The 112,956-nt window shown below is 64.1% G+C and carries 109 protein-coding genes and 1 riboswitch (1 of these 110 cut by a window edge); of the genes, 50 read left to right on the top strand and 59 right to left on the bottom strand.

The features are described 5' to 3' along the window. A protein-coding gene (locus tag A3E77_RS08005; RefSeq protein ID WP_276203603.1) for a MauE/DoxX family redox-associated membrane protein crosses the window boundary here: on the bottom strand, positions 1-386 show its 5' portion. It extends 436 nt beyond the left edge of the window; the window shows 386 of its 822 coding nt (coding positions 1-386); its start codon is at positions 384-386; its stop codon lies beyond the left edge, outside the window. An 80-nt stretch (positions 387-466) separates the two neighbouring features. Between A3E77_RS08005 and A3E77_RS08000 the strand changes: the two genes are divergently transcribed. After that, the gene (locus tag A3E77_RS08000; protein WP_039578962.1) at positions 467-865 is read left to right on the top strand and encodes a MerR family transcriptional regulator; all 399 of its coding nucleotides are present in this window, start codon (positions 467-469) and stop codon (positions 863-865) included. Between the two features lie 646 nt (positions 866-1,511). Further along, on the top strand, positions 1,512-3,626 hold the full coding sequence (locus A3E77_RS07995; RefSeq protein ID WP_058455286.1) for a TonB-dependent receptor: 2,115 nt from the start codon (positions 1,512-1,514) through the stop codon (positions 3,624-3,626). A gap of 307 nt (positions 3,627-3,933) precedes the next feature. Here the strand turns inward: A3E77_RS07995 and A3E77_RS07990 are convergent, their stop codons facing one another. The 8 genes from A3E77_RS07990 to copC (A3E77_RS07955) form a co-directional block, all read right to left on the bottom strand. Further along, on the bottom strand, positions 3,934-5,211 hold the full coding sequence (locus A3E77_RS07990) for a hypothetical protein (RefSeq protein ID WP_011542709.1): 1,278 nt from the start codon (positions 5,209-5,211) through the stop codon (positions 3,934-3,936). Positions 5,212-5,396: 185 nt separating this feature from the next. Beyond that, positions 5,397-5,990 carry a c-type cytochrome gene (locus A3E77_RS07985; protein WP_293644785.1) on the bottom strand — a complete coding sequence of 198 codons (594 nt, stop codon included), beginning with the start codon at positions 5,988-5,990 and terminating at the stop codon, positions 5,397-5,399. Positions 5,991-6,254: 264 nt separating this feature from the next. Continuing rightward, entirely contained in the window at positions 6,255-6,731 is a 477-nt protein-coding gene (locus A3E77_RS07980; protein WP_011542707.1) for a YybH family protein, read from the bottom strand. A gap of 52 nt (positions 6,732-6,783) precedes the next feature. Then, on the bottom strand, positions 6,784-9,105 hold the full coding sequence (locus tag A3E77_RS07975; RefSeq protein WP_039578973.1) for a heavy metal translocating P-type ATPase: 2,322 nt from the start codon (positions 9,103-9,105) through the stop codon (positions 6,784-6,786). Between the two features lie 166 nt (positions 9,106-9,271). After that, on the bottom strand, positions 9,272-9,949 hold the full coding sequence (locus A3E77_RS07970; protein WP_003046415.1) for a class I SAM-dependent methyltransferase: 678 nt from the start codon (positions 9,947-9,949) through the stop codon (positions 9,272-9,274). 137 nt (positions 9,950-10,086) lie between these two features. Then, a complete protein-coding gene (locus A3E77_RS07965) occupies positions 10,087-10,776 on the bottom strand; it encodes a helix-turn-helix domain-containing protein (protein WP_003046411.1) in 690 nt (229 codons plus the stop codon). A 32-nt stretch (positions 10,777-10,808) separates the two neighbouring features. After that, positions 10,809-11,777, bottom strand: a complete 969-nt coding sequence (gene copD / locus A3E77_RS07960; protein ID WP_003046408.1) for a copper homeostasis membrane protein CopD — start codon at positions 11,775-11,777, stop codon at positions 10,809-10,811. Positions 11,778-11,783: 6 nt separating this feature from the next. Next, the gene (copC, locus tag A3E77_RS07955) at positions 11,784-12,167 is read right to left on the bottom strand and encodes a copper homeostasis periplasmic binding protein CopC (RefSeq protein WP_011542702.1); all 384 of its coding nucleotides are present in this window, start codon (positions 12,165-12,167) and stop codon (positions 11,784-11,786) included. Positions 12,168-12,331: 164 nt separating this feature from the next. Between copC (A3E77_RS07955) and A3E77_RS07950 the strand changes: the two genes are divergently transcribed. The 9 genes from A3E77_RS07950 to A3E77_RS07905 all read left to right on the top strand — a co-directional run bounded on the left by A3E77_RS07950 (position 12,332) and on the right by A3E77_RS07905 (position 20,856). Further along, positions 12,332-12,577, top strand: coding sequence for a hypothetical protein (locus A3E77_RS07950; RefSeq protein WP_137870392.1), 246 nt, complete (start codon positions 12,332-12,334; stop codon positions 12,575-12,577). Between the two features lie 2 nt (positions 12,578-12,579). Then, positions 12,580-13,017: a periplasmic heavy metal sensor gene (locus A3E77_RS07945; protein ID WP_003046401.1), complete on the top strand. Its 438-nt coding sequence runs from the start codon at positions 12,580-12,582 to the stop codon at positions 13,015-13,017. Next, entirely contained in the window at positions 13,014-13,598 is a 585-nt protein-coding gene (locus A3E77_RS07940) for an RNA polymerase sigma factor (protein ID WP_003046398.1), read from the top strand. The genes A3E77_RS07945 and A3E77_RS07940 overlap by 4 nt, the downstream gene beginning before the upstream one ends. A 119-nt stretch (positions 13,599-13,717) precedes the next feature. Beyond that, a complete protein-coding gene (locus A3E77_RS07935; protein WP_374046507.1) occupies positions 13,718-15,553 on the top strand; it encodes a copper resistance system multicopper oxidase in 1,836 nt (611 codons plus the stop codon). After that, entirely contained in the window at positions 15,550-16,761 is a 1,212-nt protein-coding gene (locus A3E77_RS07930; RefSeq protein WP_003046391.1) for a copper resistance protein B, read from the top strand. The genes A3E77_RS07935 and A3E77_RS07930 overlap by 4 nt, the downstream gene beginning before the upstream one ends. A gap of 92 nt (positions 16,762-16,853) precedes the next feature. Next, positions 16,854-17,243, top strand: coding sequence for a DUF305 domain-containing protein (locus A3E77_RS07925; RefSeq protein ID WP_223181178.1), 390 nt, complete (start codon positions 16,854-16,856; stop codon positions 17,241-17,243). A gap of 160 nt (positions 17,244-17,403) precedes the next feature. After that, positions 17,404-17,769 (top strand): DUF411 domain-containing protein, encoded by a 366-nt coding sequence (locus tag A3E77_RS07920; RefSeq protein WP_234715625.1) that lies wholly within the window; start codon positions 17,404-17,406, stop codon positions 17,767-17,769. A gap of 26 nt (positions 17,770-17,795) precedes the next feature. Beyond that, positions 17,796-18,143 carry a hypothetical protein gene (locus tag A3E77_RS07915; protein WP_003046382.1) on the top strand — a complete coding sequence of 116 codons (348 nt, stop codon included), beginning with the start codon at positions 17,796-17,798 and terminating at the stop codon, positions 18,141-18,143. 241 nt (positions 18,144-18,384) lie between these two features. After that, positions 18,385-20,856: a TonB-dependent receptor plug domain-containing protein gene (locus tag A3E77_RS07905; RefSeq protein WP_054589301.1), complete on the top strand. Its 2,472-nt coding sequence runs from the start codon at positions 18,385-18,387 to the stop codon at positions 20,854-20,856. 36 nt (positions 20,857-20,892) lie between these two features. Here the strand turns inward: A3E77_RS07905 and A3E77_RS07900 are convergent, their stop codons facing one another. Further along, complete coding sequence (locus A3E77_RS07900; protein ID WP_003046376.1) at positions 20,893-21,798, bottom strand: LysR substrate-binding domain-containing protein; 906 nt, start codon at positions 21,796-21,798, stop codon at positions 20,893-20,895. Positions 21,799-21,853: 55 nt separating this feature from the next. Here A3E77_RS07900 and A3E77_RS07895 point away from each other — a divergent pair, with 55 nt between their 5' ends. The 7 genes from A3E77_RS07895 (at position 21,854) to A3E77_RS07865 (ending at position 31,537) form a co-directional block, all read left to right on the top strand. Continuing rightward, entirely contained in the window at positions 21,854-22,924 is a 1,071-nt protein-coding gene (locus A3E77_RS07895) for an amino acid ABC transporter substrate-binding protein (RefSeq protein ID WP_003046368.1), read from the top strand. Continuing rightward, positions 22,921-25,113 (top strand): ABC transporter permease subunit, encoded by a 2,193-nt coding sequence (locus tag A3E77_RS07890; RefSeq protein WP_293644783.1) that lies wholly within the window; start codon positions 22,921-22,923, stop codon positions 25,111-25,113. The genes A3E77_RS07895 and A3E77_RS07890 overlap by 4 nt, the downstream gene beginning before the upstream one ends. Positions 25,114-25,183: 70 nt before the next feature. Continuing rightward, positions 25,184-26,350, top strand: a complete 1,167-nt coding sequence (metC, locus tag A3E77_RS07885) for a cystathionine beta-lyase (RefSeq protein ID WP_232003384.1) — start codon at positions 25,184-25,186, stop codon at positions 26,348-26,350. Further along, on the top strand, positions 26,347-27,099 hold the full coding sequence (locus A3E77_RS07880; RefSeq protein ID WP_039578994.1) for an amino acid ABC transporter ATP-binding protein: 753 nt from the start codon (positions 26,347-26,349) through the stop codon (positions 27,097-27,099). Before metC ends, A3E77_RS07880 begins: the two co-directional genes overlap by 4 nt. Positions 27,100-27,384: 285 nt before the next feature. Next, a complete protein-coding gene (locus A3E77_RS07875; protein WP_293701572.1) occupies positions 27,385-30,090 on the top strand; it encodes a TonB-dependent receptor domain-containing protein in 2,706 nt (901 codons plus the stop codon). Positions 30,091-30,101: 11 nt separating this feature from the next. Further along, positions 30,102-30,806, top strand: a complete 705-nt coding sequence (locus A3E77_RS07870) for a PepSY domain-containing protein (protein WP_293644779.1) — start codon at positions 30,102-30,104, stop codon at positions 30,804-30,806. Then, entirely contained in the window at positions 30,803-31,537 is a 735-nt protein-coding gene (locus A3E77_RS07865) for a PepSY domain-containing protein (protein WP_293644777.1), read from the top strand. Before A3E77_RS07870 ends, A3E77_RS07865 begins: the two co-directional genes overlap by 4 nt. A gap of 11 nt (positions 31,538-31,548) precedes the next feature. Here the strand turns inward: A3E77_RS07865 and hutC (A3E77_RS07860) are convergent, their stop codons facing one another. From hutC (A3E77_RS07860) to A3E77_RS07805, 12 genes are all read right to left on the bottom strand, one after another. Beyond that, positions 31,549-32,385, bottom strand: a complete 837-nt coding sequence (hutC, locus tag A3E77_RS07860; protein ID WP_293644775.1) for a histidine utilization repressor — start codon at positions 32,383-32,385, stop codon at positions 31,549-31,551. 57 nt (positions 32,386-32,442) lie between these two features. Then, positions 32,443-33,198 carry an arsenical resistance protein ArsH gene (gene arsH / locus A3E77_RS07855; protein WP_293644773.1) on the bottom strand — a complete coding sequence of 252 codons (756 nt, stop codon included), beginning with the start codon at positions 33,196-33,198 and terminating at the stop codon, positions 32,443-32,445. Between the two features lie 11 nt (positions 33,199-33,209). Then, complete coding sequence (gene arsB / locus A3E77_RS07850; RefSeq protein WP_293644771.1) at positions 33,210-34,271, bottom strand: ACR3 family arsenite efflux transporter; 1,062 nt, start codon at positions 34,269-34,271, stop codon at positions 33,210-33,212. Positions 34,272-34,280: 9 nt separating this feature from the next. Beyond that, the gene (gene arsC / locus A3E77_RS07845; protein ID WP_293644769.1) at positions 34,281-34,712 is read right to left on the bottom strand and encodes an arsenate reductase (glutaredoxin); all 432 of its coding nucleotides are present in this window, start codon (positions 34,710-34,712) and stop codon (positions 34,281-34,283) included. Further along, positions 34,709-35,230, bottom strand: coding sequence for an arsenate reductase ArsC (locus A3E77_RS07840; protein WP_293644767.1), 522 nt, complete (start codon positions 35,228-35,230; stop codon positions 34,709-34,711). Before A3E77_RS07840 ends, arsC (A3E77_RS07845) begins: the two co-directional genes overlap by 4 nt. A gap of 30 nt (positions 35,231-35,260) precedes the next feature. After that, positions 35,261-35,590: an ArsR/SmtB family transcription factor gene (locus tag A3E77_RS07835; protein ID WP_293644765.1), complete on the bottom strand. Its 330-nt coding sequence runs from the start codon at positions 35,588-35,590 to the stop codon at positions 35,261-35,263. A 55-nt stretch (positions 35,591-35,645) separates the two neighbouring features. After that, complete coding sequence (locus A3E77_RS07830; RefSeq protein WP_293644763.1) at positions 35,646-36,242, bottom strand: cation transporter; 597 nt, start codon at positions 36,240-36,242, stop codon at positions 35,646-35,648. Positions 36,243-36,359: 117 nt separating this feature from the next. Then, on the bottom strand, positions 36,360-39,521 hold the full coding sequence (locus A3E77_RS07825) for an efflux RND transporter permease subunit (RefSeq protein ID WP_293644761.1): 3,162 nt from the start codon (positions 39,519-39,521) through the stop codon (positions 36,360-36,362). A gap of 17 nt (positions 39,522-39,538) precedes the next feature. After that, a complete protein-coding gene (locus tag A3E77_RS07820) occupies positions 39,539-40,801 on the bottom strand; it encodes an efflux RND transporter periplasmic adaptor subunit (RefSeq protein WP_293644759.1) in 1,263 nt (420 codons plus the stop codon). After that, positions 40,798-42,033: a TolC family protein gene (locus A3E77_RS07815; protein WP_293644757.1), complete on the bottom strand. Its 1,236-nt coding sequence runs from the start codon at positions 42,031-42,033 to the stop codon at positions 40,798-40,800. Before A3E77_RS07815 ends, A3E77_RS07820 begins: the two co-directional genes overlap by 4 nt. Before the next feature lie 65 nt (positions 42,034-42,098). Continuing rightward, positions 42,099-42,437 carry a hypothetical protein gene (locus A3E77_RS07810; protein WP_058802268.1) on the bottom strand — a complete coding sequence of 113 codons (339 nt, stop codon included), beginning with the start codon at positions 42,435-42,437 and terminating at the stop codon, positions 42,099-42,101. A 49-nt stretch (positions 42,438-42,486) separates the two neighbouring features. Then, positions 42,487-42,861, bottom strand: coding sequence for a DUF3703 domain-containing protein (locus A3E77_RS07805; protein ID WP_137865636.1), 375 nt, complete (start codon positions 42,859-42,861; stop codon positions 42,487-42,489). A 453-nt stretch (positions 42,862-43,314) separates the two neighbouring features. On the opposite strand from A3E77_RS07805, the gene A3E77_RS07800 reads away from it, so the two are divergent. The 11 genes from A3E77_RS07800 to A3E77_RS07750 all read left to right on the top strand — a co-directional run bounded on the left by A3E77_RS07800 (position 43,315) and on the right by A3E77_RS07750 (position 57,616). Next, a complete protein-coding gene (locus tag A3E77_RS07800; RefSeq protein ID WP_293644755.1) occupies positions 43,315-43,668 on the top strand; it encodes a hypothetical protein in 354 nt (117 codons plus the stop codon). Positions 43,669-43,733: 65 nt separating this feature from the next. Then, a complete protein-coding gene (locus A3E77_RS07795; protein ID WP_293644753.1) occupies positions 43,734-45,041 on the top strand; it encodes a TolC family protein in 1,308 nt (435 codons plus the stop codon). A 109-nt stretch (positions 45,042-45,150) separates the two neighbouring features. Continuing rightward, a complete protein-coding gene (locus tag A3E77_RS07790) occupies positions 45,151-46,320 on the top strand; it encodes an efflux RND transporter periplasmic adaptor subunit (RefSeq protein ID WP_293644751.1) in 1,170 nt (389 codons plus the stop codon). 3 nt (positions 46,321-46,323) lie between these two features. Further along, the gene (locus tag A3E77_RS07785; RefSeq protein WP_137890098.1) at positions 46,324-49,566 is read left to right on the top strand and encodes an efflux RND transporter permease subunit; all 3,243 of its coding nucleotides are present in this window, start codon (positions 46,324-46,326) and stop codon (positions 49,564-49,566) included. Between the two features lie 12 nt (positions 49,567-49,578). Then, positions 49,579-49,923 carry a DUF190 domain-containing protein gene (locus tag A3E77_RS07780; RefSeq protein ID WP_293644749.1) on the top strand — a complete coding sequence of 115 codons (345 nt, stop codon included), beginning with the start codon at positions 49,579-49,581 and terminating at the stop codon, positions 49,921-49,923. Between the two features lie 81 nt (positions 49,924-50,004). Beyond that, the gene (locus A3E77_RS07775) at positions 50,005-50,475 is read left to right on the top strand and encodes an SRPBCC family protein (RefSeq protein WP_293644747.1); all 471 of its coding nucleotides are present in this window, start codon (positions 50,005-50,007) and stop codon (positions 50,473-50,475) included. Between the two features lie 189 nt (positions 50,476-50,664). Then, positions 50,665-53,205, top strand: a complete 2,541-nt coding sequence (locus A3E77_RS07770) for a heavy metal translocating P-type ATPase (protein ID WP_293644745.1) — start codon at positions 50,665-50,667, stop codon at positions 53,203-53,205. A 44-nt stretch (positions 53,206-53,249) separates the two neighbouring features. Continuing rightward, positions 53,250-56,429 (top strand): efflux RND transporter permease subunit, encoded by a 3,180-nt coding sequence (locus tag A3E77_RS07765; RefSeq protein WP_054731785.1) that lies wholly within the window; start codon positions 53,250-53,252, stop codon positions 56,427-56,429. Positions 56,430-56,442: 13 nt separating this feature from the next. Next, positions 56,443-56,928 (top strand): SRPBCC family protein, encoded by a 486-nt coding sequence (locus A3E77_RS07760; protein WP_054731784.1) that lies wholly within the window; start codon positions 56,443-56,445, stop codon positions 56,926-56,928. After that, positions 56,925-57,359, top strand: coding sequence for a disulfide bond formation protein B (locus A3E77_RS07755; RefSeq protein WP_082396002.1), 435 nt, complete (start codon positions 56,925-56,927; stop codon positions 57,357-57,359). Before A3E77_RS07760 ends, A3E77_RS07755 begins: the two co-directional genes overlap by 4 nt. Continuing rightward, complete coding sequence (locus A3E77_RS07750) at positions 57,356-57,616, top strand: thioredoxin domain-containing protein (protein ID WP_293644741.1); 261 nt, start codon at positions 57,356-57,358, stop codon at positions 57,614-57,616. The genes A3E77_RS07755 and A3E77_RS07750 overlap by 4 nt, the downstream gene beginning before the upstream one ends. Here A3E77_RS07750 and A3E77_RS07745 read toward each other — a convergent pair. From A3E77_RS07745 to A3E77_RS07725, 5 genes are all read right to left on the bottom strand, one after another. Next, a complete protein-coding gene (locus A3E77_RS07745; RefSeq protein WP_293644739.1) occupies positions 57,583-58,038 on the bottom strand; it encodes a heavy metal-binding domain-containing protein in 456 nt (151 codons plus the stop codon). The two genes, A3E77_RS07750 and A3E77_RS07745, sit on opposite strands and share 34 nt — an antisense overlap. Further along, on the bottom strand, positions 58,035-59,264 hold the full coding sequence (locus tag A3E77_RS07740; protein WP_293644737.1) for a TolC family protein: 1,230 nt from the start codon (positions 59,262-59,264) through the stop codon (positions 58,035-58,037). The genes A3E77_RS07745 and A3E77_RS07740 overlap by 4 nt, the downstream gene beginning before the upstream one ends. 64 nt (positions 59,265-59,328) lie before the next feature. After that, complete coding sequence (locus tag A3E77_RS07735; protein ID WP_293644735.1) at positions 59,329-59,652, bottom strand: hypothetical protein; 324 nt, start codon at positions 59,650-59,652, stop codon at positions 59,329-59,331. Positions 59,653-59,660: 8 nt separating this feature from the next. Next, positions 59,661-60,020 carry a hypothetical protein gene (locus A3E77_RS07730; RefSeq protein WP_293644733.1) on the bottom strand — a complete coding sequence of 120 codons (360 nt, stop codon included), beginning with the start codon at positions 60,018-60,020 and terminating at the stop codon, positions 59,661-59,663. Positions 60,021-60,107: 87 nt separating this feature from the next. Beyond that, a complete protein-coding gene (locus tag A3E77_RS07725; RefSeq protein ID WP_293644731.1) occupies positions 60,108-60,527 on the bottom strand; it encodes a MerR family transcriptional regulator in 420 nt (139 codons plus the stop codon). 74 nt (positions 60,528-60,601) lie between these two features. On the opposite strand from A3E77_RS07725, the gene A3E77_RS07720 reads away from it, so the two are divergent. After that, complete coding sequence (locus tag A3E77_RS07720) at positions 60,602-60,961, top strand: mercuric reductase (protein WP_293644729.1); 360 nt, start codon at positions 60,602-60,604, stop codon at positions 60,959-60,961. Next, positions 60,954-61,178 carry a GDCCVxC domain-containing (seleno)protein gene (locus A3E77_RS07715; RefSeq protein ID WP_293644727.1) on the top strand — a complete coding sequence of 75 codons (225 nt, stop codon included), beginning with the start codon at positions 60,954-60,956 and terminating at the stop codon, positions 61,176-61,178. Before A3E77_RS07720 ends, A3E77_RS07715 begins: the two co-directional genes overlap by 8 nt. Positions 61,179-61,309: 131 nt before the next feature. Here the strand turns inward: A3E77_RS07715 and A3E77_RS07710 are convergent, their stop codons facing one another. The 4 genes from A3E77_RS07710 to copC (A3E77_RS07695) all read right to left on the bottom strand — a co-directional run bounded on the left by A3E77_RS07710 (position 61,310) and on the right by copC (A3E77_RS07695) (position 65,753). Further along, entirely contained in the window at positions 61,310-61,768 is a 459-nt protein-coding gene (locus A3E77_RS07710; protein ID WP_293644725.1) for a YybH family protein, read from the bottom strand. 53 nt (positions 61,769-61,821) lie between these two features. Continuing rightward, positions 61,822-64,152 (bottom strand): heavy metal translocating P-type ATPase, encoded by a 2,331-nt coding sequence (locus tag A3E77_RS07705; RefSeq protein ID WP_293644723.1) that lies wholly within the window; start codon positions 64,150-64,152, stop codon positions 61,822-61,824. Positions 64,153-64,414: 262 nt separating this feature from the next. Then, entirely contained in the window at positions 64,415-65,365 is a 951-nt protein-coding gene (gene copD, locus A3E77_RS07700) for a copper homeostasis membrane protein CopD (protein WP_293644721.1), read from the bottom strand. Between the two features lie 4 nt (positions 65,366-65,369). Next, positions 65,370-65,753 carry a copper homeostasis periplasmic binding protein CopC gene (copC, locus tag A3E77_RS07695; protein ID WP_293644719.1) on the bottom strand — a complete coding sequence of 128 codons (384 nt, stop codon included), beginning with the start codon at positions 65,751-65,753 and terminating at the stop codon, positions 65,370-65,372. Between the two features lie 144 nt (positions 65,754-65,897). Here copC (A3E77_RS07695) and A3E77_RS07690 point away from each other — a divergent pair, with 144 nt between their 5' ends. The 10 genes from A3E77_RS07690 to A3E77_RS07645 all read left to right on the top strand — a co-directional run bounded on the left by A3E77_RS07690 (position 65,898) and on the right by A3E77_RS07645 (position 75,961). Beyond that, positions 65,898-66,164 (top strand): hypothetical protein, encoded by a 267-nt coding sequence (locus A3E77_RS07690; protein WP_293644717.1) that lies wholly within the window; start codon positions 65,898-65,900, stop codon positions 66,162-66,164. A 2-nt stretch (positions 66,165-66,166) separates the two neighbouring features. Then, positions 66,167-66,604 (top strand): periplasmic heavy metal sensor, encoded by a 438-nt coding sequence (locus tag A3E77_RS07685; protein WP_293644715.1) that lies wholly within the window; start codon positions 66,167-66,169, stop codon positions 66,602-66,604. Further along, entirely contained in the window at positions 66,601-67,185 is a 585-nt protein-coding gene (locus A3E77_RS07680; protein ID WP_293644713.1) for an RNA polymerase sigma factor, read from the top strand. Before A3E77_RS07685 ends, A3E77_RS07680 begins: the two co-directional genes overlap by 4 nt. Positions 67,186-67,297: 112 nt before the next feature. After that, positions 67,298-69,148 (top strand): copper resistance system multicopper oxidase, encoded by a 1,851-nt coding sequence (locus A3E77_RS07675; RefSeq protein WP_293644711.1) that lies wholly within the window; start codon positions 67,298-67,300, stop codon positions 69,146-69,148. Next, on the top strand, positions 69,145-70,350 hold the full coding sequence (locus A3E77_RS07670; RefSeq protein WP_293644709.1) for a copper resistance protein B: 1,206 nt from the start codon (positions 69,145-69,147) through the stop codon (positions 70,348-70,350). The genes A3E77_RS07675 and A3E77_RS07670 overlap by 4 nt, the downstream gene beginning before the upstream one ends. Before the next feature lie 37 nt (positions 70,351-70,387). Beyond that, positions 70,388-70,831, top strand: coding sequence for a DUF305 domain-containing protein (locus A3E77_RS07665; protein WP_293644707.1), 444 nt, complete (start codon positions 70,388-70,390; stop codon positions 70,829-70,831). Position 70,832: 1 nt separating this feature from the next. Beyond that, positions 70,833-71,357 carry a DUF411 domain-containing protein gene (locus A3E77_RS07660; protein ID WP_293644705.1) on the top strand — a complete coding sequence of 175 codons (525 nt, stop codon included), beginning with the start codon at positions 70,833-70,835 and terminating at the stop codon, positions 71,355-71,357. A 455-nt stretch (positions 71,358-71,812) separates the two neighbouring features. Then, positions 71,813-74,515 carry a TonB-dependent receptor domain-containing protein gene (locus tag A3E77_RS07655; RefSeq protein WP_293644703.1) on the top strand — a complete coding sequence of 901 codons (2,703 nt, stop codon included), beginning with the start codon at positions 71,813-71,815 and terminating at the stop codon, positions 74,513-74,515. A 10-nt stretch (positions 74,516-74,525) separates the two neighbouring features. Continuing rightward, on the top strand, positions 74,526-75,230 hold the full coding sequence (locus A3E77_RS07650; protein ID WP_293644701.1) for a PepSY domain-containing protein: 705 nt from the start codon (positions 74,526-74,528) through the stop codon (positions 75,228-75,230). Next, positions 75,227-75,961, top strand: coding sequence for a PepSY domain-containing protein (locus A3E77_RS07645; RefSeq protein ID WP_293644699.1), 735 nt, complete (start codon positions 75,227-75,229; stop codon positions 75,959-75,961). Before A3E77_RS07650 ends, A3E77_RS07645 begins: the two co-directional genes overlap by 4 nt. A gap of 10 nt (positions 75,962-75,971) precedes the next feature. Here A3E77_RS07645 and hutC (A3E77_RS07640) read toward each other — a convergent pair whose 3' ends face one another. From hutC (A3E77_RS07640) to A3E77_RS07620, 5 genes are read right to left on the bottom strand one after another with little or no spacing between them, the layout of a single operon-like run. Then, entirely contained in the window at positions 75,972-76,808 is an 837-nt protein-coding gene (gene hutC / locus A3E77_RS07640) for a histidine utilization repressor (protein ID WP_293644697.1), read from the bottom strand. A gap of 27 nt (positions 76,809-76,835) precedes the next feature. Next, on the bottom strand, positions 76,836-77,591 hold the full coding sequence (gene arsH, locus A3E77_RS07635) for an arsenical resistance protein ArsH (RefSeq protein WP_293644695.1): 756 nt from the start codon (positions 77,589-77,591) through the stop codon (positions 76,836-76,838). 5 nt (positions 77,592-77,596) lie between these two features. Then, positions 77,597-78,661, bottom strand: a complete 1,065-nt coding sequence (arsB, locus tag A3E77_RS07630) for an ACR3 family arsenite efflux transporter (RefSeq protein ID WP_293644693.1) — start codon at positions 78,659-78,661, stop codon at positions 77,597-77,599. 11 nt (positions 78,662-78,672) lie between these two features. After that, positions 78,673-79,101, bottom strand: a complete 429-nt coding sequence (arsC, locus tag A3E77_RS07625; protein ID WP_293644691.1) for an arsenate reductase (glutaredoxin) — start codon at positions 79,099-79,101, stop codon at positions 78,673-78,675. A gap of 13 nt (positions 79,102-79,114) precedes the next feature. Continuing rightward, positions 79,115-79,444 carry an ArsR/SmtB family transcription factor gene (locus A3E77_RS07620; protein ID WP_293644689.1) on the bottom strand — a complete coding sequence of 110 codons (330 nt, stop codon included), beginning with the start codon at positions 79,442-79,444 and terminating at the stop codon, positions 79,115-79,117. Positions 79,445-79,613: 169 nt separating this feature from the next. On the opposite strand from A3E77_RS07620, the gene A3E77_RS07615 reads away from it, so the two are divergent. After that, complete coding sequence (locus A3E77_RS07615; RefSeq protein WP_293644687.1) at positions 79,614-80,099, top strand: arsinothricin resistance N-acetyltransferase ArsN1 family B; 486 nt, start codon at positions 79,614-79,616, stop codon at positions 80,097-80,099. Positions 80,100-80,193: 94 nt separating this feature from the next. Here the strand turns inward: A3E77_RS07615 and A3E77_RS07610 are convergent, their stop codons facing one another. Together A3E77_RS07610 and A3E77_RS07605 are read right to left on the bottom strand one after the other, a co-directional pair. Then, a complete protein-coding gene (locus A3E77_RS07610; RefSeq protein WP_293644685.1) occupies positions 80,194-80,526 on the bottom strand; it encodes a hypothetical protein in 333 nt (110 codons plus the stop codon). A gap of 109 nt (positions 80,527-80,635) precedes the next feature. Beyond that, positions 80,636-81,904, bottom strand: coding sequence for a tyrosine-type recombinase/integrase (locus tag A3E77_RS07605; protein ID WP_293644683.1), 1,269 nt, complete (start codon positions 81,902-81,904; stop codon positions 80,636-80,638). A 361-nt stretch (positions 81,905-82,265) separates the two neighbouring features. Between A3E77_RS07605 and A3E77_RS07600 the strand changes: the two genes are divergently transcribed. Beyond that, positions 82,266-83,285, top strand: a complete 1,020-nt coding sequence (locus tag A3E77_RS07600) for a formylglycine-generating enzyme family protein (protein WP_293644681.1) — start codon at positions 82,266-82,268, stop codon at positions 83,283-83,285. A gap of 26 nt (positions 83,286-83,311) precedes the next feature. On the opposite strand, the gene cobU is transcribed toward A3E77_RS07600, so the two are convergent. From cobU to A3E77_RS07530, 14 genes are all read right to left on the bottom strand, one after another. Then, the gene (gene cobU / locus A3E77_RS07595; RefSeq protein WP_293644679.1) at positions 83,312-83,827 is read right to left on the bottom strand and encodes a bifunctional adenosylcobinamide kinase/adenosylcobinamide-phosphate guanylyltransferase; all 516 of its coding nucleotides are present in this window, start codon (positions 83,825-83,827) and stop codon (positions 83,312-83,314) included. After that, positions 83,824-85,281, bottom strand: coding sequence for a cobyric acid synthase (locus A3E77_RS07590; protein WP_293644677.1), 1,458 nt, complete (start codon positions 85,279-85,281; stop codon positions 83,824-83,826). The genes cobU and A3E77_RS07590 overlap by 4 nt, the downstream gene beginning before the upstream one ends. Next, positions 85,269-86,207, bottom strand: coding sequence for an adenosylcobinamide-phosphate synthase CbiB (cbiB, locus tag A3E77_RS07585; protein WP_293644675.1), 939 nt, complete (start codon positions 86,205-86,207; stop codon positions 85,269-85,271). The genes A3E77_RS07590 and cbiB overlap by 13 nt, the downstream gene beginning before the upstream one ends. Beyond that, entirely contained in the window at positions 86,200-87,180 is a 981-nt protein-coding gene (locus A3E77_RS07580; protein WP_293644673.1) for a threonine-phosphate decarboxylase, read from the bottom strand. The genes cbiB and A3E77_RS07580 overlap by 8 nt, the downstream gene beginning before the upstream one ends. After that, entirely contained in the window at positions 87,177-87,896 is a 720-nt protein-coding gene (locus tag A3E77_RS07575) for an adenosylcobinamide-GDP ribazoletransferase (RefSeq protein ID WP_293644671.1), read from the bottom strand. Before A3E77_RS07575 ends, A3E77_RS07580 begins: the two co-directional genes overlap by 4 nt. Then, entirely contained in the window at positions 87,893-88,462 is a 570-nt protein-coding gene (locus A3E77_RS07570) for a histidine phosphatase family protein (protein ID WP_293644669.1), read from the bottom strand. The genes A3E77_RS07575 and A3E77_RS07570 overlap by 4 nt, the downstream gene beginning before the upstream one ends. After that, positions 88,459-89,475: a nicotinate-nucleotide--dimethylbenzimidazole phosphoribosyltransferase gene (gene cobT / locus A3E77_RS07565; protein WP_293644667.1), complete on the bottom strand. Its 1,017-nt coding sequence runs from the start codon at positions 89,473-89,475 to the stop codon at positions 88,459-88,461. The genes A3E77_RS07570 and cobT overlap by 4 nt, the downstream gene beginning before the upstream one ends. After that, positions 89,472-89,879 carry a DUF1636 domain-containing protein gene (locus tag A3E77_RS07560; RefSeq protein WP_293644665.1) on the bottom strand — a complete coding sequence of 136 codons (408 nt, stop codon included), beginning with the start codon at positions 89,877-89,879 and terminating at the stop codon, positions 89,472-89,474. The genes cobT and A3E77_RS07560 overlap by 4 nt, the downstream gene beginning before the upstream one ends. Continuing rightward, positions 89,879-90,430: a hypothetical protein gene (locus A3E77_RS07555; protein WP_293644663.1), complete on the bottom strand. Its 552-nt coding sequence runs from the start codon at positions 90,428-90,430 to the stop codon at positions 89,879-89,881. Before A3E77_RS07555 ends, A3E77_RS07560 begins: the two co-directional genes overlap by 1 nt. Next, positions 90,430-92,388, bottom strand: a complete 1,959-nt coding sequence (locus A3E77_RS07550; protein ID WP_293644661.1) for a TonB-dependent receptor plug domain-containing protein — start codon at positions 92,386-92,388, stop codon at positions 90,430-90,432. The genes A3E77_RS07555 and A3E77_RS07550 overlap by 1 nt, the downstream gene beginning before the upstream one ends. Before the next feature lie 143 nt (positions 92,389-92,531). Beyond that, positions 92,532-92,715, bottom strand: a riboswitch (cobalamin riboswitch). A gap of 55 nt (positions 92,716-92,770) precedes the next feature. Next, the gene (locus A3E77_RS07545) at positions 92,771-94,243 is read right to left on the bottom strand and encodes a S41 family peptidase (RefSeq protein ID WP_293644659.1); all 1,473 of its coding nucleotides are present in this window, start codon (positions 94,241-94,243) and stop codon (positions 92,771-92,773) included. A gap of 38 nt (positions 94,244-94,281) precedes the next feature. Then, positions 94,282-94,995 (bottom strand): RlmE family RNA methyltransferase, encoded by a 714-nt coding sequence (locus tag A3E77_RS07540; RefSeq protein WP_293644657.1) that lies wholly within the window; start codon positions 94,993-94,995, stop codon positions 94,282-94,284. Then, on the bottom strand, positions 94,992-96,083 hold the full coding sequence (locus tag A3E77_RS07535; RefSeq protein WP_293644836.1) for a Ppx/GppA phosphatase family protein: 1,092 nt from the start codon (positions 96,081-96,083) through the stop codon (positions 94,992-94,994). The genes A3E77_RS07540 and A3E77_RS07535 overlap by 4 nt, the downstream gene beginning before the upstream one ends. A 190-nt stretch (positions 96,084-96,273) precedes the next feature. Continuing rightward, positions 96,274-96,675: a glycine zipper 2TM domain-containing protein gene (locus A3E77_RS07530; RefSeq protein WP_293644655.1), complete on the bottom strand. Its 402-nt coding sequence runs from the start codon at positions 96,673-96,675 to the stop codon at positions 96,274-96,276. A 161-nt stretch (positions 96,676-96,836) separates the two neighbouring features. Between A3E77_RS07530 and A3E77_RS07525 the strand changes: the two genes are divergently transcribed. Continuing rightward, entirely contained in the window at positions 96,837-97,835 is a 999-nt protein-coding gene (locus A3E77_RS07525; protein WP_293644653.1) for an esterase-like activity of phytase family protein, read from the top strand. Between the two features lie 37 nt (positions 97,836-97,872). Here the strand turns inward: A3E77_RS07525 and rpmB are convergent, their stop codons facing one another. Next, positions 97,873-98,166 (bottom strand): 50S ribosomal protein L28, encoded by a 294-nt coding sequence (gene rpmB, locus A3E77_RS07520; RefSeq protein WP_105999446.1) that lies wholly within the window; start codon positions 98,164-98,166, stop codon positions 97,873-97,875. Positions 98,167-98,306: 140 nt separating this feature from the next. Here rpmB and tadA point away from each other — a divergent pair, with 140 nt between their 5' ends. Beyond that, positions 98,307-98,762: a tRNA adenosine(34) deaminase TadA gene (tadA, locus tag A3E77_RS07515; RefSeq protein ID WP_293644651.1), complete on the top strand. Its 456-nt coding sequence runs from the start codon at positions 98,307-98,309 to the stop codon at positions 98,760-98,762. Here the strand turns inward: tadA and A3E77_RS07510 are convergent. Then, on the bottom strand, positions 98,759-99,463 hold the full coding sequence (locus A3E77_RS07510; protein WP_293644649.1) for an NAD-dependent deacylase: 705 nt from the start codon (positions 99,461-99,463) through the stop codon (positions 98,759-98,761). The genes tadA and A3E77_RS07510 overlap by 4 nt on opposite strands. Positions 99,464-99,587: 124 nt before the next feature. Here A3E77_RS07510 and dapB point away from each other — a divergent pair, with 124 nt between their 5' ends. The 3 genes from dapB to A3E77_RS07495 all read left to right on the top strand — a co-directional run bounded on the left by dapB (position 99,588) and on the right by A3E77_RS07495 (position 102,624). Further along, positions 99,588-100,316: a 4-hydroxy-tetrahydrodipicolinate reductase gene (gene dapB / locus A3E77_RS07505; protein WP_293644647.1), complete on the top strand. Its 729-nt coding sequence runs from the start codon at positions 99,588-99,590 to the stop codon at positions 100,314-100,316. A gap of 5 nt (positions 100,317-100,321) precedes the next feature. Beyond that, the gene (nth, locus tag A3E77_RS07500; RefSeq protein WP_293644645.1) at positions 100,322-100,978 is read left to right on the top strand and encodes an endonuclease III; all 657 of its coding nucleotides are present in this window, start codon (positions 100,322-100,324) and stop codon (positions 100,976-100,978) included. 272 nt (positions 100,979-101,250) lie between these two features. Further along, complete coding sequence (locus A3E77_RS07495) at positions 101,251-102,624, top strand: M20/M25/M40 family metallo-hydrolase (RefSeq protein ID WP_293644643.1); 1,374 nt, start codon at positions 101,251-101,253, stop codon at positions 102,622-102,624. Here the strand turns inward: A3E77_RS07495 and A3E77_RS07490 are convergent, their stop codons facing one another. Beyond that, positions 102,625-103,215, bottom strand: coding sequence for a TetR/AcrR family transcriptional regulator (locus A3E77_RS07490; protein ID WP_293644641.1), 591 nt, complete (start codon positions 103,213-103,215; stop codon positions 102,625-102,627). Positions 103,216-103,248: 33 nt separating this feature from the next. Between A3E77_RS07490 and A3E77_RS07485 the strand changes: the two genes are divergently transcribed. Together A3E77_RS07485 and A3E77_RS07480 are read left to right on the top strand one after the other, a co-directional pair. Further along, complete coding sequence (locus A3E77_RS07485; RefSeq protein ID WP_293644639.1) at positions 103,249-104,415, top strand: aromatic ring-hydroxylating oxygenase subunit alpha; 1,167 nt, start codon at positions 103,249-103,251, stop codon at positions 104,413-104,415. Continuing rightward, positions 104,412-106,034, top strand: coding sequence for a phytoene desaturase family protein (locus A3E77_RS07480; RefSeq protein WP_293644637.1), 1,623 nt, complete (start codon positions 104,412-104,414; stop codon positions 106,032-106,034). Before A3E77_RS07485 ends, A3E77_RS07480 begins: the two co-directional genes overlap by 4 nt. Here A3E77_RS07480 and A3E77_RS07475 read toward each other — a convergent pair. From A3E77_RS07475 to A3E77_RS07460, 4 genes are all read right to left on the bottom strand, one after another. After that, entirely contained in the window at positions 106,008-107,984 is a 1,977-nt protein-coding gene (locus A3E77_RS07475) for an AAA family ATPase (RefSeq protein ID WP_293644634.1), read from the bottom strand. The two genes, A3E77_RS07480 and A3E77_RS07475, sit on opposite strands and share 27 nt — an antisense overlap. Before the next feature lie 247 nt (positions 107,985-108,231). Further along, the gene (locus tag A3E77_RS07470; protein ID WP_293644632.1) at positions 108,232-109,560 is read right to left on the bottom strand and encodes an APC family permease; all 1,329 of its coding nucleotides are present in this window, start codon (positions 109,558-109,560) and stop codon (positions 108,232-108,234) included. Between the two features lie 4 nt (positions 109,561-109,564). Further along, positions 109,565-112,348 carry a TonB-dependent receptor gene (locus tag A3E77_RS07465; RefSeq protein ID WP_293644630.1) on the bottom strand — a complete coding sequence of 928 codons (2,784 nt, stop codon included), beginning with the start codon at positions 112,346-112,348 and terminating at the stop codon, positions 109,565-109,567. A gap of 140 nt (positions 112,349-112,488) precedes the next feature. Further along, on the bottom strand, positions 112,489-112,956 hold a 468-nt coding region (locus tag A3E77_RS07460; protein ID WP_293644628.1), incomplete at its 5' end, for a sulfotransferase family protein.

Raw genomic sequence — 112,956 nt, 5'->3', positions numbered from 1 at the left:
TGGCTGGCGGCCAGCGCCATCAGCGCGGTGATAGAGAAGAGCGCGATGACGGGCTTATAGGTAAGCGCCTTAGGATCGCGGACTTTCAGACCGAGATGGCGCCTCAGATCGTCAAGACCGCCGATCCGCTCGCCTTCGATGAAGGTCTGCGGCGTCGTCGCGACGCCATGTTTCGCCTTGAATGCGTCGGTTTCCTCGCGGGTCGTCAGCCAGACATCCTCGACGTCATAGCCGCGGCTGCGCAACAGATGCAGCGCCTTCAGGCCATAGGGGCAGATATGCTGCTCCATCACCATGCGATAGATGGTCGCCCGCGGCTTGCCCGAAACCGCCGCACCAGTGTGCGCTGGCGCGCTTTCGTTCGCGCGCTGAACCTGCATATTCATCGATTCGCCTTTCTTGATTCCCGATCGCTTCCCGCTATATAGGCTCCGTACCATAGTACGGAGTCAAGGCCTTGCGTGACATGACCATCGGCCAGCTTGCCCGGCAGGGCGGCGTCAATGTCGAGACGATCCGCTATTACCAACGCCGCGGCCTGTTGCCCGTTCCGCCTCAGTCGGCCAGCGCCCCGTCGGAAGGCCGAGTCCGGCGTTACGACGAGGCGGTTCTGCGCCGTCTGCGCTTCATCAAATCGGCACAGGCAGCGGGATTTACGCTCACCGAGATCGCCGAACTGCTCGAACTCGACGCGTCGAGCGATCGCGCGCGAGCGCGCGAACTGGCCGACGCGCGCATCGCGGCGATCGAAAAGACGATCGCCGAACTCGATGTGGCGCGGCGCGCGCTCATGGGCCTGTCGCGCCAATGCGCTGCCGCCGACACGCTCCACTGCCCGATCATAGCGGCGTTCGAGCAGATCTAGCCCGACTGGTCTTGGGGGCGGATGGTGCTGACGGCCCGTCTCACCTCCCTCAAACTGGTGTCAATCGGTCGCAAATGGTTCCAGCATCCCGGCTACAAGCGATGGGATGGTAACTCCGGCTGCGACATCGAGCTGAAGGCTAGCGCGGATCGCAGCCGCAGTGTCTCGCCGCTGCCGCGTCCGGAGTTGCGACGGCCGTCCGAAGTGCCTGGGTCAGGCGCCATCGAATCTCCGCGGCTAGGACCGGCATCAGAGCGAACAAATAGGCTTCCACGGGGAAGACCTGACCATAGGGTCAAGCGAGCGATTGCGTCACGTGCACGGCGCCGACCAAGGCTCCGACGAGGGGCAGAAGCGAAAAGCGCCGCTTCTGGATGAAGGTAGGAGCCTTTGGGCGTTCCGGATCAACTTCATCCTGGCGATCTGAACAAATCGGGGAGCCCAATTCCGATGGTTTTACGTCGCCCGAACCATTTTTGAGGGATGAGTCGTTCTGGTGCGTAATCAATGTCAGTAGGGGATGTTGGGTGCTTGAACCCGGAAGCCGTAAGCAGCGGTTTCCGGGCATGCATGTTTTTGTCCTCGACTTCCCCGAAACTCATTTGGGCTGCGCGAAAGGGCAGTTCTTCGAAACAGGGGAAGCATAATGAACAAATTATACTGTTATTCGTCGACGAAGCGCGCAATGCAGCGAAGCTCGATGGCGGCGATTGCGGTGGCGGTCGCGTTTCCCGCGCAGGCTCAGGAAGCCCAGTCGGACGGCCTCGCCGAGATCATCGTAACGGCGGAGAAGCGCGAGGAAAATCTGCAGTCCGTTCCCGTCTCGGTGACAGCGATGACCGGCGAGGCGCTTACGGCAACGGGCATATCAAACGTCGAAGACCTCCAATTTTTTGTGCCGGGCGTGTCGATCACCAACGATTCCATGGCGATCATCAATATTCGTGGAATTGGCACCTCGGCGTTCGGCGTTGCGACCGACCCCAGCACGACAGTCCATTATGACGGCGTCTACATCTCGCGCCCGACCACAAGCTATCAGGATTTGTTCGACGTCGAACGCATCGAGGTGCTGCGCGGACCGCAAGGCGTTCTCTTCGGTCGCAACTCCGCCGGCGGCACACTCAACATCATTTCCAAAATGCCTACGGAGGATTTGACTGGCGCGCTGGGACTCACCGTCGGAAATTACGAGAAGCGCTCGCTGAGCGGCACGATTTCTGGACCGCTTGGAGCGGGCGTCCGAGGCCGCCTCACCTTGCTTGCCAACCAGCGCGACGGCATCTACCGCGACGTCGTCTCGGGACGGCGATACCAAAACGAAGATAATCTCGCTGGACGACTGACGCTTGCGATTGACGCGAGCGACCGTCTTGAGATCGTGTTGCGGGCGGATGCCAGCCGTGATCGCGAGACCGGCGCGCGGTCTGTTCGGCCCTTTTATCCGCAAGGCTTCGTCGATGCGGGGGCGACGATCCCGGCCAATGACAAAGAGGCCGCACTCGACCGCCTGCCGCGTTACGATGTCGATGCCTGGGGCGTGTCCTCGACCATGAACTGGGACGGCGGCCCGGTCACGCTCCGCTCGATTACGGCGCTGCGCAAGAGCAAGGTCGTCCAGGCGCTCGACGTTGACTCGACTGACCTCTTCCTCCGCGATATCGAATTTTACGAACGTTCCCGCAGTTTCACGCAAGAGTTCCAACTTCTCAACAACGATGCGGACAAGCTGCGCTGGATCGTCGGAGCATTCTATCTGAATGAAAAGGGCAACGACGAAATACGGATCATCGAACCGGGTCGTCGGCTCGCGATCCCGGAAAACAATACGACGAATGCATTCGCGCTCTTCGGACAAGCAAGCTACGAACTCATCGACCGCCTGCGATTGACCGGAGGGCTTCGATACTCATACGAAAAAAAGGATTTCGGATATCGTGTCCTGCTGAACGGAAATCAGGTCGATGCCGGTCAGCCCAAATCATCCTGGACCGCCTGGACTCCGAAAATTGGGATCGATTACGACCTTGCCGATGACGTCATGGCTTATGCGTCGGCAACCCGCGGGTTCAAATCGGGTGGATTCCAGCTGGGAGACGGGCGGCCTTTCCTCCCGGAGTATGTCTGGAGCTACGAAGTCGGCCTGAAGTCGACGCTCCTCGATCGCCGGCTTCGAGCTAATTTTTCGGCCTTCTATTATGATTACACCAATCTTCAGGTGGTCGAGTATAATAATGGCGTTGCCAGTACCACCAACGCCGGCAAGGCGACGATCAAGGGCGTTGAAGCGGAACTGATGGCACGGCCGTTCGATCGCCTGACGCTTACATCCACGATCGCTTATCTCGATGCGCGCTACGATGTCTATTTTGACGACGTCGGCGCAAGCCTCAAGGGCAAGCGGCTGCCGAACGCGCCGAAGTGGAACATCACTCTCGGCGGAGAATATAAGGCCTCCCTGGGCGGCGGAATGCTGACATTACGGACCGATATCTCCTGGCGCGACAGCATCTTTTTCAAGCCCAGCAACAATCCGCTTTTTTCCGGAAACGCCACGACCCTTATAAATGGGCGTGTCGCATGGCAGCCGGCGAGCGAAGCGTGGGAAATTGCGCTTTATGGCCGAAATCTCACCAACGAGCGCTATGTGAGCTATAGTACGATCGGGACGGACGCGACGGGTGTCTCGAACCCTACTCTTCCGCTCTACATCTACGGCGAGCCGCGCCAGTACGGATTGCAGCTGCGCTACTTTTTCTGAGGTTCCTCGTCCTGCGAGGTCCCCCGGCGACTCCCCTACGGTCGTCGGTCCCCCTGGGCGCTTGCGCCCGGGGGGAATACTTCCTCTGAACGCAGGACATGATATGTCCCTGTTCTCACCGGCGCCGTTACTTGAACGGCCCTGCTGATGGCACGATGAGCCGGACAGTAAGATGGCACGAACAGATACGGGCTAGTCCCATCCTGAACGTCGGTAGCGCGCGCGATTTCGATGCCCGGCTTTCCCTGTGACGCCGCGAGGATGCAAAGACCAACTGCTTTCGGAGGCCTACGCGTCGTCGGCTGCCTCACGGCAATGGATGGGAGATCGCCTTGATCGCCTTCAGGCCCGTACCGAAGCGGGCAATGGCGACCCTGTTCTGTTCGAGCTCGGCGTAGGGCAGGTAGGAAATGTCGAGATCACCGATCCGGCTGAAAGCCGGGCGTCGGAGCTGAGCGCGGACATCGGCTTCTCGCGCATCGGGTGCAACCAGGAAAAGTGGCGTCGACAAATGAAGATTCTCGCTGCTCAGCGCGAGATCAAGCATGCGGACAATTCCGGAATAAATGGATGTCGAATGCTCGACTTCGAATGCCGCCGCGACCGTAGCCGTCGATTGCTCGAGCCATAAGATGTCGATCAGTCTTATGGCATCGCTTCCTTGAGCGGTTGCGATGGCATGCGGCAAGCTATCGAGGCATCGAGACCCGAGCGGTACACCCTCATGAAGGCGCCCCCGGTCATTTGCCGCTACCCAGACGTCATATCCAAGTGCAAGGCCGAGGTCCCGAAGCCAGGATTGGACTTCGCTATGCGTCCGGTCGCTCTCTTTCTGATTTGCAAGCCCCTTATCGAACTTGTCGGACTGTGAGCGCGTTTCATTCAGCAAGGCCATCCAATCGCGAGCATTTTCGCTCGAACCGCTGAGCGGTGGGGCTGGAAACCGTCCCGATCCGATATCGAACAGCAGCCCTCCTATCGCGCCCAAATCGTTGGAGAGAAGATCCCGGTAGCAATCGTTGAGATCCAGAATGCCCGCGCGCATCGCGAGAAAATGCTCCCAGCTGCCAAGCTTCACATTCGCACCCGTCAGCGCGTTGTAGCCCTTTACGATTGCCGTATTGAACGGAGGCACAAGGGTGGGATGCAGAAAATAGAGAATGTTGGCTACCGCAGGACCCAACCCCTTGATCTTCTGTCTGTCGATTGCGAGGATCCCGGCGACGACCTCCTCGGCGGTATCGCAACAGGAGCAATGGTGAAGAAGTCTGCCAAAAGCTCGTTGATTGTCGGCGTTCTCGTAGATGTCCGGGATTCGGAGTTTGGGCTTCCACAAGAAAGCATGATCCGCACCTTTGAAAATCTGTCGTTGCTCGGCGATTGAATGAACAATGATCTCCAATGACGAGCCCCGATATGCCGCTCCGAAGGTGCCGGCCTCAATTTCGGCGACGACCTGCGAGATTCCTCTTCTGATCGACCGAAAATTCTTCAGTCGTTCCTCCCACAGGAACCAGCTTTGATAGGTCGAGCCGGAATCGCCGCGCCAGCGCTCGATCAGTTCGCGAACAAGATCGCGCTTCATGTTTATAGCCCCCGCTTGATCCATTCCGAATTGCTGTTTTCCACCTGCGGCTTGCCGGCCAAGACAGTTCGCTCGATCCGGCCCTTAGCGAAAGGCGAAACCTTCCGTCCCACCGGCAAGGTGGGCGGGAATGGAAGGTCGAAACGAGCCCGTTCACGCCCGGCGCTGCATAATTGTCGACGACCTCAGTGCCCTGCGTGTTCGCCCGCTCCGCTTGATTTCTGACTCGCGCCTTCCGCCTCTGTCATGCCCTTCATCATCGCGTCATGGTCCATTGGCGCATTCTGCGTAATAGCCTGATATTGTGCCGGCGACAGGCCAGGGAGTTTTCGGACAAACGCGACCATATCCCAGATGAGACGATCATCATGCGTTTTCCCCCAGGCCGGCATGGCGGTCATCTTGATGCCATGCTTGATGATCCAGAATTGCTCCGCAGCCGAACGTTCCGAACCTTTGAACAAGACGGGCGCTTGCGGATACAGCCCTTGACTCATTTCGGTCTTTTCCATCCCGGGCGCGAGATGGCAGCCGCTGCACATCTCGGTATAGAGACCTGCGCCCGACGCGATCCGCGCCGGAGCCGCCAAATCTGCCGGCACCGCGATCGATCCGGATCGCGCTGCGATGGACTTCTCCCTGAATGTTTCGATGACGCTGTAAGTCAGCCGGTTATGGGGGGCATCGGCCGCTATATTATATAGGCCGAGATAGACGGTGATCGCACCCGCGCCCGCTATCAGGGCAACCGCCAGCAGCGTGAACGTCACGCTCGGCATATGCTTTCGGAAATCGAAAGTTCGAAATCGCTCCATTATCTATCTCCCGCATAACAGGCCTTGAGCTTTGCAGCCGAACGCAATGCGGCGGCTGTGCAACAGATGATACGCACCCCAACAGCTTTGCCCTTGTCACAGACGAGGCAGGCGTTTCCGTACTTGCCGCGACGAGCCATTTCAGGGTGCCCACACCCGCTCGGGCTCATGCGTCCTGCTAGGTGTGGGTTCGGAGAGATCGTGAGGACTAGCCCCTTTTTTGCCCGCTCAGATGCCACCCGCCGGCCGCACCTTCGGCTTGCGTGAGGAGCTGTGGAGATTGAAGATCTGCCACTTTCCGTTGTCCTGTTTGAGGACACTCGTAGCGACGCCATCCCGTTCGATGGTCTCGCCGCTCGCGAGCACAATCGAGAAGCTGTAGGTCTCGGTTGCGATCGCGATATTTCCTTCGCCGCGAACCGAAATCTTGTAATTGCGGAAGGTGAAGGATTTGAATTCCTTGAGTTCGGGACCCATGTGATGGTCGCGATAGTGGGCGAAGTTCCCTTCAACGCCGCCGGACTCGAATATCTGGGCGTCTGGCGAAAAGAGGGCCTCGACGCCGGTCAGGTCCAGTTTCTCCATCGCCGATTTATACTGCGCGAGCGCTGCCGCCGCGCCCTGATAATCCGCAGGCTCGGTCGCCTGAGCCGGGACGGCCACCAGCATGGCCAATGCGATTGCTGTAATCGTCAGTCGTCTCATATCATTTCCCCTTGTTGTGCCGACACTTCACGAGTGCCTCCGGTGGTTTCGATCAGATTCTGGCAAAGCGCAGCCGCAAAGAATTGGCGATGACGCTGACGGACGAGAGTGCCATTGCAGCGGCGGCAATGACCGGCGAGAGCAATAGTCCGAAAATCGGATAGAGCACGCCCGCAGCGACGGGAATCCCGGCGACATTATAGGCGAAAGCGAAGAAGAGATTCTGACGGATGTTCGCCATCGTCGCATGGCTGAGATGCCGCGCCCGCACGATGCCCAGAAGGTCGCCGCGCAGTAGCGTCACACCCGCGCTTTCGATGGCGACATCGGTTCCCGAACCCATCGCGATGCCGACGTCGGCGGCGGCGAGCGCGGGGGCGTCGTTTACCCCGTCGCCGGCCATGGCGACGATCCGGCCCTCTTCGCGCAGCCGCTGCACGACCGCACTCTTCTGGTCGGGGAGGACATCGGCCTCGACGTCGTCGATGCCGAGGCGCCGCGCGATCGCCTCGGCGGTGACGCGATTGTCGCCGGTTAGCATGATGACCTTGATTCCGGCTTCGCGCAGCGCCGCGAGTGCGTCGCCCGTCGTCTCCTTGACCGGATCGGCGATGGCGATGACGCCGGCCGCCTTGCCGCTGACCGCGATGTAGATCGCCGTTGCACCGTCTGTACGAAGCCGGTCAGCCGCCTCGGCGAGTGCGCCCAGATCGACGTCATATTCTTCGAGAAAGTTCGCATTGCCGAGGACGATCGCCTTGTCGTCGACGACCCCGACGATGCCCTTGCCGACCGGCTGGTCGACTCCCGATGGCTCGACGAGCGCGAGGGCGCGGTCTTCCGCCGCTTTGACGATTGCGGCGGCCAATGGATGTTCGCTGCTGCGCTCAAGGCTCGCGGCAATCCGGAGGAGGTCGTTTTCCTCGAACCCTTCGGCGACTTCGATGGCGACGACCGAGGGTCTGCCTTCTGTCAGCGTCCCGGTCTTATCGACGACGAGCGTGTCGACCTTCTCCATCCGCTCAAGCGCCTCGGCATTTTTGATCAGCACGCCAACTTCGGCGCCGCGCCCCACGCCGACCATGATGGACATTGGCGTCGCGAGGCCGAGCGCGCAGGGACAGGCGATGATGAGCACCGAGACGGCGGCGATAAGGCCATAGGCCATGGCGGGCACGGGGCCCAGAAGCGACCAGACAACGAAAGCGGCAATGGCGACGACGATGACGCCGGGCACGAACCAGCCCGAAACGGCATCGGCGAGACGCTGGATCGGCGCGCGGCTGCGCTGCGCATCGGCGACCATCTGTACGATTCGCGCGAGCATCGTGTCGCGCCCGACCTTCTCGCTGCGCATGAGCAGGCCGCCCGTTTGATTGATCGTTCCGCCGACCAGCGCCGCCCCGGCCGCCTTGGTCACCGGCATCGATTCGCCCGTGACCATCGATTCGTCGACCGTGCCGCGGCCTTCTACGACGATGCCATCGACGGGGACTTTTTCGCCCGGACGGATGCGTAGCATGTCACCGACCGCGACGTCCTCGAGCGCGACCTCCTCGTCGCTTCCATCGCTGCGGACGCGCCGGGCGAGCTTCGGTGTGAGGTCAAGGAGCGCGCGGATCGCGCCGCTCGTCGTTTCGCGGGCCCTGAGTTCGAGCACCTGCCCGAGTAGCACCAGCACCGTGATGACCGCCGCCGCCTCGAAATAGACCGCGACCGAGCCATCATCGGCGCGGAACGCAGCCGGAAAGATTTGGGGGACGATCGCCGCGATCATGCTGTAGCCCCACGCGACCCCGGTCCCCATCGCGATGAGGGTGAACATGTTGAGGCTTTTGTTGCGGATTGAGAGCCACGCGCGCTCGAAGAAGGGCCAGCCCGCCCATAGAACGACGGGAGTCGCGAGCAACATCTGGGTCCAGTTGTTCGTCTGGCGACCGACAAATTGATGAAGGCCTGTCAGATGGCCGCCCATTTCGAGCGCAACCACCGGGAGTGCGAGAAGGAGCCCGATCCAGAAGCGCCGCCGCATATCGCGATATTCTTCGCTGGGGCCGCCCGATGCTGTCGGCATGACGGGCTCGAGTGCCATGCCGCAGATCGGGCAGCTTCCGGGGCCGGCGCGCTGGATCTCGGGATGCATCGGGCAGGTCCAGATGGCGCCTTCGGGTGCATCGGCTGCGGCCGGCTCGCGTTTTGCGGCATAAAGATCGGGATCGGCCTCGAATTTGGCGAGGCAGCCTGCGCTGCAGAAATAGTGATGCTTGCCGCTATGCGTCGCGATATGAGGTGTGGTGGCCGGATCGACCATCATGCCGCAGACCGGATCAGTCGTGCTCCCGCTGCCTTTTTCTGCGCCCTGATGATCGTGCATCGCCGCCGCTCCCGTATGTGTCGGATGCCCGCCTCGCGGCGGGGCGGTCCAAACGCCACCGGTCGAGTTCGCCGTTGGCGTCGTTCCTGGCGGTTCCAGAATGGAGCCGCTTCTATCGATACGCAAGAAGAGCGGTTATCCCTTGGATTTTCTTTGCCCCGTGCCGTCAGGTCCCGGGCTTTCGGGCCTCGATGATCCCGATCGCACCGGTTGGCGTGCGGAACGTCTCAAGCTCGCGAACATCGCAAAAGCCTGCCTCTCTCATCAGCACCGGGAGCAATCCATCGGCGTTGGGCTGGGTGTCCTGGACGCCGTCGAGCTGCTGGATCGTGAGGCGGAACAACAACCGCATGAGGCGGCTGCGCTGTTCCCCATAGTCGGCAACATAGAGTTTGCCGCCCGGCGCGAGCACCTGCCGGGCCTCGCGTAGCAGACGTGCCTTTTCCTCAAGCCCGACCTGATGAAGGACGAGGCAGATCGCAATCTTGGCAGGCGGGGGCCAGTCATCGATCGCCGAAGCCGCGAAAAAGCCAACTCGAAACTCCGGCGGTGGAACAATCTGCGCGGTCTTCGTTCGGGCAATTCGCGTCGCTGCCTCGTCGGGGTCGAAACCAAGATAGCGGACGTCCCGGCTATGGCGAGCGATCGCCAGCGCAAGATTTCCCGTACCCGAGCCGATATCGAGAATGACGTCACCCTCGCCGAGCGCCATATGGCGAACGAGACGGTCGCGCCACACGCGCTCGCGCGTTGTCACCGCGACGCCGAAATCATAAAAGGGCGTCAGGAAGTGATATCCTGCCGCTGGCGTGTAGGATCTTGCTACGGGTTTCGGGTCGGGCATGGCCGTCTCCTTTCGACGCTTTGGCTTGCCGCCGGATTGCGGCCGCAATCGCCGGTCTCGACGAGACGCTTAAGGGCAAACAGGCGCGGCAGTCTTGAATGTTTCGCCGGGGCGACGCGGTGCGAGGCGCATCCGGCTCAGGGCACGATTTCGAACGCGAAGGCACTAAGGCCGGCCGAAGGCGTCACGCCTAGCCATTGAGCGCAGCGGCGCGTGAAGTGCGATTGATCGGCGAAGCCTCCCGCCGCCGCGGCGTCGGCAAGACCTCCGCCGCCGACCAGCGTCCGCACGGCGCGTTGAAGCTGGAGCCATTGCAGCAATTTGGCCGGAGGCACGCCGAAGTCGCGGCTGACGATTTCGCGGAGGCGCGAGGGCGAAAGGCAGGCGACGTCGGCCAAGGCGCGCGCGGTCGACAAATCGTCAGGGGCCGCGAGCACTTCGGACAGGCGGGCATCCACCGGACGCGCCTGCGAGCGGTCGAGATAGTCGGACGCCCAGCGCTTCGCGTCCGCGCCGCTTGCGATGTCACCTAGTCCGGCTGTCTCTATCGGCGTCAACAGGACAGGCGCCGATCCGGCGGACAGCCGGGTGCCGGCACGAAAAAGCGGGTCGAGATAAAATGACCGCACGAGGGCGCCCGGCGGCCCGAGGCGGTGCCGGACATGCGACGCTATCGCAATGGCGTGTCCGGCGGGAACTATCAGGTCGGCATCACCGGAAATTTCGAGGTCGCGTTCGATGGCGAGGCTGATCTGGTGCGCCACATGGTTATGGGGACGGCTGCTCCCGATGCGCGCGTCAATGAGCGCCCAGCCGGTCCCGAGCATGATCGAACCCGACCAAGAGGCGGTGCTTGGGGTCAAACCGGATCGGCGGTGACGAAGGGTTCGAGCGTACCGAACCAGGCAACCAGCGCGAGTATGGCGAGCGCGGCCGACGCTTCGATGATGAGGCTTCTGCGCATGGCTGCAATCGCGAGGTCGGGGTCGGCGTCGACATTGTCGGTATCGGTCCCCGGGACGGCGGCCGCGAGCGCCGGGGTCAGCCGCCAGCGGTTCGCCGCCGCGAGCGCCAGCATCAGTCCGAACAGCGCAAGCTTGGCGAGAAGCAATTGTCCATAGGGCGAGCCGAGGGAACGGCCGAGATTCTCGGCGCCGACGATCATCTGGCTGTTGACGAGGCCGGTGGCGGCGATGACGAGGACGCAGATCGTACCGACGCGCGAGAATTGATCGAGGCTCCGCGCCGCAATTTGGAGTCCGCCCGGCCATTCGCGGACACGACGTGGTGAGATCAGGATCAGGAAGGCGCCGATCGCGCCGATCCAGACCGCCGCTGCAATCAGGTGCAAGATGTCGCTGATCCGGTGCACGGTGCCTGCGGCGCCTTCGGTCGCGCCGGCGTGGCCGGACCAGACCAGACTCGCGACGGCCACCGAGCCCGCGGCCGCGAGTACGGCGGCCGAAGTTGTCGGCCAGCGGACCATCCAGATCGCGACTCCCAGCGCGAGCAGCAGCGCTGCGCTCCGGTAGACCCAGGCTGTGCCGACCTCGGTCTCGCGAACAAGGTCCCAAAAAGGCTGGAGTTCCAGGGAGAGGAGCCCCACACCCTGCATCGAAGCCGCGAGCACGCCCATCCCCAAGATGGAGAGAAGCAGTCCGGCGGCGCAGAGCCATCGCTCTGCGCGCCAGATCGAGGCCATCATCGACTGCGGCGCAAGGCGTTCGCTCCGTGTCAGCGCAAAAAGCGGGAACGCAGCAAGGCCGGCGATGAGCATCAGGTCCGCATAAAGTGCGAACCTGATGCCGATCAGAACGGGGTCCCCCACCGTCTTTTACTTTACGGTGAAGCTGAATTCGCTGCCCATGCGGTGGGTATCAGCGCCCGCCGCCGACCATGTGACCTTGTAGGTTCCGGCTGTCAGCGGCCGCTTGAGCATCAGCATCGCCGACTTGCCCTCTTTGCCCATCATCGACGAGTAAGGCACCTTCATCGGGGCATGATTGGCCATGCCGGGCATGCCGGTCATGACCAGCTCGGTCTTGAGGGTCGAGGCGACGATCTTTTCGTTGAACTGAAGATTGACCGACGTGACCTTCGAAACGGTCGAATTGGCGGCGGGCGTCGAGCTGACGAGCTTGGTGTGCGCGCTTGCCGTGGCCGGCATGAGAAGCAGAGCGAAAGCCGCCGCTGCAGAGGGGAGAAGAGACTTGAACATGAACACCTCCAAATGCGTGTCTGTCCTGCTAATACGCAGGATATCGGCATGGCCCTCAAATATTCCGGAATAATATTCTGGTGTGAGGGGTGAGGCGCTTCGGCGCGTATGTACAATGATGGAAAGGTTTGAAGAGACGATCGATGGATAAGGAGCTTCGCATTTTGAACAGGATCGATCTGCCCGCAGCGCTCGATGCGCTCGATGATCGCATCATGGGCGCATTGGCGATCCGCCGGCGCGAAGCGGTAGCGATGCGCCGCCTGATGGCGCTCGCGGCCTTTGTCTCGCTCGGCGGCGGTGTCTTTGCGGGGAGTGCGATTTCCCAGCCGGCGGTCGCGGCAAGCCCCCTGACCCCATTCGGCCCGCCTAGCGCATTGGTGCCTTCCACCTTGCTGGATGTACAGTAGCGATGCCGTCGCGCCGTCTTCTTCTCTTGGGGCTCATTGCCTTCGCCGCGGCGATTGCCGGCGTGTTCATCGGCCGTCTGGTAGCCGATGCGCCCAAAGCCAGCGAAACCGAACTTCATGCGCTTCTCCACGGCCAACTCGACCTGACCCCGGAGCAGGAAAAGAAACTCGAGCGGATCGAAGCCGACTTCGCCGGTCGCCGCCAGGCGCTCGAACTCGAGATGCGCGCCGCCAATGTCCGGCTCGCGCAGGCGATCGAAGCCGAGCATGGCTATGGACCGCGCGTCACCGAGGCGATCGACGAGACGCATGAGGTGATGGGGACATTGCAGAAGGAAACGCTCCAGCATCTCTTCGCGATGCGCGGGGTTCTCAACCCCGATCAAGCGGAAATGTTCGACAAAAGCGTGGTCAAGGCGCTGACCGCCGATGCGCGGTGAGCGCCGACCTATCGCAATGTAGCGACCAGGATCTGGCGGCCTTTGCGCGCGCGCACCGCGAAGACGCCTATCGCGAGTTGCTGCGCCGTTACAAAACGGGCGTCTACCGGCTCATCGTAAAGCAGATCGGCGATGCCGACGAGGCGATGGATTTGACGCAGGAGACGTTCGTCTCCGGCTTTTCGGCGCTCGATCGCTATGATGGCGAACGCCCCTTCCGCACATGGATCGCCCGTATCGCGCTCAACAAATGTCGCGACTGGGCACGACGGCGAAAGGTGCGCGCCTTTTTCTCCCGCGCGCTCCCGCTCGAAAATGCGCATCACGTAGCAAGCGATGGTCCTGGGCCCGATTCCGCGGCGACCGACAGGCGAGAGCTCGCCAGGGTTCGCGGGGCGATCGATCAGCTGCCGCAGAATTTGCGCGAAGTGTTGCTCCTCCGCGGTGTCGACGAGGTCAGCCAGGCCGAAACAGCGGTCATTTTGCGGGTCAGCGAGAAAACAGTCGAAACGCGCCTCTATCGAGCGCGGACCAGGCTCCGGGAATTGCTCGCGGGAACATCTGCGAGCGCCGAGGGTTGAGGGTTCGACCGCTCGTTCAGGCGGCATCTCCTCATCGTCCGGCATTTTTATTGAGGGGCAGGCGTGCCGCCTGCGTATAGCTTTAGGAACAGTCAGTAACGGTCGGAAAGAATATGCAGATGGAAAGGCGTCGGTTCGTCAGTGGAGCTTTGGGTGGAGGGGCTGCTGCGGCGATGGCCGCATGGTTCCCGGCCTGGGCCCAGCCGGTGTCGTCCGGCATCACCGCGCCGCTTCCGACCGTATCCGGCAATGACATAACGCTGCGCATCGCGCGCCAGACGATGCGCATCGACGGCAAGGTCAGTCGCGCGATCGGGATCAACGGCACCGTGCCCGCGCCGCTCGTCCGGCTGAAGGAGGGACAAAACGCGCGCCTCACCGTCGTCAACGATCTCGACGAGGACAGCTCGATTCACTGGCACGGCCTGATCCTGCCGTTCCAGATGGACGGCGTGCCCGGCGTCAGCTTCCCCGGGATCAAGCCGCGCTCGAAGTTTGTCTATGAATTCCCGGTCGTTCAATCGGGGACCTATTGGTATCACAGCCATTCGGGGCTTCAGGAACAGCTCGGCCATTATGGCCCGATCGTCATCGATCCCGCGGGCGCCGACCCGATCGGCTACGACCGCGAGCATGTCGTCGTCCTGTCCGACCACAGTCAATTGTCGCCCGAGGCGATCTTCCGCAAGCTCAAGGTCAATCCCGGCCATTTCAACATGCAGCGCCAGACGCTGGCGGGCCTGCTTGCCGGCAAGGATCAACCGCTCAAGGAGCGGATCGATTGGGGCAAGATGCGGATGGACCCGACCGACGTCGCCGACGTCAATGGTTCGACCTACACCTTCCTCGTCAACGGCCATGGTCCGCGCGACAACTGGACCGCGCTCTTCAGCCCCGGCGAGCGGGTACGCCTGCGCATCGTCAATGCGTCGGCGATGACGATCTTCAACGTCCGTATCCCGGGCCTCAGGATGACCGTCGTCCAGGCTGATGGGCTCAATGTCGTGCCGACCGAAATCGACGAGTTCCAGATCGCGGTCGCCGAAACCTATGACGTCATCGTGACCCCGGTCGAGGACCGTGCTTATACGCTCGTTGCCGAGGCCAATGACCGCTCGGGCATGGGACGCGCGACGCTCGCACCGCGCGCTGGCATGGTCGCCGAGGTGCCGCCGCTCCGCGAACGGCCGCTCGCGACCATGAAGGACATGGGCATGGGCGACATGTCGGGCGGCGCGATGGCGGGTATGGACCATTCGGGCGGCGATATGGGCGCCATGCCCATGCCGGCGAGCGACCCTTCTTGTCCTCCCGAACATGCCAAGATGGGCCATTGTACGCCAGCGGGGGAAAGCGGCGCGATGGCGGGCATGGATCATGGATCTGGCGGAGGCATGCAGCACAGCATGCGCGACTTCAGTGTCGCGCCGCAGGTCAAGCGCGATCCCAGCGTTCAGACGATCTCGCCGATGCCGATGGATCGCATGGGCGAGCCGGGGCAGGGACTGGAGAATGTCGGGCACAAGGTGCTGACCTACCATGACCTTGTCGCGCTCGAGCGCAACCCCGATACCCGCGCCGCCTCGCGCTCGCTCGACATCCATCTGACCGGCAATATGGAACGCTTCATGTGGTCGTTCGACGGCATCAAGATGTCCGACTATCACGAGCCCATCCCCTTCATCGAGGGAGAGCGCGTGCGGATCAACCTCATCAACGATTCGATGATGAGCCACCCCATCCACCTCCACGGCCATTTTTTCGAACTGGTGACGGGCAAGGGCGACCGGTCGCCGCGCAAGCATACGGTGCTTGTCCAGCCGGGCGGCATCGCGAGCTTCGATTTCACCGCCGACGCGCTCGGCGACTGGGCGTTCCATTGCCACCTTCTCTATCACATGCACGCGGGGATGATGCGCGTCGTCAGCGTCCGTCCGAAGGGAGACGGCGAATGACCCGGGTCGCGCTTCTCCTCGCGGGTATCGCCCCGCTGGCCTTTGCTGTGCCCGCCGCGGCGCAGTCGATGGATCATTCGATGCATGGTGCGGCGCCCGCGCCGACACCCGCTCCCTCGCCAACGCCAGCACCCGTAGCGCAGTCCGCGCCCGAAGCGCCCGCCGAAGGGTCGATGGAGCAGATGGACCATGGGAACATGCAGGGCATGGACATGGAACCCGAGGCTTCAAGCTGCCCGCCCGAACATGCGGCGATGGGTCATTGTACGCCTGAGGCGGAAGCTCCAGGCAAGGGCGCTTCGGACATGGGTGCGATGGATCATGGCGCACCGCAGCCGTCCGATCCCGATTGCCCGCCCGAACATGCCAAAATGGGCCATTGCACCCCGAAGGGCGGATCTGCGGACGCGATGGCGGGAATGGAAGGCATGGCGACCACGAGCAGCGCTAGCGGCACCGATTTGCCGCCGGGCGATGCTACCGCGCCTGCGCCTCCCGGCGACTGGTATGCCGATCGCATTTATCCCCAAGCCGAAATGGAGCATTCGCGCCACGACATGATGAAAGAGAATGGTGCGCAGACCATCGCTTTCATCAGCTTCAACCTTGCCGAATATCAGGCGCGCAAGGGCCGCGACGGGTTCCGCTGGGACGGTGAGGCTTGGTACGGCGGCGACATTAACCGGCTGACGATCAAGAGCGAAGGCGAGGGCGTGTTCGGCGAAGGCATCGAGAGCGCCGAGGTACAGGCGCTCTACAGCCGGGCGATCGGACCCTATTTCAACGCGCAGGCGGGTATCAGGCAGGATCTTGGGCCCGGCCCCGACCGCACCTATGCGACGATCGGCTTCGAGGGGCTCGCCCCCTATTGGTTCGAAGTCGAGGGCGCGCTGTTTCTTTCGAACAAGGGTGATCTGCTCGCCCGGCTCGAAGGCTATTACGACCAGCGCATCACCCAGAAACTGATCCTCCAGCCGATGGCGGAGGTCAATTTTGCGCTCCAGGATGTCCCCGAGACCGGCGTTGGTTCGGGGCTTTCGGATTTCGAGCTCGGGCTTCGCCTGCGTTACGAGGTCGTGAAGGAATTCGCGCCTTATGTCGGCGTCGAATGGGCGCGCAAGGTCGGCGATACCGCGCGTTTTGCCCGCGCCGCGGGCGAGGATGCGAGCGGCGTCAGCTTCGTGATGGGGGTGCGGGCCTGGTTCTAGAAGTTTCGCGGGGTGGCGACACGTCGAGGAGAAATGCCGTGAAACCAGCCTATCGCAGCCTCGCGCTGCAGACGATCGTCAGCGGCGTCATCATGTATCTGGTGATGTTCGTCATGATCGACCGCCTCTCGAGCTTCTACAATAATCTCAACATGCTCTACATGACGCTGATGATGGTCTCGCCGATGGTCGTGCTGATGATCGTCGCAATGCCGGGCATGTTCCCGTCGAAACGTCTCAATACGTTCCTGCTGCTGGGATCGGCAGTTGCCTTCTTCGGGAGCTTCGGGCTCATCCGGACACAGACGACGATCGGCGACACGGCCTTCTTGCGTTCGATGATCCCGCATCACTCGGGCGCGATCCTCATGTGTGAACAGGCTTCTCTCAAAGATGCCGAGATACGCGAACTCTGCCGCGGCATCATCGCGGGGCAGGCGGCCGAAATCGAACAGATGAAATCCATTCTCGCGAGGAAATGACATGAAAAATCTGATGACGCGCCGTCATCTTTTCGGCCTGATTGCGGTCGGATCGGGGATGGCGCTTGCGGCATGCAATTCTGCCTCGGGCCCGGCGGCGACCAGCGATAAGAATGGCGCGGCGCCCGCGCCGGGCGCCGAGACGTCCAGCCCCAAGCGAATGCTCGTTTATCGCGATCCCGAATGCGGCTGCTGCGAAGCTTGGGCGGATATCGCACGCAAGGCCGGTTATGATGTGACTGTCGAGAACCGCGCTGACATGGCCGCCGTAAAGACGCGATATGGTGTGCCTGGCCAGCTGGCGTCGTGCCACACGGCCGTGATCGGCGGCTATGCGATCGAGGGTCATGTGCCGATGCGGCATGTTGCGAGACTCCTCCACGACAAGCCACGCGACATTCGCGGAATCGCCGTGCCCGGCATGCCGCGCGGTTCTCCGGGAATGGAAATGCCGGACGGAAGCGCGGACGCATTCGAAGTGATGGCATTCGGCAGCGACGGCAAGGTTTCTGAATTCCGCGCATGACCTGCCGACACGAAGAGGAGACAGATATGACGAGATTCATTCCCCTAGCGAGCGCCGCCGCGCTGATATTTGCTCTGGCAGGATGCGGCACTGAGCCCGCGCAGCAGAGCGACGTCACACCGGAACAGAGTGAGGTCACTGCCGGTGAGCCGCCCGCAATGGTCGAGACCATGCCCGTAGCGGACGAGCCGCCCGCCGCGTCTGCCCCGGCGGCGCCGACCGAAGAAGCGATGCCTCCGGAGAAATCCCGCCCCAAGCAAGAACCCGCCGCGAAGGCCGCTGTGCCGCCGCGGGCAAAGGCCGCGCCGGAAGCGCCGAAACCTGTCGAACCCGAACCCGATCCTCATGCCGGGCACGATATGGACAAAAAATAAGGAGCATGTGCCGACGCGGCATGTCGCCCGGGCGGTCGAGGACAAGCTGCGCGAAGTGTCCGGCATCGCCGCGCCCGGCATGCCGCGCGGTCGGGCGCTGCTCGATGCCGCAGCGAGAGATATAACCATATGGAATAACCATCTCGTTTATAGCGATGAGTGGTGATTATTTCTGGTCATGCCAAGGCCGCGAAGATAGCTCGGTGGCGAAGCCGAGAGCTTTCGCAAATGGGAGGGGACCATGAGAAAATTGCTTCGCACGAGTGGCTCGATTATCGCCGTCCTGGCAGGCATGTCGGCCGCCGCCGCCTTCGCGCAGGATAACGCCAAAGAGGCGCCGGGGCCAGGCGCGTCGCAGGGCGAAATCGTCGTGACGGGTACGCGGCGGAACGATCTCAAGGCGGCCGATTCCGCTCAGCCGATCGACATCATCACCGGTGCCGAACTGCTCGAAAAGGGCACGGCCGACATGAATGATCTCCTGCGCACCGAGGTCCCGTCGCTCAATGTCCAGCGCCTCGTCAGCAACGACGGCGCCGTTTTTACCCGGCCTTTCTCGCTGCGCGGCCTGCCGCCGGACCAGACGCTGGTGCTCGTGAATGGCAAGCGGCGCCATCGCGGCGCGACGGTCCAGTTCACCAATGTTCCCTATATCCGGGGATCGCAGGGACCCGATCTTTCGGCGATCCCGTCGATCGCGATCGGCCAGCTCGAGGTTCTGCGTGACGGCGCGTCGGCGCTCTATGGATCGGATGCGATCGCCGGCGTCCTCAATTTCGGTCTGCGCCGCGACCGCGAAGGCGGATTGCTGATCGCCCGCTATGGCCAATTCTATAAGGGCGACGGCGAGGATTTCCTCGTCCAGGGCAATGTCGGGCTTCCCTTCACCGACGCCGGTTTCGTCAACATCAGCGGCGAATATGTGAACGCCAGCACGACGTCGCGCGGCATTCAGCGTCCCGACGCGCAGGCGCTCATCGATGCCGGCGTTCAGGATGTCCCGGTCCCGGCGCAGCGCTGGGGAAATCCCGAATCCGAGGCGGCGCGCATCTTCGTCAATGCCGGCATCGAACTGTCGGAGGAGATGGAATTCTACACCTTCGGCAACTATAGCTGGAGCCGCGGCACGACGGCCTTCTTTTACCGCAACCCCGATGCCAGCTTCATTTCCACCTCGATTCCGCTCACCAATACGCCCGGAGGACAGCGGTTCAGCTTCCGCCAGCTCTTTCCCGGCGGTTTCACCCCGGATTTCGGTGCCACGGTGACCGATGCGGCGCTGGCGGCCGGCCTCAAGGGCGAATTCTCCTCGGGCCTGACCTATGACCTCAGCGCTTCCTATGGTCAGAACCATGCTTCCTACCGGATCGAAAATACGGTCAATCCGTCGCTTGGCCTCGCGTCGCCGACCTCCTTCAAGCCGGGGCAGCTCGAGCAGCGCGAACTCGCTTTCAATCTCGATCTCACTTACCCCATCGCGATCGGCACCTCCGATCCGCTGACGCTTGCAGGCGGTCTCGAGTATCGGCGCGAGACATATGAGATCACGGCCGGCGACATCGCATCATGGCAGGTTGGTCCTTTCGCGTCGGTCATCGATCCCGATACCGGAAACCGCGTCGGACTGCCGGTCGGCTCGAACGGCTTCCCGGGCTTCAGTCCCATCCAGGCGGGCGAGTTCGCGCGCAGCAACTGGGCCGCCTATACGTCGCTCGAAGGCAATCTCACCGACGCGCTCCAGTTCGGCCTTGCCGGCCGCTACGAGAATTACTCGGACTTCGGCTCGAAATTCACCTGGAAGATCAACGGGCGATATGATTTCTCGGACGTCTTCGCGGTGCGCGGATCGGTCAACACCGGCTTTCGGGCGCCGACGCCGGGCCAGTCGAACGCCTCGCAGGTCCAGACCAACATCGACTCGATAACCGGGGCGCCGCTGACCGCAGGCATTATCGCGCCCAACAATCCGGTGGCGCAATTCTTCGGCGCGACGCCGCTTCGGCCCGAGAATTCGTTCAACGTCGCCGGCGGCATCGTGGTGAAGCCCTCCAATCGCATCACCTTCACGCTCGACTATTTCAACATCAAGGTCGAAGACCGGATCGCCGTATCGGGCAATTTCAATCTCACCCCGGCGCAGCGTGCGCAGCTCGCGGCGCTTGGCATTCCCGGTGGGGATTCCTTCCAGCAGGTGAGCTTCTTCACCAATTCCTTCGACAGCCGCACCCAGGGCGTCGATGCGGTGCTCACCGTGGGCTTCGACCTCGGCGACGGCAAGGCCACGCTCGGCCTCAACGGCAACTATACCAAAACCGATGTCATCAAGGCCTCGCCGGTGATCACTGCGGACCGCGAGCGGCTGCTCGAACTCGAGGGCTTCGTTCCGAAGTGGAAGGGCAATGCGTCCTTCACTTATGCGGGCGAGCGCTTCGGCTTCGTCGCGCGCGCGAACTATTATGGCAAATGGACCGACTATGGCGCCGCACCGGCTGCCGACCAGACGGGCGGCGCCGAACTGCTGGTCGATCTCGAGCTGTCCTACAAGGTTAGCGACATGCTCAAGCTCGCGGTCGGCGGCGAGAATATCTTCGACAATTACCCCGACGTCGAGGCGCGGCAATCCCAGATCAACAACGGGATCCGATATCTCCGCTTCGCGCCGACGGGGTTCAACGGGGGCTTCTGGTACGTCCGCGCGACCGCCTCCTTCTGATCGGTGGCCGTGAGGGCCGTGCGGCGTCTTGTGTCTTCAGCTGGCGTCGGAGCCGAACATCGCGTCGCGGTGGGATTCGAGCACCGCGATAAAGGCCGCAGCGACTTGGGACATCGGCCTCAACTTCGGCGTGAAGAGCATATATTCGAAATGGACCTCCGGCGCGAAATCACGGACCGTAAGGCCCCGCTCGGCATAATCCGCTGCGGTCACGGGGTTGAGAATCGAACATCCGACCCCCTGCATGACAAGCGCGCAGATGGTCATCGCATATTGGGTTTCGATGACCATCTCGCGGTGGACGCCCGCGTCCTCGAAAATGCGGTCGATGCGGTGACGCACGCCGTCCTCGAGCGCGAGCGAAATGAAGGGCTCGCCCTCGAGATCGGCCGGCCGGATGACGTCCTTGACGGCCAAGCGGTGGCCGGCAGGGAGAACGCAGGCGCCGGGGCAGCGCAGGAAGCGCTCCATCCTTATGCCGGGCAATTCGCGCGCCGGCGTCGCGAGCCCGATGTCGAACTGCTGGTTCGCCATCCATTGCCGCACCGTCGAGGAACTGCGGGTCTGGAGCTGAACGGTGACGCCGGGATGTGTCTCGCGAAAGGCCGCGATCACACGCGGCAGGAAACTGACCGCGAGCGCCGGAAGGGCGGCGATCCGGAGCGTGCCGGTCGCCATGTTGCGGATGTCTTCCGCTACCCGCTTCAGGGCCGCAATGCCCGAGAAGCTCCGCTCGACTTCGTAGAAAAAGGCGTCGGCTTCGGGCGTCACGGTGAGCGCGCTGCCGCGCGAACGCAGGAAGAGCTGAAAGCCCAGCTGATGCTCGAGCTCGGCAAGCATCTTGCTCACCGCGGGTTGCGACAGGTTGAGCGACTGCGCGGCCTGGGTGACCGATCCCGAGAGCATCACGGCCCTGAAGGCTTCGAGGTGACGCAGGTTCATCGGACATCGCTCCCTATAGCTATTTCTTATGGCGCTAGCATTGAAAGCCTCGTTTATGAATAGGTCGCACGCATCGCGCCGCTGGTTACCGGCGCTGCTCGCCGCAGGCGCCCTGTTACTCGGCGGCTGCGGCCGCGAGCCCGCCGGCACCGGTGGGCATGAAATCGCCGCGGCGAAGGGATCGACGCTTGCGCGGATTCGCGCGCGCGGAACGCTCAATTGCGCAATTCATACGGGGCAGCTCGGCATGTCCTATCTCGACAAGCGCGGGCGCTGGCAGGGGTTCTTCGTCGACTACTGCCGGGCGCTCGCCGCTGCGGTCCTCGGCGATGCCCGCAAGGTCCGGTTCATGCCGGTCGCCTCGAACAAGCGCTTCACGATCGTGCAGACGGGCGAGGCCGACGTCCTGTCGCGGACGACGACATGGACGCTGACGCGCGACACCGACCTCGGGGTGAATTTCGTCGGCACCATGTATTATGACGGGCAGAGCTTCCTGGTGCCCCGGCGATCGGGTGTGCGGCTTCCGACGGATCTCGATGGCGCATCGATCTGCATCACCAAGGGGACGACCTCCGAACTCAACACCGCCGAATATTTCGAGCGCAAGGGGCTGCGTTTCCAGTCGGTCGTGTTCGAGAATCCCGAGGAAGCCAAGCTCGCCTTCTTTGCCGGGCGGTGCGACGCGATGACCACCGATGCCTTCACGCTGACCGTGATCCGTCTCGCCGATACCGCGCATCCGGACGATTATGTTGTGCTGCCCGAACGACTCACCAAGGAGCCGGTAGGTCCCGTCGTGCGCAGCGACGACGAGCAATGGTATGAGATCAACAAATGGGTGCTGAACGCGCTCTTTGCTGCCGAGGAAATGGGGGTCACCCGCGCGAATGCAGCGCGCATGCGCATGGCCTCGCGTGACCCCGAAGTGCGCAAGATGCTCGGCGGCCTGCCCGGATTCGGCAAGTCGCTCGGCCTCGACGATGACTGGGCGTATCGCGCGATCGAGGCGACGGGCAATTATGGCGAAATCTTCGACCGGCACATTACGCCGCTCGGCGTCGAGCGCGGGCAAAATAAGCTCTATCGGGACGGCGGGCTGATCTACCCGTTGCCGATGCGATGACCCATACGCAGAGGCGCCTTGTAATCGCTGCGTTGCCCTGGCTGCTTTTGGCGGGCGGAGTTGTGGCCGCCTACGGCCTGTTTGCGACATTGGCTGACAATCTTGCGGACCGAAACATCCGGACGGGGTTCGGTTTCCTGTTCGACCGGGCGGGCTTCGCGATCGGTGAAACGCTGATCGCCTACGCGCCGGGCGATTCCTATGCCGCGGCGCTGGCGGTGGGTCTTCTCAACACGCTTCTGATATCGGCGCTCGGTATTATCTTCTCGACCTTGCTCGGCCTTGCAGTTTGTATGGCGCGCCTGTCGACGAACTGGCTGCTTGCTCGGCTCTCCGGCCTCTATATCGAGCTGGTTCGCAACATCCCGCTGCTGCTCCAGATGTTTGTCTGGTACGCCGCATTGTTGTTCGGTCTCCCTGCTCCCGGCCAGGGTGATGTCGGTGCGGTCGATCTCGACAACCGCGGACTGCACCTCCCGGCGCTCACGCTCGCCGATCCAGTAACGCCGCTATTGCTGATCGCGCTTGCGGCTTGCGCTTTTCTGTTTGTTGCCTATCGGCGCAAATACGTTGGAGCCGGGACCGCGCTAGCCCTGACCGGCATTGTCATCCTTCCGTTTTTGCTGTGGGGCGCGATCGATCTGCCGCGGGCGGGGCGTTTCGGAACCATAGGCGGCCTCTCGCTCTCCACCGAATTTCTGACGCTGGTCGCCGGCCTTTCCGTCTATGCCTCGGCCTATCTGGCCGAGATATTCCGCGGCGCGATCCTCGCGGTTCCCGCGGGGCAGCGCGAAGCCGCGAAGGCGCTCGGGCTGTCGCCGGCTCAGGCGATGGGACGGATCGTGGTTCCGCAAGCGCTGCGCATCGCGATACCGCCGATGACGAGCTGGCATCTCAACACGATCAAGAACAGCTCATTGGGCGTGGCGATCGGATATCCCGAGTTTGTTTCGGTCGTCGACACCGTCATCAGCCAGACGGGCCAGGCGATCGAGGGCGTCGGCCTGATCGTTCTGACCTTCCTCCTGCTTTCGCTGTCCTTGTCACTCGTCACCGGCCTCTACGCGCGCCGGATGGGGTGGAGCGTTACCGGACAGCCCGGCCGGAGCATCCAGACGGCGACCCTCGAACCGTTTCCGCTGCGCTCGATCGCCGCCTGGCCGTCGTGGATCCGGCGCAACCTGTTTAGGGGAGGGCGCCAATCGATCCTGACGGTCTTAATCCTCGCCCTCGCCGCGCTGGCTGCCGGCAAGGGCCTGTCCTGGCTGTTGATCGACGCGACCTATTCCGGGGGCGCGGCCGAGTGCCGCTTGGCCAGCGGCGCTTGCTGGCCTTTCCTCCGCGAAAATGCGCGGCTCATATTGTTCGGAACCTATCCCGAAGCCGAGCAGTGGCGCTCTGCGGCGGCGGCGGCCATACTGCTTTCCTGCCTCGCGCTCTCCTTCGTCCCGCGATTCTGGAGCAGCCGCCTCGGTCTTGCCTGGCTCGGCGCGATCGCGATCGCCATGCTCCTGCTGCGCGGTGGGGTCGCGGGCCTCGCTTATGTGCCGATGGAGAAGTGGAGCGGCCTGCCGGTCACATTGCTGCTCGCGAGCATCGCAGTGGTCGGCGCTTTCCCTCTCGCCATCCTTCTCGCATTCGGCCGCAGGTCGGCGCGGCGCGGCATTCGCTGGCCGAGCGTCGCCTTCATCGAGCTGGTTCGCGGAACGCCGCTGATCGGAGTGCTCTTCCTCGCTGCGGTCCTGTTCCCGCTGTTCGTGCCCTCCTATCTCTCGATCGACAGCCTGCCGCGCGTCCAGCTCGCGCTCATATTCTTCACTGCCGCCTATATGGCCGAGGTCATCCGGGGCGGCCTGCTGGCGGTTCCCGTCGGGCAAGCCGAGGCCGCGCATGCTCTTGGCCTCACCAAATGGCAGGCGCGGCGCCATATCCTGTTGCCGCAGGCGCTGAAAGTCAGCGTGCCGGGGCTGGTCAACACTTCGATCAGCGAGGTCAAGAACACGACGCTCGTCCTCATCGTCGGCGTCTTCGATTTGTTGCAGACGACCCGCCTCTCCTACGTCGAGGCGCAATGGCGACCCTATTTCGCCGAAGCCTATCTTTTTACCGGGACAATCTTTTTCCTCCTCTGTTTCTCCCTGTCCCGGCTCAGCATGAAGATCGAACGGAAACTAAACTATGCAGGATAATCACGACAGAAAATGGCCCGGGGAGCCGGCAAGCCCGAAAGGGCGCGCCTGGCAGGATCCGACGCGTGCCGTGCACGGCGGTCCCCGTCCGTGCGATCAGCGGGGCCTCATCAATCCGCCCGTCGACCGGGCCTCCACCATTATCTACGACAGCGTCGAGGCCTATATGGACCGGCACCAGGGTCTCTACGATGAGGTCATCTATGGCCTGTACGGAACGCGAACGACCTTTGCGCTCGCCGAGGCTGTCAGCGAACTTGAAGGCGGCTGCGCGACCGTCATCACCTCGTCCGGAACCAGCGCAATCGCGCTAGCCCTCACGGCTTTCGTGGCCGGGGGCGACCATCTGCTCGTCGCGGACTGCGTCTATGGGCCGACCCGCAAGTTTCTGACCGACGTTCTCGCGCGTTTCGGGGTCGAGGTGGAATATTTCCGGCCCGATATCGGAGCGGAGATTGCCGGGCTGTGCCGCAGCAACACCCGGCTCATCTATATGGAGACCCCGGGCTCGCAGACATTCGATATGATCGACGTCCCCGCGATCACGGCGGTTGCGCGCAGCCGGGGCATATTGACCGCTCTCGACAACACCTGGGCCACGCCGCTCTTCTTCAAGCCCTTGGCCCATGGCGTCGACATCTCGCTTGCTTCGGCAACCAAATATCTCTCGGGGCACTCCGACTGTCTGCTCGGCACGATGACGGCGGCCAGCGATGCCGTCTACCGCCAGCTCAAGGACGCGGCGGCGCGCTGGGGCAACTGCGCGAGTCCCGACAATTGCTATCTGGTCCACCGGGGCATCAGGACGCTCGATGCGCGCCTTGAACGCCACCAGCGCACCGCAGCGACGCTGATCGAATGGTTCGCCCAGCAACCCGAAGTGGTTGCGGTCCGCTATCCGGCTCATCCCGCCGACCCCGGCCATGCAATCTGGAAGCGGGATTTCACCGGTGCTTCCGGATTGTTCGGTGTTCAGCTCGATGGCCTGACCCCGCCCGAAACCAGCGCCTTTTTCAACGAATTCTCGCTATTCCAGCTCGGTTCGAGCTGGGGCGGCTTCGAAAGTCTCGCGGTTCCGGCGTGGCCCGCTCCGATCCGCGATTTTCCCAATGGCGAGGCAGATGGGGCGCTGATCCGCATTCACGCCGGCCTCGAAGCGCCGCAGGATCTGATCGCCGACCTCGCCGCAGCCTTCGCGCGGGTACGAGCGCTCCGCGGCCGGGGGCAGGCGTCATGACCGACGCCTCGGGCCACGCGGCCGTCAGCTTGCGGCAGGTCGACAAATATTATGGCGCCTATCATGCCCTCCGCTCGATCGACCTCGAAATCGCCCCGCGCGAGCGGATCGTGATTTGCGGCCCTTCAGGCTCCGGCAAATCGACGCTCATTCGCTGCATGAACAGGCTCGAGGTGCCCGACTCCGGTGCCGTCCTGATCGAGGGAACCAGGATAACCGACGCGTCGCGGGAGGCCGTTGCGGCGCTCCGCGCCGTCGGCATGGTCTTTCAACAGTTCAATCTGTTCCCGCACAAGACGGTGCTGGAGAATTGCACCCTCGCGCCCGTCCTGCTCGGCGGCTTGTCTCTTCCGGAGGCGGAGGCGCGCGCCATATCCTATTTGGACAAGGTGAGGATTGGCGACCAGGCGGGCAAATATCCGGGGCAGCTCTCGGGAGGGCAGCAACAGCGGGCCGCGATAGCCCGCGCTCTGGCGATGGAGCCCCGGATTCTTCTCTTCGACGAGCCGACATCGGCGCTCGATCCCGAGATGATCAAGGAGGTACTCGATGTGATGACGTCCCTTGCCGGCGAAGGACGGACGATGGTGTGCGTGACGCACGAAATGGGATTCGCGCGCGAGGCGGCCGATCGCATGCTTTTCATGGATCAGGGCCAGATCATCGAAGACGCAAGGCCGGCAGATTTTTTCGCCGCGCCGAAAAGCGAGCGCGCACGGACCTTTCTCGAACAGATACTTTCGCATTGAGCGGCTCAAGTCGGTCGCGCCCCCAAGCTGTGCCGACCCACTTAATCATGTCATTTCATAAGCAAGCCGAGGGAGGGGCCCGCCGGCTCCTTGCGCGAAAAGGCTCAGGCCGGAAAAAATTTCAAAATTGATGAGGGGTAGAGCTTTGGGGTGCGTATCTAGTAAGTATCGTGCGCCCGGAATTTACTTCATAACCAATTGATATGATTCAATAAATTCCTATTGACCTGTATATACATTTGATGCTCTCTGAGGGGAATCAGCCAACCATCAGGGGGTTTCGCTATGATGACCAGGACAATTTTGCTCGCCAGCGCCGCAGCGGTCGCGACCTTTGCAACGCCAGCGCTCGCGCAGAGCGATGCTGCGACGCAGTCACCCGCCGCGGAGGATGCTCCGAACGGATCGGACATCGTCGTGACCGGCTCGCGCATTCGTCGCCAGGATCTCGCGGGCGTCGGCCCCGCGACCGTCGTGTCGGCCGAGCAGATCGAGAACACCGGCGTCGTCAATATCGAGACGGTGCTGCAGCGCCTTCCCGCCAACGCCGGCTTCGCAGGCAACCAGACCTCCGCCTATTGGGCGAACAATGGATATGGCACGGCGCAGGTGAACCTGCGCGGTCTCGGCATCAAGCGCACGCTTGTTCTGCTCAACGGCCGCCGCCTCGTCGCGGGCGGCACCGGCGCGAACTCCTCGCCCGATCTTAACATGATCCCGGTCGCGGCGCTCGCGCGCACCGATGTGCTCAAGGACGGCGCCTCGGCGATCTATGGCGCCGACGCGATGGCGGGCGTGGTCAACCTCGTGACCCGCACTGACTATGAAGGCCTCGGCCTCAGCGTGCGCCAAGGCATCACCGAAAAGGGCGATGGCTCGGACTTCACCGCCGACCTCCTGTGGGGCGTCCGCAACGATCGCGGCGGTTTCATGGCGGCGGTCACCTATCAGAAGACGAGCGCGGTCAATATGGCAACGCGCGCGCCTTGCTCGCTTGCCGAAACCACGCCCGGCATGCTGAGCTGCGTGAACAGCGCCTCGACGATCGGCGGCCGCGCGGTGCTGCCGAACGGCCAGCAGATCAACTTCAATCAGGTGCTGGGCGGTAACGGCAACTTCTTCGAGCCGTACAGCGCTGCCAAGCACAACTTCAACTCGAACCCGTTCCTCAACGCGGTGAGCCCGGTCGAGCGCGTGAGCACGGCGTTTTTCGCCGACTATGACATCACTGACAATATCGAGGCGTTCGGCGAATTCCTTTACACCTTCCGCAAGTCGAACCAGATCGCGACGCCCGGAACGCTGCGCAACCTCTCGATCGCGGCGAGCAATCCCACCAATCCGACGGGGCAGAATATCGTCCTCATCCAGCGCCGCCTCGCCGAGCCCGGCCCGCGCCAATTCTTCCAGGAAACCGATACCTGGCAGGGTACGTTTGGCCTCCGCGGCAAGCTCTCGAACGATTGGGGATGGGAAATCGCCGGCGCGTTCGGCCGCAACACCGCGGTCGACGGCTCCACCAACATCGCCAATCTTGAGCGAGTGGCGAATTCCCTCGATACGACCAAGTGCAGCCTCGCGGCGGGGGCTTCGATCCCCTGCGCCGACTATCTGGGTTTCGGCGACCTGACCCCCGAAGTGCTCGACTATATCCTGTTCACGTCGCGCGACCGCGGTGGCAATGAGCTCGCGACGGTGACGGCCGATATCAACGGCGATCTCTTCAAGCTGCCCGCGGGACCCGTCTCCTTCGCGGCCGGTGTCGTCTATCGTAAGGAAAAGGGTTGGCGCGATCCGGACCCGCTGACGGTGCTTGGTATCGCGAACACGAACCAGCAGGATCCGATCTCCGGAACGAGCACGGCGAAGGAAGCCTATCTCGAACTGTCGGTGCCCGTTCTGGCCGACACACCCTTCTTCCAGTCGCTTACTCTCGATGGCGCGGTTCGCTACTCGAACTACGACCTGTTCGGCAGCGACTGGAACTACAAGGGGAGCGTCGACTGGGTCATCAACGACAGCTTCCGTCTGCGCGGCACCTACGGCACCGGCTTTCGCATTCCGAACGTCCCCGAATTGTTCGGCGGCGTCTCCGAGGGCAATCTGACGACCACCGACCCCTGCTCGCGCTATTCGACCAGCGGCAATGCGACACTGATCGCCAATTGTCAGGCGTCGGGCGTGCCGGCCAATTATGTTCAGCTCGGTACAACGATCCTGACAACGGTCGGCGGCAACGAGAATCTGAAACCCGAAAGCTCGACGACCTGGACCGTCGGGACGGTGATTTCACCGAAGGGACTGGTTCCGGGACTCTCGCTCACTGCCGACTGGTTCGACATCAAGATCAAGGATGCGATCCGTGCTATTCCGGGCTCGACAAAGCTCAGCATTTGTTATGCGAGCCAGAATCTTTCGCATCCCTTCTGCGAAGATTTTACCCGCAGCCCGTTGACCGGCGAGGTTACCTTCCTCTCCGCGCAACCGATCAACACGGGCCGCGAAGAAATGAACGGCCTCGATCTGGGTCTCGTTTACAACAATGACATCGGCAGCGTGAACGTCTCGCTCGACGTCAACGTGACCTATCTCAACAAATATGTGGTCCTGCCTTTCCCCGGCGGCGCGCCGATCGACTTCGACGGCTTTATCGGCGGCGGCAATGGCGGCTATCCGAAATGGCGCGGCTATGGCGTGCTGACCGCTGAAAAGGACGGGGTCAGCGCGACCTGGTCGACCCAGTGGATCGGCAAGGCGACCGACTTCAATGCGGCGCCGGGCGACATCGGCTACAGCACGCCCAACGTCTTCTACCACAATCTCCAGGTCGCTTTCGAGATCGACGAGAAGACCCGGTTCCAGGTCGGTGTCGACAATCTTTTCGATCGCAAGGCGCCCTATATCCAGAGCTTCACCGATGCGAACACCGACACGATGACCTATGATCTGCTCGGACGGCGTTTCTACGTCGGCTTCCGCACCGCGTTCTGAGGGTAATCGATATGGCGATCCGTTGGCCGCTGCTCGTCCGGCGAACGCATAAATGGCTGGCCCTGGTGGTTGGCGTCCAGGCGCTGCTCTGGACGCTGACGGGCTTCTACATGGTTGTCGTGCACATCGACACCATCCATGGCGACCATCTTGTGCGCGCGCCGGTGACTCAGCCCTTCGACCTGTCGGCGCTAGCACCGCCGTCGCGGATCGTTGCGGCCGCGCCCGGCGCGTCCGAGGTTCGCTTGCAGCGTTTCTTCGACCAACCCGTCTGGCGCGCTGAAACTCCCGAAGGGGCGCGGCTGTTCGATGCCCGCTCGGGTGCGCCGCTGCCTATGCTTACCGAGGCCCAGGTTCGCGAGCAGGCGCGGCGCATCTACACGGGCGACGGCAAGATCGTGTCGGTGCGGCTGTTGACCGGAGCGCCACAGGAAATGCAGTCGCGCAAACCGCCCTATTGGCAGGTCGAGTTCGAAGGCTGGAATCGTCCGACGCTCTACCTGTCGCCGCAGACGGGCGAGCTGATCTCGCGGCGCCACGCGCTGTGGCGTGTCTTCGACTTCGCCTGGATGCTTCACATCATGGACTATGACGAGCGCACGGACGTCAACAATCCGCTGCTTCGCGTCGCGACCTGGAGCGCCTTTGCGATGGCCGTCTCCGGCGCATGGCTGCTCATCTGGTCCTTCCAGCGCCGCAAGAGGAAAAAGGCATGAAGAAGATCCGCCTGACGCCGCTTTTCTTCCGGCGCATCCACAAATGGGTCGGCCTGATCCTCGGGCTCCAGTTCCTGCTCTGGGCGCTCAGCGGCTCGGTGATGGCCCTTCTCGACAAGGACAAGGTCGGCGGCCACGGCGGCGGCATGTCGCACGCGCATCCGCTGCCGGCGGGGGAATATTTCGACGTTGCGGCCTTGCCGCGCGGCGAGCCCGTCACCGGCGTGATCCTCCGCGATCTCGGAACCCGGCCGGTCTATGAGGTGCGCTCCGCGAAGGGCGTCCGCCTCGTCGATGCGACGAGCGGCGAGACTATTCGCGTCGATGAAGCCATGGCGCGCGAAGTCGCGTCGATGATGAACGAGGCGCCGATCCGGGAGGTGAGCGTGATCGCCAAGCCGAACCTCGAATCGCGCGATCATGAGGGTGCCATGTGGCGCGTCGATTTCGCGGACGCGGAGAACAGCAGCGCCTATGTTTCGCTCGACACCGCGCGTTTTATTGTCATGCGCGGCGACACGTGGCGGACCTGGGACTTCTTCTGGATGCTTCACAATATGGACTATGTGAACCGGAAGAGCTTCAATCACCCGCTGATCATCTTCGTCGCCTTCGGCGCGCTGTGGCTGTCAGGGACCGGCTTCTACCTGCTCTTCAAAAGCTTCAGCAAAGCCGATTTTCGCTGGCTGCGGCGCCGCCGCAAACCCGTCGTGACCCGCCGCACGGCCTGACGTGCCCGCGGTCAGTCGCCGATCGAGAAGGCGGCCGACAGTTCGAAGCGCGAGCCCGGATGCGTCAGCCATGCGTGGCTGACGAGCCGCGAGTGGCTCCAGGTCCGGCGGGTCATCCGCAGCACCGGTTCGCCATCCGACAGGCCCAGCATGCTGTGAGTCTGCGCGTCGGGCACTTCGGCGCGGACGCGATGCTCGACCCGCTCCAGCGGTGCCGTGCGCGTCAGATATTCGTTCGGCGTCATTTGCGTGAAGTCGATCTCGCCGTAGTCGGGCGCGGCCGACGCCAGCACGAAACGCTCCTCGAGCTGAATCGGGAACTCGGCTTCGTGATGAACGATGATCGAGTGGAACAATTTCGTGCCGACCGGAACCTGAAGAAGGGCGGCCGTTTCCGCATTCGCCCGTATCTCGTCATTCTGGACAACGCGTGCGCGATAGACATGGCCACGATCGCGGATTTCCTCGGCGATATTCCGGATTTCGATCATCTGGCCGATCGGCTTCGGTTCCGCGACGAACGAACCGCTGCCAGCCCGGCGGACGAGGACACCCGCGGCCTGAAGCTCGCGAAGCGCCCGGTTCGCGGTCATCCGCGAGACATCGAATTGCTCGACGAGTTCGGCCTCGGATGGCACGCGATCGCCCGGTTTCAGTTGACCGTCGCGCACGGCATCGCAGATGCTCTGCTTGATTGCGGCATAGCGGCGGGGAGGCTGGTTCTCCTTCTCGTCGGGGCTGGGGCGCCGCGCCGGTGTGGACTGGTTTGAAGGCCGGGACCCGTTGCCCGAGGTGCGAGAGGGAAAATCCATAACCCGTCTATACAGGTTGGGCTCGGTCTTTTCCAAGCGTTCGGAAATAAAAATTGCGCGACGCCGGATAGCGGAAGGTTTGCAACGAGGCGGCTAGGCTCCGGGTAGTTTGGCGAGCTCGGCGGGCGTGATGACCGGCTCTTTCCGATCCTTCCGTTCCGAATAGCGATCGACGAGCTGGTCGGCATGGACGCGCGTGAGCACGGTGAAGCGCACCAGTTCCTCGGCGACATCGACGATGCGGTCATAATAGCTCGACGGGATCATGCGCCCTGATTCGTCGAATTCCTGATAGGCTTTGGCGACGCTCGACTGGTTGGGAATGGTGATCATCCGCATCCACCGACCGAGAATGCGAAGCGTGTTGACGCTGTTGAACGATTGCGATCCCGCCGACACCTGCATCACGGCGAGCGTGCGGCCCTGCGTTGGACGCATTCCCTTATAGGCGAGTGGAAGATGGTCGACTTGCGCCTTCATGATGCCGGTAATCTGGCCATGGCGTTCGGGGCTGCACCAGACCTGACCCTCGGACCAGATGGAATGCTGGCGCAGCTCTTCGACCGCCGGGTGATCGTCGTCTGCAATCTGATCGGGCAGCGGCAGATCGGACGGGTCGAAGATGCGCGTCTCGCAGCCGAAGAGCTGGAGCAGGCGCGCGGTCTCCTCGACGACCAGCCGCGAATATGAGCGCTCGCGCAAGCTCCCGTAGAGAAGCAGGATGCGCGGAGCGGGATCGAGCGGCCCGAGGCCGATCGCGGGTTGTGCGCGGAGATATTCGGCGCTGAGGGCCGGCAGATGGTCGGGATCAGTAAGCGTGCGCAGGCGGTTATGGGTCTGTTCTGTCATGATACTCAGACTTATGAAGGAACGGTCGCGGGGAACCAGCGGCGGCCGAGGCGGAAAGCAACGCCGACGAGGAGAATGAGGACGGGCACTTCGACGAGCGGGCCGATGACTGCTGCGAAGGCTACCGGCGAAGCGAGGCCGAAGGCGGCGATGGCGACAGCGATCGCGAGTTCGAAATTATTGCCCGCCGCGGTGAAGGCGACCGCGGTCGTGCGCGGATAGTCCGCCTCGATGAGCTTGCCCATCCAGAAGCTGATGAGGAACTGCACGACGAAATAGATGGTGAGCGGGATCGCAATCCGGATGACATCGCCGGGAATGGTGATGATCTCGCCACCCTTGAGGCTGAACATCGCGACGATCGTGAAGAGCAGCGCGACGAGCGTGATCGGCGCGATCTTCGGCAGGAAGCGCGTTTCATACCACTCGTCTCCCTTGGCGCGTGCGAGAAATCGCCGAGTGAGATATCCGGCCAGGAACGGGATCCCGAGATAGATGAGTACGGCCTCGGCGATCGTCCAGAAGCTGACGTCAATCACGCTGCCTTCGAGGCCGAACAGCGGCGGCAGCACGGTGAGAAAGAACCAGGCGTAGAGGCTGAAGAATAGGATCTGGAAGATCGAATTGAAGGCGACGAGCGCCGCGACATATTGATTGTCGCCCTTTGCGAGCTGGTTCCAGACGATCACCATCGCGATGCAGCGCGCGAGGCCGATCAGGATCAGGCCGGTCATATATTCGGGCTTGTCCGACAGGAAGGTGACCGCGAGTGCGAACATCAACACGGGACCGATGATCCAGTTCTGGATCAGCGAAATCGCGAGAACGCGCTTGTCCTCGAATACCCGCGGCAGCTCATCATAGCGCACGCGTGCGAGCGGCGGATACATCATCAAAATGAGGCCGATCGCAATTGGGACGTTCGTCGTGCCAACCGACAAGGCGTCGATCGCAGCAGGCAGCCCCTTGAAGACCGACCCCAGCAACACGCCGAGCCCCATGGCGAGGAATATCCAGAGCGTCAGATAGCGGTCGAGGAACGACAGGCGTTCGCGCTTTGCTGCGGCAGTCACGTCGATCTCCTAGGCTTGGATATGATTGCCGGCGGCATCGACGACCTGCTCGCCGTCTTCCTTGGCGAAGGCACCGAGCTGGCGGGCCGGAAGGATGTCGAGCACTACCTCGGAGGGGCGGCAGAGTTTCACGCCGAGCGGTGATACAACGAGCGGGCGGTTGATGAGGATCGGATGCGCCACCATCGCATCGACGAGCGCGGCGTCGCCAAGGCTTTCGTCGCCGAGCCCCAATTCGGCGTAGGGCGTTCCCTTCTCGCGAAGCAGGTCGCGCGGGCTGATGCCGGCGCGTTCGATCAGCTGCTCGAGTAGCGCGCGCGACGGCGGCGTCTTCAGATATTCGACGACATGCGGCTCGATCCCCGCATTGCGGATGAGCGCGAGCGTGTTGTGCGAGGTGCCGCATTCGGGGTTATGGTAGATGACGATGTCGGCGGTCATGCGTCCGCCTCCTGCCCGCCGGTGGCGCCTTCGGTGCGGCCGATTTCTTTCAGTTTCCGCACCATCGCCATCTCGTCGATGCTCTCGTGCGGCAGCGCGAGGAAGAGCGAAATGCGGTTCGATAGATAATGGAGCGCTTGTTCGAACGCTTCACGCTGGCCGGAGCCTTCCACCGCGGCGGGATCCTCGATCCCCCAATGCGCATTCATCGGCTTGCCCGGCCAGATCGGGCAGGTCTCGCTGGCGGCATTGTCGCAGACGGTGAAGATGAAATCGAAGACCGGGGCACCGGGGGCGGAAAACTCGTCCCAGCTCTTCGAGCGAAGGCCCTCGGTCTCGAAGCCGAGTTCGCCGAGAAGCGCGCGCACCTGCGGATGGACCTCACCCTTGGGGACGCTGCCGGCGCTAAAGGCGCGAAAGCGTCCCGCGCCATCGCGGTTCAGCAACGCCTCGGCGAGGATCGAGCGCGCGCTGTTGCCGGTGCACAGGAACAGCACGTCATAAATCTTGTCAGTCATGAAAATCTCCGTCGCCGCGGGTCGCGTCGATCAGCAGCAGGAAAGTTCGGCGAGAAGTGGTTCGCAAAGTTCGGCGCGGCCCTGGCAACAGTCCTTCGCAAGGAAGAGCATCAGACCGCGCAACGTGTCGATGTCGGCTCGCTGTATTTGCTGCCGCCCAAGCTTCTCGGACTTTACGAGACCGGCTTTGGCGAGCACGGCGAGATGCGTCGAGAAGGTGCTCTGCGTGAGACCCGATGCGTCAACAAGCTCCCCGGTCGACAGGCCTTCCGGCTCATGCCGGACGAGCAAACGGAAGGCCTCGAGACGCGTCGGATGAGCGAGGGCGGCGAGAGCGGGAAGCGCGGTGTCAACGTTCATGCATCGGAATTATCCGATGTGTTTCATTCTGTCAAATCACATCGGGAAAACCCGATTAGACGGGCGACTTTTTAGTCTCGGCGCAAGCATCGCGAAGAATTTCGATCCCGCCCTTGATCGCGATCAGCGCGGTCGCAAATCCAACAAGAAGGTCTGGCCAATTCGTGCCGAGCCACCAGACAAGGACACCCGCGATCAGGATGCCGCCGTTCGAGATGAAGTCGTTGTAGCTGAAGGTTGTCGCGGCTCTGAGGTTGACGTCCGGATCCTGAATGCGTTGCAAGAGCTTCAGGCAAGCATAGTTCACCACCGCAGCGACCGCCGACATGATCATCATCGTCGGACCGATCGGTTCGCTGCCTTCGAAATAGCGGCGTCCCACATCGAAGAGGACGCCGGCCGCGAAGACCAGCAGCATGACGCCCGATGCCGTAGCAGCACGGGCTTTCCATTTTAGGCCGTGGCTGAGCGCAACGAGGCTCAAGGCATAGACCGCGGCGTCGGACAGATTGTCGAGCCCATTGGCGATGAGCGCGCTCGAATCGCCGAGCCCACCCGTCACGAGGAAGGCGATCGCGATAGCCGCGTTCAGGACGAGAACGATCTGGAGCGTTCGCTTTTCGCGTTCGCTCCCGGATGCTTTTTCATTCATTGCAAGCTCCTCAATCCTCACCATCCCTAAAAGGAGGCGGAACCCGCTTGGGTTCCGCCTCAGTCAGCACTCCCGGTTGCCGCCGACAGGGGGGAATGGCGGCTGACCGGGAGGGGCTCAGCCTGCGGGACTGGGCGCGCCTCTCGGACGCGCCAACTCTTCCTCTTCGGCCTTCGCAGTCCGTCGATGGACCAGAAGGTAGAGCGCAGGCAGCACCAGGAGCGTCAGGATCGTCGACGAGATGATCCCGCCGATGACGACAGTCGCCAGCGGCCGCTGCACCTCGGACCCAGCCCCGACATTGAGCGCCATCGGTACGAACCCGAGCGACGCCACCAGCGCGGTCATCATCACCGGTCTGAGGCGGGTCAGAGCGCCTTCGCGGATCGCCTCGACGAGCGCTTTTCCGCGTTCGCGCAGATCCTTGATGAACGACAGCATCACAACGCCGTTGAGCACCGCGACCCCCGAGAGCGCGATGAACCCGACGCCGGCCGAGATCGAGAGCGGAATGTCGCGCAGCGCCAGCGCCGCAACCCCTCCCGTCAGCGCCAGAGGCACGCCCGAGAAGACGATCGCCGCATCGCGCACCGTACCGAACAGCATGAACAGCAGCCCGAAGATCAGCAGCAGCACGAGCGGCACGACGATCTGAAGCCGTTCGGTCGCGGACTGAAGCTGCTCGAACGTCCCGCCATATTCGATGTAATAGCCATCGGGCAGCACGACCTCAGCTTCGACCTTTTCCGTGAGCTCGTCGATGAACGAGCCCAGATCGCGCCCACGAACATTCGCCGTGATCACCGCGCGGCGCTTGCCATTTTCGCGGCTGATCTGGTTCGGCCCCGCCGCGAGCGATATCTCCGCCAGCTCCGAAAGCGGCACGAAGCCGCCGGCCGGAAGTGCGACGGGGAGATTGCCGAGCGACGCGAGATCGGTGCGAATGGCCTCGGGAAGCCGGACGATGACGTCGAAGCGGCGGTCGCCCTCGAAAAGCTCGCCCGCCTGACGGCCGCCGGTTGCGGTCGAAACCGCATCCTGCACCGTTTCCATGCTGACGCCGTAGCGCGCGAGCTTGTCGCGGTCGGGCGTGACCGAGAGCATCGGCAGGCCGGTGACCTGTTCGAGCTTCACGTCCTGCGCGCCCGCAATTCCGCTCGCGACTTCCTCGATCGCCTGCCCCGATTCGAGCAACTGATCGAGATCGTCGCCGAACAGCTTGATCGCCACGTCGGCGCGAACGCCGGCGATCAGCTCGTTCATGCGCATCTTCACCGGCTGGGTGAACTCATAATTGTTCCCCGGCACCTCGTTCACCGCCTTGTTGAGTTCGGCGACGAGCTGGTCGCGCGTCTTTCTCGGATTGGGCCATTCCTTCCGATCCTTGAGCATGATGAAGTTATCGGCGACCGACGGCGGCATCGGATCGGTCGCGACTTCGGGCGTGCCGATCTTCGCGAACACCCGCTCGACTTCGGGGAATTGCCTGATCCTCTTCTCCAGCGCCTCCTGCATGGCAATCGACTGGGTCAGGCTCGTTCCCGGAATGCGCATCGCGTGCATCGCGATGTCGCCTTCGTCGAGGTCCGGGATGAACTCGGACCCGAGACTGGTCGCCGCCACGCCGCTCAGCGCAACGAGCAGCAGGGCGCCCGAGAGCGCAGCCTTCGGCCAATTGAGGACGCGGTCGAGCATCGGGCGATAGCCCTTGCCGAGACCGCGCATCAGCCAATTTTCCTTCTCCTCGACCTTGCCGGTCACGAACAGCGCCACCGCGGCCGGAACCAGCGTGAGCGACAGCAGAAGTGCGGCCGTAAGCGCGAGGACGACGGTGATCGCCATCGGATGGAAGGTTTTGCCCTCGACGCCCTCAAGCGCGAAGATCGGCAGATAGACCGCGGTGATGATGATGATGCCGAAGATGCTCGGCTTGATCACCTCAGCACTCGCCGAAGCGACGAGACCGAAGCGTTCGTCGCGATCGAGCAGGCGTCCGAGCCTGTGCTGTGCCTCGCCGAGCCGGCGGAGGCAGTTCTCGACGATGATGACGGCCCCGTCGACAATGAGGCCGAAGTCGAGCGCCCCGAGGCTCATGAGGTTCGCCGATGTCCGCGTCTGGAGCATGCCCGTCAGCGTCATCAGCATCGCGACCGGAATGACCGCCGCCGTGATCAGCGCCGCCCGGAAATTGCCGAGCAGGAGGAACAGGATCACGATGACGAGGAGCGCGCCTTCGGCCAAGTTCTTCTGCACCGTCGAGATCGTCCGCTCGACGAGCGCGGTGCGATCGTAGAGCGGCTTGGCAACGACGCCCTTCGGCAACGCACGAGAGGCTTCGACGAGACGTTCGGCCGAGGCCTGCGCCACCACGCGCGGATTCTCGCCGATCAGCATCGAGACCGTGGCAAGGACGACTTCCTTGCCATTTTCCGTCGCGGCGCCTGTGCGGAGCCCCGAACCGATCGCGACATCGGCGACGTCGGCGATCCGGATCGGAACCCCGCCGCGAGTGGTGACGATGATCTGCGACAGGTCGCGCTCATTGTTGGCCTGACCCGGAACGCGGATCAGAATCTGCTCGCCGCTGCGCTCGACATAGCCGGCGCCGCGGTTGGCATTATTGGCCTCGAGAGCGGTGACGACATCGTTGAGCGAGAGATTGAGCGAGGCGAGCGAGGCCGGGTTCGGGGTCACATGATATTGGCGGGCATAGCCGCCGATCGTGTTGATCTCGGCGACCCCCGGAATCGTGCGCATCTGCGGCCGGATGACCCAGTCGGACATCGTCCGGAGGTCTTCCGCCGTATAGGGCGTGCCGTCGGGTTTTCGCGCGCCCGGTTCGGCCTCAATCGAGAACATGAAGATCTCGCCGAGGCCCGTCGAGATCGGCCCCATTTCGGGCTCCATCCCGGGCGGAAGCTGGCCGCGCGCGGCTTGGAGCCGCTCGTTGACCTGCTGGCGCGCAAAATAGATGTCGGTCCCGTCCTCGAAGACGACGGTGACCTGGCTGAGGCCATAACGCGAGATCGATCTGGTATAATTGAGGTTCGGGATGCCCGCGATTGCGGTCTCGATCGGATAGGTGATGCGCTGCTCGGATTCGAGCGGCGAATAGCCTTCCGCCTTGGTGTTGATCTGGACCTGGACGTTGGTGATGTCGGGAACGGCGTCGATGGGCAATTTGGTCGCGCTCCACGCGCCGATCGCGCAGAGGAGCGCGACGACTGCGAGGACGAGCCATCGTTGCCGGATCGAAAAGCCTATGGTTCTGGCTAGCATGTTATCCTGCTCCCCGATCAATGGTCGTGGCCCGCGCCGGACTTTTCGATGTCGGCGCGAACGAGGAAACTGCCCTTGGTGACATAGGCGGTGCCGGGCTTGATGCCCGACAGGACCTCGGTCCATTCGGGCGACGAACGGCCGAGCTTCAGCATCCGGACCTCATAGTCCTGCCCGAAATTGGCATAGACCACCTTGAAGTCGCGGAAAGGCTGGATCGCCTCGGTGCGCACGGCGAGCGGCACGGTGACGGGGTTGACCATCACGCGGCCGCGCAAGGCCATGCCCGGGCGGAGCGTTCCCGAGCGGTTCGGGATGGTCGCGCGGATAAGCGCAGTGCCCGCCTCGACATTGCCGTCGGGCAGGAACTGCCCGAGCGGCGCGGTCGCGATTTCGGCGCCGTCCTGCGTCTCCACCGTCACCCGCATGCCCGGACGGATAATCGCGAGGTCGCGGGGGAAGATGTTGAAGACGACCGTGGTCTGCGCCGGGTCGGTGACCACATAGAGTGCGCGCCCGTCGGTCACGTCGCCGGGGTTGGCGTTGCGCTCGGCGATCACGCCGCCGACCGTCGCATAGACCGGATAGACCTGGAGGCTCTCGCTGGACTCGATGCGCGCGAGAAGCTCTCCGCGGCGGACGCTGTCGCCCACCGCCTTGGTCACCGAGACGACGCGGCCGGGGAATTGGCCGCGAATTTCGGAGCGGGCGGTCGGAGACAATTGGACGGTGCCGTAGAGTTCGCGCATCTCGCCCACCGTCGCCGGTCCGACGACCGCGGTTTCAAAGCCTCCGGTCTTGGCGGCGTCGGCCGCGATCCGCGTGCGTCCTTCGGGGTTCGCATATTTCCAGACGTGCCGCTTGCCGCCCGTCACCGCGACGACCTCGACGTCGAAGCTGTGCGGTTCGGTGACGACACCTTGCCCTGCGAGGAATTTGCCCTGCGGGCGGAAGGTGAAGCGATCGACGTCGCCGCCAAGCCGCGTGAGGGTGATGGCGAGCTGGACATCCTTGGGGTCGACCGGCTTGCCGTCCCGCGTCGCGAAAACGCGGAATTGCGGCTCGGTGCCATTCTCGAAGATCATGACCTCGACCGCGAAATCGCCATTCTTGAGCAATTTGCCACCGTTCGGGCCTTTTGCATCTTCCTCGCCTTCGCCCTCGGCGTGGTTTTCGCCTTCTTCATGCTTGTCTTCGCCCTCGGCTCCGCCGCCGCAGGCAGCGAGGGGCACGGCAAGGAACAGCGCCGCAGCCGCGGCAGGAAATGGAAACTTCTTCATGGAATATTCTCCGCAAGGGGGGCCGCATCGAAGCGGCCGGTCAGGCGATCGATCTCCGCGAGCAAATCGCGGTAGCGCGTCATGGCCTCGGCCCACTGACCCTGGATCTGGATGATGACGTCGGCGGCATCCTGTACGTCGGCGAACAGGAACCCGCCGCGGGCATAGCCTTCGCGCACCTGGCCGAGCGTCTTCACCGCCTTCGGATAGACGTCGTTCATGATGCCCTCGGCCCGGACGCGTGCGGCGTCGGCGTCGGCGCGCAGCGACGCGAGGCGCCGCAGCCGCTCGAGCCGGCTCGCTTCGGATTGGAACTCGAGCTGCCGCCGTTCGGCCTGCGCCCGGGCGATATTACCCTGGTTGCGGTCGAACCGTCCGAGCGGGATCGAGATGCCGCCAAGAACGGCGACATCATTCGTCTCGCGAAGATAGCGCGTGCCGCCCGAGACCGTATAGTCTTGGTGCGCACGGCTCTGCTCGACGACGACCTGCGCGCGGGCCCGGTCGACGGCGGCGTCGAAGACCGCCGCGTCGGCTTCGGCGAGCGGCGGATCGCGCGGGTCGGGTTTCTCGATCCCTTCGGCGATAACGAGGCTGTCAGGAGCGCCGCCCCAGAAGGAGGCGAGCAATGCGCGTGCGGATTGCCGCTTCGCCTGGGCTTCCTTGAGCGCCAGTTCGGCTTCGAGAATGCGGGCATCGGCGCGCGTCTCGACGAAGAGCGGATCCTTGTAGCCGCGCACGCGCCGGATCGCTTCGGTCCGCATCTCCTTTTCGAGTTTGACGCGATCCTCTGCGATCCAGACCATCTGCTCGGCGATCTGGACGTCGATATAGGCGCGCTGCACTTCCTGGGCGATGTCGAGCCGGACGAGCCGCCACTGCGCCTCGGCGAGAACGACACCGCGCTCGGCAAGCGCCATCCGCGCCTCGCGCTTGCCGCCGCGTTCGAGCGGCTGCGAATAGGTGACGGTGAGTTCCGATTGCCGGAACAGGCCATAGCCGCCCGTCCCGACGCCATTGTCCATGTCGACCGACACGGTCGGATTGGGACGGACGCGGGCTTGCAGCTGGTCGGCGCGCGCTGCGTCGACCCCCGCTTCGCCCGCTCTAAGCTCGGGCGATGCAGCGATGGCCCGCTCGACCACCTGGTCGAGCGTTAGCGGCTGGGCCCAAACGGACCCCGCCAGCAGCGCAGCCCCGGCCAACAGGGCGGCGCGCATATGGATATGCATGAATGATCACTCCTGAACGGTTCGACTGAGCGCAGGCCGAAAAGGGGCCGCGCGGCAGGCGTCGTTCAGGCGAGGGGAGGGTTCAGGGGAGGTGCGAGCGCGCGCGAAGCGAGGCGCGTCGCGGGCAGCGCAAAGTGCAGGCCGCCGGAAAAACAGGACAGATCGTCATGACCCGAAAGGGCCTGATCGGATGCGACCGGGCAATTATGGTGACTGCCGTGGAGGTCGGCGTCCTGCTGACCTTTTTGCGTGTCCTTGTCCGACGCATGGCCCGGCTCGACATGGTGCGAAAGATGCGAATCCGTCGCATGGTGCGTCATGCCCGCCATCGCCGGCGCAGCATTGTGGAGCCCGCTGAGCAGCAGGATGAACACAAGCAACAGGCGAAGGGGAGCGCCGGACATGGTCGCGCCCCTAACAGCGAATGACCTGTTCCGGAAGTCCAAAACCGGATCAATCGGTTCGCGCAGCGCCGCTCTCCCTCGATCGGGCCGTTTCGATCAGCGCTTCCAGGGCGTTCGGCATTGGCATCGGCTCGAAGGCGCTCACCCGCGCGCGGCCATTGTTGCCTGCGGGGAGGCGGCCGGTCAGCGAACCGAGCGGGACGAGCAGGAACCGCATCGCCTGACCGGCAGCTTCACGGGCATCGCCGAGCTCGATCGCATAGCGAAACATGTGCCAGTGGGAGGCGAGATGCGCGCCCATATAGGGCTGGCTCAATATATGTTCCCATTCCAGCGCCTGCCACGCAGCGGCTTCATCGCCGATTCGGCGTGATTCGCAAAACAGGCGATATTGATCGCGCAGCAGCGGCTCGATGACGGCCATGCTCACGGGATTTACTGTCGGCGGCACCATGTTCTTCCCTTTTTTTGTCCAGGGCAGGCTTTTGCACCCTGTAGTAGATACAGGGTCAAGCCCTGATGTTCCGGCAGGACGCTGTGCCGCTCGGCTTCCGATTTACGCCCTCGTCTCACGGGAAGCATATCGCTCGAACGTCGTCACGAACAAAGGAGGCGGGAGCCAATAGCGAAGCGATAGAAATAACAGCAAAAGACAATCGTAGAATTATTGTGCTTAGCGCGCGATTGTTCGGCGGATATCCTGTTTCTTTAGACGCTTCTGCAACTATAGAGGGGCAAGATGCACTGCTCCCTTACCTCCATGAGATAACATTACGGAGTCGGTTCGGGGGTTCGAAGAGTGCCGCCGAAGTTGATTGAAAATCTTCTACTTTTCACCGCGCCGTTTCGATGCTAGGGGCCGGTTTCAATGCGACGGGTGATCCTCTTCCTCCTGACCCTTCTCCTTGCATCCGGAACGGTTGCGGGGTCGCTCGCACATGCGACCGAGGATCGGGCCGAAGCGAGCCTTTTTGTCGCGGCGATCGAAGCCGGCTGCGTTTCCGCACCGGCGACCGAAAGCGCCGAATTCGACAAGAAAAAATCCTCTCCCGGCGAAAAGCAGCAGGTGCCTGCCGCCGCTCATGGTTGCCATGGTCACCATTCGGGCGTCCCGGCGGAAACGCTGTCGGCAGCGACCGAAACCCCTGCCCCTGAGGCGCATACGCGCATCTTGACGGCCGCCTTGCCGCCCGTCGCCTATATCGGGACGTTCCGCCCTCCAATCGCCTGACGCTCTAGGTCTGCGCGCGCCCTTCGCGTGCGCTTCTCCCTGGAAACGTCAGGAGTCTCTTTTTCATGAAATCCATAGTTGTCGCCGCGAGTCTCGTGGCGCTCGTTGCAAGCGCAAATTCCGCGCCCGCCGCTGCCCAGTCGGCAGCGACGGAGCTGGTGGGACCGCCTTCTTCCGCAGGCGAGGCCGTGCGTACCGGCCCGCTTCCCGCTCGATTGTCCCTCGCGCAGGCGATGGAGGAAGCCGACGCGCGCTCGCCGCGCGTGGTTGCCGCCGAAGCCGAAGTGGAGGCCGCGCGCGGTCGCCAGCGTCAGGCGGGCTATCGCTACAATCCGACGCTCAATGTCGATGTCGAGAATTTCGCAGGCACCGGCCCCTATTCGGGCCTCAACGGTCTCGAAACGACCGTCTCGGTAAACCAGCGTGTCGATATCGGGGGCCGGCGCCGGGCGCGCATGACGCTCGCCGACGCCGAGTTTCTGGCCGCGAAGTACAGGTTGGAGATTGCACGCGCAGATCTTGCGCTCGATGTCCGCAACCAGTTCGCGACCGCTCTCGCGGCGCGCGATAGCCTCGCGCTCGCACGCGAAAATGAAGCGCGGGCCCGTGAACTCGTCCGCGTGGCACAGGCCATGGTCGATACCGGCAACGAGCCGCCGCTCCGCGCGTTCCGCGCCAATGCGGCTCTCGTTCAGGCCACCGCCGAGCTACGCACGGCCGAGGCCGAAGAAAGAACCGCCCGGCGTTCGCTCGCGGCGCTCCTCGGAAGCTCGGTCCCGCCTGCCGAGTTGATGGAAGGCGATATGTGGGTGGCACCGGAGACGGTGGACTCGCTCGCGACGCTCGACGTTCGCTTGGCCGAAACCGAGAAGCTGATTGCCGAAGCGCGGCTCCAGGGACAGCGCGCCGATGGGCGGCTCGATCCGTCGGTCGGCTTCGGGGTGCGTCAGCTTCGCGACACCGGCGATCGCGCATTGATCGCCAACGTCTCCGTGCCGCTCCCCGTCTTCGATCGCAACCGCGGCAACATCTCGGCAGCCAAGTCCGATGTCGCCGCCGCCATTGCGCGGCGCGAGAATGCGGTGGTCAATGCTCAGGCGGAGATCGCCAATGCGCAGGCCGAACTCGAAGCCGCAGAGGCCCGCCTCGCGGCGCTTGAGGGCAGCGGCATCGAGCAGGCGCGCGAGGGCGTCCGGCTCGCCGAACTCAGCTACCGCGCCGGCAAGTCCTCGCTCGTCGAATATATCGACGCGCAGCAGGCCTATGCGGCAACGCAGGCCGAGCTGATCGCGGCGCGCCAGGCCCGGGCCGAAGCCCGCGCCATCCTCTCGCGTCAGGCCGCCGCCGACGGCGATGCGGATCATCAGCCATGAGCGCGCCGAGCCTTCCAGTGGACGGGGGCATCTTCGCCATCGTCCTTCCAACTCAACAGGGGTGCGCCGCCGGTCGGCGCGCGAACCGCATCAACAGCGGAGATAGAATATGATCACCAAGGACAAGCGTCTTCTCGGCACTGTCGCGGGCGCCATGATACTCGCTGCCGTCACGGGCTTCGGCGTTGCACGCTGCACCGCCGACCCGGCGGCCGCACCGGCTGCCGAAGGCGAAAAGGAAGCGGCGAGCGAAGCCCTTCCGAGCAGCCTCGCCATCACGCCCGAAGCGATCAAGGCCGCCGAGATCGGCGTCGAGACGATCGGCGCTGGCGGACTCGGTTCGGAAATCATCTCGCAAGCGACCGTTACCGCCGCGCCGACCGGCGAGGCGATCGTCACCGCCCGCGCGGGCGGCGCGGTCACCCGTCTCTTCAAGCGGCTCGGCGATCCGGTCAGCGCCGGTGAGACGATCGCGATCGTGCAAAGCCGCGACGCCGCCCAGATTGCGGCCGAACGGATTGCCGCCGATGCGCGCTCGACGCTCGCGCAGAAAAATCTCCACCGCGAGAAGACCCTGTTCGACCAGAAGGTGTCGGCGCGCGTCGACTATGAGCAGGCGCAAGCCGAAGCCGCGGCCGCCGCGGCCGAAGCGCAGCGCGCGCGTGCCGCGGCGAGCGCCGCGCAGGTCACGCGCGATGGCAGCAGCGTCATCGTGGCAAGCCCGATTTCTGGGCGTATCACGGCCGAGAACGCCAGCCTTGGCGCCTTCGTTCAGCCCGAAACCGAATTGTACCGGGTTGCCGATCCCAGCAAGGTGCAGATCGAGGCCGCGGTCGGCCCGGCCGACGCGCAGCGGCTCTCGCCCGGAGACCGTGCGATCATCGAGCTTCCCGACGGTCGGACGATCGATGCCCGCGTGCGGGCCGTAACGCCCGGCCTTTCCGGCGACACGCGCTCGGCAACCGCCGTACTCGATGTGCCCGGGGCGTTGCAGCCGGGCCTCGCGGTCCGGGTGCGGCTGCTTCCGAGCCGCGGCGCTGAAACCGGTGGGCCGGCCCGGATCGTGATCGCCGACGAAGCCCTCCAGACGCTCGAAGGCCGCGACGTGGTGTTCGTCCGCACGAAGGACGGCTTCCGCGCGCAGCAGGTCACTGTCGGCCAGCGTAGCGCGGGCCGTGTCGAAATCCTTTCGGGGCTGAAGCCCGGCCAGATCGTCGCGACCAAGAACGCTTTCCTGCTCAAGGCCGAACTCGGCAAGGGCGCGGGCGAGGAGGAATAGACCGTGATCGCGAAACTGATAGCGCTATCCGTCCGCGCACGCTGGGCGGTTCTCTTTCTCTTTCTCGTGATAGCCGGGCTCGGCGTCTGGCAGCTCACCAAGCTGCCGATCGACGCCGTTCCCGACATCACCAACAAGCAGGTGCAAATCAACACGATCGATCCGCGTCTTTCGCCGGTCGAAATCGAGAAGCTCGTAACCTACCCGATCGAAATCTCGCTGGCTGGCATTCCGGGGCTCGAGACGACACGCTCGATCTCGCGCAACGGCTTCAGCCAGGTGACGGCAATCTTCACCGATGAAACCGACCTCTATTTCGCGCGCCAGCAGGTGGGCGAACGGCTTCTCCAGGCGGGCGAGAATCTTCCCGATGGGGCCCAGCCGCAGATCGGTCCCGTGACGACGGGCCTCGGCGAGGTCGTCATGTATACCGTCGGCTATAAATTTCCCGATGGGAAGGGCGCCAAGAAGGTCGCGGGCCAACCCGGCTGGCAGCCCGACGGCAGCTACCTGACCCCCGAGGGCGATATCCTCACCGACGAGATTGCCAAATCGGGCTATCTTCGTACGGTTCAGGACTGGATCGTCAGCCCGCAATTGAAGTCTGTCGGCGGCGTCGCGGGCGTCGATTCGATCGGCGGCTATGCCAAGACCTTCGTGGTCGAACCCGATCCGACCCGCCTCACCAGCTACGGCATTTCCTATAGCGAACTGGGCGAAGCCCTCGAACGCGCCAATCTCGCGGTCGGTGCCAACTACTACAACCGGGCCGGCGAGGCCTATCTCGTGCGCGTCGATGCACGCGTGCGCTCGGTCGACGAAATCCGCAATGCCGTCGTCGCGACGCGCGGCGGCGTGCCCGTGACGGTTGGACAGCTTGCCAATGTGAAGATCGGTGGCGACCTTCGCACCGGTGCGGGCAGCATGAACGGCAAGGAGGCGGTCATCGGGACCGTGCTCATGCTGATCGGACAAAACAGCCGCACTGTTGCGGAGGATGTTTCGGCGAAGATCGCGCAGGTGTCGAAGACCCTGCCGCCGGGCGTTGAAGTGAAGGTGGTGCTCGACCGCGCCAAGCTCGTGAACGCGACCGTCGGCACGGTTGAAAAGAACCTCACCGAAGGCGCGCTGCTCGTTGCGGCCGCGCTCTTCTTCCTGCTCGGCAACTGGCGCGCCGCGATCATCGCGGTGCTCGTCATCCCCTTCTCCTTCCTGATGATGGCGATGGGCATGAACGCATTCCGGGTGCCCGGTAACCTGATGAGCCTCGGCGCGCTCGACTTCGGTCTGATCGTCGACGGGGCGGTGATCATCATCGAAAACTGCCTCGCCAGACTGGCGCACCGGCAGGAACATGAAGGGAGATTGCTCAATCTTCGCGAACGTCTCGAGGAGACGATGCGCGCCAGCCAGGAGATGATCAAACCGACAGTCTTCGGGCAGGCGATCATCCTGCTCGCCTTCGCACCGCTGCTGATGTTCACGGGCGTCGAGGGCAAGACCTTCTCGCCGATGGCCATCACCATCATGCTCGCGCTCGTGGCGGCTTTCATTCTCGCGATCACGCTGGTTCCGGCGCTTGTCGCGCTGATGATCCGCGGCAAGGTTGCCGAGAAGGAGGTGTGGGCGATCCGCAAGTCGAAGGAGCGCTATCTCCCGCTACTCGACAAGGCGCTCGCAAAGCCCTGGGCTTTCATCGCCGGCGGCTTTGCCTTCTTCGTCCTTGCCATCCCGGCATTCGGACTGCTCGGCTCGGAATTCATTCCGCAGCTCGACGAGAAGAATATGGCGCTCGCCTCGACGCGCGTGCCTTCGGTGAGCCTCGAACAGTCGCTGGCCATGCAACTCAATGTCGAGACGGCGATTTCGAGCCTGCCTGAAGTCGAACTGATGTTCTCGAAAACCGGCACTGCCGAGGTGGCGACCGACCCGATGCCGCCGAACATCTCGGACGGCTTCATCATCCTGAAGCCGCAAGATCAGTGGCCGGCGGGCGTCGATTCCAAGGCCGATGTCGTCGAGCGTATCGAGAAGGCCGCTGGCGGCCAACTCGGCCAGCTCTATGAAGTCAGCCAGCCGATCGAGCTTCGCTTCAACGAACTAATCGCGGGTGTCCGCGGCGACGTCGCCATCAAGCTCTACGGCGACGACCTCGACAAGATGTCGCTCGCCGCGAACGAGATGGTGCGTGTGCTGCAGGGCATCCCGGGTGCGGGAAGCGTCAAGGCCGACCAGGTTGGCGGCGCTCCCATGCTGGACGTGCAGCTCGATCGCAATGCGATCGCACGCTACGGACTGTCGGTCCAGGAAGTGGCCGACACTGTGTCGGCGGCGCTCGGTGGGCGGGAATCAGGTCTCCTTTACGAAGGCGACCGCCGGTTCGACATTACCGTCCGCGTGCCTGACGCGACCCGTGTCAATCTCGACGACATCCGCGCGCTTCCTGTCCTCCTGCCCTCAGAAGGCGGGAACCGCGGACAGATACCGCTCGCCCAGGTGGCGCAGATCCGGCTGACCGAAGGGCTCAACCAGATCAGCCGCGAAAATGGCAAGCGGCGCGTCGTCGTGCAGGTGAACCTCGAAGGCCGCGATGCGGGGTCCTTTGTAGCCGAAGCGCAGGCGAAGATCGCCAATGTGAAGCTCCCCTCGGGCTATTATCTCGAATGGGGCGGGCAGTTCGAAAGCCTGCAGGCTGCGTCGAAGCGGCTCTCCATCGTGGTTCCGCTCTGCTTCGCCGGTATCTTCATCCTGCTCTACATGGCGCTCGGCACCTTCGGACGCGCGACCGCTGTGTTCCTTGCGGTGCCGCTGGGCCTCGCGGGCGGGGTGTTCACCCTCGCGCTTACGGGCATCAACTTCTCGGTCTCGGCGGCTGTGGGCTTCATCTGCCTTGCCGGCGTCGCGGTGCTCAACGGTCTCGTCGTCATGACGGCGATCCGCGAGCGGCTCGAGAATGATGTCCCGCTCACGGAGGCAATCCGTGAGGGCATGACCGAGAAGATGCGCGCGGTGATCATGACCGGTTTCGTGCCCGCGATCGGCTTCGTGCCGATGGCGATCGCGACCGGCACGGGTGCCGAAGTGCAGAAGCCGCTCGCGACGACCGTCATCGGCGGCCTCATCGCGGCGACGATCCTGACGCTGCTCGTTCTCCCCGCGATCGCAAAGGTCGTTCTCGGGGCGGACTGGCAGCCGAAGTTCCTGAAGCGGAAAGCGGAGCCGGCGGTCCAGCCGGTCACGGAATAGGGAGAGACTGTCATGACAAAAGCATCCAAGCTCTTGCGCATCTACACCGATGAATCCGCCTTCTTCGGCGATCAGCGGGTCTTCGAGTTCATCTCCGAACTCGCTCGCCAGCAAAAGCTGGCAGGCGTTACGGTGCTCGAAGCGGTTCTCGGTTTCGGTCGCTCGGCGCATCTCCACCGCAAACATGCGCTGGAGAATGACCGGGCGGTCGTGATCGAGATCATCGACGAGGAGCAGCGGCTCCGCGACTTTGCGGGGCAGCTGGGGGAGATACCCGATATCGGGCTCATCACCCTTGAAGCGGTTGAAATCCTTGGCGGAAAATCCGCCGCGGAGCCTCCCGATGTTCAGAGCTGACCGGCACCTTGCCGGTTTCCACCGCGGCGCAGGTCCCCGGCCTGCGTCGCGGACCAGCTTGCGAGAGCGAGGAGGTTACCGATGTTCTCGGTAGGCACCTCGCTCCGCCTGCGGGTTCCGATCGGTCGCGTCTGGCGACTGCTCGTCGATATCGAGCGCTATGGCGACTGGCACCCGACGCTTCGGTTCACCGATCGGCCGGGCGACGACGAGCGAGTGGACTATGTCTATGCACCGCGCGGGAAGCACGGTCCGGAATTTGCCTCCGAGGGGCGAATTACCGGTCTCGACTGGCTGACCGGCTTCTCGTGGCAGACAGGCACGCGCGGGCTTCTCGTCATCGAAGAAAGCTACCGGCTCGAAAAGCTCGGGCAGGGAGTAGAGATCACCCACCGTCTCGTATGCGGAGGTCTCTTCTCGTGGCTTGCCTATCCTATGCTTCGACGGGTTTGCAGCGTTTTTCTCAAGCGCTCGAACATGGCGCTCGAACAGCAACTCCGTCGCACGACGGTTCAGTCCCGTTACGCCCGTCCGAGTGGTCGGCGCGCATGAAGGACAATGAGATCTTGGCCGCCGGGAGCCCTTGGCTCTTTGCCCCCGCCACCCCGGTCGAGGGTCACTGGCGGTCAAGGAGGTGCGGGAGTGGGTCGCAACCCACCAAGGCTCCCGCACCTCATCCTTTCGGGAGGGGCGAGCGCCGCCTGGCTCCTCCCGGATTTGATAGAAGAAAAGGATTGCATCATGAGTGACCAGTTGCGGCTCGATATTCCGCTTCTCCTCCCCGAAGTCGCCGATACTGCCGACCGCTGCGTCGCACGCCTGACGAGCGAACTCGAAGGACGCGAAGGCGTCGACAAGGTCCATGTGGTCCGCTCGAGCGACGGTTCGCCGCCGCAGCTCTGCATTCATTACCGTCCGGATATTCTCCCGCTCGAACGCGTGCGGCAGCTCGCGCGTAGCGCCGGTGCCGAGCTCACAGGCCAATATCAGCATCTCTTTTGGGACGACCTCGAAGGCGTTGGCCACGCGCGGCGTGCGCGGACGATCGGGCTGCGTCTTCGCGAAATACCGGGCGTGATCGAGGCCGAAGTCGGCGCGGCAGGGACGCTGCGGGCAGAGTTCCAGCGCTCGGAAACCTCGGTCGACATCATCAGGAAGGTGCTTTCGGATATGGGCGTCACCCAGAAATCAGCTGCCGTCGCCGCGGCTGTCCCGGCGCAAGCCGCCCACCAACATGGCGATGATGGCCACGACCATGGGCCGGATCATGCGCATGGGCCTGACCACAAACATAGCCATACGGGCGAGGATAGCCACGACCATGGCCATGATCATGGCGGTATATTCGGCGAGCGGACCGAACTGATCTTCGCGCTGCTGTGCGGTCTCGTCCTCGGCATCGGCTTCGCGATCGAGAAGCTCGCCGCGGTGCCGGAGTGGGTGCCGCTCGCGTTCTATATCGCCGCTTATGGTTTCGGCGGCTGGTTTACCGTCCGCGAGGCCATCGAGAATCTGAAGCTCAAGCGCTTCGAGATTGACACGCTGATGCTCGTCGCCGCAGCCGGCGCCGCAGCGCTCGGCGCCTGGGCCGAAGGCGCGCTGCTCCTCTTCCTCTTCAGCCTCGGCCATGCGCTCGAACATTATGCCATGGGCCGTGCCAAGCGCGCGATCGAAGCGCTCGCCGAGCTGGCGCCTCAGACCGCAACGGTGAAGGATGTCGACGGAACGGCCCGCGAAGTCTCCGTCGATCAGCTGGCGATCGGCGACACCGTCATCGTCAAGCCCAATGAGCGACTTGCTGCCGACGGCTTCGTCGTCGTTGGCCGCACGGCGGTCAACCAGGCCCCGGTTACCGGCGAGAGCGTCCCCGTTGACAAGGAACCGGTGGCCGATCGCGCGCAGGCTGCGGCAAAGCCCGACGCACTCGACGGGAAATATCGTGTCTTCGCGGGCACCATCAACGGCTATGGCGCGATCGAGATCGCGGTAACCCGTCTTGCCGCCGATACGACGCTCGCCAAGGTCGTGAAGATGGTGAGCGAAGCGGAGACGCAGAAATCGCCGACCCAGCGCTTCACCGACAAGTTCGAGCGCATCTTCGTGCCGAGCGTGCTCGCGCTCGTGTTCGTCCTGCTCTTCGCCTGGGTCGTTGTCGACGAGCCATTCCGCGACAGCTTCTATCGCGCCATGGCGGTCCTCGTCGCGGCAAGCCCGTGCGCGCTGGCCATCGCGACGCCGAGCGCCGTCCTGTCGGGCGTTGCGCGTGCGGCGCGCGGCGGCGTGCTGGTCAAAGGCGGTGGCCCGCTCGAAAATCTCGGCTCGCTGACCGCGCTGGCGTTCGACAAGACGGGAACGCTCACCGAGGGAAAGCCGCGCATCACCGACGTCCTGCCGGCCAACGGCGTGCCGAAGGAGGAACTGCTGCGCATCGCGGTGGCGGTCGAGCGGCTGAGCGATCATCCGCTTGCCGCTGCCATCGCGCGCGATGGCGAGGCCATGCTGACGTCGACGCGCGTACCGGTAGCGGACGACCTCAACAGCCTGACGGGTCGCGGCGTCACGGCGAAGGTCGAGGGCGAGACCGTCCTCATCGGCAAGGCCGAAATGTTCGGTGCAGACGGCATCGCGCCGATCGGCGGCGAAGTGGCGACGGCGATCGCAGGCCTCCGCGAGCAGGGACGCACGACGATGGTGGTCCGTATGGGCGACCGCGATTTGGGCGCGATCGGCTTGATGGACACGCCGCGCGAGGCGGCGCGCACGGCGATTGCCAAGCTCCGCGAGCTCGGAATCGGACGGATGATCATGATCTCGGGCGATCACCAGAAGGTCGCCGAATCCATCGCCGCCGAGGTCGGGATCGACGAGGCCTGGGGCGACCTGATGCCCGATCAGAAGGTCGACGCCATTCGCGATCTCAAGGCCCAGCAGCCGGTCGCGATGGTGGGTGACGGTGTCAACGATGCCCCGGCCATGGCGAGCGCGACCGTCGGGATCGCGATGGGCGCCGCCGGGTCGGACGTCGCGCTCGAAACCGCCGACGTTGCGCTCATGGCCGACGATCTTGCTCACCTACCGTTTGCAATCGGCCTCAGCCGCCAGACGCGGCGGATCATCCGCCAGAATCTCGTGGTGAGCCTCGGCATCGTCGTCGTGCTTGTCCCGGCAACGATCCTCGGTCTCGGCATCGGCCCCGCGGTGGCCGCGCATGAGGGCTCGACGCTGGTGGTGGTCGCCAACGCATTGCGGCTGCTCGCCTATCGCGACCGCAGTGCCGGTTGAACCGCAGACGCGGCGGGCGTGGAAGACCGGAAAGGGGAGAGAGGATGAATTTCAAGAATATCTCGGCCTGGTCCATCCGGAACCCGATCCCGCCGCTCGTCATGTTTTTCGGCCTGACGGTGGCGGGCATCGTCTCCTTCCTCATGATGGGGGTTCAGAGCGATCCCGACATCGATTTTCCGGGGGCGATCGTCATCATCGCGCAGCCGGGCGCCGCACCCACCGAACTCGAGACCCAGGTCACGCAGCGTGTCGAGGCGGCGGTGCGGACGATCGAGGGGATCGACGAGCTCAATTCGACGGTCACCGAAGGCCAGTCGCAGACGTTCGTCCAGTTCGCGATCGGCACGCCGATAGACCGGGCGGTGACCGATATCCGCGACAAGATCACCCAGATCCGCAGCAACCTGCCGAACGGAATCCTCGAGCCGCAGGTCATCCGCCTCTCGACCTCGGGCAACACGCTCGCTTATTGGTCGGCCTCCGCCACCGACATGACGCTCGAGGAATTGAGCTGGTATGTCGACAATGTCGTCGCCAAACGGCTGATCGCGGTCCCCGGCATGGGCGACGCCTATCGCCGGGGCGGCGTGAGCCGGGAAATCCGCGTCATCCTCAACCCCGAGCGGATGCGCGCCTACGGCCTCACCGCCGCCGCGGTGAACACCCAGCTCGTCCAGCTCAACATCAATGCGGCGGGCGGCCGGATGGAGGTCGCGGGGTCCGAACAGGCGGTGCGCATCCTCGGCAATGCGAGCAGCGCCAACGCGCTCGGCGAGACCTTGATCTCGGTCGGCACGAACCGGACCGTGCGCCTTGCCGATATCGCCGAGGTCAAGGATCTCTACGCCGAGCAGCGCTCGGTCTCGAAGCAGGACGGGCGGCAGGTGCTGACCTTCGGATTCGAGCGCGCGAAGGGCGCCTCCGATGTCACCGTTTACGACGCGGCGGTCGAGGAGCTGCGAAAGCTCGAGAAGGAAAACCCCAAGGTCAAATTCACCGAGCTGTTCAGCGATATCGAATATACCAAGGGCCAATATCATTCGGCGATCAATGCGATGGTCGAGGGCGCGATCCTCGCGGTCGTCGTCGTCTTCCTCTTCCTGCGCGACTGGCGCGCGACGCTGATATCCGCGCTCGCCATCCCGCTGTCGGCGGTCCCGACCTTCCTGTTCATGGACCTCATGGGCTTCTCGCTCAACATGATGACCTTGCTCGCGCTCAGCCTCGTTGCCGGCGTGCTGGTCGACGATGCGATCGTCGAGATCGAGAATATCGTGCGCCACATGCGGATGGGCAAATCGGCCTATCAGGCCTCGATTGACGCCGCGGACGAGATCGGGCTCGCAGTGCTCGCGACGACCATGACGATTGTCGCGGTGTTCCTGCCGGTCGGGCTGATGCCGGGCGTCGCGGGGCAGTATTTCAAGAATTTCGGGCTGACGGTCGTGGCCGCGGTGCTGATGAGCCTCGCGGTCGCGCGCATGATCACGCCCATGCTCGCCGCCTATTTTCTCTCTGCGCAGGGCCCGCAGAAACATGGCGAGGGCCCGCTGATCGACACCTATATGCGCATCTTGCGCTGGAGCCTCGATACCAGCGGGGCCGCTGCCGCGCGTGCGCGCGGCGGGCGCTGGAAATGGCTCGCCTATATCAAGGACCACCGGCTCTGGGTGGTCGGTATCGGGGTGCTGGCGCTCTTTGCGACCATTTTCAGCTTCTCGCTGCTCCCGATGACCTTTCAGCCTTCGATCGATTCCGACACGAGCCGCGTCGCCATCCAGCTCGCACCGGGTGCAACGCTCGAACAGACCGAGACGGTTGCCGACGAGGTGACCGATCTCATGAAGCGCGATCCGCTCGTCCAATCCGCTTTGTCGCGGATCGATGTCGGCACGGCGACGGTCTATCTGAAATTGCGCAAAGACCGCGACCTCACCTCGACCGAGTTCGAAAAGGACCGCGCGCCGCGGCTGGCTGAGGTTCCCGATGCCCGCATCAACTTCCAGTCGCAGCATGGCGGTGGCGGCGGGAGCAGCCGTGACATCTCGATCACGCTCGGCAGCGACGACCCGAAGAAGCTCGAAGATGTCGGCAACCGGTTGCTTGCTCAAATGGCACGCGTGAAGGAAATCCGCTCGCCGCGTGTCGAGGGCAATCTCCAGCGCCCCGAGATCGTCATTCGCCCGCGCTTCGCGCTCGCGGCGCAGCTCGGCGTGACGACACAGGCGCTTAGCCAGTCGATCCGCGTCGCGACATTGGGCGAGATTGACCAGAACAGTGCAAAATTCTCGCTCTCCGACCGGCAGATACCTGTGCGCGTCGCGCTTGCGGAAACCGCGCGCGAGCGGCTCGATACGCTTCGCAACATGCCGGTTCCGACCCGGAACGGGGGAACGGTGCCGCTCTCGGTCGTGGCCGAGATCGGCTTCGGCGCCGGCCCGACCCAGATCAATCGCACCAACCAGGTGCGCCAGCTCACCATCGGGGCCGACCTTGCTCCGGGTCTCGTGACCGGTCAGGCGATGGAGAAAGTCGAAGCGCTGCCGGCGCTCAAGACGCTGCCCGCCGGGGTCACGCGGCTGGTCCTCGGAAGTGCCAAGTGGCAGGCCGAGATGCTGCGCAACTTCGCAATCGCGGTCGTATCGGGGATCTTCCTCGTGCTCGCTGTGCTGATCCTGCTCTATCGCAAGATCATCCCGCCCTTCGTCAACATGGGCTCGCTTCTGCTCGCCCCGCTCGGCGGGGCGATCGCGTTGCTCTTGACGGGCTACCCGCTCTCGCTTCCCGTGTTCATCGGCGTGCTGATGCTGCTCGGTATCGTCGGCAAGAACAGCATCCTCCTCGTCGATTTCGCGATCGAGGAAATGGCATCCGGGGTGCCGCGCGACGAGGCGATCGTCGACGCCGGGCACAAGCGCGCGCAGCCGATCCTGATGACCACGGTCGCGATGGTCGCGGGCATGATCCCGACCGCGCTGTCGCTCAACGGCGACGGCGCATGGCGCGCGCCGATGGCGGTCACGGTGATTGGCGGGCTCATCCTTTCGACGATGCTGACGCTGCTGATCGTGCCGGCGTCCTTCAGCCTCGCGGCGGGCTTCGAACGCCGGATGGCCCCGCGCCTGCGCCGCTGGTTCACAACGGGCGGTGCGCACGCCGACCCATCGCCTGCGGGTGTCACCGACATCGGCGCGGGGCAAAGCCCGGCGGCCGATCGATAGAGGAGTGAAGCTGATGGAGTTCGAGCGGGAGCATGACCTCCCCTATAGTCCGGAACAGATATGGGCGGTCCTCGGCGATTTCGAGAACCACCGGATTTGGAATCCCTATGTCCGGATCGAGCGGCTTGCCGAGGATCCGATCGCGATCCGCTATTCGATGCGCATGGATCCGCACAAACCCAAGTTTCTTGAAGTGTCCGCGACGGTCCTTTCCGCGCGCGCCGGCGAGGAGCTGATACTCGACGTGAAGCCGAGCTTCATCCTCCAATTCGAGGAGAGCTATATCCTGACCCGGACGCCGGAAGGGACCAGATTCCTCCATCGCTACCGCTGCCGCGGGCCCTTTGCCTGGCTCCGGCTTCCCGGCATCAAGACGAGCTTTCAAAGGATGCTCGCGTCGATCGACGGCATCCTGGTCAGCTACCTCAAGTCCAAATATAGCAAGCCGCAATCGCCGCCGCGACGGCCCAAGTCCAAGTTCAAAGGCGGTCGGCGATGATGAGCTTTCCGCTGCTCGCGCCGCACAAATGGCGTCCGCTCGGCGCGGCTTGGGCCATCGCCCTCCTGTCGAGCCTTGCCGTTCTCTTCGTCGGCGAGGTCATGGGCCAGGCGCCGTGCGACCTCTGCTGGTTCCAGCGCGCCTTCATGTTCCCGCTGGCGATCATTCTCGGCATCGCGGCGTTCAGGTCGGACCGCGCCGTCGTTCCTTATGGACTGGCGCTGGCTTTCGGCGGCGGCCTCGTCGCGCTCTACCATAGCCTGCTCTACGTCGGTGTCATTCCGGCTCCGATCGTCCCTTGTACCGGCGGCCCGTCGTGCTCGGGTGAGAGCATGGCAATCGGAGGCGTGCCGCTGCCCCTCCTGTCGCTGGCCGCATTCGCGCTCATCCTTACCCTCTTGCTCAACTTCCAAAGGAGACTGAAATCATGAACAGACGTATCGGAGTGGTGGCCACGCTTGTACTCTCGGCACTCGCCTTCACCGGGGGCGCGATGCTCTACAGCGGAACCGCCGAGGGCGAACCCACGAAGAAGGTCGTGGCGGGGCCCGTCGACAGCCTCATTCGCCCGCACTCGCCGATCATCGGCCCGAAGAATGCCCCGGTCACGATCGTCGAATTCTTCGACCCCTCGTGCGAGGCCTGCCGTGCCTTCTATCCGACGGTGAAGGGCATCGTCGCCAAATAGACGCGCTCGACGAAACCGCCCGAGCGCGCCTGGACGATCGCGACGTCGCGCTGGTTGAAATCGACCGTCCCGGTGACGTCGAGCGTCGCGGCGAGGCTGCCCATTTCGGCGGCAACCGCGCGGATGCCAAGGCTTTGCCGCGCCGAGGGATCGACCGCCACACCGGGCGCTGCGCCGCCTTCGTCGGCATATTTGGCCACGAGCTGCATATCCATGAAGGGCGACTTGCCGGGCTTGTCGAACTTCTGGTTCGGGAACATCGGGTCGTAATAATAAAGGACCTTACCGCCGTCGGAGCCGGCCGCCTCCGACGCCATCTCGTCGGTGCCGCGCTGTCCGAGCCAATAGCCCCCGCCGCCCGCCACGAGCACGGCGGCCAATATTGCGGCACGCCACCGTGCCGCCGTCGTTGCATCGGTCATCGCCGTGCCTCCCCATAAGTGTAAATGATCCGCACCGCGTCGCGGGCCACCTCGGCCTCGCGTGCCAGAGCATCGACCTCGGCTTCGGCAAGCGCGAGCGTCGACAGGAGCGCGGTGCCGAGATCGAGACGCCGCGCCCCGAAACTTTCAAGATCGAGCTGGGCGCGTTGCTTCGCGAGTGGCACCAGTCTTGTGCGCGCATTGGCAAGCTGTTCGTCGTGCATGCGGTGCATGGCGAGGTCGGCGGAAAGCGCCGCCGCGACTTCGCGCTCGGCCGCCTCGCGATCGAGGCGCGCACGCGTCGCTTCGCTCGCGCGCGCGGCAATTTTGGGGTCCTGCCGTTTTTTCGCAAACAGCGGCAGATCGATGGTCACCCCGACGGTGACGAGATCGCCAAAATTGGGTTCGCGCCGGCCGTAGGCCGCGTTCACCGTCCAGTCGGGTCGCTTGTCGGCGCGTGCGAGCCCGGTTTCAGCGTCGGCGGCTATGGTCCGTGCGTCATAGGCGCGCAGCAACGGCAAGGCGGCGAGGCCGGCGCGAAGCGCGTCGCCATCGACCGCGAGCGAAGGCAGGTCGCCCGTCGTATCAGCCGCATTATCGCCGGTGAACCGGGTGAGCTGCGCCCGGTATCGCGCGATATCGGCGGTGAGAGTGCTGCGCCGGTCGGCGAGCTGGGCGCGCAGTTGCTCGGGTTCGAGCGCCTGCGCCGGACGCGCCGCGCCGCTGGCGAGCCGGGCGGTTACCGTTGCCTGCAGATCGTCGAGCTCGGCATCGAGCAGATCGAGTTCCTTGAGCCGCTTCTTCGCGTAGTGAAGATCGATCCACGCCAGCGCGGTCGCCAGCCGGATATCCTGCGCGGCGACCGCCTGCTCGGCCTCGGCGACGTCGATGTCGGCATGTGCGCGCAAGGCGCGTGCGCGGCGCTTGGCAGGGTTGGTGAATTCCTGGCTGACGCCGATGACCTGCATCGTGAAGTCGTCGCGGTTGAACCGGCCCGCATCGGGGCCGGTCACCGGGAAATCCTTGACCGCGAGATCGAGCTTGGGGTCGGGCAAGCGGTCGGCCGCGATCGCCGCGGATGTGGCCGCATCGACGCCCGCTTCGCGCGCGCGCAGCTCGGGCGCCTGTGTTTCGGCGCGCCGAAGCGCTTCCTCCAACGACATGGGTTCGGCGCGAAGCACCGTGGGCAGCAGCGCCAGGGCGGCGGTTGCAAGCAATATGCGCATGATCTTCCCCTCTTCGGGCGTAGGCAGGTCCGCCCCCGACGCCTGCGCCGGGGGCGGCACACCGTCAGCCCTTCGCGGGCATCATATGACGAGCGGACATCGACTTCATGCAGTCGGCCGCATCGGACTCCATCATTGCGCAGTCGCAATGCGCCATCTGCGAAGCCCCGTCCTTCACCCAGACGCGCGTGCGCGGGGTGATGTTCGACTTGTTCGGTCCGGGAACGTAGCGCTCCTGCCATTCATAATGACCGCCGGTCTTCTCTTGGGCGAAGGACGGCGCGGCAAAAGCGGTGGCCGCAAGGACTGCGGCAGCAAATATCATTCTCATGGTGAATTCCTCGATTGAAAAGCTTGGAATTGCGCGGCGGAACAGGCCGGCGCGCAAAATGCAGTTCAAGCGAGGACTAGCGGTGGCTCTGGCTCGGGACCGACGCTGCGTCCAACCAGCCGCTGCACGGCAAGCGGATCGACCAGTTCGCGCCGATGACCGGCAACGGCAAGCGGCGCGGCGGGCGTGACGACCGCCAGCGGAATGGCGCAGCCCATCTTGGCGATGCAGTCGAGCGTCATTCCCTTGCACGGCTGATCGGGCTGCGAAGTGTCGACGCCCATCATCTCCGCACATTCGTCGCTCATCTGCGATGCCGTCGCGACGGTGTTTTGCATCGCCGGCGCGGACGCAAAGGCCACTTCCTGGGCCATAAGGCCCATCAATGCGCCCAGAATGAGCAAGAGGGAAAGCAAGCGCTTCACGATTGAAGAGTGGACCTTGTCAAAACTGCCGTCAACGAGAATAGCTACGTGCGTCCTCGCCTTTGTTCGCGAATGGGTCAACCAAGGTTACACAGACATCCGCATTTCGGTGCCCAGCGCGTCGAGGAGCGGGCATCCCGGGTCCAGACCGGCATCGCAGGCTCGCACGGAATCGGTCAGAACCCGTTCCATTCGCTTGAGGTCCGCGATCCGAGCGCGCACGTCCGTCAGGTGCGCCGCCGCGAGGGCTCGCACGTCAGCGCAACCGCCTTCGCCGCCTACCGCGAGTCCGAGCAACGCGCGCACCTCGTCCAGCGTGAATCCCAGCTCCCGCGCGCGGCGCACGAAGCCGAGGCGAGCCACGTCCTCCCGCGCGTAACTGCGATAGCGGCCCCGGCGCTGCGGTATCGGCAGCAGTCCGATACGCTCATAATAGCGGATCGTCTCGATGTTGCAGCCGGTACGCCGCGAGAGTTCGCCGATCTGGATCGCGCCGGTCATCGCCATCGCCAAATTACCTCTTGAGTCTGTAGCAGCTACAGATGCTACGGTGGGTCAATGGTCGTCACAAGGAGTTTCCCATGACCCAGACATCAAGACCGCCCAAGGGGATCGGCACCGCTACCTTCACGCTGGCGGGGATCGCTGCCGCCTTCGGTGTCGCTGCCTGCTGCGCGCTGCCGTTTCTCCTCGCATCGGTCGGGCTCGGCGCGGCGTGGCTCGGCGGCGTGGCCGTCGTTGCCGCGCCATATCGCACACCGCTGCTGACGATAGGTGCCTTGTGCCTCATTGCCGGAGCTGTGTTGCTGACCCGCCAGCAGCTGATCGCGGCGCGCTGCGGCGCGGGCGGCATTTGCACGCCGCGCTGGATGCGCATTGTCACGCTCGTGGGTCTGATCCTCGGTGCGGCGCTGCTATGGGCGGGTTACACCTATGTCTGACGCGGCTCCGCAACTGCTCTCGACTCTAACCTGTCCGCACTGCGGTCACCAGTCGACCGAAACAATGCCGACCGACGCCTGTCAGTATTTTTATGATTGCCGGGGCTGCAGCACTGTTCTCAAGCCCAAGCGAGGCGACTGCTGCGTCTTTTGCTCATTTGGAGACGTGCCTTGCCCACCGATTCAGGAAAGCGGCGCGGGAGCCTGCTGCGGGTAAGGGCAGCCGAGGCCTGAGACTGACCCGCCGAAGCCGTACAGCCCGATGATGGCAAGAACCCTAAACTGGCCCATCTTTGTCGCCTTCGAGCAGGTCTCGGCTTTCCTTCGCGCATGCGCTGCGCCGCCTGGCTAAGCCTTGGGCTTGCGTGACGAGCTGTGCAGGCTGATGATCTGCCATTTGCCGCGCGTCCATTTGAGGACGCTTGTCGCGACGCCATCGCGCGCGACGGTCTCGCCGCTCGGAAGGACGATCGTGTAGGAATAAGTCTCGGTTGCGATCGCGACATCGCCTTCGCCGCGCACCGAAACCTTATAGTCCCGAAAAACGAAAAACTTGAAGGCCTTGAGCTCGGGCGCGAGGTGGTGGTCGCGATAATGCGCAAAATTCCCTTCGATGCCGCCCGACTCGAATATCTGGGCGTCTGACGCGAACAAGGCTTCGGTGCCCGACAGGTCGAGGCTCTCGATCGCGTGCTTATATTGCGCCAGGGTCGCCGTCGCTGCTTGATAATCCGGGGTTGGCGCCGCGTGGACGGGAACCGCGATGACCAGCGCCAGTCCGATCACTGCCTGGGTAATATGTCTCATCCTAATTCTCCCCTTCTGTGCTTTGTCAGCATCCGTTCGCCGCGATGCTTCGGTCAGATTTTTACGAACCGCAGCCGCAGCGAATTGGCGATGACGCTGACTGACGAAAGTGCCATCGCGGCGGCGGCGATGATCGGCGACAGCAGCAGCCCGAAGACCGGGTAGAGCACGCCTGCTGCCACCGGAATTCCAGCGACATTATAGGCGAAGGCGAAGAAGAGGTTCTGGCGGATATTGGCCATCGTCGCATGGCTGAGGTGGCGCGCCCGGACAATGCCCAGAAGGTCGCCGCGCAGCAGCGTCACGCCTGCGCTTTCGATGGCGACATCGGTTCCCGAGCCCATCGCGATGCCGACGTCGGCGGCGGCCAGCGCCGGGGCGTCGTTGACCCCGTCTCCCGCCATGGCGACGATCCGTCCCTGCTCGCGCAGCCGCTGGACAACCGCGCTTTTCTGATCGGGGAGGACATCAGCCTCGACATCGTCGATGCCGAGCCGCCGGGCGATCGCCTCGGCGGTGACACGGTTGTCACCGGTCAGCATGATGACCCTTATTCCGGCCTCGCGCAGCGCCGCGAGTGCCTCGCCCGTGGTCGCCTTGACCGGATCGGCGATGGCGAAGACGCCGGCCGCCTTGCCATTGACCGCAATATAGATCGCCGTCGCGCCATCGGCGCGCAGCCGGTCGGCCGCTTCGGCAAGCGCCCGCAAATCGACGTCATATTCTTCGAGAAAGCTCGCATTGCCGAGGACGATCGCCTTGTCGTCGACGATCCCGACGATGCCCTTGCCGACCGGCTGGTCGACCCCTGAAGGTTCGACGAGCGCGAGGCCCCGGTCTTCGGCCGCCTTGACGATGGCCGCCGCCAGCGGATGCTCGCTGCTCCGCTCGAGGCTTGCGCCGATCCGGAGCAGATCCTGCTCTTCGAAACCATCGGCGACTTCGACAGCGATGACCGATGGCTTGCCCTCGGTGAGGGTCCCGGTCTTGTCGACGACGAGGGTGTCGACCTTTTCCATCCGCTCGAGCGCCTCGGCATTCTTGATCAGGACGCCGATTTCGGCGCCGCGGCCCACGCCGACCATGATCGACATCGGCGTCGCGAGCCCGAGCGCGCAGGGGCAGGCGATGATGAGCACCGAGACGGCGGCGATCAGGCCATAGGCCATGGCGGGAGTAGGACCAAAAAGCGACCATATGACGAAGGCGGCGATGGCGACAAGGATGACGCCCGGAACGAACCAGCCCGACACGGTATCCGCGAGACGCTGGATCGGCGCCCGGCTGCGCTGTGCGTCGGCGACCATCTGGACGATACGGGCGAGCATCGTGTCGCGCCCAACCTTTTCGCTGCGCATGAGCAGGCCGCCGGTCTGGTTGATCGTGCCGCCGATGAGGGCGGAGCCGGCGTCCTTGGTGACCGGCATTGACTCGCCGGTGACCATGGACTCGTCGACCGTGCCGCGCCCTTCGAGTACGGTCCCATCGACGGGGACCTTCTCGCCCGGCCGAACCCTCAGCGTGTCGCCGACCGCGACATCGTCGAGCGCGATCTCCTCGTCGCTCCCGTCGTCGCGAACCCGCCTGGCGAGCTTCGGCGTCAGGTCGAGGAGCGCACGGATCGCACCGCTCGTCGTCTCGCGGGCTCTGAGTTCGAGTACCTGCCCAAGCAGCACCAGCACCGTGATGACCGCAGCCGCCTCGAAATAGACCGCGACCGAGCCGTCGGCGGCGCGGAAGGCAGCCGGGAAGATTTGCGGAGCGGTCGCCGCGATCATGCTGTAGCCCCAGGCGACGCCCGTTCCCATCGCGATGAGGGTGAACATGTTGAGGCTCTTGTTGCGGATCGAAAGCCAGGCGCGCTCGAAAAAGGGCCAGCCCGCCCATAGTACGACGGGGGTCGCGAGCAGCATCTGGACCCAGTTGCTCGTCTGGCGGCCGACATATTCGTGGAGTCCCGTCAAATGACCGCCCATTTCGAGCGCGACGACGGGAAGGGCGAGAAGGAGCCCGATCCAGAAACGTCGCCGCATGTCGCGATATTCTTCGCTGGGGCCGTCTGATCCGGACGGCAGGACGGGCTCAAGAGCCATGCCGCAGATCGGGCAGCTTCCGGGGCCGGGACGCTGGATCTCGGGATGCATCGGGCAGGTCCAGATGGCATCCGCGGGTGCATCTCCTGCGACGGGCGCGCCTTGTGCAGTATAGCGATCGGGATCAGCTTCGAATTTGGCGAGGCAGCCTGCGCTGCAGAAATAATGATGTTCGCCGCCATGCGTCGCGATGTGCGTCGTGGTAGTCGGGTCGACCGACATGCCGCAGACCGGGTCTGTCACGCCGTCTTTCACTGCCTCAAGATGATCGCGCACCACATTGTCTCCCATCGGAATATCGAGGAGACCCTAAGGCCACCCTCAAGTTCAGCTGCCCGTCTTTTTCTGCCCCTCCGCTTGTTCGCGCCGCAAACTAGGCTCCTCTTGTCGATACGCACGGGACGCGGACGCCCCTCATTTCACCAGGCGACCAGATCACCCCGGCCGCCCAGCAAAAATTCCGCGGGAGCTGGAGCCATCGAGTGGCGGTCTGCAACGAACTGTAGCATGTCTTTCCCCGGAGCTGGCCATTCCGATGCCTTGGGACGAGAGGTCAGGTGCCGCCGGCGGGAACAAGGGGGTCTAGCGTGCCGAACCACGCGACAAGCGCAAGGATCAGAATGGCAGCGGTCGCCTCCAAAGCCAGGCTCTTTCGCATTGCTGCAAGTATCTGGTCAGGATCGGGTTCGCTGCCGGCGATCGCCGCGCTGAGCGCGGGTGTCAGGCGCCAGCGGTTGACAGCCGCGAGTGCCAGCATCGTTCCGAAAAGCACAAGCTTCGCGAGGAGCAACTGCCCATAGGGGGAGCCGAGCGACTGCCCGAGATTGGCGGCGCCGACGATCAGCTGGCCGTTGACGAGCCCGGTCGCGGCGATGATCAGAACGCAGATCGTGCCCACGACCGAAAATTGATCGAGGCTTCGCGCCACCGTTTGGAGTCCGTCGGGGCTTTCGCGGACGCGCTGCGGCGCGATCAACAAGAGGAAGGCTCCGATCGCGCCGATCCAGACCGCGGCTGCGATCATATGCAAACTGTCGCTGATTCGGTGGACGGTGCCCGCCGCGCCCTCGGTCGCGCCTGCGTGGCCGGACCAGACCAATGTCGCGATGGCGAGCGAACCCGAGACCGCGATCGTGGCGGCGGCAGCGGATGGCCACCGCGTCATCCAGAGTGCCGCCGCCAGCGCGACCAGAAGGGCGCCGATCCGCACCATCCAGCCCCAGCCAACGTCGGTCTCGCGAACGAGATCCCAGAAGGGTTGAAATTCCAGCGAAAAGAGGCTCACGCCTTGCATGGAAGCCGCGAGCGCAGCCATTCCGAAGGCGGAAAGCAACAGTCCTGCGACACCGAGCCATCGCTCGGTGCGCCAGATCGCGGCCATCGGCTGCGGCGAATGGCGTTCGCTTCGATTTAGCGCGTACAGCGGGAACGCAGCGAGGCCGGCGATGAGCATCAGGTCCGCATAAAGCGCGAACCTGATGCCGATCAGGACTGCGTCGCCCACCGCCCTACTTCACGGTAAAGCTGAACTCGCTGCCCATGCGGTGCGTGTCGGCACCCGCTGCCGACCATTTCACCTTATAGGTTCCAGGCGTGAGCGGACGCTTGGCCATGAGCGTCATCGACTTGCCGTCTTTTCCCATCGCCGACGAATAGGGAATCTTCATCGGGGCGTGATTGGCCATGCCCGGCATTCCCGTCATGACGAGTTCGGTCTTGACCGTCGACGCGATAACCTTTTCGTTGAATTTCAGGTCGATCTTGGTCACCTTCGAAACGGTCGAATTGGCAGCGGGCGTCGAGCCGACGAGCTTGGTGTGCGCGTCGGCCGCGACCGGTGCGAGAAGCAGCGCGACAGCTGCTGCGGCTGAGGGGAGAATGGACTTGAACATAAAGACCTCCAATAGCGTGTATGTCCTGCTAATACGCAATCGGCCGGCCTAACCCTCATGCTATCCGGATGAATATTGGCGGCGTGAGGGATAATCGCCGTTCGCGCGTATGATCAATGTAAGAAGTTTTGGCGAGTTGGGTCGATGGACGAAGAGCTGCACATTTTGAACCGGATCGGCCTGCCTGCCGGGCTGGACGCGCTTGACGATCGCATCATCGGCGCTCTGTCGGTTCGTCGACGCGAATCGATGGCGACGCGCCGCCTCATGGCGCTCGCTGCCTTTGTGTCGCTCGGCGTGGGGATCATTGCCGGAAGCGCCATTTCCGAACCCGCTGTCGCGGCCAGTCCGCTGAGCCCGTTCGGGCCAGCGAGCGCGCTGGCGCCCTCGACCCTGCTGGAGTCGCACTAGCCATGTCTTCGCGCCGTCTGCTTCTCGTAGGCCTTATCGCCTTCGCCGCGGCCGTTGCCGGCGTATTCGTGGGCCGGCTGGTGAGCGATGCGCCCAAGGCTAGTGAAACCGAACTTCATGCGCTCCTCCACGACCAACTCGATCTGACCCCGGCGCAGGATGCGAAAATCGACCGCATCGAGGCTGACTTTGCGCGCCGCCGCCGCGCGCTCGAACTCGAGATGCGCGCTTCAAATGTTCGGCTCGCGGAGGCGATTAAGGCCGAGCATGGCTATGGACCCCGGGTGACCGAGGCCATCGACCACACGCATGAAGTGATGGGGACGCTGCAAAAGGAAACGCTCGTACATCTTTTCGCCATGCGTGCGGTCCTCGATCGCGGCCAAGCGAAAATGTTCGACGAAAGCGTGGTCAAGGCGCTGACCGCCGATGCGCGGTGAACCCCGGCCTTTCGCAAAGTAGCGACCAGGATCTGGCAGCCTATGCCCGCGCCGGGCGCGACGATGCCTATCGCGAATTGCTGAGCCGGTACAAGGCGCCGGTCTATCGACTGATCGTCAAGCATGTCGGCGACCCCGACGAGGCGCTCGATCTGACACAGGAAACCTTCCTTGCCGGCTTTTCTGCAATGAGCCGGTATGATGCGGACCGTCCCTTTCGCGTCTGGATTGCCCGCATCGCGATCAACAAATGCCGTGATTGGGCGCGCCGACGCAAGGTGCGCGCCTTCTTTTCGCGCGCCCTGCCCCTCGAAAGCGCGCACCATGTCGCCAGCGATATACCCTCACCCGACATGGAGGCGAGCGACCGGCTGGAGCTGGCCAGAGTTCGCGGCGCGATCGCGCAGTTGCCGCAAAATCTGCGCGAAGTCCTGCTCTTGCGCGGCATGGACGATGTGAGCCAGGCCGAAGCGGCGGCCATGCTGAATGTGAGCGAGAAAACCGTCGAAACCCGTCTCTATCGGGCGCGGATGCGGTTGAGGGACCTGCTGGCTGAATCGAGTAACCAGGCTCCGGCGTGACCTCGTGCCTGCCAGTCTCGAACGGCGCTCGGTCTATTAGGCATTTTGGTGAGGGGCGACCGCCGCGGCTGCGTATGGCTTTAGGAACAATCAGTAACGGTCGGGAAGAATGATGCAGATAGACAGGCGTCGATTTGTAAATGGTGCGTTGGGCGGCGGAGCGGCCGCTGCGATGGCCGCATGGTTCCCCGCTTGGGCCCAGTCGGGATCGACCGGGATCACCGCCCCCGTTCCAACCGTTTCGGGCAACGACATCACATTGCGTATCGCACGGCAGACGATGCGCATCGACGGCAAGCTGAGCCGCGCGATCGGCATCAACGGCACGGTCCCGGCGCCGCTGGTGCGCCTCACGGAAGGGCAGACGGCGAAGCTCACCGTCGTCAACGACCTCGACGAGGATAGCTCGATCCACTGGCATGGGCTGATCCTGCCGTTCCAGATGGACGGCGTACCCGGCGTCAGTTTTCCCGGCATCAAGCCGCGATCGACCTTCGTCTATGAATTTCCGGTCGTCCAGTCGGGCACCTATTGGTATCACAGCCATTCGGGGCTTCAGGAGCAACTCGGCCATTATGGGCCGATCGTCATCGATCCCGCCGGCGCCGATCCGATCGGTTACGATCGCGAGCATGTTGTGGTCCTGTCCGACCATAGCCAGATCTCGCCCGAGGCGATCTTCCGCAAGCTCAAGGTCAATCCCGGCCATTTCAATATGCAACGCCAGACCTTATCCGGCCTCCTGGCCGGCAAGGATCAGTCGCTTGCGGAGCGCATCGACTGGGGCAAGATGCGGATGGACCCGACCGACGTCGCCGACGTCAACGGCTCCACTTATACCTTCCTCGTCAACGGCCACGGGCCGCGCGACAACTGGACCGCGCTCTTCAATCCGGGCGAGCGCGTGCGGCTGCGGATCATCAACGCCTCGGCGATGACGATCTTCAATGTCCGTATTCCGGGCCTCAGAATGACGGTGGTGCAGGCCGACGGGCTCAATGTCGTGCCGACCGAGATCGACGAAATCCAGATCGCAGTCGCCGAAACCTACGATGTGATCGTGACCCCGGTCGAGGACCGTGCGTACACGCTCGTCGCCGAGGCTAACGACCGGTCGGGCATGGGCCGCGCGACGCTTGCGCCGCGCGTCGGCATGATCGCCGAGGTTCCGCCGCTGCGCGAACGGCCGCTCGCGACGATGAAGGACATGGGCATGGGCGACATGGACATGTCGGGCGGCTCGATGGCCGGGATGGACCATTCGGGCGGCAGCGATATGGGCGCGATGCCCATGTCCGCGAGCGAACCTGCCTGTTCGCCCGAACATGCCAAGATGGGTCATTGCACGCCGGCGGGCGACAGCGGCGCGATGCCGGGCATGGATCATGGATCGGGTGGCGGCATGCAGCACAGCATGCGCGACTTCAGCGTCGCGCCGCAGGTCAAGCGCGATCCCAGCGTCCAGACGATCTCGCCGATGCCGGTCGACCGGATGGGCGAGCCGGGGCAAGGGCTCGCGGATGTCGGACACAAGGTGCTGACCTACCATGATCTCGTCGCACTCGAGCGCAACCCCGACGTGCGCGCCGCCTCGCGCTCACTCGACATCCACCTCACCGGCAACATGGAGCGCTTCATGTGGTCGTTCGATGGTGTGAAGATGTCCGACCACCACGAGCCGATCCCGTTCATCGAAGGCGAACGGGTGCGGATCAACCTCATCAACGATTCGATGATGAGCCATCCGATCCACCTGCACGGCCATTTCTTCGAACTGGTTACAGGCAAGGGCGACCGCTCGCCGCGCAAGCATACCGTGCTCGTCCAGCCGGGCGGCACCGCGAGCTTCGACTTCACCGCCGACGCGCTCGGCGACTGGGCGTTCCACTGCCATCTCCTCTACCATATGCACGCCGGAATGATGCGCGTCGTCAGCGTCCGCCCGAAGGGAGACGGCGAATGACCCGGATCGCGCTCCTCCTTGCGGGCATCGCGCCGCTCGTTTTTGCTGTTCCCGCCGCGGGCCAGTCGATGGATCATTCGATGCACGGCGCGGCGCCCACCGCGACGCCCGCTCCCTCGTCAACGCCAGAGCCCAATGCGCCGCCTGCAACCGATACGGCAGGAGGTGGGTCGATGGAGCAGATGGACCATGGCGATATGCCGGGGACGGACAGCGAGCCCTCGGCCTCGACCTGCGCACCCGAACATGCGGCAATGGGCCATTGTACGCCCGAGGCGGAGGCTTCGGGCAAGGACGCTGCGGATATGGGCGCGATGGATCATGGCACGGCGGCGCCGACCGATCCGGATTGCCCCCCCGAACATGCCAAAATGGGCCATTGCACCCCGAAGGTTGCAGACCCCATGGCTTCGATGGAAGGCATGGCAGCCGGGAGCAGCGCCAGCGGCACCGACCTGCCGCCGGGCGACGCGGTCGCGCCCGCGCCGCCCGCAGACTGGTATGCCGATCGCATTTATCCCGAGGGCGAGATGGAGCATTCGCGTCACGAGATGATGAAGGAAAATGGGGCGCAGACCATCGCTTTCATCAGCTTCAATCTCGCCGAATATCAGGCGCGCAAGGGCCGCGACGGTTTCCGCTGGGACGGCGAGGCCTGGTATGGCGGCGACATCAACCGGCTCACCGTCAAGAGCGAGGGCGAAGGCGTGTTCGGCGAAGGTATCGAGAGTGCCGAAGTGCAGGCGCTCTACAGCCGGGCGATCGGACCCTATTTCAACGCGCAGGCGGGTATCAGGCAGGATCTCGGACCCGGTCCCGACCGCACCTATGCGACCATCGGTTTCGAGGGACTCGCGCCTTACTGGTTCGAAGTCGAGGGCGCGCTTTTCCTTTCGAACAAGGGCGACGTGCTCGCCCGTCTCGAAGGCTATTACGATCAGCGCATCACCCAGAAACTGATCCTCCAGCCCATGGCGGAAATGAATTTCGCCCTGCAGGACGTACCCGAGACCGGCGTCGGCTCAGGCCTCTCGGACGTAGAGCTAGGGCTTCGCCTTCGCTACGAGGTCGTGAAGGAGTTCGCGCCTTATGTGGGCGTTGAATGGGCGCGCAAGGTCGGCGACACAGCGCGCTTCGCGCGGGCCGCGGGCGAGGATCCGAGCGGAGTCAGCTTCGTGATGGGGGTGCGGGCCTGGTTCTAGAATTTTGCGGGGTGGCAGGACGTCGAGGAGAAATGCCATGAAACCAGCCTATCGCAGCCTCGCGCTGCAGACGATCGTCAGCGGCATCATCATGTATCTGGTGATGTTCGTCATGATCGACCGCCTCTCGAGCTTCTACAACAATCTCAACATGCTCTACATGACGCTGATGATGGTGGCGCCGATGGTCGTGCTGATGATCGTCGCGATGCCGGGCATGTTTCCGTCGAGGCGTCTCAATACGGTCCTGCTGCTCGGATCGGCAGTCGCCTTCTTCGGAAGCTTCGCGCTCATCCGGACGCAGACGACGATCGGCGACACCGCCTTCTTGCGTTCGATGATCCCGCATCATTCGGGCGCCATTCTCATGTGCGAACAGGCTTCTCTCAAGGATGCCGAAATACGCACCCTCTGCCGTGGCATCATCGCGGGGCAGGCAGCCGAAATCGAGCAGATGAAGTCCATTCTCGCGAGGAAATGACATGAAAAGTCCGATCACCCGGCGCCATCTTCTTGGCTTGGTTGCGGCCGGATCCGGGATGATGCTTGCGGGCTGCAATTCCTCCTCGCGGCCCGCGGCGGCGGAAGAGAAGAATGGCAACGCGCGCACACCGGTCGCCGATGCGGCGAAGAACAGGCAGATGCTCGTATACCGCGATCCCGAATGCGGATGCTGCGAAGCGTGGGCGGATATCGCGCGCAAGGCTGGCTATCAGGTGACCGTCGAAAACCGCGCGGACATGGCTGCGGTCAAGGCGCGACTTGGCGTGCCCGACCAGCTGGCGTCGTGCCACACGGCCGTCATCGGCGGCTACGCGATCGAGGGCCATGTGCCGATGCGGCATATCGCGAGACTCCTCCACGACAAGCCACGCGACATTCGCGGAATTGCCGTGCCCGGTATGCCGCGCGGCTCTCCGGGCATGGAAATGCCCGATGGCAGTACGGACGCGTTCGACGTGATGGCATTCGGCGGCGACGGCAAGATTTCTGTATTTCGCGCCTGACGTCGCGCCACGGCTGACGCGGACGCTGCTCCGATCGGCGGCATCTCCTCTCACGCGCCGCTGCCGTGGGCGCGCGGGCTTGCGCGCAGCGCCTCGCGTCAGCGTGAACCATCCGAAATGGCCATCAGCATGCGAAGTCCGGCCTCCCGCGATTCGCGCGTCGGGCTCCTATCGTTCGCAATGGCCGCGGCGCGGAAAGCCCCAATAGGCGAGAGCCGCTGTAATTTAACTACCAGAATTTGAGATATGACTACGCGCCGCAGGTGCGGGCTCGCTCCATAGGAAAAAAAATGTCTTGGACATGAGGGGTAGGTCTTTGGCGTGCGTATAAAGCATATCCGATGCGACCAAGCGATACGAATCTAACCTATTGAAGTTAGGCAATAATTTCTATTGACCTGTATATACATTTGATGCTCTCTGCGGTTCATCACGTAACCAAAAGGGGGTTTCGCATGTCGATCAAAAAGTCACTGCTCGCGAGCGCCGCGGTGGTCTCCACTATCGCAACGCCGGTCTTCGCGCAGGAAGGAGAGGCCCCCCGGCCCGCCGCGGAGGCTAGCGATGCGGGGAGCGATATCGTCGTCACCGGCTCGCGTATCCGGCGTCAGGATCTGGCCGGTGTCGGTCCCGCCACGGTCGTTTCGGCCGAGCAGATCGAGAACACCGGTCTGGTGAATATCGAGACGGTGCTTCAGCGCCTGCCCGCCAACGCCGGCTTTGCGGGCAACCAGACCTCGGCCTATTGGGCGAACAACGGCTATGGCACCGCGCAGGTCAACCTGCGCGGTCTCGGCATCAAGCGGACGCTCGTGTTGCTCAACGGTCGTCGCCTCGTCGCGGGCGGAACCGGGGCGAACTCGTCACCCGACCTCAACATGATCCCGGTCGTCGCGCTCGCGCGTACCGATGTGCTCAAGGACGGCGCCTCCGCGATCTATGGCGCCGACGCGATGGCGGGCGTTGTCAATCTCGTGACGCGGACCGACTATGAAGGTCTCGGCCTCAGCGTTCGCCAGGGCATCACCGAAAAGGGCGACGGATCGGATTTCACCGCGGACCTGATCTGGGGCATCCGCAACGACCGCGGCGGCTTCATGGCTGCGGTGACCTACCAAAAGACCAGCGCAGTCAACATGGCGACCCGCGCACCTTGCTCGCTTGCGGAAACCACCCCCGGCACACTTGGCTGCGTCAACAGCGCCTCGACGATCGGCGGCCGCGCGGTGCTGCCGAACGGCCAGCAGATCAATTTCAATCAGGTCCTCGGCGGCAACGGCAACTTTTTCGAGCCCTACAGCGCGGCGAAGCATAATTTCAACTCGAACCCATTCCTCAACGCGGTTAGCCCGGTCGAACGTGTCAGCACGGCCTTCTTCGCTGACTATGACCTGACCGACAATATCGAGGCGTTCGGCGAATTCCTTTATACCTTCCGCAAGTCGAACCAGATTGCGACGCCGGGCACGCTGCGCAATCTGTCGATCGCGGCGAGCAACCCGACCAATCCGACCGGGCAGAACATCGTCCTCATCCAGCGGCGTCTCGCCGAGCCGGGGCCGCGGCAATTCTTTCAGGAAACCGACACCTGGCAGGGCACCTTCGGCCTGCGCGGCAAGCTGTCGAATGACTGGGGCTGGGAAGTCGCGGGCGCCTTCGGACGCAACACCGCGGTCGATGGGTCCACCAACATCGCCAATCTCGAACGCGTCCGGAACACGATCAATACCGGTGTTTGTAGCCCGGCGCCTGGCGCGGCTATTCCGTGCGGAGACTATCTCGGGTTTGGCGACCTGACTCCGCAGGTGCTTGACTATATCCTCTTCACGTCGCGCGATCGCGGCGGCAACGAGCTCGCAACGGTCACCGCCGACCTCAACGGCGATCTGTTCAAGCTGCCCGCCGGGCCCGTCTCTTTCGCGGCCGGTGTCGTCTATCGCAAGGAAAAGGGCTGGCGCGATCCCGATCCGCTGACGGTGCTCGGCATTGCCAACACCAACCAGCAAAGCCCGATCTCGGGGACGAGCATCGCAAAGGAAGCCTATCTCGAGCTGTCGGTGCCGATCTTGGCCGATACGCCATTCTTCCAAGCGCTGACAGCGGGCGGCGCGGTCCGCTATTCAAACTATGATCTGTTCGGAAGCGACTGGAACTATAAGGCCAGCCTCGACTGGGTCATCAACGACAGCTTCCGTCTGCGCGGCACCTACGGCACCGGCTTTCGCATCCCGAATGTCCCCGAACTGTTCGGCGGCGTGTCAGAAGGCAATCTGACGACGACCGACCCCTGCTCGCGTTATTCGACAAGCGGCAATGCAGGGCTGATCGCCAACTGCCAGGCATCGGGCGTCCCGGCGAATTATGTTCAGCTCGGCACGACGATCCTGACGACTGTTGGCGGCAACGAGAATCTTCAGCCCGAAAGCTCGACGACCTGGACGGTGGGGACGGTCGTCTCGCCCAAGGGCCTTATCCCTGGCCTGTCGCTCACCGCCGACTGGTTCGACATCAAGATCAAGGATGCCATCCGCGCGATCCCCGGTTCGACGAAGCTCGCCATCTGTTACGCCAGCGCCAACCTGTCGCATCCCTTCTGCGACGACTTCACGCGCAGCCCGCTGACCGGCGAGGTCACCTTCCTTTCGGCGCAGCCGATCAACACCGGTCGCGAGGAGATGAACGGCCTCGATCTTGGCCTCGTCTATAACAATGACATCGGCAGCGTGAATGTCTCGCTCGACGTCAACCTGACCTACCTCAACAAATATGTCGTCCTGCCCTTTCCCGGCGGCGCGCCGATCGATTTTGACGGTTTCATCGGCGGCGGCAACGGCGGTTATCCGAAGTGGCGCGGCTATGGCGTCCTGACCGCCGAAAAGGACGGCGTCAGCGCGACCTGGTCGACGCAGTGGATCGGCAAGGCGACCGACTTCAACGCTTCGCCTGGAGAAATCGGCTACAGCACCCCCAACGTCTTCTATCACAATCTCCAGGTTGCGTTCGAGATCGACGAGAAGACGCGTTTCCAGGTCGGTGTCGACAATCTCTTCGACCGCAAGGCGCCCTACATCCAGAGCTTTACCGATGCGAACACCGACACGATGACCTATGATCTGCTTGGGCGCCGCTTCTATGTCGGCTTCCGGACGGCATTCTGAGGCTATCGTCATGGCTATCCGCTGGCCGTTGCTTGTACGGCGAACCCATAAATGGTTGGCCCTGGTGGTCGGCGTCCAGGCTTTGCTCTGGACGCTGACGGGCTTTTATATGGTAGTTGTCCATATCGACACCATACATGGCGACCATCTGGTGCGCGCGCCGGCGACCGAAGTTATCGACCTTGCCGGCCTTGCGCCGCCCTCGCGGATCGTGGCGGCCGCACCCGGCGTTTCGGAAATCCGCTTGCAGCGATTTTTCGGGTCCCCTGTTTGGCGCGCCGAGACGCCGGAAGGCGCGAAACTGTTCGATGCCCATTCAGGTGCGCCGCTGCCTGCCCTGACCGAGTCCCAGGTCCGGGCGCAGGCGCGGCGCATCTATACGGGCGAGGGCAAGATCGTTTCGGTGCGGCTGCTTACGAAGGCGCCTCAGGAAATGCAGTCGCGCAAACCGCCTTATTGGCAGGTCGAATTCGAAGGCTGGAACCGCCCGACGCTCTATCTGTCACCGCAGACGGGCGAACTCATCTCGCGCCGGCATGCACTCTGGCGCGTCTTCGACTTCGCCTGGATGCTCCACATTATGGATTATGACGAGCGGACCGACGTCAACAACCCGCTGCTCCGCGTCGCGACCTGGAGCGCCTTTGCCATGGCGGTGACCGGCGCCTGGCTGCTGATCTGGTCCTTCAAGCGCCGAAAGAAGAAGACGGCATGAAACGCATCCGGCTGACACCGCTCTTTTTCCGTCGCATCCACAAATGGGTCGGGCTTATCCTCGGACTCCAGTTCCTGCTCTGGGCCTTGAGCGGCTCGGTCATGGCGCTCCTCGACAAGGACAAGGTCGGCGGACACGGCGGCGGGATGTCGCATGCGCATCCTTTGCCGGCCGGCGAATATTTCGACGTCGCCGCCTTGCCGCGCAGCGAACCTGTCACGGGAATACTCTTGCGCGATCTCGGCGCCCGACCGGTTTATGAGCTTCGTACGACCAAGGGCGTCCGCCTCGTCGATGCCACAACCGGTAAGGACATGCGCGTCGATGAGGGCATGGCGCGCGAGGTCGCGTCGATGATGAACGAAGCGCCGATCCAGAAGGTCAGTATACTCGCCAAGGCGAACCTCGAAGCGCGCGATCATGACGGGGCGATGTGGCGCGTCGACTTTGCCGATGCCGAGAACAGCAGCGCCTATGTGTCGCTCGATACGGCGCGCTTTCTCGTGATGCGCGGCGATACCTGGCGGACATGGGACTTTTTCTGGATGCTTCACAATATGGATTATGTGAACCGGAAGAGCTTCAATCACCCGCTGATCATCTTCGTCGCCTTTGGCGCGCTATGGCTTTCGGGGACCGGCTTCTATCTGCTCTTCAAAAGCTTCAGCCGCGCCGATTTCCGCTGGTTGCGCCGGCGCCGCAAGCCTGTGGTGACCCGCAGCACAGCCTGACCATCGGTCGTCAATCGTCGATCGAAAAGGCGGCCGAGAGTTCGAAGCGCGAGCCGGGATGGGTCAGCCAGGCGTGGCTGACGAGGCGTGAGTGGCTCCACGTGCGGCGCGTCATCCGCAGCACCGGTTCGGCCTCCGACAGCCCCAGCATGCCGTGCGTTCGCGCATCGGGCATCTCCGCGCGGACGCGGTGCTCGACCCGTTCGAGCGGCGCGGTTTGTGTCAGATATTCGTTCGGCGTCGTCTGCGTGAAGTCCATCTTTCCATAGTCGGGGGCAGCTGACGCGAGCACAAAGCGCTCTTCGAGCTGGATCGGGAATTCCGCTTCGTGATGGACGATGATCGAGTGGAACAATTTTGTCCCGACCGGCACTTCCAAAAGCGCCGCCATTTCGGCATTGGCCCGGATCTCGTCATTCTGCACGACACGGGCACGATAGACATGACCGCGCTCGCGTATTTCTTCCGCAATATTTCGGATTTCGATAATCTGGCCGATCGGTTTCGGCTCCGCAATAAACGACCCGCTACCGGCGCGGCGAACCAAAATGCCCGCAGCCTGCAGCTCGCGGAGGGCTCGGTTCGCGGTCATGCGCGATACGTCGAACTGCTGCACCAGCTCAGCTTCCGAAGGAACACGATCGCCGGGCTTTAAGTGGCCGTCCCGAACGGCGTCGCAAATGCTTTGCTTGATGGCCGCATAGCGTGGCGCAGCGCGGCTGTCCTTGTCCTCGGCTTTGCCTGACCGGGAACCGGCTGGTCTCTTTGAATTGTTTGAACCGCTTCCGGCTGTGCGAGGGCTGAAATCCATAACCCGTCTATACAGGTTGGCGCGGGGAAATTCCAAGCGGCTGAACGGGCGAAGGAAAAAATATCATGTCCCCGGTAAACCCGCCATCTCGGCCGGCGTGATGACAGGCTCGTTGCGGTCCTTCCGCTCCGAATAGCGATCGACGAGCTGGTCGGCATGGCCGCGCGTCAGCACGGTGAAGCGCACCAGCTCTTCGGCGACATCGACGATACGGTCATAATAGCTCGACGGAAGCATGCGGCCTGTCTCGTCGAACTCGGCATAGGCTTTGGCGACGCTCGACTGGTTGGGAATGGTGATCATCCGCATCCAGCGGCCGAGAATGCGCAGCGTGTTGACGCTATTGAACGATTGCGATCCTGCCGAGACTTGCATCACCGCCAGCGTGCGCCCCTGCGTCGGGCGAAGCCCCTTATAGGCAAGCGGCAGATGGTCCACTTGCGCCTTCATGATCCCGGTGATCTGTCCGTGCCGCTCGGGGCTGCACCAGACCTGGCCTTCCGACCAGAGCGAATGCTGGCGCAGTTCTTCGACCGCCGGATGATCGTCGTCGGCGATCAGGTCGGGAAGCGGAAGGTCGGACGGATCGAAGATGCGCGTTTCGCAGCCGAACAGCTGGAGCAGGCGCGCAGTCTCCTCGACGACGAGCCGCGAATAAGAGCGTTCGCGCAGTGATCCATAGAGCAGGAGGATGCGTGGCGCCGGGTCGAGCGGACCCAGCCCGAGGCCGGGACGTGACCGGATATATTCGGGGCTCAGCGCGGGAAGATGGCCGGGTTCGGCGAGCGTGCGCAAGCGGGAGAAGGTTGGGGCGGTCATGTAGGTCAGTCTTTCGCGGGGACGGATGCTGGAAACCAGCGGCGCCCAAACCAGAAGGCGACGCTCACCAGCAGGATAAGAACCGGCACCTCGACGAGCGGACCGATGACCGCGGCGAAGGCGACCGGGGATGCAAGGCCGAAGGCGGCGATGGCAACAGCGATCGCGAGTTCGAAATTGTTGCCGGCTGCGGTGAAGGCGACCGCCGTCGTGCGTGGATAATCGGCTTCGATGAGCTTCCCCATCCAGAAGCTTATGATGAACTGGACGACGAAATAGATAGTCAGCGGGATCGCGATCCGCACGACGTCGCCCGGAATAGTGACGATCTCGCCGCCTTTGAGACTGAACATGGCAACGATCGTGAAAAGCAGGGCGACGAGCGTGATTGGGGCGATCTTGGGCAGGAACCGCGTCTCGTACCAGTCGTTGCCCTTGGCGCCGGCCAGTATCTTGCGGGTCAGGAGGCCGGCGAGAAAAGGGATGCCGAGATAGATCAGCACCGCCTCGGCGACGGTCCAGAAGCTGACATCAATCACGCTGCTTTCGAGTCCGAACAGCGGTGGCAGGATCGTGAGGAAGAACCAGGCATAGACGCTGAAAAACAGGATCTGGAAGATCGAGTTGAAAGCGACCAGCGCGGCGACATATTGATTGTCGCCCTTTGCGAGCTGGTTCCACACGATCACCATCGCGATGCAGCGGGCGAGGCCGATGAGGATCAGCCCCGTCATATATTCGGGTTTGTCCGAAAGGAAGATGACCGCGAGCGCGAACATCAGAACGGGACCGATGACCCAGTTCTGGATCAGCGATATAGTGAGAATCCGCTTGTCCTCGAACACCCGTGGGAGCTCTTCATAGCGAACGCGCGCCAGCGGCGGATACATCATCAGGATGAGGCCGATTGCGATCGGGATGTTCGTCGAGCCCCACGAGAGGCTGTCGATCGCAGCGGGAAGACCCGCAAAGGTCGAGCCGAGCAGGACGCCCAGCGCCATCGCGAGGAATATCCACAGGGTCAGAAAGCGGTCGAGGAAGGACAGGCGCTCGCGCTTCGGTTGCGTCATAGAATTGTTCCTCAGCTGCCGACGCGATTGCCGGCTTCGTCGACCACCTGTTCGCCATCTTCCTTGGCGAAGGCACCCCGCTGGCGCGCAGGAATGAGGTCGAGCACCGCTTCCGAGGGGCGGCATAGCTTCACGCCGAGCGGCGAGACAACGAGCGGCCGGTTGATGAGGATCGGATGCGCCATCATCGCGTCGATAAGCGTCTCATCTTCGAGGCTCTCATCACCGAGGCCGAGGTCCGCGAAGGGCGTTCCCTTCTCTCGCAGCAGTTCGCGCGGCGAGATGCCGGCTCGATCGATCAACTGGACGAGCATCGGCCGCGAGGGCGGTGTCTTCAGATATTCGACGACATGGGGTTCGATGCCCGCATTGCGGATCATCGCGAGCGTATTGCGCGACGTTCCGCAGTCGGGATTATGATACACGATGATGTCGGTCATGATCGGATTTCCGTCAGCAGCAGGCGAGTTCGGCGAGCAGCGGCTCGCACAATTCGGGGCGTCCCTGACAGCAGTCCTTCGCGAGAAAGAGCATCAGGCCCTTCAGTGCGTCGATCTCGGCGCGCTGGATAAACTGGCGTCCGCGCTTCTCTGATTTGACCAGTCCGGCTTTGGCGAGAACCGCAAGGTGGGTGGAGAATGTGCTCTGGGTCAGTCCCGAGGCATCCACAAGTTGGCCCGTCGACAGCCCTTCGGGCTCATGCTGGACCAACAAGCGGAAGGCTTCGAGCCGGGTGGGGTGTGAAAGCGCCGCGAGCGCGGCAAGGGCGGTGTCGGTCTTCATCCATCGGGATTATCCGATAGATATACATGCGTCAAGACTCATCGGAAAAATACGATACATAGTGGCTGCTTCGCTGTAGCGCCGCCAACACGACGCCGGACGGAAGGCCTTGATTGCCCGGAGGCGGCAGGCCATTCTGTCCAATCTCCTATCCTGCAACGGTGAAAACATGGATGTCCGTCATATCGTCATGGAAGACGCACCGGCCGTTCAGGCAATTTATGCCCCTTATGTAGCCGACACGACGATCTCGTTCGAGGAGGTGCCGCCCGACATTATGGAAGTCGAACGGCGCATCGCCGCCATAGCGCCGCACTATCCCTATTTCGTGGCCGAAATGGACGGGCGGGTAGTCGGTTACGCCTACGCCTCCGAGCACCGGACCCGCGCAGCATATCGGACATCTGTCGACGTGACAGTCTATGTGTCGTCTGGCGCACAACGAAGCGGCGTAGCGCGCTGCCTTTATTCTCGTCTGCTCCCGGCGGCCGCAAGCTTGGGCTATCATGCTGCTTTTGCCGGCATCGCGCTGCCAAATGAGGCAAGTATCGGACCCCACGAATCTATGGGCTTCGAGCTGGTCGGCATCTATCGTGAAGTCGGACGAAAATTTGATGCCTGGCACGACGTCGGTTGGTGGCAGCGACTGCTGTGAGCGAGGCCGAAGAGAAGCTGAGGTAATTAGCCGATACCGGAAGAGACCTTCACCGGCAGGCGACCGTTTCTGCCAAATCCGGTCGCCGACTTGTCTATGACGCCCCGCGGCGGTTATCGCTTGCGTCTAGGAGAGCGGGTAGCACCGTTTTTTCCGGAAATCGGATGCGGTGCAAATCCTTCAGCCGGGCAGCAACGGCGGACCAGAACGTCGCCTCGGTAAATTCTCTTGCTGCAGTCAGTTCATGGATACGCTTTGCAATGACGGCCTCGGCCTCATCGCCAAATTGGCTCTCGGCCTCGCGAACGCAATCCCAGACCTCGTTTTCAGAGTGCGATTTCACCCGGAGCGACCCTCGTGATTCGACCGATTCCTTGTGCGAAATTCTACCAAATATTTTCGAACGAGTGAAGTCTGAGGCGACCACTCATAATTCAAGAGATTATCGCAAACGGCACCTGATCTTGATGAGATGACGCGTCGTTGACATTCCGACAGCGCGCGTTGGTTGGAAGGCTCGCCCAGCGGCTTGACGACTAAGCAGCCAGACGCATCGAACGATGTTTTTCAGCGCCGCGATCCAGCAGTCGTTCAACCTCGTCGGAGGTTCGCTGGACGGCAAGTTTCAGCGCTTCGTCGATGTGCACATAATCTTGCGTCACATTCTGGGAGGCATGGCCCAGCATGGCGCGAATTGTGAGTTCTGAAAACCCGAGATCGCCGGCGACGCTTCCGAAAGTATGACGAAGCGTATGCGGCGTAACGCCCTTGATGCCGGCCAACACGCATACGCGCCTCAGGCAATCACTGACCGCGGTGAACGGGCCGTGGCCGACCGCCGATGGGAACAGATGCGGGTTGCCGGCAATCTCCGGCTGCGCTTCGAGCACACGGATTGCGGCGGGCCCGATCGCGCGAATTTGCGCGCCGCCCTTGGTGTCGGGAAACATGACGTAGCCGCGATCGGGGTGCAGCCAGCTGCGGTGCATCGCTTGGCCTTCCTGACGGCGATAGCCGGTCAGGAGCAAAGTGCGCAGCACGCCAAGGGCGACCGGGTTTTCCCCGTTCGCCTCGGCATAGGCGATCGCCTTTCCGAGCATCTCGATCTCGGTGGTGCTCAGTCGCCGTGTTCTCTTCTTTCCGGCGAGTTTCTTGGCGCCAAGCGTGGGATGCGTGTCGAGCAGGCCCTTATGCTTGGCGTGGCCGAGGATCGCCTGGAGCGTGCCGACGCAGCGACCCGCGACGCCGGGGCCACCGGTTGCCTTTCCGCCACGACCTCCCGTCCGGGGCTTTGCGGTCTTGCCGTTCTTCACGTCGGTCTGCATCTGCTCGACGATCGCAATTGTGAGGTGCTTGACGATCCGGTTGCCGATCAGTGGGCCGATATGCGTGCGGATGCGGCTCTCATCCAGGTCGAGCGACGATGTTTTGATGGGGACGTTCTTTCGGCCCAGGATGTTCCCGGCCCGCGCCTCCTCGAGATACCAGTCGCACATCTCGGAAACCGTCATACCCTTGCGCACCTGGCGAGCCTTGTCGGCGGGGTCTTCTCCGACAATGACCTCAGCTAGTTTCAGTTTCGCGAGATCGCGAGCCTGGTCGACAGCCAGCACGCCAAATCGTCCGAGGTTCATACGACGCTTGATGCCCTCGGCATTTCGATACTGGACGACAAAGGTCTTGATACCCGACGCCATGATCCGAAGACCGAAGCCCTTCACCTCGGTATCCCACAGAATGACTTGTTTCGCTTTTGGCGGAACGAGGGCGTCGATGGCCCGCTTGGTCAACTTCACTATCGGCATGCGCACCTCCTGCTGGAGACACAGCCTCGAAAATCGTCCGTGTCTCCAATGTGTCTCCAAATTCGCGGGAAAAGGGGACGGCCGCAGGATACATTAGGTCGAATAGGTTTTCAATAAATTGTGTAAAAATAGGGAGATAGCGTAGTATCGGAAAGTATCGAAAAGGTAGAACGGCAAGTTGCCAAGGTTGGGGTCGAGGGTTCGAATCCCTTCGCCCGCTCCAGTTTTCTGCGAAAGCGACAATTTTTCGGTCGTCACGGGCGGGGCATGGGCTCGTCAGGGGCTTCGGCATGTTGCGGGCGCAATTCCTCTTTGCATGATTGTCCATTGACCCGTGGCCGGATGGCGGCGAGGGGATGCGATGATGGGGACCCGTTCGACCTTGTTTCCCCTCCTCGCGGGGGCGCTCCTGGGCTTGATGTCGGCTTGCGACGCTGGTGACGCGACCAAGGCGGCCGCGGATGCCGCGGCGACGCCGCGCAAATGTCCTGCGATCGCGGATACGCCGGTCAAGCTTGCTGGCGGCTCTTTCACGATGGGTGAGGACGATGTCTATGCCGAGGAAGGCCCGGTCCGCGAAACGACCGTTGCCGGTTTCTGGATCGACCCGCATGAAGTGACGAACCGACAGTTCGCTGCCTTCGTGCAAGCGACCGGATATGTGACGATTGCCGAAAAACCCGTCGATCCGAAACAATTTCGGGTGCCCGTCGAACAGATCCCACCCGACATGCTGAAGGCCGGATCGGCAGTATTCACCCCGCCCGATTTCCCGTCGAACAATTATGCCGACTGGTGGAAATATGTGCCCGGCGCGAACTGGAAAAAGCCTTATGGCCCCGCTGGCGCCGACCAGGTTGCCGACGAACCCGTCGTTCACCTCGCGTGGGACGATATGGTCGCCTATGCCAAATGGGCGGGCGGGCGCATCCCGACCGAGGCCGAATGGGAATATGCGGCGAGCGCGGGGCAGCGGTCGAAGAATGTCCAGCCGAAAGAAGCGAACAGCTGGCAGGGCGCTTTCCCGAACTACAATGCCGAAAGTGACGGGTTCAAGGGCGTGTCGCCGGTCGGCTGTTACAAACCCAATTCCAACGGACTCTACGACATGGTCGGCAACGTCTGGGAAGTGACGGCGGATTTCTTCAAACCTGGTCACAATCCCGGCGATCGGGATAATCCCAAGGGCCCCGACGAGGCCGATGCCTATGACCCGCTGAATCCGGGGATGCCGTCGCGGACCGTGAAGGGGGGCAGCTATTTGTGCGCTCCCAATTATTGCCAGCGCTATCGGCCGGCCGCGCGGCAGGGCCGCGACCCTGGCCTCGGCACGAGCAACGTCGGCTTTCGCCTCGTCTATGACAGGGCGCCGAAGGCCTGATATCGCGCACGCGGCCCTGCGCGGGCCTATCCCCGCGGCTTGAGCGTAAGCGGAAGTCCGGCGGTGACCAGTACGACCTCGTCTGCCGAAGCGGCGACCGCCTGATTGACCAGTCCGGCCGCGTCGCGAAAGCGCCGGGCGAGCGCATTGTCCGGCACGATGCCCTGCCCGACTTCGTTGGCGACCAGGATCAACAGCCCCTCGAAACGATCGATTGCGGCGCATAGCTGCGCCGTTCCGGCCGGAATATCGGCGTCGGCGAGCAGCAGGTTCGACGTCCATATTGTGAGGCAATCGACAAGCAAGACCGCGTCGCGCGCGTTGAGCGTGTCGATCATGACAGGAAGGTCGCGCGGCACCTCGACCGTGTGCCAGCGCGCATCGCGGTCGGCACGATGCTGTGCGATGCGAGCGCGCATCTCGTCGTCAAATGCCTCGGCGGTGGCGACAAAAACGGGACTGCCCTCGGCGGCTTCGGCGCGGTGCTGTGCATAGCGGCTTTTGCCCGACCGCGCGCCGCCGAGTACGAACAGCGCAGTCATGCGTCCGACGTCGCGATCCGCAGCAGGCCGTCGATGTCGGCATGCGCGGCGAATTCGGCGGCGATCTCGTCGAGCGCCGCATCGACGTCGGCGGTATAGTCGCGCCCGCCCCCCGCGACGCCGATCCGGGCCAGAAACGCGCGCCGCATCTCGGCCGACCCGAACAGGCCGTGCAAGTAGGAGCCGATGACGTTGCCCGCAGCATTGATCGCGCCGTCGCGCGTGCCATCTTCGAGGCGGGCGAATGGTCGTTCGATGCCGGGTCCCCTGGTTTCGCCCATATGCATCTCATATCCCTCGATTGCGGCGCCCAATGCCTTGCCGCGGACATGGCGCAGCGTCTTTGCGGGGGACAGCGTCGTTTCGACGTCGAGCAGGCCCAGCCCGTCGATCGCGGCGGGCACGCCTTCGACGCCGAGCGGGTCGGCGATCCGGCGCCCAAGCATTTGATATCCGCCGCACAGGCCGATGATCGGGCCGCCGCGGCGGTGGTGCGCGAGGATGTCGATATCCCAGCCTTCGGCGCGCAGCGCGGCAAGATCGGCGATCGTCGCTTTCGAGCCCGGCAGCACGATGACAGCCGCCTCGGCGGGAATCGGCCGGCCCGGCGGCACCATCATCAGTTCGATCCCGGATTCGAGTTTCAGCGGGTCGAGATCGTCAAAGTTCGATATGCGTGGCAGGATCGGGCAAGCGATCAGCCGACGGCCGTCGCGCGGGTCGGCGGGCCGTTCGAGGATTACCGCATCCTCGCTTGGCAGGCGCGCCGCTGCCTTCAGCCAGGGGATGACGCCAAAGCCGGGCCAGCCGCTGCGTTGCTCGATTGCCCGATAGCCGTCCTCGAACAGCGCGGGGTCGCCGCGGAACTTGTTGATCAGGAAGCCGCGCACCATCGCCGCATCTTCCGGCTCGATCACCGCACGCGTGCCGATGAGCGAGGCGATCACGCCGCCGCGGTCGATGTCGCCGATCAGTATGACGGGCACGTTCGCGGCCCGCGCGAAGCCCATATTTGCGATATCGCCCGTGCGCAGGTTGATCTCGGCGGGCGATCCTGCGCCCTCGACGATCACGATGTCGCACTGTGCGCGCAGCCGCGCGTAGCTTTCCAGCACCTCGGCCATCAGCGCGCCGCGCGCTTCGCGGAAATTGCCACTGCCCAGCGTCCCGCGCACGCGGCCGTGGACGATCAACTGCGAACTGCGGTCAGTCTGCGGTTTCAACAGCACCGGGTTCATGTCGCTGTGCGGCGGGGTGCGGCATGCGATCGCCTGGAGCGCCTGCGCGCGGCCGATCTCGCCGCCGTCGACGGTGACCGCGGCGTTGTTCGACATATTCTGCGGCTTGAAGGGACGGACGCGGAGCCCACGGTTGGCGAGCGCGCGGCACAGCGCGGCGACCAGCACCGACTTGCCGACGTCGGAGCCGGTGCCCTGCAACATCAGCGCAGCCACGACGCACCGCCCGCGATCAGCCACAAGAGCAGGCACGCGCGCCCATAGACGGCGAGCGCGCGATCGATATCCTCGCCGCCCGCGTGGCTGTCGCCGTCACCGATCCATGGCTTGTCGTGCATCACGCCGTCATAGGCGATTGGTCCTGCAAGCCGAAGCCCCAGTGCGCCCGCCATTGCTGCTTCAGGCCAGCCGGCGTTGGGCGACGCGTGCCGGTGCGCATCGCGTCGCAGAATGCGCCAGCCGCGACCACCCGAAACGCAGATCAGCACGCCCGCCAGCCGTGCGGGAATCCAGTTGGCGAGATCGTCGGTGCGCGCGGCGGCCCAGCCGAACGCGCGCCAGCGATCCTCGCGATGGCCGATCAGGCTGTCGGCGGTGTTGACCGCCTTGTAAGCCCATATGCCCGGCAAGCCGAGCAGGAGCAGCCAGAACAGCGGTGCAGCGATGCCGTCGCAAAAGCTTTCAGCCAGGCTTTCGATCGCCGCCCGCGCCACGCCGGCCGCGTCCAACGCGGCGGTATCGCGCCCGACAATCAAGCCGACGGCAGTGCGCGCTTGTGCGAGGTCGTCGGCGTCGATCTGTTCGCCGACCGCGCGGACATGATCGAACAGGCTGCGCTGCGCGAGCGCAGGCCAGGCAAGGATCGCGATGCCGATCCAGCCCCATGCGCCAAAGACGGCAAGCGACAGGCGTTGCGCCGCCCAGCCGAGACCCGCCGCGATGGTCAGCAGCACGAAGAGGGCAAGAATGCCGAGCGCACGCCGCACCGCGAAACGATATTGGGGGCGGTTCCACCATGCGTCGCAATGGGCGACAATGCGCGCGAACAGCCCGACCGGGTGACCGATCCGCCCATAGAGTGGCTTCGGCCAACCGAATGCGGCGTCGAGCGCGAGCGCGGTGAGCGCGATCGGTTCAGCCATTGGCGTGCATCGCGTCGAGCGCAGCGGCAAGCCGCGTCCGCGCGGCTGCATCGGCAGGCAGGCCGAGGCGAAGCCAGCGTGGCCGTTCTGCAAAGGGACGAGAGAGAATCGCGCTGCGGGCCAGATGCTCGAACAATCCGTGCGCGTCGTTGACGTCGAGCAGGCGAAAGAGCGGGCAGTCACCCACGGGCTGAAACCCCTTGTCGACCAGCATGGCGTCGAGCGTCGCCGCCTCGTTGCCGAGACGGCGGCGCGTCGCTGAAATCCATTCGCCATCGGCGTAGGCCGCCGTCCCGATCGCGATGGCCGCCGCCGACAGCGGCCATGCGCCCAGCCGCTCGCGCAAGGCGGCGACGATGGTCTCCGGCGCCAGAACGAAGCCCAGCCGCACTCCTGCGAGACCGAAGAATTTGCCGAACGAACGGAAGACAATCAGCCGTCGGTCATTGCCGACCGATGCCGCCACGCTCGATGCCGGATCGGCGTCGGCAAAGGCCTCGTCGACCAGCAGCCATCGGTCGCCGCGCGCCAGCAACGCCTGTATCGCGCCGGTGGTGACGATGCGCCCGTCGGGATTATTCGGATTGGCGAGGATCAGATGGCTCGCCGGATCGCCTATTTCCGACCATTCGACCGCGGCGCTCCCCACGATCATCGCGCCATGGGTGCGATAGCCGGGGACGACATGCCGCGCGGGGCCGCCGATCAGCGCGCCGACGAGACGCAGGCCGATTTCGGTGCCAGGCACCGCGCAGACATGCCGTGTATCGACGCCGAAACAGGCGGCGGCGACCGCTTCGAGCTGCGCCAGCGAATCGGGGTCGGGCAATCGCTGCCAGTCGAACCCCATCGTTGCCGCACCCGGCCAGGGGTGCGGATTGATGCCGGTCGACAGGTCGATCCAGTCGGAGCCGCCAAACCGGCGTTTTGCGGCCTGGAGGTTGCCGCCGTGCCAGGTCCATTCATGGCTCATGCCAGATGGGCCAGCAGCAGCGCCGCAGCGAGCAAAAGGCTTTCCACAATTTCGATCCCCGCGCCGTGCCCGTCGCCGGAAATGCCGCCGATCCGGCGCATCAGCCACCAGATCCAGAACAGGAAGGCCAGCGGCGCGGCGAGCAGAGAGGGCGAAACCCAGGCTGCCGCGATCAGAAGAAGGCTCCAGACCGCAAAATCGACGGGCCGGACGGCCCCGCGAAACTGGGAACCGAGCCCGGCATGGAGGTCGGGCAGCGCGCGCGACCATAATAGCGGCCCGATACGGGCAGCGAAGGGGGTGAGGGCGATGGCGAAAAAGGCGTGGACGTCGAGCAACGCGTGAAGCAACACGAGCTTGGCGATCAACTGCGATGCAATCGCGACCACCGCGAAGCTGCCGACGTGCGGCTCACCGAGAACCGCCAGCATGCGCGCGCGATCTTTGTGCGCCGCTCCGCTCGCATCGGCGATGTCGCCCAGCCCGTCGAGGTGCAGCGCGCCCGTCACCGCGACCCAGACGATCAGCGCTCCCAGGGCGCCCGTCCAGGGATCGATCCGTGCCCCGGCCCATCCTGCGCCGGCAACGAGCGCACCGACGATCAATCCGACCGCCGGAAACCAGCGCATCGACGCGGCGAACTCCTCGCTCGACGCCGCGACGCGCGGGGTCGGCAGCCGGGTCAGGAACTGGACCGCGACGATCAATCCCTTCATGGATAAAGGCCTGAAATCTGAGCAGTTGGTTTGTTGCTCGGCCAGACGCGGAGCGAAAGCAGCGCGGCATAGGGCAGGTCGAAGGCCCAGAGCTGGCGCTGGTCGAACCCGCAGAGGCTGTGGAGCGCGGCGCGCATCGCGCCGCCATGGGTGACGACCAGTGTCGGGACGGGCGCCAGATCCCCGATCGCTGCCGACACGCGCGCGGCGAGCGCCGACCAGCGTTCGCCGCCAGGCGGCGGATGGGCGTCCGGATCGTTCCAGAAAAGGCCGAGCGCGTCGCGATCGATGGCGCTCGCCGCACTACCGTCCCAATCGCCGAAATCGAGTTCGCGCCAGCGCGGGTCGATAATGAGCGGTTTGTCCAGCGCCGCGCCGATCGCTTTGCCCGCGGCGTGGCAGCGACGAAGGTCGGACGTAATCAGCTGTTCGATACCAAGGTCTTCGGCTTGCGCCATGCACGCGGCGATGCCTTCGCGGGTCGGCTCCCCGTCGGTGCGGCCCATCAGCAGTCCCGGGGTTTCGGGCGCGCCGTGGCGCAGAAGATGAAGCGTGAATCCGCTCACAGCGACGCCGACACCGCAGCTTCGGCAAAGGTCGCCATGCGGTCGTGCGCGGCGAGCGCGCTGCGGACGATGTTCGCGGCGACCGCCGCGCCGCTGCCTTCGCCCAGCCGCATGTCGAGCGTCAGCAGAGGCACAAGCCCCAGTCGGCCGAGAAGGCGCCTATGTCCCGGTTCGGCCGAGCAATGGCCCGCGATGCAATGGTCGACGATGGCGGGATTGTCGGCGGCAAGCGGGGCGATCGCCGAGGTGCAGATGAAGCCGTCGAGCAGCACGGGGACGCCGAGCTGGCGGGCGCGGAGGATCGCGCCCGCAATCGCCGCAATCTCGCGTCCGCCGACGCGTCGCAGCGTGTCGAACGCCGCGTGCGGCGCGTCGGCGTGAAAGGCGATGGCCTGATCGACGACCGCGGCCTTGCGCGCGACTCCATAACCGTCGATCCCCGTGCCCGGACCGACCCACTCAGCGGCGCTGCCGCCGTAACTGCGCGCGCAGAGCGCGGCCGCCGCGGTCGAATTGCCGATCCCCATCTCCCCCAGCACGAGCAGGTCGAGATCGGCGTCGACGACCGCCGCGCCGCGGTTCAGCGCATCGAGGCATTCCGCCTCGTCCATCGCAGCGTTGGCGGTAAAATCGGCGGTCGGCCGGTCGAGGTCGAGCGCGACGACGGAGAGTTCCAGTCCCGCCGCGCCGGAAAGGGCGTTGATCGCTGCGCCGCCACCCGCGAAATTGGCGACCATCTGTGCGGTCACGCCAGGCGGAAAGGCGCTGACGCCATGCACGGTGATGCCGTGATTGCCCGCAAAGATTGCGGCGCGCGCATGGTTGATTTGCGGGCGCGCCCGGCCTTGCCAACCGGCGAAAAAGACTGCCAGTTCCTCGAGCCGACCCAGCGAGCCAGCAGGTTTGGTGAGTTCACCCTGCCGCACGCGGGCATCGGTTGCGGCGCTGTCGTCCGGGCCCGGCAAATTCGCGAGTGCTGCGCTGAAGGTCTGGGCGGAAGCAAAGCGGGTCATTCGGCGATATATCCTGGTGGCGGCGTGCGCGTGATGAAATGGCCTTTGATACCGTCGGGCCAAAGCGAAAAGGCGACGCGGCCGTGCTCGCTGGCGGCATAATGAACCGCATATTCGAGGATGGCGCGTGCCGATGCCGCGTCGCCGGTGAAGCGGCCCAGCACATAACCGACCTTCCCCGGCGCGCGCAGATGGACGGTGATATGGTCCTGGCAGGCGAACAGGCACGCCATTTCCTGCACCGCGATGCCCGCGTAGCGCGGCTCGCCTGCCTTGATTTCGTTCAGCGCCGCAACGAGCCGCGCGCCGCCACGCACACCCTCGCCATCGACCTGGGCCGAACGGCTGTGGCGACAGGTGTTGCACACCACCACCGCCGGACCCGGGTCGACGCGCGTCAGCATCAGGTGGTCGCCGCGGCGGACATGGGCAGGGGCGGCGGAACCCCCGCGGCGACAAGCGCGCGATAAACGGCATAGAGCCCGATCAATATTGCCGCGTTGCGCACGAACTGTTCGGCAAGCAGGTCGGGCGCCATTGCGGTATGCAGTCCGCCGAGCACGAGCGCCCAGAGCAATATGACGCCCTTGAACGCGGTGAACCCCGCTGCGTAAGCGAGGCTGAGCCGCGCCGCGACGGAACGATGATCCGCCGCCCGCAGCGCCGCATGGCTGGCAAGCATAGCCCCGACCGCCGCGGTGCCCAGTCCGGCTCCCCACGCCAGCGTGCTCCCGTCGCGTGGATAGCCGAGCAGAACGAAACCGACGAACTGGCTCGCTGCCCAAGCGAGCAACATCAGCGCGAGGCCGTCGCGGCGGCGCATATGCACCGCTGCGAGCGCCGCGAGCGAGGGAAATGGCGTCGCGCAGCCGAGCGCGAGCGTCGTCACCATGCTCGCCGCCGTGAGCAATGCGATCCACAGCGCTGACGCGCTGCGCTGCGACACGGCGGCCATCAGAAGCGCCCCCGGATACCGGCGTAAACGCTACGGCCGATCGAGCCATAGCGGTAGGCGGTCATATATTCTTCGTCGAAGATATTTTCGGCGCGCGCGAACAGTTTCACGGCGTCCGAAAGCGCATATTCAGCGCGCAAGTCGACGAGCGTATAATCGTCGAGCCGCTGCGCATTGCTCGCATTGTCGTAGCTTTTGCCCGACCACCGTAGCGCCGCGCCGAGTTCGAGCCCGAAACCGAAAGCATAGATTGCCGATAGATTCGCCATGTGGCGCGGACGCCGCGGCAACCAGTTGCCGGAATTGGCCCCGGTTGAGCGGTCCTCGGCGACGATCCAGCTGCCATTGCCCTCGAGCGTGAACCCGCCAAGTGTCAGCGCAGCGGCGGCCTCGACGCCGTGCGCTTCGCTGCGCGCTACGTTCAGATAATAGCCGAAGCGCTGGATGGGCGGGTTGCTGCCGGGCACGGTGCAGAGCGGGTCCGTCGTGGGCGACGAGCAGCCGTTATAGATGATCTGGTTCGCCGTCGTGCGGTCAAACCAGGTCGCGCCGACAACAAGTGTGCGACCGAACAAATGCTGTTCGATCCCCGCTTCCCAGCCATGCGCCTCTTCGGGGTCGAGCCCGACATTCCCATATTCGCTGAACAGCTGGTAGAGCCCCGGTGCCTTGAAGCCTTCGCCATAGCTCGCGCGCAGCACGGTGCCGGTGGCGAGGCGCCAGACGCCGCCCGCCGCGAACAAGGTCTGCCCGCCATAGCGGTCATGATCGTCATAACGGACGCCGCCATTGAGCGTCAGACCGTCGAGTGGTTCGATGCTCAATTGCCCATAAACGCTCGTGAGTTCCGCCTTACCGCGTACAAAAGCGGGAAGCGGGATCGCCAGCGACGCCGAGGGCGAACGGCTGCGGAAGTCCGAGCGTTCATTCTCGACCCCGAAGATTGCGCTTATGCGGTCGGTAAAATCGAAGCTGCCCTGATATTCCCAGCGCTTGTTTTTGCCGTCGGCCTCGAAACTGCGCGGGCGTGCGCGGTCAGGATTGAAATTGTCGCGGTTGGTATCGGTATAGGCATAAGCGATGCGGTTGCGGAATCGTCCGCCGATGAGGTCGAAATTGAGCCCCGTGTAGCCGACGAATTCCTTGTTCAACCCAAAGTCGTTGCTGTCGGTGTTGAAGCCGTCGAATTCGACGCGGCCGCTTGAATAATAGCCGCGCACTTCGGCGCTGAGATTGTCGGCGAGCGCCAGTTCGGCGCGGCCCGAAACGCTGCTGTTGCGATAGCCGTCACGCTCGACGCCTCCGAACGCCCTGGCGTGCGACGAAATGCCGTCGGTGGTGAAACGCTGGCCGCCGATGCGCCAGGCGAGCGGCCCGGTGCGGCCGCCAATCGCGGCGCGTGCGCTGACGGTCTGACGCGATCCGGCTTCAAGATCGAAGCTGCCTTCGATGCCCTTGTCGGGCGACGCGGTGACGATGTTGACGACCCCGCCGATCGCCTGGCTCCCCCACAGGATCGACTGCGGCCCGCGCAGCACCTCGATCCGCGAAATATCCCCCGCGAGCAGATTGGTGAAGTTGAAGCCGCCGCCCGTCGACGACGGGTCATTGAGCTTCACGCCGTCGATCACCGCCACGGTATGTTCGGATTCGCCGCCGCGGATGCGCAGCGAGGTCGACGTGCCATAACCGCCGTTGCGCGACATGCTGATGCCCGGCGTGCGGAGCAGCAATTCGGTGACGCCGATGTCCTGCGCGCGGTCGATCGCGGCCTTGTCGAGCACGGCGATCGACGACGGCACTTCGTCGAGCGTCAGCGGCACGCGGGTTGCGGTGACGATGATGCTGTCGCTGTCGGCGGCGACGGCGTGCGCGGACGATGCGTCCTCGGCGGCTGCGGAGGAGGAGGCCGCGATGGCGGCAAGGCAGATCGAACTTCGGAAAACAGATTGGAACATAGAACACCCATCGACAATGCCGCCCACGCGTACGGTCGATGCGGTCGTCCTGTGGGGACGCACGACACCGCCCGCGCGCGAACGCGGCCAAGCTTGTCGTCATGCGGGTTCACCCCCGTCCGCCCGGCACACCCTGTCCGGTCGAAAGACGACGGCGACGGGCAGGTCTCCTGGCTTGCGGGTCAGCGCCGGTCGGCCGCCTTCTCGGGACCGAAGTCCCAATGGCATGTGGCCGATGGCTCGCCGCGTACAGTTGCAGGGGCAGCCGGGGTTTTCCCGTTCCCTCTTCGTCCCCGTCACCGGGGAACCTGTCGCTTGCCGCGGCCGTTAGCCCGTTTCTGCCGCTGCGGTCAATTGCTGCGATGGATTAAACGGCGCGGGGTCAGAACAGCCCCGGCAGGTCGCGCTGCGCCGCGCTGGGACGATCGGCCATCAGCATTTCCGGCCGCGCCATGGCCGGCGAGCGGCTGCTGCGCGCCGCGGCCCCGGCGCTGGCGTCGGCGATGCGGGTGGTGCAGGCCGTGCCCGAAAGAAAGCCGATCGCCGCGCGCACCGACGCTTCGCGCGGGTCGCCCAGCGGCAGGCTCAGATCGTCGTTCGCGGCGCAACTGTTCGCAATCTTCGGCGCCAGCCCGTCATAATAGTCGCTCGCACCCGCCGAATTGGCGGTGGCAAAGGCAACCACACGCATGCGGTCGTCGCATTCGGCCCGGTCGAGCGCGATCTGGCCGACCGGCTTGCCATAGGTGTTGGCGCCGACGAGCGTCATGCTGGTGCCAAGATACGGCAGCATCGAATTGATCACCAGTTCGCTCGCCGATGCGGTCGACCCGGTGCCGATGAAGGCGATGCGCGTTGGCGCGATCGATTCGGGCTGCGCCGCGAAATAGCGTGTCTCGTTATTCGACGCTTTCGATGGGCGAAAATTCAGCTGCGAGAAAATCTCGCTCGACGTGCGATTGCGTCCCAGCAGGTCGCCCATCAACTCGGCGGTCGAAACCAGTCCGCCGCCGTTGTAACGGAAATCGATGATGATATCGGTCACGCCCTGGTTCCGGAAATTCAGGAATGCCGTGCGCAGCTGCTGGTCGGCCGACGAAATGAACGTGCGCAGGTTGATATAGCCATAATTGCGCCCGCCTTCGCTGATCACCTTGGCGCCGTAGCGGTCCGAAACCGGATCGAGCGCATAGTCGGTCTTTGCCACCGTGACGTCGCGTGTGCCCGCCGCGTCGCTGATGCGCAGCACACGGCTGACCCCGGGGTCGTTGGGACCGAGCGCGCTGGTCAGGCCAGCGGTCCCCTCGGCCGCGACGATGCTCGACACGCTGCGGATATTGCCGCTTGTCGTGCCGATCCCTACGATCGCGGTCCCGCGATCGATTCCCGCGGCAAAGGCGGGGGCGCCTTCATAGGCTTCGGCGATGACGATTTGCTGGTTCGCGGCATCATAAGCCAGGCGGACACCGAAACCGGCGCTCGACCCGCTAGCGTAAAAGGCGTTCTCTTCGGCGATCGAGGTGATGTAGGTGAAGAAACGATCCTTGTTCAGCGCGCGCGCAGGCGCGACCAGCGCGTCGATATAGGATTGGACGCTGCTGTAGCTCGAAGGGCTGACGCCGTTCGCAACATCGTTCGGGAACAGATACCATTCGTCGATCACCGCCTTGGCAAAGGACTGGCGCGCCGCGAGGCCGCAGTTGGCGGTGGGTGTCGGCGTCGGCGTGGGTGTCGGCGGAACCGTGACGGTGCCGCCGCTGCCCAGGCTCCCATCGCTTCCGCCGCCGCCGCCGCACGATGCCAGCATCAACGCCGCCAGCGTCACAGCCGCGACCGACTGCCTCGACTTGCCCATCAATATTCTCCCCCCGGTGGTGCGACCCATTCGCGTAGCTATTCCATGTCAACATCGCTGCCGTCGCTGCGACCCTTAAAGCCTTGCGCGATGACATAAAGTTCGGGCGATCCCTTGCGGCTCGCCGGCGGCTTGGCGTGCTTGACCGTCGTGAAATGGCGTTTGAGCAAGGTCAGCAGCGTGTGGTCGGCGCCGCCCGCAAACACCTTGGCGACAAAGGCGCCGCCGGGCAGCAGATTTTGCACCGCGAAATCGGCGGCGGTCTCGGCCAGCCCGATCGTGCGCAGATGGTCGGTCTGCTGGTGGCCGACAGTATTCGCCGCCATATCCGAAATGACCAGGTCGGGGGCGCTGCCGAGTGCTTCGATCAGCGCGTCCGGCGCCGCATCATCCATGAAGTCCATCTCGAGGATCGCAACGCCCTCGATCGGTTCGCACGCGAGCAGGTCGATACCTGCGACGCGCGCGCGCGGGTTCGCCTTGCGCACGACCTGCGACCAGCCGCCCGGGGTGATGCCAAGATCGACGACGGCGCGCGATTTCTTGAGGAATCCGAATTTCTCGTCGAGTTCGATGAGCTTGTACGCGGCGCGCGAGCGATAACCCTCGGCCTGCGCACGGCGCACATAGGGGTCGTTGAGTTGCCGTTGCAGCCAGCGCGTCGACGACGTGCTGCGCTTGCGCGCGGTCTTGACCCGCACATGCAGGCCGCCGCCGCGCCCGCTCCCGCCTTTTCCGCTTCCGCCGCTCATTTGCGATACTCGCGGCGGGTCACCGGGATGTCGCGGCCCTGCATGGCAAGGCAGCGCAAGATCCCCTCGCGAATGCCGCGGTCGGCGACGCCGACCCGCGCCGCGGGCCACAGGTCGATAATGCTTTCGAGGATCGCGCAGCCGGCAACGACCAGATCGGCGCGCTCGCGGCCGATGCACGCGATTTCTGCGCGGTCGGCGATGCTGGCATCGGCAAGGCGGCGGCTGATGTCGCGCATCGCGTCGGACGGCACGACGAGTCCGTCGACCGCGCGGCGATCATAGCGCGGCAGGTCGAGGAACACGCTGGCGAGCGTCGTCACGGTGCCGCTGGTGCCAAGCAGGCGGAGCGATTGCCCGGCAAAGCGTTCCGCGCGCCCGGCGAAGGCGGCAAAGGCGTCGCGCGTCACCTCGCGCATATGCGCATAGGCGGCCTGACGTCCGGCGAGGCTGTCGTCGGGCAGCGGAGCATGCTCGGTCAGGGACACGACGCCCCACGGCACGCTGATCCAGTCGTGGATCTTGACGTCATCGTCCGACACGTCGACGCGCATCAGCTCGGTCGAACCGCCGCCGATGTCAAAGATCAGCGCCGGGCCGTCGCCGGGTTCCATCAGATTGTGGCAGCCGAGAACGGCGAGCCGTGCCTCTTCGGCAGCCGAAATGATGTCGAGGACAATTCCCGTCTCGCGCCGTACGCGCTCGGCGAGTTCTTCGCCATTGGTCGCGCGGCGGCACGCCTCGGTCGCAACGGCACGCGACAGCGATACGTGGCGGCGGCGCAGCTTGTCGGCGCAGATCGACAGCGCGGCGACGGTGCGGTCCATCGCAGCATTGCTGATCCGGCCGGTGCCGTGCAGTCCCTCGCCGAGCCGGACGATCCGCGAAAAGGCGTCGATGACCACGAGTTCGTCATTTTGGGGGCGTGCGATCAACAGCCGACAATTGTTGGTGCCAAGGTCGATCGCGGCATAGCTGCGCGGCCGCGTGATCGGCATCGGGCGCGCATCGCCACCCGTCTTGCTTCGTCCTTTACCCGCCGGGCTGGGCCGCGGCGGTCGCCTCGATGGCGTTGCCATTTGCCGCATGGCTATTATTACCTGTCTGCTCACGCGCCCGCAAAACCGCGAACGTGCACTTGGCAGCAAACCTAGGCTTGCCATGGCTTTAAGGCAAGCTCCTCCTCCCAATCGCCTGTGACGCAAAGAAAACCCCGCCCGGCGCGGGGCCGGACGGGGGATAAGGGGAGAGGAAATTATTGGGGGTCGGGACTGCCTCTTAACGGCAACCGTCATTCCCCTTGTCGATCGCGCGGCCGGCGATCGCGCCAACTGCGCCGCCGATGATCGTTCCGACCGTGCGGTCGCCGCGGCCGGCGATTTCGTGACCAGCAAGGCCGCCTGCAATCGCACCGATCACGGTGCCGCCGGTGCCCTTGTCGCACTGACGATAATTGCGGCGGTCACCGCGGTAATAATTGCGATTGTTGCGGTAATCGCGGCGGTTGTCCCGGCGATAGTCGCGGCGGTCATAGCGACGATCGTCGCGGTCATAGCCGCTGTAATAGCTCGAATAGCCGTCACGGTCGTAATAGCCGTTCTGCGCCGCGGCGGGAGCCGCCATCCCCAGCGTCGCGGTGGACATCAGGGCGGCGATCGAGAGGGTCACCATCTTTTTCATTGTCGTTCTCCTTCGTCGTCTTGGGCCCATCTGGGCAGTGTCGATGAAGAGGTTTTGCCCGATTCGCATTGAGCGAAGCCTGAACATGGTTGTTGGCTGATGTTCAGCTTTCTGCGGTGAGCCGCTTTCCTTTCTGCCGCCGCCGCCCTACCCCCACCGCGATGCGCCGCCTGCTCCTTGCCGCCCTGATCTTCCTGGCCCTGGGCCCGGTTCCGGGCACCGTCATCCGCTATCCGCAGGACGATATGACGCAGAGCGCCGTTTCGCGCCCGCTGGCCTTCGCTCCCGAAAAAAGCGGCAGCATGCGCTTTGTCCGTGGCTGGCGTCTTGTCAGCCCCCACGACCGATTCGGGGGCTTCTCCGCGCTGGCCCGCACCGCGCCGGGGCAGTTTCTGCTGATCGGCGACAATGGCTATTCGACCCGGCTTGCGCTCGATTCGCGCGGGGCGGTGTCGTCGGTCCGGATTCGCGCGCTGCCGACGATCGACGGCCGCCCCGCACGCAAGGCGGCGGCCGACACCGAAGCCATGTTCATCGACGCTGCGAGCGGCAAGGCGTGGGTCGCGCTCGAGGTGGTCAACCAGATCTGGCGTCTCGATGCCGGGCTTTCGCACATCGAATCGCGCCAGCAATTGCCCAGGCCGCGCTGGCCCCGGAATCGCGGCCCAGAGGCCATGGCGCGGCTTGCCGACGGGCGGACGGTCATTTTTTCGGAGGATGCCGACCATGATCCGCGGGGTCGCGAGGGGCTGATCTACACCGGCGATCCGGCGGCCGCTGGCTCCGTGCCGATTCGTTTCTATTATGATTCGGCGGGCCGTGGGCTGGTCAGCGATGCTGCGACGCTGCCCGACGGGCGAATCCTGCTCGTGCATCGACGGCTCGGCTTCAACCCCGTGTTCACCACGATCCTCGCCATCGTCGATCCTGCGGATATCGCAAAAGACGCCGTCGTGCGGTCGCGGACGATCGGCCGTGTGCCCAAGCCGCTGGCAGAAAATTACGAAGGAGCGGCGATTGCGGTCGAGGATGGCCGCATTTGGCTGTGGCTTGTCGCCGACGACAATTTCAATGTCTGGCAGCGCAGCCTGTTGCTGCAATTCGAGCTGACGGCCCTGCCGCCGCGAAAGATGCCGGACAGCAAAAAGGCGGCCCGGTAAGCCCGGCCGCCTGATTGCTTCGGCGATGCGAAAGCGCTTAAGCGGCCTTTTCGGCCAGCTTCTTCGCGACTTCCTTCTTCACCTTGCGGGCGCTGGCCGAAAGCTGGTCGTCGCCGGCCTTCAGCAGCCAGTTGTCGAGACCGCCATTATGTTCGACCGTGCGCAGGCCGTGCGTCGACACGCGCAGCTTCACGCCCTTGCCGAGCGCGTCCGACAGCAAGGTCACATTCTGCAGGTTCGGCAGAAAGGTGCGCTTGGTCTTGTTGTTGGCGTGGCTGACATTGTGGCCTACCTGGCGGCCCTTGCCGGTCAGTTCGCAGATGCGCGACATGGTCTTCGTCCTCGTCAAAAAAATTTCGGATCGGCGTCCGGGCACTTCCCGAAAAACGGGCAGAACAGGACCGGAGTGAGCCGGGAAAGGCGCGCGCTTATCGGCTTGCCGGAGATTCGTCAAGCGAATAGGGCGCATTTATGGCCGCATTTCCGCTCCCCGAACCCATGCGCCGTGCGCTCGATCTTGCCCGCATCGCTGCGGAATGGGGCGAAGTGCCCGTCGGCGCGGTCATCGTCAAGGATGGCGCGATTATCGCCGAAGGTCACAACCGCCCCCGCGAATCGCACGACCCGACCGCGCATGCCGAAATCGTCGCGATTCGCGCCGCGGCGGCGAAGCTCGGCAACGAGCGACTCGACGGCTGCAACCTTTATGTGACGCTGGAGCCGTGCGCGATGTGCGCCGGGGCGATCGCGCATGCCCGCATCGCGCGGCTCTATTATGGCGCCGACGACCCCAAGGGCGGCGCCGTCGTCCACGGCCCGCGCATCTTTGCCCAGCCCACGATTCATCACCGGCCGGAAATCTATGACGGCATCGGCGACGGCGAGGCGTCGGCACTGCTCCGGGATTTCTTCGCCGCGCGGCGCTAGCTTTGCAGCAGCTGGTCGACCCATTGCGGCACCAGCCGCGTCGCGGGGCCGTGGCGGGCCTCGTCGAACCAGTGGCTGCCCTGGCTTGGCTCCATATTGAGTTCGAGCGTGCGCGCGCCCGATGCGCGGGCCTCGCGCACGAAACCCGCGGCGGGATAGACCGCGCCCGACGTGCCGATCGACACGAACAGGTCAGCGCGGTTCAGCGCATGATAAATGTCGTCCATCCGGTACGGCATTTCGCCGAACCAGACGATATCGGGACGCAGATGGCCCGTCACGCCGCATGCCGGACATTCCGGCCGGTCCAGCAGCGGGCCGGCCCACGGGCTGCGCGTGTCGCAGGTGGTGCACCACGCATTCAGATGTTCGCCGTGCATGTGGATCAACCGCCTGGCCCCCGCGCGTTCGTGCAGGTCGTCGACATTCTGCGTGACGATCAGCAGTTCGCCCGGCCACTGGGCATCGAGCCGCGCCAGCGCGTCGTGCGCCGCGTTCGGCGTCTTGGTCTGGATCGCCGCGCGCCGCATATCGTAAAAGCGCAGGACCAGGTCGGGGTCGCGGGCAAAGGCTTCGGGGGTCGCGACATCCTCGACGCGGTGCTGTTCCCACAGCCCGCCGCCGTCGCGGAACGTGTCGATCCCGCTTTCGGCCGATACGCCGGCGCCGGTCAGGATGACGATGTTATGGATTTCGCTCATTCCGCCTCTCTATCCGTTTGGATCGGGCGAAGTCGAGACGCGCTGGCGCCGTGGCGGCCGACGGGCGTCTCGACTTCGCGCGATGCGAAGGGCTAAGGGGGGAGCGAAGGCAAGGGGACGCAGCATGACCAGCATCGGCATTATCGGCAGCGAAGGGCGGATGGGCGTCGCGCTCGCCGCCGCCATATCCGAAGCGGGACAGCGTCATTGCGGCGTCGATCGCGGCGGCAATGTCGTAAAGCTGGCGAGCGAGAGCGACGTGCTCGTCGATTTCTCCTCGCCCGCCGCGCTCGAGGCGACGCTCGACGCGTGCGTCGCGGCGCGCAAACCGATCGTCATCGGCACCACCGGGCTGGAAGAACGCCACCATTATCTGATCGACGATGCGGCGCGCGACATTGCGGTGCTCCAGACCGGCAACACCTCGCTCGGCGTGACCCTGCTTGCGCATCTGGTGCGCGAGGCGGCGGCCCGGCTCGACCCGGAATATGATATCGAGGTGCTCGAAATGCATCACCGGATGAAGGTCGATGCGCCCAGCGGCACCGCATTGCTGCTGGGACAGGCCGCCGCCGAGGGGCGGGGGATCAACCTCGACACCTGTTCAGAACGCGGCCGCGACGGCCTGACCGGCGCGCGCGGCCACGGCAAGATCGGTTTTGCGAGCCTGCGCGGCGGCACCGTCGCGGGCGACCATGACGTGATTTTTGCCGGCCCCGAAGAAATGATCACCCTGTCGCACCGCGCCGAGAACCGCATGATATTCGCACGCGGTGCCGTGCGCGCGGCGCTGTGGTTGCTGAACCAGAAGCCCGAACGCTACACCATGCCACAGGTGCTGGGACTGTCGTAACGGCGATGAAAAAGGCCGATATTTTCGAGTTCTACCGCCGCCTTGCCGAACTCAATCCGAGTCCCGAGACCGAGCTGCAATTCGGCAATGACTATCAATTGCTCGTCGCGGTGGTGCTGTCGGCGCAGGCGACCGACGTCGGGGTGAACAAGGCGACGCGGCGGTTGTTCGAGGATGTGAAAACCCCGCAGCAGATGGTCGACCTGGGCGAGGCGGGGTTGAAGCAGCATATCAAGACGATCGGGCTGTTCAACGCCAAGGCGAAAAACGTCATCGCGCTCTCCGAAATCCTTGTCCGCGACTTCGGCGGCGACGTCCCCGCCGACCGCGACACGCTCGTCGAACTGCCCGGCGTCGGGCGCAAAACCGCCAATGTCGTGATGAACTGCGCGTTCGGGGCCGAAACCTTCGCGGTCGATACGCATATCTTTCGCGTCGGCAACCGCACCGGGCTGGCGCCGGGCAAGACGGTGCTGGCGGTCGAAAAAAAGCTGGAAAAGGACACGCCCGCGCCCTTCCGCGTCGGCGCGCACCACTGGCTGATCCTCCACGGCCGCTATATCTGCAAGGCCCGCACGCCCGAATGCTGGCGCTGCCCGGTCGCCGACCTGTGCCGATACAAGCCCAAGACGCCCGCGCCGAAGGCGAAGAAGGCCGTGTGATGGGAACGGCTGCAATGGGGTGGGGAGCGGCCATTTAGGAAGTACGTGACCATCCCATCCCGCAAGCGGGAGGGGCAGCGAGACTTGCCAGCTTGCTGGCTAGTCGCAGCGGGGTGGGCCATCGCACTTTCGATGCCCACCCCCGACCCCTCCCGCAAGCGGGAGGGGAGAAGAGCGGCCGCTTCCGGTCGCTAGCCGATATTCGTCGCAGCGATCGCGGCTTTTGGCCTCGACGATTGACGCCGGCCGACGATGCGCCATAGTCCGCGTCCATGCGCAACCATACCGCTCTGCTCGCCCTCGCCGCCGCTCTGCTCGCCGCCGCGCCCGTCCACGCCAAGCCGGCCGACGCCGAAACCGCGAAGAAGATCCTGAAAGACAGCATCGCGATCCCGACTGTCGAGGGGCGCGGACAGGTGCCCAAGCTCGCGGCCTATTATGCGAGCGTGCTGAAAGCCGCGGGCTATGCCGACAGCGATATCGAGATCACCCCCATCGGCGAAACCGCAACCTTTGCGGCGACGCTCCACGGCACGACAAAGCAGAAGCCGATCGTGCTGCTGGGCCATATGGACGTCGTCGAGGCGGACCCCAAGGATTGGACGCGCGACCCCTTCGTTCCGGTCGAGGAAGGGGGGTATATTTTCGGCCGCGGGTCGGAGGATAACAAGTTCGATGTCGCGATGATGGTCGCGACGATGGCGCAGCTGAAGCAGGATGGCTTCAAGCCCAAGCGTTCGATCATCCTGCTGCTGTCGGGCGACGAAGAAACCGCGATGATCACGACGCGCGCGCTCGCCGCAAAATATAAGGGCGCCGAATTTGCGCTGAACGGCGACGGCGGCGGCGGTCTGATCGGCGAGGATGGCAAGCCCCAATATTACGGGTTGCAGGCGGGCGAAAAAACCTATGCCGATTTCATGCTCGAAGTGACCAACCCCGGCGGCCACAGTTCGCGCCCGTCGGACGTCAACGCCATCGTCCAGCTGTCGGCCGCGCTGGCGAAGGTCGGCGCCTATCGTTTCCAACCGCAGCAGAATGAGCTGACCAAGATCGGCATGCCGATCGTCGCCGATCAGGTCGGCGGCGACATCGGCGCGGCGCTGAAAGCCTTCGCCGCCAATCCGGCCGACCCCGCGGCGATTGCCAAAATCCGTTCCGACCCCGAATATGTCGGCCAGATCGGCACCACGTGCGTGCCGACATTGGTTAAGGGCGGCCATGCCGAAAATGCGCTTCCGCAACGGGCAACGGCGAACATCAACTGCCGCATTTTCCCCGGCGTGCCCGTCGAAACGGTGCGCGCCGAGTTGGAGAAGGTCATCGCCGACCCAGCGATCAAGGTGCATAGCGATCCCGACGCGAGCGCCAGCGACGCATCGCCGTTGCGGCCCGATGTCATGGCGGCGGTGACGAAAGCGGTTCATGCCCGCGCGCCGGGGCTGCCGATCATCCCGTCGATGAGCGCGGGCGCGACCGACAGCTATCATTTCCGCATCGTGGGCGTCCCGAGCTATGGCGTCGCGGGCCTTTTTTCAAAGGCTAGCGACAGCTTTGCCCATGGACTGAACGAACGGGTGCCGGTCGATGCGATTGCACCGGCGCTCGGCCATTGGGATAGCCTGCTGCGCGACCTGTCGAAATAATCAGATGAGCGCGCCGACCGCGCGCTCGACCATCTGGACCGCCGCTTCCGCCCCGAAGCTGGCGGCATCGAGCGACAATTCCAGCCATAGCCCGTCGACCATCGCGGTCAGCATGATCGCCAGCCGCGGGGCGTCCGATGCGCCGCACGCGGCCAATAATTCGCCAAGCCGGCCGCGATAACCGGCGTAGCTTTCGGCATGGATGGCCGCCATCCGCGCGTCGCTGCGTGCAAGGGCCCAAAAGGCCGTCCATGCGCCGAGCAGTTCGGGGTCGGTCACGGGAGGCCGGAAGCTGGCGGTCAGATAGGCGGCCAGCCGCGCGCGCGGATCGGCCCCCGCCGCATCCACCGCCGCCGCGAAGATCGCGTCCATTCGGTCGCTTGTTGCCTGATAGGTCGCGGCGATCAGATCGTCGATCCCGCCAAAATAATGGCGCAGCAGTCCCGGTGAGACCCCCGCCCGGGCGCAGATCGCCCGGACATTGGTCCCGGCCAGCCCCTGTTCGGCCAACACCGCGGCCGTCGCCTCGATCAGGTCGGCGCGGCGGGCGTCGGCACTTTCGCGCGTAAAGGCTTGGCGAGCGGGCTGCATATTGTTATACGGTTGTATAACAAGGAACGAGCCATGGCAACTGCACCCATTCGCGATTCGCACCCTGACCCCCTCGACGGCTGGTCGCTGCCTGCCTGGACATACGCCGACCCCGATTTTCATGCGGCGGAAATCGAACGGATTTTCCGGCCGAGCTGGCAGGTCGTCTGTCACGACAGCGACATCCCGAATGTCGGTGATTGGCACAGCATCGATTATTGCGGTGAAAGCGTGATCCTGGTGCGCGGCGCCGACCGGGCCGTGCGCGCTTTCACAAATGTTTGCCGCCACCGCGGGTCGCGTCTTGTCGACGGCGCCGCCGGCTGCGCGAAAAAACTCGTCTGCCCCTATCATGCCTGGACCTATGAACTCGACGGGCGGCTGACCGGCGTGCCCGATTCGGCGAGCTACCCGACGCTCGACAAGGGGCGGGCGGGGCTTGTCGCCGTCGGGCTGGAGCAATGGCGCGGTTTCTGGTTCGTGCGGTTCGACGATGATGGCGGTCCGTCGGTCGCGTCGATGATGGCGCCATATGAGGCGATGGTCGAACCCTATCGTTTCGAGGAACTTGGCGCGCTGGGCCGCGTCACGCTGCGCCCGCGCGACGTGAACTGGAAGAATGTCGGCGACAATTATTCGGACGGCCTTCACATCCCCGTCGCGCACCCCGGCCTGACGCGGCTGTTCGGCAAAAGCTATGGCGTCGAGGCCGAGGACCGGGTCGATCGCATGTGGGGCGATTTGATCGACCGGCCGTCGGTGAACTGGTCGGAACGGATGTATCAACGGCTGTTGCCGCGCGCCGAGCACCTGCCCGAAGCCAACCAGCGGCACTGGCTCTATTTCAAGCTGTGGCCCAATGTCGCGTTCGACATCTATCCCGATCAGGTCGATTTCATGCAATGGCTGCCGACCGGGCCGACAAGCTGCCTGATCCGCGAGATTTCCTACGTCCTTCCCGACGAGCGGCGTGAGATGAAGGCCGCGCGCTACCTCAACTGGCGCATCAATCGCCAGGTCAATGCCGAGGACACCGAACTGATCACGCGCGTCCAGATGGGCATGCAGTCGAAAAGCTTTTCGATGGGGCCGCTCAGCGACAAGGAAGTCTGTCTCAAGCATTTCTGTGCGCGGATGCGCGACATCATTCCCGAGGCGCGGCTCGAGCACGCGCCCGCCGCCGGTTGGAGCAAAAAATGACCAAAGCCTATGACGCGCTGATTATCGGCGCCGGCCACAACGGACTCGTCTGTGCCTTCTATCTTGCCAAAGCGGGGCTGAAGGTGCGGATCGTCGAGGCGCGCGACGTCGTCGGCGGCGCTGCCGTGACCGAGGAGTTCGCCCCCGGCTTTCGCAATTCGGTCGCGAGCTACACGGTCAGCCTGCTCCAGCCCAAGGTGATCGCCGACATGAAGCTCGCCGATCATGGCTATCGCGTCATCGAGCGGCCGATCAGCAATTTCCTGCCGCAGGAGGATGGCGGCTACCTCAAACTCGGCGGCGGGCTGGAGCGCACGCAGGCCGAATTCCGCAAATTTTCGGCTCGCGATGCCGCGGTGCTTCCGCAATATTATGACGCGCTCGAAAATGTTGCCGAACTGCTCCGCGACTTGGCGCTACGCGTGCCGCCGAACGTCGGCGAAGGGCTGCGCACCCTGCTCGACGGCGCGCGGCAAGGGCGGCGCTTTGCCACGCTCAGCCTCGAACAGCAGCGCGACGTGCTCGACCTGTTCACCAAATCGGCGCGCACGATGCTGGACAGCTGGTTCGAGAGCGAGGCGGTCAAGGCCGCCTTCGGTTTCGACGCGGTCGTGGGCAATTATGCCAGCCCCGACACGCCGGGCAGCGCCTATGTCCTTCTCCACCACGTCTTTGGCGAGGTGAACGGCAAGAAAGGGGCGTGGGGCCACAGCGTCGGCGGCATGGGCAAGATCACCGAGATCATGGCAAAGGTCTGCCGCGATCATGGTGTCGAAATCAGCCTCGAAAGCCCGGTCGCGAAAGTGCTGGTCGATGGCGGCAAGGCCGTGGGCGTGAAGCTGGTCGGCGGGGAGGAAATCGCCGCGGCGCGTGTGATCGCGAATGTCGGACCCAAGCTGCTCTATGAGCGGATGATGGACGCGAGCGACCTGCCCGCGGGTCACGAGCGCCGGATCAAGGGCTTCAAGGCGGGCAGCGGCACCTTCCGCATGAACGTCGCGCTCAGCGAACTGCCAAAATTTACTTGCCTGCCCGAACCCGGCGAGCATCACCAATCGGGGATCATTCTTGCCCCGACGCTCGACTATATGGACCGCGCCTTCCTCGACGCCAAACAGCATGGCTGGTCGAAGGCGCCGATCGTCGAGATGCTGATCCCCTCGACCGTCGACGACAGCCTCGCGCCCCCGGGGCAGCATGTCGCCAGCCTCTTCTGCCAGCAATTCGCGCCCGAGCTGCCCGCCAAAGAAGACGGGACTCTCCGCGACTGGGACGATGAGGAAGAGGCCGCCGCGGACTGCATCATCGACACCGTCGAAAAGCACGCCCCCGGCTTCCGCGCGAGCATCATTGCCCAGACGCGCCTGTCGCCCAAGGGGCTGGAGCGGAAATTCGGGCTGGTCGGCGGCGACATCATGCACGGCAATATGAGCCTGGACCAGCTGTGGGCGGCGCGCCCCGTGCTGGGGCTTGGCGGCTATCGCGGGCCGGTGAAGGGCCTTTATATGTGCGGCGCGGGCACGCATCCCGGCGGCGGCGTCACCGGCGCGCCGGGGCATAATGCCGCCCAGGTGATCCTGCGCGATCGGGGGTTATTCGCACCCAAGTGGCGCGTCTGAACCGAACCCCATCGGCTGCGGCGGCGCCGGACGCGTCATCCGTTCGCGCCGCAGCCGCTCGATCAGCGCGGCATCGCTGGCCGTTCCGACAAAGCGCATTTGCCGCGCGACGACCGCGAAGTCGCCAAGCGTCAGGCCGTCGAGACGATCGAGCATCGCAGGGGCTTCGTGCCCGAAGAAATGCGCGAAGGCGCGCCGCGCGCGCGCACCATCGAGCGACCGCATCCCGACCTTGAAGACGAAGCGCCGCGCCGCGGCGGGGTCGAGCTTCGCGGCATGGTTGGTCGCTGCGGCGAAGGGCAGGGGGTGCGCCTCCATCCACGTCAGCAGCTCGTTGACCTGGCTCACCTCCCATCCGCGGGTCGCGCCGCCGCGGTCGGCAAGAAGCGAATCCACCTCGTCAAAGAAGAGCATCGCACCGTGCCGCTTCGCGTCGGCGAAAGCCGCGGCGATCGCCTTTTCGGTTTCCCCGACCCATTTCGACATGAGATCGGACGCGCGCTTGACGTGCAGCGGCCGCCCAAGCTGGCGCGCAAGCGCCTGCACCGCTTCGGTCTTGCCCGTCCCCGGCGGCCCGGTGAGCAGCAGCGAGAAGTCGGCCGGGGCATCGGCGCGCGCGAGGCTTGCGAACAAGGCGGGAAGGTCGATGTCGGCGGCGAGCAGCCGTTCGTCGAACGGGCGCGTCGCCTGCGCCTCGACCGGCTCGCCGCGCATCGCGCCGAGGATCGACCCGGCAAAACGGTTCGCCGCAGCGGGATCGCCGGCGAGCGCCGCCGCGCGGGCCGCGACGCGAAACAACGACGCGGTTTCGGGTGCGGTCGCTGCGAGCGCCTGGAGCGCGGGGTCGACCGTCACCTGTTCTTCGGCGCTGACGCGCGCAAGCATCGCCGGGCTGTGCCCCGATCCGGGGAAGTCCATGCGGATCGAGAGGCTGAAACGACGCAGGATCGCGGGGTCGAGGTCGGCGATGCAGTTCGAGGTCCAGATGACGGGGACGATATTGTCCTCGACCAGCCGGTTGACGAACAGTTTTGATCCCGCGCGTTTGCGAACGCGGCCATTGTGTTCGATGCGGGCGTCGCCCAGCATATCCTCCATCTCGTCGAACAGCAGCAGCGCGCGCCCGCGCTTTTCCAGCGTGCGAAGGGCTAACCGCAAGGCGGCGATGCGGTCGAAACGGCTGGGCTCCTCGCCGTCGCTGTCGGCTTCGCCCACGGCGTGGAGCGGTTCGCCCAGCGTCGCGGCAAGAGTGCGCGCCAGCTCGGTCTTGCCGGTGCCCGGCGGGCCGTGGATCAGAATGTTGATCCCGCGCGCGCCGCGCTCGATCGCGCCGCGCAGCAGCGCGACCGCCAGCTCGGCCTCGTGGCGCTGCGCCGGAAAATCCTCCAGCGCATGGCGCGCCGTCTGGCGACGACCCAACAGGCCGTCGATCAGGTTTTCATGCTGTCCCGCGCGCGCGTCGAGCAGCCGCTCGAACGCCCAGCACAGCCCCAATTCGACCTTGCCTTCCTTGTTCGTCCAGCGGCCGACGAGATCGAGCCGCACCACGTCGGCGCTGCGGATCGCATGCGGGGCGAAGCCGGTGAGCGCACTCACCAGCGCCTCCATGTCCAGCGCCTCGCTTTCGACCAGCCGGGCGAGGCTGCGGGTCAGCGGCCCGCGCTCCATTGCGGTCGCGAGCAGCAGGAGCGCACGCTCTTCGGCGGCGAGGTCGAGCGCGTCGGCCAGCCGGTTCGCCTTCGCAAGGCTGTCGTCCGCGACCGCGCCTTCGGGCGCCGCTTGCGGACCCGCGAGCAGCATGGCGCGATCGATCGTTTTTTCCGTCAACCCGAACTGGCTTGCGCGCGTCCGGGCCCAGCCGAGCAGCGCGCGCCCGGCCTTGCTTCGGCCCGGATGATCCCGGGCGATGGCCCGCGCGAGCGCACGAGCCCAATGACTGTCGTACAACATAAAAGCTGCCTGCGGCCGGCGCGCAGACGCACTGCGCCTGCCGGCGAAAATCCTGATGGTGGAATATATTTGCGGCGCCGCCAGCGGGCGCACCGCGTCAGGAAAAACGCGCTACGACAGCGGGCGGACGCCGCAGGGTATCAAGCCCCGATGGTTCTGGCGTTCCGACACTTTGCGTCTCCGATAAGCCCGATTCCGGGCAGGTGCGTGGCGCCGTTAGGCACTTCCGCGCGATTTTGCAAGACGGTCAGCCCGCGGCGACGCTTTGCCGGCGCATCGCGAGATAGATGGGCAGGCCCGCCGCAGTCATCGCGAGGCTCCACAGGCTGGCCTCGACCCCCGCGCCGTAAAAGGCCCAGCAGCTGTAAACGAAGCCCGCAACCGTTGCCGCGACGAAACCGGCCGAAACCTTGATGGCGCCCTGGCGTTCCAGCCACAGCGCCGCGAGCGAGCCGACGATGTAGAGGATGATCGCGGTCGAGGTCGTGACCTTGACCATGAAGGCGAAGAGATCGGCGAGCCCGCGCGAATAATTGGCGTAGACGATCAGGCTCGCGAGCCCGCTCGACACGATCTGGGTGATCCAGGGGGATGCGAATTTATTGTCGCGCGCGAACGCGGCGGGAAGCAAGCGCCGGTGGGCGAGGTCGCGCGGAATGTCGCCTTGCAGCAGGACGAAGCCGTTGAGCGCGCCGAGCGCGGCGATGGCGGCAAAAAGCGCCACCACCTGCCCGGCCCCCGGACTGACCAGCCGCGAAAAGAAGGTCGCATAGGCCGCGTTTGAATCGCGCAGGACATCGACCGGCACCATCAGCGTGACCATCGTGCACGACAGGAGATAGAGGAGCCCGGTCGCGGCGGCCGCGATGATCGTGGCGCGCGGGATCGTGCGTTCGGGGTCTTTCACCCGGTCGCTGACCACGCAGGCGCTTTCAAAGCCGAGCAGCGCGAACAGCGTCAGCGTCGCCGCCGCGCTGACGCCCGACAGGCTGACCGGATCGGTCGCGGCCATTGTCGGCGGGGGCGCCGCGCCGGTGCCGAGCGCCCAGGCGCCGACCAGCACCGCGCCGATGACCGGGATAAGTTTGAGCCCGAGGGTCAGCAGCTGCGCACCGCCCGCGCGGCGAACGCCGAACAGGTTGACGAGCGTGAAGAACCAGATGCAGCCGATCGCGATCCACGCGGATGCCGCGCCCGTTTCCCCCAGCCAGGGCACCAGGATCGACAGGTTGCTGATCGCCGCGACCGCGAGCGTCGCGACGACGGTCCAGCAGCTGATCCAATAGCTCCATGCGACGATAAAGCCCGTGCCGGGACCGAATGCGGCGGCGGCATAGGTGAACGCGGCGCATCCTTCGGGCAATCTTTTGGCGAGTCTTGCGAACGCGACGGCCAGGCAGAGCGTCCCCGCGATCGACACGCCCCAGCCGATGACCGCGTTCCAGCCGAGCGGGGCAAGGTCGCGCGGGAGAAGGAACACCCCCGACCCGATCATATTGCCCATGCCGAGCGCAATGCACATCAAAAGGCCGAGCTTTTGGCCCGGCCTTTCGTTGCTGGTCATGGTGTCGGTCACCCGGTCAGAAATCCTTGCTGACCTTGATCCCGATCAGGCGCGGGCGGATGACATTGTCATAGAAGACCCCGCCGCCCGCAGTCCCGCCATCGGCATCGCCGCAAACCGTTTCGCCGCATTGGACCGCACTGTTGATCACCCCGCGGCTGTTGAACAAATTGGTGGCGAACAATTCGGCATCCCACCCTTCGCCCTTCACCCCGATGCTGACATCGGCGGTCGTGTAGGATTTGAAATTGCCGACAATGTCGTTTTCGAGCGTGCGAAGGTCGGATCGCCGCTTGCCGATATGATTGACCGCGAACTGGACATGACCGTCCAGGCCGCTGATCGGGAATTCATACCGCGCGACGGCGTTGCCCTTGAACTTGGCGGTGACGGGCAGGCGCGACCCCGACGGTGCGAGCAGGGCATTGCCGGGCGTGGTGCAGTCGAAATCGGCATTGGCGATCGCGCAGAAGTCGCGGCGGATCGTCGCGTCATTGTAGCTTGCGCCCATGCCGAGCGAGAAGCCGCCTGCCCGATAGCTGACGTCGGCCTCGACCCCGCGGATGCGCGCGATCCCGGCGTTGCGGACTTCGCTGAGGCCGTTGGCGCCCAGGAAGGACAGCTGGATATTCTTCCAGTCTTCCTGATAGACCGCGCCGTTGAAGCGGACCGGGCCAAAGCTGGTCTTCCACCCCAGTTCATAATTGTCGAGCGTGTCCGAACCATAGGGCGGCAACGAGCCGCGCCGGTTGATGCCGCCGGGACGGAAACCGCGCGACCAGGTCGCATACATCATCACATCGTCGGTGAACTTGTACGTCAGGTTCAGCTTGTGGATGAAGTCGGTCTTTTTCGTCCGTTTGTCGAGGTTGGTGCAGGGCGAGCCGTCGACGACCGCCGGCCCCTGGCAGGCATAGACCGGATTGCTGCTGTATCCAGGGTTGTTATAGCCGAAGAAGCCGACAAGGCTGTTGTCGAATTTGTAGAGACGACCGCCGCCGGTCAGCGTCAGCTTTTCGGTGATGTCGAAGCTGAGTTCGCCGAATGCGGCATAGTCGCGGTCGACGCGCAGCTGTTTGGTCAGCCAGATATTGTCGACGGTGCCCGGCACCTGCAAATCGTCGGACAGATTGTCGACGATATAATGTTGTTCGATATTGTGCGACTGGCGCTGGTAGAACAGGCCGCCGATGAAGCGGATGCGCGCGTCGGCGGGCGAGGCGACACGAATTTCGCCGAAGTTGCGGCGATAGCGGTCGATGCCCTCGATATATTGGTTCGGGCTGATCTGGTCGCCCGCATTGTCGTAAAGATAGACCGCCGAGCCAAAGAGCGCGTCGTAGAAATAGGCATAGTCCGAATAGTCGCCGCCGGTCAGCGTCAGCTTTTCGGTGATGTCGAAGCTGAGTTCGCCGAATGCGGCATAGTCGCGGTCGACGCGCAGCTGTTTGGTCAGCCAGATATTGTCGACGGTGCCCGGCACCTGCAAATCGTCGGACAGATTGTCGACGATATAATGTTGTTCGATATTGTGCGACTGGCGCTGGTAGAACAGGCCGCCGATGAAGCGGATGCGCGCGTCGGCGGGCGAGGCGACACGAATTTCGCCGAAGTTGCGGCGATAGCGGTCGATGCCCTCGATATATTGGTTCGGGCTGATCTGGTCGCCCGCATTGTCGTAAAGATAGACCGCCGAGCCAAAGAGCGCGTCGTAGAAATAGGCATAGTCCGAATAGTCGCTGTCGGTCAGCGTCTTGCGGCGCAGGTGGCCGCCGGTGACGGTCAGATCCCAGTTACCGATCTTGCCCTCGATCGTCAGCGCCGCCTGGATCCATTTGTCGTCGCTGCGTTCGGGGTTGTACTGCACCGTTTGCAGGCTGCGCGTCACCGCGCTCGACCGTTCCTGGGCAAAGCTGCCGTCGGCTTTCTGGATCTGGCCCATCAGTGTCGGCCGGATCGTCCAGTCGTCATCGAGTTCGATGCCGAGCGCGAGCCGCGCGCCATAGGTATCGACCGTATTATAGTCCTTTTCGACCAGGCCGGCGTTGGTCTGCGTGATGTCGTCGCCGGGCAGGTCGACAAGATCGTCGCCGACATATTGCTTGATCGGATAGACGCGGGTGCCCGCAATATTGTCGATATAGCCGGCGTCGTGGCGATACCAGCCGACCAGGCGCAGCGCCGCGCGATCGCTGATCCGGGCGTTGATGAACCCTTCGGCGACCCCGCCGACGCCGCCGCGCGACACGCTGTTGAGTTCCAGGCCGACCGATCCATAGGTGCCGCTGGTGTCGGGCTTGTTGGTGACGAGCTTGATCGTCCCCGCCATCGAGCTGGCGCCATAAAGCGTGCCTTGCGGCCCCGCGAGCGCCTCGACCCGCGCAAGATCATAGGCATGGATGTCGAGCGCGCCCTGGATGGTCGTGATCGGCATTTCGTCCAAGTATGTGCCGACGGTCGGCAGCGATGTCGAATGGTTGGCATTTTCGCCCGACGCGACGCCGCGGAAATAAACCTGGCTGAAGCCCGGCGCGAGCGTCTGGATCGTCACCGACGGCAGGAATTTGACGACGTCCTGGAATTCCTTGACCTGCAATTCGTCGAGCCGTTCGGTCCCGATCGCGGTGATCGCGAGCGGCACGTCCTGCAGATTTTCCTCGCGCTTCGATGCGGTGACGACGATGTCGCGGTCGTCGTTGGTGTCGCTTTGCTGGGCCAGCGCCGTTCCCGACGTGCACAGGATCGTGCCGCCGAGCAGGACAGCCCCGCTTTTGGTCAATATCGCCGATAGCTTCTGCATGGAATCCCCCTCACATGACAGTGATGTGACGTGAGAATGACGCGGCGCCGGGCAAGCGCAAGCCTTGTTGTGCGGTGCAGCGGTCGTTGGTCGAAAATGTCGTCTGCTGTTGCCGAAAGGCAACGTTTTGTCGCGCGCGATCAGCCGAAGTCGGCGGGCACGGCCGGATAAGCGCGAAGGACCGGGCCGAGCGACTGCTTCAACGGGTCGAGCCAGTCTTCATAAGGCCGCCACTGGCCGACGCCGTCGCGGTTGATCGGGCGGCGGACCTGTTCGCTCGACGCGGTTCGCACCGCGCGCGCATTGTCGTGAAAGGCCAGGCAGGCGGCCTCGAACGGTTGGTCCAGAAAGGCCAGCATCGCCTGCACTTCGGTTTCGGGATCATCGAGCAAGGCTTCGTGGATCACGCGATGGACGCGGCCGGGCTGCACCGCGTCGATGTGCGCCATCAGGCGGACATAATCGCGATAATAGCCGCCGACGTCGGCGAGGCCGTAGCTGAAGGCCTGCCCCTTCGCATAATGTTGCCGAAAATTGGAAAAACAGCAGTCGAGCGGATGGCGGCGCGCGTCGATGATTTTCGCGTTCGGCAGGATCAGACGGATGAA

The sequence above is a fragment of the Sphingopyxis sp. RIFCSPHIGHO2_12_FULL_65_19 genome, assembly GCF_001830555.1.
Taxonomy (GTDB): Bacteria; Pseudomonadota; Alphaproteobacteria; order Sphingomonadales; family Sphingomonadaceae; genus Sphingopyxis.
The sequence above is the reverse complement of the archived record's forward strand: the minus strand, read 5'-3'. Positions and strand labels throughout refer to the sequence as shown.

Bases quoted from the DNA above. Each gene is read 5' to 3' on its own strand.
- A3E77_RS07535 (WP_293644836.1), bottom strand. From the start codon at position 96,083: ATGCGGCAAATGGCAACGCCATCGAGGCGACCGCCGCGGCCCAGCCCG.
- A3E77_RS07995 (WP_058455286.1), top strand. From the start codon at position 1,512: ATGAACAAATTATACTGTTATTCGTCGACGAAGCGCGCAATGCAGCGA.
- A3E77_RS07925 (WP_223181178.1), top strand. From the start codon at position 16,854: ATGTATCTGGTGATGTTCGTCATGATCGACCGCCTCTCGAGCTTCTAC.
- A3E77_RS07790 (WP_293644751.1), top strand. From the start codon at position 45,151: ATGATCACCAAGGACAAGCGTCTTCTCGGCACTGTCGCGGGCGCCATG.
- A3E77_RS07920 (WP_234715625.1), top strand. From the start codon at position 17,404: ATGCTCGTTTATCGCGATCCCGAATGCGGCTGCTGCGAAGCTTGGGCG.
- A3E77_RS07740 (WP_293644737.1), bottom strand. From the start codon at position 59,264: ATGCGCATATTGCTTGCAACCGCCGCCCTGGCGCTGCTGCCCACGGTG.
- A3E77_RS07810 (WP_058802268.1), bottom strand. From the start codon at position 42,437: ATGTCCGGCGCTCCCCTTCGCCTGTTGCTTGTGTTCATCCTGCTGCTC.
- A3E77_RS07525 (WP_293644653.1), top strand. From the start codon at position 96,837: ATGCGCCGCCTGCTCCTTGCCGCCCTGATCTTCCTGGCCCTGGGCCCG.
- A3E77_RS07620 (WP_293644689.1), bottom strand. From the start codon at position 79,444: ATGAAGACCGACACCGCCCTTGCCGCGCTCGCGGCGCTTTCACACCCC.
- cbiB (WP_293644675.1), bottom strand. From the start codon at position 86,207: ATGGCTGAACCGATCGCGCTCACCGCGCTCGCGCTCGACGCCGCATTC.
- copC (WP_293644719.1), bottom strand. From the start codon at position 65,753: ATGTTCAAGTCCATTCTCCCCTCAGCCGCAGCAGCTGTCGCGCTGCTT.
- A3E77_RS07900 (WP_003046376.1), bottom strand. From the start codon at position 21,798: ATGAACCTGCGTCACCTCGAAGCCTTCAGGGCCGTGATGCTCTCGGGA.
- A3E77_RS07725 (WP_293644731.1), bottom strand. From the start codon at position 60,527: ATGGCGATGACCGGCGCGATCCAGATCGGCGAACTCTCGCGGCGTACC.
- A3E77_RS07710 (WP_293644725.1), bottom strand. From the start codon at position 61,768: ATGAGACATATTACCCAGGCAGTGATCGGACTGGCGCTGGTCATCGCG.
- A3E77_RS07895 (WP_003046368.1), top strand. From the start codon at position 21,854: ATGAATAGGTCGCACGCATCGCGCCGCTGGTTACCGGCGCTGCTCGCC.
- A3E77_RS07575 (WP_293644671.1), bottom strand. From the start codon at position 87,896: ATGAAGGGATTGATCGTCGCGGTCCAGTTCCTGACCCGGCTGCCGACC.
- A3E77_RS07560 (WP_293644665.1), bottom strand. From the start codon at position 89,879: ATGCTGACGCGCGTCGACCCGGGTCCGGCGGTGGTGGTGTGCAACACC.
- A3E77_RS07490 (WP_293644641.1), bottom strand. From the start codon at position 103,215: ATGCAGCCCGCTCGCCAAGCCTTTACGCGCGAAAGTGCCGACGCCCGC.
- A3E77_RS07815 (WP_293644757.1), bottom strand. From the start codon at position 42,033: ATGCATATCCATATGCGCGCCGCCCTGTTGGCCGGGGCTGCGCTGCTG.
- A3E77_RS07675 (WP_293644711.1), top strand. From the start codon at position 67,298: ATGCAGATAGACAGGCGTCGATTTGTAAATGGTGCGTTGGGCGGCGGA.
- A3E77_RS07550 (WP_293644661.1), bottom strand. From the start codon at position 92,388: ATGTTCCAATCTGTTTTCCGAAGTTCGATCTGCCTTGCCGCCATCGCG.
- cobU (WP_293644679.1), bottom strand. From the start codon at position 83,827: ATGACTGCGCTGTTCGTACTCGGCGGCGCGCGGTCGGGCAAAAGCCGC.
- A3E77_RS07670 (WP_293644709.1), top strand. From the start codon at position 69,145: ATGACCCGGATCGCGCTCCTCCTTGCGGGCATCGCGCCGCTCGTTTTT.
- A3E77_RS07765 (WP_054731785.1), top strand. From the start codon at position 53,250: ATGAATTTCAAGAATATCTCGGCCTGGTCCATCCGGAACCCGATCCCG.
- A3E77_RS07600 (WP_293644681.1), top strand. From the start codon at position 82,266: ATGATGGGGACCCGTTCGACCTTGTTTCCCCTCCTCGCGGGGGCGCTC.
- A3E77_RS07665 (WP_293644707.1), top strand. From the start codon at position 70,388: ATGAAACCAGCCTATCGCAGCCTCGCGCTGCAGACGATCGTCAGCGGC.
- A3E77_RS07615 (WP_293644687.1), top strand. From the start codon at position 79,614: ATGGATGTCCGTCATATCGTCATGGAAGACGCACCGGCCGTTCAGGCA.
- A3E77_RS07755 (WP_082396002.1), top strand. From the start codon at position 56,925: ATGATGAGCTTTCCGCTGCTCGCGCCGCACAAATGGCGTCCGCTCGGC.
- A3E77_RS07580 (WP_293644673.1), bottom strand. From the start codon at position 87,180: ATGAGCCATGAATGGACCTGGCACGGCGGCAACCTCCAGGCCGCAAAA.
- A3E77_RS07660 (WP_293644705.1), top strand. From the start codon at position 70,833: ATGAAAAGTCCGATCACCCGGCGCCATCTTCTTGGCTTGGTTGCGGCC.
- A3E77_RS07605 (WP_293644683.1), bottom strand. From the start codon at position 81,904: ATGCCGATAGTGAAGTTGACCAAGCGGGCCATCGACGCCCTCGTTCCG.
- A3E77_RS07480 (WP_293644637.1), top strand. From the start codon at position 104,412: ATGACCAAAGCCTATGACGCGCTGATTATCGGCGCCGGCCACAACGGA.
- cobT (WP_293644667.1), bottom strand. From the start codon at position 89,475: ATGACCCGCTTTGCTTCCGCCCAGACCTTCAGCGCAGCACTCGCGAAT.
- A3E77_RS07890 (WP_293644783.1), top strand. From the start codon at position 22,921: ATGACCCATACGCAGAGGCGCCTTGTAATCGCTGCGTTGCCCTGGCTG.
- A3E77_RS07545 (WP_293644659.1), bottom strand. From the start codon at position 94,243: ATGGGCAAGTCGAGGCAGTCGGTCGCGGCTGTGACGCTGGCGGCGTTG.
- A3E77_RS07775 (WP_293644747.1), top strand. From the start codon at position 50,005: ATGTTCTCGGTAGGCACCTCGCTCCGCCTGCGGGTTCCGATCGGTCGC.
- A3E77_RS07485 (WP_293644639.1), top strand. From the start codon at position 103,249: ATGGCAACTGCACCCATTCGCGATTCGCACCCTGACCCCCTCGACGGC.
- A3E77_RS07975 (WP_039578973.1), bottom strand. From the start codon at position 9,105: ATGCACGATCATCAGGGCGCAGAAAAAGGCAGCGGGAGCACGACTGAT.
- tadA (WP_293644651.1), top strand. From the start codon at position 98,307: ATGGCCGCATTTCCGCTCCCCGAACCCATGCGCCGTGCGCTCGATCTT.
- A3E77_RS07865 (WP_293644777.1), top strand. From the start codon at position 30,803: ATGAAGAAGATCCGCCTGACGCCGCTTTTCTTCCGGCGCATCCACAAA.
- arsH (WP_293644773.1), bottom strand. From the start codon at position 33,198: ATGACAGAACAGACCCATAACCGCCTGCGCACGCTTACTGATCCCGAC.
- dapB (WP_293644647.1), top strand. From the start codon at position 99,588: ATGACCAGCATCGGCATTATCGGCAGCGAAGGGCGGATGGGCGTCGCG.
- A3E77_RS07970 (WP_003046415.1), bottom strand. From the start codon at position 9,949: ATGCCCGACCCGAAACCCGTAGCAAGATCCTACACGCCAGCGGCAGGA.
- A3E77_RS07745 (WP_293644739.1), bottom strand. From the start codon at position 58,038: ATGACCGATGCAACGACGGCGGCACGGTGGCGTGCCGCAATATTGGCC.
- A3E77_RS07750 (WP_293644741.1), top strand. From the start codon at position 57,356: ATGAACAGACGTATCGGAGTGGTGGCCACGCTTGTACTCTCGGCACTC.
- arsB (WP_293644693.1), bottom strand. From the start codon at position 78,661: ATGACGCAACCGAAGCGCGAGCGCCTGTCCTTCCTCGACCGCTTTCTG.
- A3E77_RS07840 (WP_293644767.1), bottom strand. From the start codon at position 35,230: ATGACTGACAAGATTTATGACGTGCTGTTCCTGTGCACCGGCAACAGC.
- A3E77_RS07510 (WP_293644649.1), bottom strand. From the start codon at position 99,463: ATGAGCGAAATCCATAACATCGTCATCCTGACCGGCGCCGGCGTATCG.
- A3E77_RS07690 (WP_293644717.1), top strand. From the start codon at position 65,898: ATGGACGAAGAGCTGCACATTTTGAACCGGATCGGCCTGCCTGCCGGG.
- A3E77_RS07475 (WP_293644634.1), bottom strand. From the start codon at position 107,984: ATGTTGTACGACAGTCATTGGGCTCGTGCGCTCGCGCGGGCCATCGCC.
- A3E77_RS07530 (WP_293644655.1), bottom strand. From the start codon at position 96,675: ATGAAAAAGATGGTGACCCTCTCGATCGCCGCCCTGATGTCCACCGCG.
- A3E77_RS07655 (WP_293644703.1), top strand. From the start codon at position 71,813: ATGTCGATCAAAAAGTCACTGCTCGCGAGCGCCGCGGTGGTCTCCACT.
- arsC (WP_293644691.1), bottom strand. From the start codon at position 79,101: ATGACCGACATCATCGTGTATCATAATCCCGACTGCGGAACGTCGCGC.
- A3E77_RS07990 (WP_011542709.1), bottom strand. From the start codon at position 5,211: ATGAAGCGCGATCTTGTTCGCGAACTGATCGAGCGCTGGCGCGGCGAT.
- A3E77_RS07905 (WP_054589301.1), top strand. From the start codon at position 18,385: ATGAGAAAATTGCTTCGCACGAGTGGCTCGATTATCGCCGTCCTGGCA.
- A3E77_RS07715 (WP_293644727.1), top strand. From the start codon at position 60,954: ATGTCTGACGCGGCTCCGCAACTGCTCTCGACTCTAACCTGTCCGCAC.
- A3E77_RS07645 (WP_293644699.1), top strand. From the start codon at position 75,227: ATGAAACGCATCCGGCTGACACCGCTCTTTTTCCGTCGCATCCACAAA.
- A3E77_RS07705 (WP_293644723.1), bottom strand. From the start codon at position 64,152: ATGGGAGACAATGTGGTGCGCGATCATCTTGAGGCAGTGAAAGACGGC.
- A3E77_RS07720 (WP_293644729.1), top strand. From the start codon at position 60,602: ATGACCCAGACATCAAGACCGCCCAAGGGGATCGGCACCGCTACCTTC.
- A3E77_RS07830 (WP_293644763.1), bottom strand. From the start codon at position 36,242: ATGAATGAAAAAGCATCCGGGAGCGAACGCGAAAAGCGAACGCTCCAG.
- A3E77_RS07930 (WP_003046391.1), top strand. From the start codon at position 15,550: ATGACCCGGGTCGCGCTTCTCCTCGCGGGTATCGCCCCGCTGGCCTTT.
- A3E77_RS07870 (WP_293644779.1), top strand. From the start codon at position 30,102: ATGGCGATCCGTTGGCCGCTGCTCGTCCGGCGAACGCATAAATGGCTG.
- A3E77_RS07795 (WP_293644753.1), top strand. From the start codon at position 43,734: ATGAAATCCATAGTTGTCGCCGCGAGTCTCGTGGCGCTCGTTGCAAGC.
- nth (WP_293644645.1), top strand. From the start codon at position 100,322: ATGAAAAAGGCCGATATTTTCGAGTTCTACCGCCGCCTTGCCGAACTC.
- A3E77_RS07780 (WP_293644749.1), top strand. From the start codon at position 49,579: ATGACAAAAGCATCCAAGCTCTTGCGCATCTACACCGATGAATCCGCC.
- A3E77_RS07465 (WP_293644630.1), bottom strand. From the start codon at position 112,348: ATGCAGAAGCTATCGGCGATATTGACCAAAAGCGGGGCTGTCCTGCTC.
- A3E77_RS07980 (WP_011542707.1), bottom strand. From the start codon at position 6,731: ATGAGACGACTGACGATTACAGCAATCGCATTGGCCATGCTGGTGGCC.
- A3E77_RS07825 (WP_293644761.1), bottom strand. From the start codon at position 39,521: ATGCTAGCCAGAACCATAGGCTTTTCGATCCGGCAACGATGGCTCGTC.
- A3E77_RS07880 (WP_039578994.1), top strand. From the start codon at position 26,347: ATGACCGACGCCTCGGGCCACGCGGCCGTCAGCTTGCGGCAGGTCGAC.
- A3E77_RS07965 (WP_003046411.1), bottom strand. From the start codon at position 10,776: ATGCTCGGGACCGGCTGGGCGCTCATTGACGCGCGCATCGGGAGCAGC.
- A3E77_RS07985 (WP_293644785.1), bottom strand. From the start codon at position 5,990: ATGCCGAGCGTGACGTTCACGCTGCTGGCGGTTGCCCTGATAGCGGGC.
- A3E77_RS07875 (WP_293701572.1), top strand. From the start codon at position 27,385: ATGATGACCAGGACAATTTTGCTCGCCAGCGCCGCAGCGGTCGCGACC.
- A3E77_RS07555 (WP_293644663.1), bottom strand. From the start codon at position 90,430: ATGGCCGCCGTGTCGCAGCGCAGCGCGTCAGCGCTGTGGATCGCATTG.
- arsH (WP_293644695.1), bottom strand. From the start codon at position 77,591: ATGACCGCCCCAACCTTCTCCCGCTTGCGCACGCTCGCCGAACCCGGC.
- A3E77_RS07540 (WP_293644657.1), bottom strand. From the start codon at position 94,995: ATGAGCGGCGGAAGCGGAAAAGGCGGGAGCGGGCGCGGCGGCGGCCTG.
- A3E77_RS07760 (WP_054731784.1), top strand. From the start codon at position 56,443: ATGGAGTTCGAGCGGGAGCATGACCTCCCCTATAGTCCGGAACAGATA.
- A3E77_RS07685 (WP_293644715.1), top strand. From the start codon at position 66,167: ATGTCTTCGCGCCGTCTGCTTCTCGTAGGCCTTATCGCCTTCGCCGCG.
- A3E77_RS07820 (WP_293644759.1), bottom strand. From the start codon at position 40,801: ATGAAGAAGTTTCCATTTCCTGCCGCGGCTGCGGCGCTGTTCCTTGCC.
- A3E77_RS07650 (WP_293644701.1), top strand. From the start codon at position 74,526: ATGGCTATCCGCTGGCCGTTGCTTGTACGGCGAACCCATAAATGGTTG.
- A3E77_RS07495 (WP_293644643.1), top strand. From the start codon at position 101,251: ATGCGCAACCATACCGCTCTGCTCGCCCTCGCCGCCGCTCTGCTCGCC.
- A3E77_RS07770 (WP_293644745.1), top strand. From the start codon at position 50,665: ATGAGTGACCAGTTGCGGCTCGATATTCCGCTTCTCCTCCCCGAAGTC.
- rpmB (WP_105999446.1), bottom strand. From the start codon at position 98,166: ATGTCGCGCATCTGCGAACTGACCGGCAAGGGCCGCCAGGTAGGCCAC.
- arsC (WP_293644769.1), bottom strand. From the start codon at position 34,712: ATGACCGCCGACATCGTCATCTACCATAACCCCGAATGCGGCACCTCG.
- A3E77_RS07915 (WP_003046382.1), top strand. From the start codon at position 17,796: ATGACGAGATTCATTCCCCTAGCGAGCGCCGCCGCGCTGATATTTGCT.
- A3E77_RS07945 (WP_003046401.1), top strand. From the start codon at position 12,580: ATGCCGTCGCGCCGTCTTCTTCTCTTGGGGCTCATTGCCTTCGCCGCG.
- A3E77_RS07935 (WP_374046507.1), top strand. From the start codon at position 13,718: ATGGAAAGGCGTCGGTTCGTCAGTGGAGCTTTGGGTGGAGGGGCTGCT.
- A3E77_RS07805 (WP_137865636.1), bottom strand. From the start codon at position 42,861: ATGGCCGTCATCGAGCCGCTGCTGCGCGATCAATATCGCCTGTTTTGC.
- copC (WP_011542702.1), bottom strand. From the start codon at position 12,167: ATGTTCAAGTCTCTTCTCCCCTCTGCAGCGGCGGCTTTCGCTCTGCTT.
- A3E77_RS08000 (WP_039578962.1), top strand. From the start codon at position 467: ATGACCATCGGCCAGCTTGCCCGGCAGGGCGGCGTCAATGTCGAGACG.
- A3E77_RS07835 (WP_293644765.1), bottom strand. From the start codon at position 35,590: ATGAACGTTGACACCGCGCTTCCCGCTCTCGCCGCCCTCGCTCATCCG.